74 protein-coding genes and 3 pseudogenes (1 of these 77 running past the window's edge) are annotated in these 115,343 nt (G+C 72.3%); 48 read left to right on the top strand and 29 right to left on the bottom strand.

The window, feature by feature from the left end; translation table 11 throughout:
- On the top strand, window positions 1–722 hold the 3' portion of the coding sequence (locus ACH4U7_RS41400; RefSeq protein ID WP_398532948.1) for a LacI family DNA-binding transcriptional regulator. 445 nt of this gene lie to the left of the window's left edge; 722 of the gene's 1,167 nt are visible here — the last part of the coding sequence; its start codon lies off the left edge, out of view; the stop codon is at window positions 720–722.
- On the opposite strand, the gene ACH4U7_RS41395 is transcribed toward ACH4U7_RS41400, so the two are convergent.
- Entirely contained in the window at window positions 673–1,608 is a 936-nt protein-coding gene (locus ACH4U7_RS41395) for a fumarylacetoacetate hydrolase family protein (protein ID WP_398532947.1), read from the bottom strand. The two genes, ACH4U7_RS41400 and ACH4U7_RS41395, sit on opposite strands and share 50 nt — an antisense overlap.
- A gap of 274 nt (window positions 1,609–1,882) precedes the next feature.
- Between ACH4U7_RS41395 and ACH4U7_RS41390 the strand changes: the two genes are divergently transcribed.
- From ACH4U7_RS41390 to ACH4U7_RS41380, 3 genes are all read left to right on the top strand, one after another.
- A complete protein-coding gene (locus tag ACH4U7_RS41390) occupies window positions 1,883–3,406 on the top strand; it encodes a glycosyl hydrolase family 28 protein (RefSeq protein WP_398532946.1) in 1,524 nt (507 codons plus the stop codon).
- Window positions 3,403–6,732, top strand: coding sequence for an alginate lyase family protein (locus ACH4U7_RS41385; protein WP_398532945.1), 3,330 nt, complete (start codon window positions 3,403–3,405; stop codon window positions 6,730–6,732). Before ACH4U7_RS41390 ends, ACH4U7_RS41385 begins: the two co-directional genes overlap by 4 nt.
- Before the next feature lie 97 nt (window positions 6,733–6,829).
- Window positions 6,830–7,258: a tautomerase family protein gene (locus ACH4U7_RS41380; protein WP_398532944.1), complete on the top strand. Its 429-nt coding sequence runs from the start codon at window positions 6,830–6,832 to the stop codon at window positions 7,256–7,258.
- A gap of 71 nt (window positions 7,259–7,329) precedes the next feature.
- Here ACH4U7_RS41380 and ACH4U7_RS41375 read toward each other — a convergent pair whose 3' ends face one another.
- Complete coding sequence (locus ACH4U7_RS41375) at window positions 7,330–7,893, bottom strand: CGNR zinc finger domain-containing protein (protein WP_385627304.1); 564 nt, start codon at window positions 7,891–7,893, stop codon at window positions 7,330–7,332.
- 74 nt (window positions 7,894–7,967) lie between these two features.
- On the opposite strand from ACH4U7_RS41375, the gene ACH4U7_RS41370 reads away from it, so the two are divergent.
- Window positions 7,968–8,141 (top strand): hypothetical protein, encoded by a 174-nt coding sequence (locus ACH4U7_RS41370; RefSeq protein WP_398532943.1) that lies wholly within the window; start codon window positions 7,968–7,970, stop codon window positions 8,139–8,141.
- Between the two features lie 31 nt (window positions 8,142–8,172).
- Here ACH4U7_RS41370 and ACH4U7_RS41365 read toward each other — a convergent pair whose 3' ends face one another.
- The gene (locus ACH4U7_RS41365; protein ID WP_385627299.1) at window positions 8,173–8,778 is read right to left on the bottom strand and encodes a GPP34 family phosphoprotein; all 606 of its coding nucleotides are present in this window, start codon (window positions 8,776–8,778) and stop codon (window positions 8,173–8,175) included.
- 342 nt (window positions 8,779–9,120) lie between these two features.
- On the opposite strand from ACH4U7_RS41365, the gene ACH4U7_RS41360 reads away from it, so the two are divergent.
- The 6 genes from ACH4U7_RS41360 to ACH4U7_RS41335 all read left to right on the top strand — a co-directional run bounded on the left by ACH4U7_RS41360 (window position 9,121) and on the right by ACH4U7_RS41335 (window position 22,272).
- Window positions 9,121–11,517, top strand: a complete 2,397-nt coding sequence (locus ACH4U7_RS41360; protein ID WP_398532942.1) for a glycoside hydrolase family 44 protein — start codon at window positions 9,121–9,123, stop codon at window positions 11,515–11,517.
- Between the two features lie 61 nt (window positions 11,518–11,578).
- Complete coding sequence (locus tag ACH4U7_RS41355) at window positions 11,579–14,071, top strand: PQQ-binding-like beta-propeller repeat protein (protein WP_398532941.1); 2,493 nt, start codon at window positions 11,579–11,581, stop codon at window positions 14,069–14,071.
- Window positions 14,072–14,205: 134 nt separating this feature from the next.
- Window positions 14,206–16,320: a PQQ-binding-like beta-propeller repeat protein gene (locus ACH4U7_RS41350; protein WP_398532940.1), complete on the top strand. Its 2,115-nt coding sequence runs from the start codon at window positions 14,206–14,208 to the stop codon at window positions 16,318–16,320.
- 5 nt (window positions 16,321–16,325) lie between these two features.
- A complete protein-coding gene (locus tag ACH4U7_RS41345) occupies window positions 16,326–18,533 on the top strand; it encodes a PQQ-binding-like beta-propeller repeat protein (RefSeq protein ID WP_398532939.1) in 2,208 nt (735 codons plus the stop codon).
- 75 nt (window positions 18,534–18,608) lie between these two features.
- Window positions 18,609–20,729, top strand: coding sequence for a serine/threonine-protein kinase (locus ACH4U7_RS41340; protein WP_398532938.1), 2,121 nt, complete (start codon window positions 18,609–18,611; stop codon window positions 20,727–20,729).
- Window positions 20,730–20,823: 94 nt separating this feature from the next.
- The gene (locus ACH4U7_RS41335; protein WP_398532937.1) at window positions 20,824–22,272 is read left to right on the top strand and encodes an alginate lyase family protein; all 1,449 of its coding nucleotides are present in this window, start codon (window positions 20,824–20,826) and stop codon (window positions 22,270–22,272) included.
- Between the two features lie 9 nt (window positions 22,273–22,281).
- Here ACH4U7_RS41335 and ACH4U7_RS41330 read toward each other — a convergent pair whose 3' ends face one another.
- Window positions 22,282–23,811, bottom strand: a complete 1,530-nt coding sequence (locus ACH4U7_RS41330; protein WP_398533040.1) for a glycoside hydrolase family 43 protein — start codon at window positions 23,809–23,811, stop codon at window positions 22,282–22,284.
- Window positions 23,812–23,997: 186 nt separating this feature from the next.
- On the opposite strand from ACH4U7_RS41330, the gene ACH4U7_RS41325 reads away from it, so the two are divergent.
- Genes ACH4U7_RS41325 through ACH4U7_RS41300 form a run of 6 tightly spaced genes read left to right on the top strand, consistent with a single transcriptional unit; the run spans window position 23,998 to window position 45,411 of the window.
- Window positions 23,998–25,761, top strand: a complete 1,764-nt coding sequence (locus ACH4U7_RS41325) for a fatty acyl-AMP ligase (RefSeq protein WP_398532936.1) — start codon at window positions 23,998–24,000, stop codon at window positions 25,759–25,761.
- A gap of 3 nt (window positions 25,762–25,764) precedes the next feature.
- The gene (locus tag ACH4U7_RS41320; protein ID WP_398532935.1) at window positions 25,765–39,822 is read left to right on the top strand and encodes an SDR family NAD(P)-dependent oxidoreductase; all 14,058 of its coding nucleotides are present in this window, start codon (window positions 25,765–25,767) and stop codon (window positions 39,820–39,822) included.
- 25 nt (window positions 39,823–39,847) lie between these two features.
- On the top strand, window positions 39,848–42,316 hold the full coding sequence (locus tag ACH4U7_RS41315; RefSeq protein ID WP_398532934.1) for a thioester reductase domain-containing protein: 2,469 nt from the start codon (window positions 39,848–39,850) through the stop codon (window positions 42,314–42,316).
- Window positions 42,313–43,482, top strand: coding sequence for an alpha/beta hydrolase (locus ACH4U7_RS41310; RefSeq protein WP_398532933.1), 1,170 nt, complete (start codon window positions 42,313–42,315; stop codon window positions 43,480–43,482). Before ACH4U7_RS41315 ends, ACH4U7_RS41310 begins: the two co-directional genes overlap by 4 nt.
- Before the next feature lie 54 nt (window positions 43,483–43,536).
- A complete protein-coding gene (locus ACH4U7_RS41305) occupies window positions 43,537–44,319 on the top strand; it encodes an alpha/beta fold hydrolase (RefSeq protein WP_398532932.1) in 783 nt (260 codons plus the stop codon).
- Window positions 44,320–44,367: 48 nt separating this feature from the next.
- Complete coding sequence (locus ACH4U7_RS41300) at window positions 44,368–45,411, top strand: hypothetical protein (RefSeq protein WP_398532931.1); 1,044 nt, start codon at window positions 44,368–44,370, stop codon at window positions 45,409–45,411.
- 57 nt (window positions 45,412–45,468) lie between these two features.
- On the opposite strand, the gene ACH4U7_RS41295 is transcribed toward ACH4U7_RS41300, so the two are convergent.
- From ACH4U7_RS41295 to ACH4U7_RS41280, 4 genes are all read right to left on the bottom strand, one after another.
- Window positions 45,469–45,891: a GH3 auxin-responsive promoter family protein gene (locus tag ACH4U7_RS41295; RefSeq protein ID WP_398532930.1), complete on the bottom strand. Its 423-nt coding sequence runs from the start codon at window positions 45,889–45,891 to the stop codon at window positions 45,469–45,471.
- Between the two features lie 62 nt (window positions 45,892–45,953).
- Window positions 45,954–46,655, bottom strand: a complete 702-nt coding sequence (locus ACH4U7_RS41290) for an SDR family oxidoreductase (protein ID WP_398532929.1) — start codon at window positions 46,653–46,655, stop codon at window positions 45,954–45,956.
- Window positions 46,656–46,812: 157 nt separating this feature from the next.
- Window positions 46,813–47,397, bottom strand: a complete 585-nt coding sequence (locus tag ACH4U7_RS41285) for a TetR/AcrR family transcriptional regulator (RefSeq protein ID WP_398532928.1) — start codon at window positions 47,395–47,397, stop codon at window positions 46,813–46,815.
- 45 nt (window positions 47,398–47,442) lie between these two features.
- Window positions 47,443–48,150, bottom strand: coding sequence for an SDR family NAD(P)-dependent oxidoreductase (locus ACH4U7_RS41280; RefSeq protein ID WP_398532927.1), 708 nt, complete (start codon window positions 48,148–48,150; stop codon window positions 47,443–47,445).
- A 103-nt stretch (window positions 48,151–48,253) separates the two neighbouring features.
- Between ACH4U7_RS41280 and ACH4U7_RS41275 the strand changes: the two genes are divergently transcribed.
- Window positions 48,254–49,093, top strand: a complete 840-nt coding sequence (locus ACH4U7_RS41275) for a helix-turn-helix transcriptional regulator (RefSeq protein ID WP_398532926.1) — start codon at window positions 48,254–48,256, stop codon at window positions 49,091–49,093.
- On the opposite strand, the pseudogene ACH4U7_RS41270 reads toward ACH4U7_RS41275, so the two are convergent.
- Window positions 49,083–50,933, bottom strand: a pseudogene (locus ACH4U7_RS41270) (glycoside hydrolase family 9 protein); the annotation flags it as partial. The gene ACH4U7_RS41275 and the pseudogene ACH4U7_RS41270 sit on opposite strands and share 11 nt — an antisense overlap.
- A 146-nt stretch (window positions 50,934–51,079) precedes the next feature.
- Here ACH4U7_RS41270 and ACH4U7_RS41265 point away from each other — a divergent pair.
- Window positions 51,080–53,305: a family 43 glycosylhydrolase gene (locus tag ACH4U7_RS41265; protein ID WP_398532925.1), complete on the top strand. Its 2,226-nt coding sequence runs from the start codon at window positions 51,080–51,082 to the stop codon at window positions 53,303–53,305.
- A gap of 65 nt (window positions 53,306–53,370) precedes the next feature.
- Here the strand turns inward: ACH4U7_RS41265 and ACH4U7_RS41260 are convergent, their stop codons facing one another.
- Window positions 53,371–54,489: an FAD-dependent oxidoreductase gene (locus ACH4U7_RS41260; protein WP_398532924.1), complete on the bottom strand. Its 1,119-nt coding sequence runs from the start codon at window positions 54,487–54,489 to the stop codon at window positions 53,371–53,373.
- A gap of 53 nt (window positions 54,490–54,542) precedes the next feature.
- Between ACH4U7_RS41260 and ACH4U7_RS41255 the strand changes: the two genes are divergently transcribed.
- Complete coding sequence (locus ACH4U7_RS41255; protein WP_398532923.1) at window positions 54,543–55,235, top strand: TetR/AcrR family transcriptional regulator; 693 nt, start codon at window positions 54,543–54,545, stop codon at window positions 55,233–55,235.
- An 817-nt stretch (window positions 55,236–56,052) separates the two neighbouring features.
- Here the strand turns inward: ACH4U7_RS41255 and ACH4U7_RS41250 are convergent.
- Window positions 56,053–56,613, bottom strand: coding sequence for a hypothetical protein (locus ACH4U7_RS41250; protein WP_398533046.1), 561 nt, complete (start codon window positions 56,611–56,613; stop codon window positions 56,053–56,055).
- 6 nt (window positions 56,614–56,619) lie between these two features.
- Between ACH4U7_RS41250 and ACH4U7_RS41245 the strand changes: the two genes are divergently transcribed.
- Complete coding sequence (locus ACH4U7_RS41245) at window positions 56,620–57,039, top strand: hypothetical protein (protein WP_398532922.1); 420 nt, start codon at window positions 56,620–56,622, stop codon at window positions 57,037–57,039.
- 43 nt (window positions 57,040–57,082) lie between these two features.
- Window positions 57,083–58,534: an argininosuccinate synthase gene (gene argG, locus ACH4U7_RS41240; RefSeq protein ID WP_398532921.1), complete on the top strand. Its 1,452-nt coding sequence runs from the start codon at window positions 57,083–57,085 to the stop codon at window positions 58,532–58,534.
- 86 nt (window positions 58,535–58,620) lie between these two features.
- Here the strand turns inward: argG and ACH4U7_RS41235 are convergent, their stop codons facing one another.
- Window positions 58,621–60,909: an ABC transporter permease gene (locus tag ACH4U7_RS41235; protein WP_398532920.1), complete on the bottom strand. Its 2,289-nt coding sequence runs from the start codon at window positions 60,907–60,909 to the stop codon at window positions 58,621–58,623.
- Window positions 60,906–61,613 (bottom strand): ABC transporter ATP-binding protein, encoded by a 708-nt coding sequence (locus ACH4U7_RS41230; RefSeq protein ID WP_398532919.1) that lies wholly within the window; start codon window positions 61,611–61,613, stop codon window positions 60,906–60,908. The genes ACH4U7_RS41235 and ACH4U7_RS41230 overlap by 4 nt, the downstream gene beginning before the upstream one ends.
- Before the next feature lie 137 nt (window positions 61,614–61,750).
- Between ACH4U7_RS41230 and ACH4U7_RS41225 the strand changes: the two genes are divergently transcribed.
- Both ACH4U7_RS41225 and ACH4U7_RS41220 read left to right on the top strand, forming a co-directional pair.
- Complete coding sequence (locus ACH4U7_RS41225) at window positions 61,751–62,611, top strand: sensor histidine kinase (RefSeq protein ID WP_398532918.1); 861 nt, start codon at window positions 61,751–61,753, stop codon at window positions 62,609–62,611.
- Window positions 62,608–63,315, top strand: coding sequence for a response regulator (locus ACH4U7_RS41220; RefSeq protein WP_398532917.1), 708 nt, complete (start codon window positions 62,608–62,610; stop codon window positions 63,313–63,315). Before ACH4U7_RS41225 ends, ACH4U7_RS41220 begins: the two co-directional genes overlap by 4 nt.
- Window positions 63,316–63,371: 56 nt before the next feature.
- Here the strand turns inward: ACH4U7_RS41220 and ACH4U7_RS41215 are convergent, their stop codons facing one another.
- On the bottom strand, window positions 63,372–64,811 hold the full coding sequence (locus tag ACH4U7_RS41215) for a tol-pal system YbgF family protein (RefSeq protein WP_398532916.1): 1,440 nt from the start codon (window positions 64,809–64,811) through the stop codon (window positions 63,372–63,374).
- A 195-nt stretch (window positions 64,812–65,006) separates the two neighbouring features.
- On the opposite strand from ACH4U7_RS41215, the gene ACH4U7_RS41210 reads away from it, so the two are divergent.
- The 3 genes from ACH4U7_RS41210 to ACH4U7_RS41200 all read left to right on the top strand — a co-directional run bounded on the left by ACH4U7_RS41210 (window position 65,007) and on the right by ACH4U7_RS41200 (window position 71,038).
- On the top strand, window positions 65,007–67,871 hold the full coding sequence (locus ACH4U7_RS41210) for an AfsR/SARP family transcriptional regulator (RefSeq protein WP_398532915.1): 2,865 nt from the start codon (window positions 65,007–65,009) through the stop codon (window positions 67,869–67,871).
- Between the two features lie 84 nt (window positions 67,872–67,955).
- Window positions 67,956–69,890 (top strand): AfsR/SARP family transcriptional regulator, encoded by a 1,935-nt coding sequence (locus ACH4U7_RS41205; RefSeq protein WP_398532914.1) that lies wholly within the window; start codon window positions 67,956–67,958, stop codon window positions 69,888–69,890.
- 176 nt (window positions 69,891–70,066) lie between these two features.
- Complete coding sequence (locus tag ACH4U7_RS41200) at window positions 70,067–71,038, top strand: helix-turn-helix domain-containing protein (RefSeq protein WP_398532913.1); 972 nt, start codon at window positions 70,067–70,069, stop codon at window positions 71,036–71,038.
- 142 nt (window positions 71,039–71,180) lie between these two features.
- Here ACH4U7_RS41200 and ACH4U7_RS41195 read toward each other — a convergent pair whose 3' ends face one another.
- The 4 genes from ACH4U7_RS41195 to ACH4U7_RS41180 all read right to left on the bottom strand — a co-directional run bounded on the left by ACH4U7_RS41195 (window position 71,181) and on the right by ACH4U7_RS41180 (window position 75,105).
- On the bottom strand, window positions 71,181–71,918 hold the full coding sequence (locus ACH4U7_RS41195; RefSeq protein ID WP_398532912.1) for a YoaK family protein: 738 nt from the start codon (window positions 71,916–71,918) through the stop codon (window positions 71,181–71,183).
- Window positions 71,899–72,435, bottom strand: coding sequence for a DoxX family protein (locus ACH4U7_RS41190; protein ID WP_398532911.1), 537 nt, complete (start codon window positions 72,433–72,435; stop codon window positions 71,899–71,901). Before ACH4U7_RS41190 ends, ACH4U7_RS41195 begins: the two co-directional genes overlap by 20 nt.
- Window positions 72,436–72,496: 61 nt before the next feature.
- Entirely contained in the window at window positions 72,497–73,159 is a 663-nt protein-coding gene (locus tag ACH4U7_RS41185) for a hydrolase (protein ID WP_385622979.1), read from the bottom strand.
- A gap of 65 nt (window positions 73,160–73,224) precedes the next feature.
- Window positions 73,225–75,105 carry an amidohydrolase gene (locus tag ACH4U7_RS41180; protein ID WP_398532910.1) on the bottom strand — a complete coding sequence of 627 codons (1,881 nt, stop codon included), beginning with the start codon at window positions 75,103–75,105 and terminating at the stop codon, window positions 73,225–73,227.
- Between the two features lie 276 nt (window positions 75,106–75,381).
- Between ACH4U7_RS41180 and ACH4U7_RS41175 the strand changes: the two genes are divergently transcribed.
- On the top strand, window positions 75,382–76,353 hold the full coding sequence (locus ACH4U7_RS41175) for an alpha/beta hydrolase (protein WP_398532909.1): 972 nt from the start codon (window positions 75,382–75,384) through the stop codon (window positions 76,351–76,353).
- A 14-nt stretch (window positions 76,354–76,367) separates the two neighbouring features.
- Complete coding sequence (locus tag ACH4U7_RS41170; RefSeq protein WP_398532908.1) at window positions 76,368–77,090, top strand: alpha/beta fold hydrolase; 723 nt, start codon at window positions 76,368–76,370, stop codon at window positions 77,088–77,090.
- A gap of 69 nt (window positions 77,091–77,159) precedes the next feature.
- Here ACH4U7_RS41170 and ACH4U7_RS41165 read toward each other — a convergent pair whose 3' ends face one another.
- Window positions 77,160–78,254, bottom strand: a complete 1,095-nt coding sequence (locus ACH4U7_RS41165) for a low temperature requirement protein A (protein WP_398532907.1) — start codon at window positions 78,252–78,254, stop codon at window positions 77,160–77,162.
- 351 nt (window positions 78,255–78,605) lie between these two features.
- On the opposite strand from ACH4U7_RS41165, the gene ACH4U7_RS41160 reads away from it, so the two are divergent.
- Complete coding sequence (locus ACH4U7_RS41160; RefSeq protein WP_398532906.1) at window positions 78,606–79,868, top strand: MFS transporter; 1,263 nt, start codon at window positions 78,606–78,608, stop codon at window positions 79,866–79,868.
- 58 nt (window positions 79,869–79,926) lie between these two features.
- On the opposite strand, the gene ACH4U7_RS41155 is transcribed toward ACH4U7_RS41160, so the two are convergent.
- Window positions 79,927–80,799, bottom strand: a complete 873-nt coding sequence (locus ACH4U7_RS41155; protein ID WP_398532905.1) for a LysR family transcriptional regulator — start codon at window positions 80,797–80,799, stop codon at window positions 79,927–79,929.
- A 206-nt stretch (window positions 80,800–81,005) separates the two neighbouring features.
- Here ACH4U7_RS41155 and ACH4U7_RS41150 point away from each other — a divergent pair, with 206 nt between their 5' ends.
- A complete protein-coding gene (locus tag ACH4U7_RS41150) occupies window positions 81,006–81,344 on the top strand; it encodes a GNAT family N-acetyltransferase (RefSeq protein ID WP_398532904.1) in 339 nt (112 codons plus the stop codon).
- Here the strand turns inward: ACH4U7_RS41150 and ACH4U7_RS41145 are convergent.
- From ACH4U7_RS41145 to ACH4U7_RS41135, 3 genes are all read right to left on the bottom strand, one after another.
- Window positions 81,301–84,438, bottom strand: coding sequence for a type 2 lanthipeptide synthetase LanM family protein (locus ACH4U7_RS41145; protein ID WP_398532903.1), 3,138 nt, complete (start codon window positions 84,436–84,438; stop codon window positions 81,301–81,303). The two genes, ACH4U7_RS41150 and ACH4U7_RS41145, sit on opposite strands and share 44 nt — an antisense overlap.
- A gap of 456 nt (window positions 84,439–84,894) precedes the next feature.
- Window positions 84,895–85,065, bottom strand: a complete 171-nt coding sequence (locus ACH4U7_RS41140) for a mersacidin/lichenicidin family type 2 lantibiotic (protein ID WP_398532902.1) — start codon at window positions 85,063–85,065, stop codon at window positions 84,895–84,897.
- Window positions 85,066–85,159: 94 nt separating this feature from the next.
- Window positions 85,160–87,052 (bottom strand): BTAD domain-containing putative transcriptional regulator, encoded by a 1,893-nt coding sequence (locus ACH4U7_RS41135; protein WP_398532901.1) that lies wholly within the window; start codon window positions 87,050–87,052, stop codon window positions 85,160–85,162.
- 234 nt (window positions 87,053–87,286) lie between these two features.
- Between ACH4U7_RS41135 and ACH4U7_RS41130 the strand changes: the two genes are divergently transcribed.
- Window positions 87,287–88,054 carry a VC0807 family protein gene (locus ACH4U7_RS41130; protein ID WP_398532900.1) on the top strand — a complete coding sequence of 256 codons (768 nt, stop codon included), beginning with the start codon at window positions 87,287–87,289 and terminating at the stop codon, window positions 88,052–88,054.
- Window positions 88,055–88,132: 78 nt separating this feature from the next.
- On the opposite strand, the gene ACH4U7_RS41125 is transcribed toward ACH4U7_RS41130, so the two are convergent.
- Window positions 88,133–89,299, bottom strand: coding sequence for a hypothetical protein (locus ACH4U7_RS41125; protein WP_398532899.1), 1,167 nt, complete (start codon window positions 89,297–89,299; stop codon window positions 88,133–88,135).
- 487 nt (window positions 89,300–89,786) lie between these two features.
- Between ACH4U7_RS41125 and ACH4U7_RS41120 the strand changes: the two genes are divergently transcribed.
- The 5 genes from ACH4U7_RS41120 (at window position 89,787) to ACH4U7_RS41100 (ending at window position 96,439) form a co-directional block, all read left to right on the top strand.
- Window positions 89,787–90,641, top strand: a complete 855-nt coding sequence (locus tag ACH4U7_RS41120) for an ABC transporter permease (protein WP_398532898.1) — start codon at window positions 89,787–89,789, stop codon at window positions 90,639–90,641.
- A complete protein-coding gene (locus ACH4U7_RS41115; protein ID WP_398532897.1) occupies window positions 90,638–91,525 on the top strand; it encodes a carbohydrate ABC transporter permease in 888 nt (295 codons plus the stop codon). The genes ACH4U7_RS41120 and ACH4U7_RS41115 overlap by 4 nt, the downstream gene beginning before the upstream one ends.
- 126 nt (window positions 91,526–91,651) lie before the next feature.
- The gene (locus ACH4U7_RS41110; protein WP_398532896.1) at window positions 91,652–93,301 is read left to right on the top strand and encodes a sugar ABC transporter substrate-binding protein; all 1,650 of its coding nucleotides are present in this window, start codon (window positions 91,652–91,654) and stop codon (window positions 93,299–93,301) included.
- A gap of 50 nt (window positions 93,302–93,351) precedes the next feature.
- On the top strand, window positions 93,352–94,425 hold the full coding sequence (locus ACH4U7_RS41105) for a LacI family DNA-binding transcriptional regulator (RefSeq protein ID WP_398532895.1): 1,074 nt from the start codon (window positions 93,352–93,354) through the stop codon (window positions 94,423–94,425).
- Between the two features lie 22 nt (window positions 94,426–94,447).
- Window positions 94,448–96,439: a DUF2264 domain-containing protein gene (locus ACH4U7_RS41100; protein WP_398532894.1), complete on the top strand. Its 1,992-nt coding sequence runs from the start codon at window positions 94,448–94,450 to the stop codon at window positions 96,437–96,439.
- Here ACH4U7_RS41100 and ACH4U7_RS41095 read toward each other — a convergent pair.
- Entirely contained in the window at window positions 96,436–98,088 is a 1,653-nt protein-coding gene (locus ACH4U7_RS41095) for a cellulase family glycosylhydrolase (protein ID WP_398532893.1), read from the bottom strand. The genes ACH4U7_RS41100 and ACH4U7_RS41095 overlap by 4 nt on opposite strands.
- 323 nt (window positions 98,089–98,411) lie before the next feature.
- Between ACH4U7_RS41095 and ACH4U7_RS41090 the strand changes: the two genes are divergently transcribed.
- A complete protein-coding gene (locus ACH4U7_RS41090) occupies window positions 98,412–99,005 on the top strand; it encodes a hypothetical protein (protein WP_398532892.1) in 594 nt (197 codons plus the stop codon).
- A 186-nt stretch (window positions 99,006–99,191) separates the two neighbouring features.
- Window positions 99,192–101,627, top strand: a complete 2,436-nt coding sequence (locus ACH4U7_RS41085) for a GTPase-associated protein 1-related protein (RefSeq protein ID WP_398532891.1) — start codon at window positions 99,192–99,194, stop codon at window positions 101,625–101,627.
- A gap of 144 nt (window positions 101,628–101,771) precedes the next feature.
- Here the strand turns inward: ACH4U7_RS41085 and ACH4U7_RS41080 are convergent, their stop codons facing one another.
- A complete protein-coding gene (locus ACH4U7_RS41080) occupies window positions 101,772–102,179 on the bottom strand; it encodes a hypothetical protein (RefSeq protein WP_398532890.1) in 408 nt (135 codons plus the stop codon).
- Between the two features lie 208 nt (window positions 102,180–102,387).
- Between ACH4U7_RS41080 and ACH4U7_RS41075 the strand changes: the two genes are divergently transcribed.
- The 3 genes from ACH4U7_RS41075 to ACH4U7_RS41065 all read left to right on the top strand — a co-directional run bounded on the left by ACH4U7_RS41075 (window position 102,388) and on the right by ACH4U7_RS41065 (window position 105,984).
- Window positions 102,388–102,954: a TolB family protein gene (locus tag ACH4U7_RS41075; protein ID WP_398532889.1), complete on the top strand. Its 567-nt coding sequence runs from the start codon at window positions 102,388–102,390 to the stop codon at window positions 102,952–102,954.
- A 126-nt stretch (window positions 102,955–103,080) separates the two neighbouring features.
- Entirely contained in the window at window positions 103,081–104,928 is a 1,848-nt protein-coding gene (locus tag ACH4U7_RS41070; RefSeq protein ID WP_398532888.1) for an amidohydrolase family protein, read from the top strand.
- Between the two features lie 189 nt (window positions 104,929–105,117).
- Window positions 105,118–105,984, top strand: coding sequence for an alpha/beta fold hydrolase (locus ACH4U7_RS41065; protein WP_398532887.1), 867 nt, complete (start codon window positions 105,118–105,120; stop codon window positions 105,982–105,984).
- 20 nt (window positions 105,985–106,004) lie between these two features.
- Here ACH4U7_RS41065 and ACH4U7_RS41060 read toward each other — a convergent pair whose 3' ends face one another.
- Both ACH4U7_RS41060 and ACH4U7_RS41055 read right to left on the bottom strand, forming a co-directional pair.
- Window positions 106,005–106,250 (bottom strand): tautomerase family protein, encoded by a 246-nt coding sequence (locus ACH4U7_RS41060; RefSeq protein WP_398532886.1) that lies wholly within the window; start codon window positions 106,248–106,250, stop codon window positions 106,005–106,007.
- A gap of 83 nt (window positions 106,251–106,333) precedes the next feature.
- Entirely contained in the window at window positions 106,334–107,083 is a 750-nt protein-coding gene (locus ACH4U7_RS41055) for an SDR family oxidoreductase (protein ID WP_398532885.1), read from the bottom strand.
- A gap of 223 nt (window positions 107,084–107,306) precedes the next feature.
- Here ACH4U7_RS41055 and ACH4U7_RS41050 point away from each other — a divergent pair, with 223 nt between their 5' ends.
- Window positions 107,307–108,188 carry a helix-turn-helix transcriptional regulator gene (locus ACH4U7_RS41050; RefSeq protein WP_398532884.1) on the top strand — a complete coding sequence of 294 codons (882 nt, stop codon included), beginning with the start codon at window positions 107,307–107,309 and terminating at the stop codon, window positions 108,186–108,188.
- A 79-nt stretch (window positions 108,189–108,267) separates the two neighbouring features.
- Window positions 108,268–110,709: a glycosyl hydrolase family 95 catalytic domain-containing protein gene (locus ACH4U7_RS41045; RefSeq protein ID WP_398532883.1), complete on the top strand. Its 2,442-nt coding sequence runs from the start codon at window positions 108,268–108,270 to the stop codon at window positions 110,707–110,709.
- Between the two features lie 18 nt (window positions 110,710–110,727).
- Here ACH4U7_RS41045 and ACH4U7_RS41040 read toward each other — a convergent pair whose 3' ends face one another.
- Window positions 110,728–111,579: an AraC family transcriptional regulator gene (locus ACH4U7_RS41040; RefSeq protein WP_398532882.1), complete on the bottom strand. Its 852-nt coding sequence runs from the start codon at window positions 111,577–111,579 to the stop codon at window positions 110,728–110,730.
- Between the two features lie 74 nt (window positions 111,580–111,653).
- Here ACH4U7_RS41040 and ACH4U7_RS41035 point away from each other — a divergent pair, with 74 nt between their 5' ends.
- From ACH4U7_RS41035 to ACH4U7_RS41020, 4 genes and pseudogenes are all read left to right on the top strand, one after another.
- Window positions 111,654–112,589: a DMT family transporter gene (locus ACH4U7_RS41035; protein ID WP_398532881.1), complete on the top strand. Its 936-nt coding sequence runs from the start codon at window positions 111,654–111,656 to the stop codon at window positions 112,587–112,589.
- A pseudogene (locus ACH4U7_RS41030) lies at window positions 112,588–113,100 on the top strand (TerD family protein); the annotation flags it as partial. The gene ACH4U7_RS41035 and the pseudogene ACH4U7_RS41030, both read left to right, overlap by 2 nt.
- A gap of 308 nt (window positions 113,101–113,408) precedes the next feature.
- Window positions 113,409–115,058, top strand: a complete 1,650-nt coding sequence (locus ACH4U7_RS41025; protein ID WP_398532880.1) for a glycoside hydrolase 43 family protein — start codon at window positions 113,409–113,411, stop codon at window positions 115,056–115,058.
- Between the two features lie 15 nt (window positions 115,059–115,073).
- Window positions 115,074–115,343 (top strand): annotated as a pseudogene (locus tag ACH4U7_RS41020) (hypothetical protein); the annotation flags it as partial.

Raw genomic sequence — 115,343 nt, 5'->3', positions numbered from 1 at the left:
TCGTCTCCGTGGCCCGTCGGCTGCGCGGGCCCGTCCCGGGTGTGGAGGTCGTACGGACCGCCGACGACGAAGGCGCCCGCCAGGCCGTGGACCACCTGGTGGCCCTCGGCCACCGCGACATCGCCCACATCGACGGCGGCAGGGCACCGGGCGCCGCCGACCGGCGCCGCGGCTACCGCACCGCCATGAACCGCCACGGCCTCGCCGACCGCGCCCGCATCCTGCCCGGCGGCCTGACCGAGGAGGAGGGCGCCACCGCAGCCCGCGCCCTCCTGGCCGCCGACCCCCGGCCCACAGCCGTCCTGGCCTTCAACGACCGCTGCGCCACCGGCGTCCTCGACATCCTCCTCCGCGCCCGGGTGTCCGTCCCCGACGAGCTCTCCGTCATCGGCTTCGACGACAGCCACCTGGCCCGCCTGGCCCATATCAACCTCACCACCGTCGGCCAGGACATCCCCCGCCTGGCCGAACTCGCCGTCGGCCGGGCCATCGCACGGCTGGAGGGGGCGGACACACCCGGCGGGGAGCCGTCCACCGCCGAGCCGTCCGCCGCCGAGACCTCCGGCGGGGACACATCCGGTACGGACGCACCCGGTGAGGAAGCCGTCGTCGCCCCCCACCTCGTCGTCCGGGGAACCACGGCCGCCCCCGTCCGCCTCAGCCCCGGCGGGATCACCCCGGGAAGCGGCTCCGGTGCGCGCGGCGCGTCAGCGGATGGCTGATCGCCTCCACCAGCCAGTCCAGGTCGGCCTGGCGGGCCCGTACCGGGTTGCGCAGCGTGCCGACCCCGTCGATGGCTATCTCCACCACGTCCCCGGCGCTCAGTGTGAAGTCGAGCGCGGGCACGATGCCCGTACCCGTGGACAGCACCGCGCCGTCGGGGAAGGGCTGGGAGCGCCACAGGTGGTCCACCAGACCCCTCGGGGTGCGGTGGAACGCGGCGGTGGAGGTCGTCCCCCGGTACGCCGCCTCGCCGTCGCGCCACACCACCAGGCCGATGTCCAGCGCGTCGGGTGCCTCGATCTCCCAGGCGGGCACGATGCCCGAGGACACCGCGGCGCTTCCGGCGTAGATCTTCGCTTGGGGGAGGTAGAGCGGATTCTCGCCCTCGATGGAGCGTGAACTGACGTCGTCGGAGACCAGACAGCCGACGGTCTCGCCGTGCCGGTTGAGGACCAGCGCCAGTTCGGGCTCGGGGACGTTCAGCTCGGAGTCGTCCCGTACGGCGATCGGCTCGCCGTCGGTCACCACCCGCCAGGGCTGCGACTTGAAGAACAGCTCCGGGCGCTCGGCGTCGTAGATCCGCTCGTAGACGGACTGCTCGGTGCTCTCCTCGACCCTGGCCTCGCGCGAGCGCTCGTACGTCACCCCCGCGGCCCACAGCTCCATCAGCCCGTCCAGCGGCGGCAGCAGCAGAACGTCCCGCTCATCGGCGGCGGCCGGGCCGGAGGCGGTGTCCTCGACCAGGGTCCGGAGCTCCGCAGCGGACAGCCGCAGCAGCTCGGCGACCAGCGGCGCTCCGGGGAAGGTCCGGATCGCGCCGGTGTCGTCGGCGACTCCGGTCCGTACGGTCTCGGTGTCGTCGGCGAAGCGCACGATGCGCGTCATAGGTCGTCCTCTCCGTTCCTGACGGGTGATCCGCGGGTGATCGCGGGTGATCCGCGGGTGATCCGCCCTGCCCCGCCGGGGGCTGTCGCATCGTTGCCCGGCAGACGTGCTCTCAAACACCCACACAACCGGTTGCGGGCCGCTTGGCACAGTTTTTTCGAAAGTCTGCCGTGACTCTTGACGTCGTTTCGCGACAGGAAGAAGCTCTGGCCACTTGATCTCAGCAACCGGTTGCTATGAGTTTTCACGCTTCGCAAGGAGTCAGGAGTCAGGCATGAACACACCCCTGTCCCGCCGTACCGCCCTCCAGGCGGCGGGCGCCACGGCGCTCGCCGCCGGCCTCACCGGCACCGCGGCGGCCGGGTCCGCCCGGGCGCAGCAGGCGGGCGACCCCGCGCCCACGCTGGTCACCTACGACATACCGAACGGAGCCCCGGTCAAGACGGACAGCTTCGCCGTCAAGGTCCGCAACCCCGGCGGCGCCTGGCAGAGACTCGGGACCTATCTGGCCACCCTGAACCTGGTCAACACCACCACCGGCTCCGGCCAGCAGCAGAAGTCGTCCCTCGCGTACTTCGACTTCTCGGGCGAAGTCGAGGTCGAGGTGACCTACATCAAGGGAGGCGTGACCACGGTGCGCGTCCGCCCCGACTCGTACGGCATCAAGCCCGACCTCCTCGGCGACACGCTGCGGTTCACCCTCGACCAGCCGCGCAATGTCGTCGTCCAGGTCAACGACGACATCTTCGACTGCCTCCATCTGTTCGCCCGCCCCCTGGAGAAGCACCAGCCCGCCGAGGACGACCCCGACGTCATCTACTTCGGCCCCGGTGTGCACACCACCCCCGACGGCACCGTGACCGTGCCCTCGGGCAAGACCGTGTATCTGCACGGCGGCGCGGTGCTCAAGTCACGGGTGGTGTTCAAGGACGTCCGGGACGCCCGGCTGATCGGTCGCGGAGTGATCCACGCGGCGGCCGGCGGGGGCGCCACCGTCGAGGGCTCCTCGGACATCTCCATCGGCGAGGTCACCATGCTCAACCCGAACGGCTACGCGGTCACCATCGGCGAGTCGAAGGACGTCACGATCCGCGGCATGGGCTCCTTCTCCTCCAAGGGCTGGGGCGACGGCATCGACATCTTCTCCAGCTCCCATGTCACCATCGACGGCGTCTTCATGCGCAACGCCGACGACTGCGTGGCGATCTACACCCACCGCTGGGACTACTACGGCGACACCCGCCACATCACCGTCAAGAACTCCACCCTGTGGGCCGATGTCGCCCACCCCATCAACGTGGGCACCCACGGCAACACCGACAGCCCCGAGGTCCTGGAGAACCTCACCTTCAAGAACCTCGACATCTGCGACCACCGCGAACCCCAGATGGGCTACCAGGGCTGTATCGCGCTCAACCCCGGGGACAGCAACCTCATCAGAAACGTGCGGGTGGACGGTGTCCGGGTCGAGGACTTCCGGGAGGGCCAGCTGATCCATATGCGGGTGATGTACAACACGAAGTACAACACCTCGGTCGGGCGTGGCATCGAGGACGTCTACATCAAGGACCTCAGCTACACCGGCACCCGCACCAACACCTGTCTGCTGCTCGGTTACGACGCCGAACACGCCATCAGGAACGTCACCTTCGAGAACCTGGTGGTGGCCGGCAAAGTCATCGCCGACTCGATGAAGAAGCCCGGCTGGTATCTGGCCACGGACTACATCCCGATGCACACCAACGAGCATGTGACCAATCTGAAGTTCATCACCACCGCCGAGGCCGCCGCGTCATGACGAACCCCACACCCAGCCGCCGGGGTTTCCTCGGCGGCACCGCCGCGCTGCTGCTCGCCTCGGGCGCGAGCGGCCTGCTCGCGCCCGGCTCGGCCCGGGCCCAGGAGAACACCGCGCCGCGGACCTTCGCCCATCCCGGGCTGCTGCACAGCGCCGCCGACCTCGCCCGGATGAAGGCCGCGGTGGCCGCCAAGGAATCGCCGATCTACGACGGGTATCTGGCGCTCGCCGCACACGCCCGCTCCTCGGCTTCGTACACCGCGCAGAACACCGGCCAGATCACCTCCTGGGGCCGTGGCCCCTCGAACTTCATGAACCAGGCCGTGGCCGACTCGGCCGCCGCCTATCAGAACGCCCTCATGTGGTGTGTGACCGGCGAACGCGCCCACGCCGACAAGGCCCGCGACATTCTCAACGCCTGGTCGGCCTCGCTCACCGCCGTCACCGGAGCCGACGGCCCGCTCGGCGCCGGGCTCCAGGCGTTCAAGTTCCTCAACGCGGCCGAGCTGCTGCGCCATGGCGACTACGACGGCTGGGCGCCGGCCGACATCGCCCGCTGCGAGGAGTCCTTCCTGCGGGTCTGGTATCCGGCCGTGTCGGGCTACATGCTCTACGCCAACGGCAACTGGGACCTCACGGCCCTCCAGACCATCCTGGCCATCGGCGTCTTCTGCGAGGAGCGCACCCTCTTCGAGGACGCCCTGCGCTTCGCCGCGGCCGGCGCGGGCAACGGCAGTGTCCGCCACCGCATCGTCACCGACGCGGGCCAGGGCCAGGAGAGCGGGCGCGACCAGGGCCATGAACAGCTCGCGGTCGGCCTGCTCGGCGACGCCGCCCAGGTCGCCTGGAACCAGGGCGTCGATCTGTGGGGCTACGACGACCACCGCATCCTCGCGAACGTCGAGTACGCCGCCCGCTACAACCTCGGCGACGACGTCCCCTTCACCCCCGACCTCGACCGGACGGGCAAGTACATCAAGACGACCGTGTCGGAGAAAGTACGCGGCGCCCTGCCCCCGATCTACGAGATGGCGTACGCGCACTACGCCGGTGTGCGCGGCCTCGACGCCCCGAACACCAAGCGGGTCGTCTTCCGGGGCGCGGGCGGTGCGCGCGTGGTGGAGGGCAGTAACGACGACCTGCCGAGCTGGGGCACGCTCACCTACGCCGGGGCGCAAGGCTCGCCCGCCGCGCCCACGGCCCCCGCCGGGACCACCGCCACCGGCGACGACCACGCGATCACCGTGTCCTGGCTGCCGTCCGCGTGGGCGACCGGGTACACGGTGCGGCGGGCCACCCGTCCCACGGGTCCGTACGAGCGGATCGCGTCCGGTGTGGCCACCCCGGCGTATGTGGACCGGGATGTGCGCGCGGGCCGGACGTACTACTACACGGTCAGCGCCGACAACGCACGTGGCAGCAGCGGCGATTCGGGCTGGGCCGCGGCGACCGCCGGGCTCCCCCGCCCCTGGGCGACCCGGGACGTGGGGGACGCGACGCTCCCCGGCTCGGCCACCTTCGACGGCGAGCGCTTCGTCCTGGAGGCGAGCGGCACCGCGGAGGCCCACCGCCTCGTACACCTCCCGCTGACCGGCGACGGCACCGTCACCGCGCGCGTCGTATGGCCGCTCAGCTCGCAGTACTCGAAGATCGGGGTCACCCTCCGCGGTTCCCTCGACGCGGCCGCCCCGCACGCCTCGATGCTGATCCAGGGGCTGCCGCTGCACACCTGGAGCGGGGTGTGGACGGTGCGCCCCGCGGCCGGGGCCGCCACCTCGGCGACCGGGAGCACCCCCGTGCCACCGTCCCAGCAGCGGGCGATCACCACCGGCGCCGCCTTCCCGATCTCCGATCTCGGCACCCTGCCGGAGTCGGCGACGCCCCTGGAGGCCCCGTATGTCGAGGGCGCGGGCGACGGCTACCGGCTGCGGGCGCCGTACTGGGTGCGGGTGCGGCGGAAGGGCGGGCGCTGCACCGGAGCCATCTCCCCGGACGGCGTCCGGTGGACCGAAGTCGGCTCCAGTGAGGTCGAGTTGGGGCGGACGGTGTACGCGGGGCTGGTCCTCACCTCCTGTCTGGGCGTGGCCGAGTCCTACGCCGAGACCGGCACCGGGGCCTTCGACAACGTCAGCGTCGCCTCCGCCACCGGCCCGGTCTGGTCCATGCCGCGCCCCGCGCGCACCGCCACCGACCTGCGGGCGACCACCGGCGCCGACGCCGCCGAGCTGGCCTGGACCGACCCGGACCTCTCCGCCCGGTACACGGTGCTGCGGGCCGCTCGCGCCGACGGCCCGTACGAGACCGTCGCCACCGGCATCGGCCCGGTCGGCTTCGGCACCCGCATCCGGTACGCCGACGCCACCGGCTCGCCCGGTACGGCGTACCACTACGCCGTCGCGAAGACCAACAGCGCCGGCCACGGCCCGCGCTCGGCCCCCGCCGAGGCCCGGATGCCCACCCCCGCCACGCCACAACTCACCTCCGCCGCCGCCGCGTTCGCGAACCGAAGTGTCCCCTTCCGCCATCTGCTCCGGGCCTCGCACGAGCCCGTTCGGTTCCTCGCCGACGGTCTGCCCAAGGGGCTGAGCGTCGACCGGCGCACCGGCCTCATCTCCGGAACACCCACCGAAACAGGCGAGTTCCGCGTCACCACCACCGTGGGCAACGCGGCCGGGACCGCGACGGGCACGCTCACGCTCGCGGTGGGCACGCCTCCGCCCGAGCCCTGGTCGTACGGCGACCTCGGCGACACGGTCCTCGACGACCGCGCGTTCGGGACGTTCGGCGCGGTGGCGATCCGTACGCCCGGGAGCACCGCGTACGACGACGGGGCCTTCGTCGTACGCGGCGCCGGGGTCGACCTCAACGTCAACGGCCAGGGAATGACCGGGCAGTTCGTGCGGCGGCCCGTCACCGGCGACTGCGAGATCACCGCCCGGCTCGTCTCCCGCGCGGGCTCCGCCACCTCGGACCGGGTGGGGCTGCTCATGGCCAAGTCCCTGTCGCCGTTCGACCAGGCGGCCGGGGCGATCGTCACGGGCGGGGGCACCGCACAGCTGATGCTGCGCACCACCGTGGCCGGTGCCTCCGCCTTCACTGGTACGAGCAGTGTCCGGCTCCCCTGTCTGCTGCGGCTGAGGCGCACCGGGACGGCCTTCGCCGCGGCCGTCTCGGGCGATGACGGTGTCACCTGGACCTCACTCGCCGAGGGAGCGATTCCCGCCTTCGGCGACGCGCCCTACTACGTGGGACTCGTGGTCTGCTCCCGCGATCCCCTGGCCCACAGCACCACCCGGTTCGAGCAGGTGAGCATCGCCCGAGGTTGACTGTACCTACTAGTATGTACGAGCGTGGTCGACGACAGCCGACCCCCAAGCGACAAGCCCTGAGAGCACTGAGAGCCCTGAGAGGAGAACCACCGACATGCCTTTCGTCCGCATCGACGCACTGGGGGCCGACCGTGACCGGCTCGACGCGCTCGGCCGCGCCGTACACGACGCCATGGTGGAGACCATCGGCTTCCCGCCCGACGACCGGTTCCAGGTCCTGACCGGCCACGACGGCGTCGGCAGCACCCTGCGCTACGACAACTACCTCGGCATACGGCGCGACGACGGCATCGTGTACATCGCGATCACGATGCGCTCCGGGCGGACACCCACCCGGAAACGGGCGCTGTACCGGCGGATCGCCGAGCTCGCCCACGCATACGCGGGGACCGAGCCGCGGAACGTGTTCATCGTGCTGACCGAGAACGAGTCGATCGACTGGTCCTTCGGCCACGGGGTGGCGCAGTACGCCCCCGATGCGACCGCCTCCGACGCGGCCGACCCGGGCGCGGAGGCGAGCTGATACCGCGCTCACTCGGCCGGCGCCATCCACGTGACACGTGACACGTGACAGATGGCGCCGGCCGTGTGGCGTCAGCCGGCCTCGGCCACCCGCACCTGCTTCTTGCGGGCGCGGTAGGCCGCCGCCTTGACCTTGTTCCCGCAGGACTCCATGCCGCACCACTGGCGTCGCATACCGCGCGACCGGTCGATGTAGACGCGGGTGCATTCGGGGTTGCCGCACTCCTTGAGCAGCGGCACATCCGGCCCGCCGAGAAGCTCGACGGCGTGCCGCGCCACGGTGGCCAGCGCCTCCTCCGGCGTCGCCTCGGTCCACCGGCCCGACGCGGTGAGCTGGGGCGTGGCGGGAGGCTTGCGGGCCATCCCGTTCACCAGGGCCAGCGCCTCACTGTCGTACGCGTCCCCGGCGACGCGGGCTTTGATCAGCCCGTAGACGGCCTCCCGTACGGCGATCGCCTGCTCGACATCGGCCTCCTGACTGGCGGAGACCGCGTCGACGATTCCCGACTCCAGATACCAGGCGTCCAGCCGGTCCGGCGACACGAACATCTCGAACCGCACCGAACGGCGGGCGCGGAGCGTCGCGGCGAGGTCGAGAGCGGGGTTGCCGCAGAGAAATACGTGATCCAGATTCACGTCACCATCTTGACGGGTGACGACAAATTCTGCAAGGCTGGTCACCCACCAGAGCGGTGACGGAAGGCGACGACATGGCACAGCCCGAGATACGCGATAACGCCGAGGCCGCACGACGTGCTCGATTCGGCACCCTGCCCCAGCGCATCCGCCTGGAGGACACCGTCGAGGAACAGCCCGCCATCGCGCCGGACCCGGCGAAGGACACCTACAACGCCGACGAATGGCTCACCCGCAACTGTCTGTGAGCGGTCCCGCACCGCCCCGCGAGTCGCCTCGCTAGTCGCCTCGCCAGATGTTGTCGAAGGCCGCTTCCTCGATGGCCCGCCGCTGCCGTACGGCCTCCAGCTCCATGACCGCGTCGTTCACCGCGGCGAGCACCGTCACCACCGCCTCGTCCGCCACGGCCGGGGAGTCCTCGGGCGGCTCGCCGCGGATCCCGACGGCCGCCGCGAGGGCGGCGAGGACGGGCTCGTCCGATGTCCAGCGGTCCGCCGCCTCGTGGTGTGCGGGCGAGTCGGCCAGTACGGGCCGGCTGGTCCGGAAGGGTGTCCAGCGGTGGCGGCGCCGGGTGATCTCCCCCTCCTGCTCCAGCTCGGCCGCGTAGGCCGCGGACAGACCGCGGCCTCTGCGCCACAGCCAGTCGCCGACCGCCTCGTACGGCGCCTGCCGATCCAGCGACGACGCGGCCTCGTCCAACAGCCGATCGGCGATCGCCGGCTGCGGGCCCGGCACGATGACATCGCCGTCCAGGCTGAGCGCATGGGCGCCGATGAGGTCGATCATCTCGGCCCCCGCGAGCGCGAGCGACAGGTCTCCGCGCTCCACTGGACGGTCGGGCACCGTGTCCATGGCGACGATCAGCAGGTCCCGCGGTGTGGTCATAAGTGGCTCCACGTCAGAGGCATCGATGGCGATACGTCGCTGAGCGGCCGGGCCGGGACGGTTCCGGCGGAGGAGTTCAAGGAGTTTCCCCTACGTGGCCGACTGTAGCGCGCCCCGGTCAGGGGTGCTCTGCCGCTCATGCCCCTTGACAGCGCCCCGGGCCTCACTGACCATGTGAAGGCTCTTGGGAGCGCTCCCATTCGCTCTCGCGCACCATTCCCCCCGTTGTCAGGCCGTACGGCACTGCCCCCTCGGTGCCATGGCCCGTGCGCCCGTGTCCCGCCGTGCGGGGCGAGCGTGGCTGAGCCGTGTCGCATGGCCGCATGGAAGGAGACCATGCGCATGACTCGAAGAGCCGCGCTGGTGGCCGCGGCGCTGCTGGTGGCCGGTGCCGGTCTGGCCGATCCAGTCCAGGCCAGCGACTTATCCGACAAAGGCACTCGGCCCTCCGCCGCCGCGGACGGCCCCGCCCTCAGGGTCGACGCCACCACCGGGCGCCACGCCATCGACCCGCATGTCTACGGGATCAACTTCGCCGAGGAGGCACTGGCCAAGGAGCTGCGGCTGCCGGTGCGGCGCTGGGGCGGAAACGCCACCACCCGCTACAACTACAAGCTCGACGCCTACAACGCGGGCTCCGACTGGTACTTCGAGAACCTCTACTACGAGAACGGCACCGCCCAGCTGCCGGACGGCTCGGAAGCCGACAAGTTCGTCGACCAGAACCGCCGCACCGGCACCGACACCATACTGACCGTGCCGATGGTCGGCTCGACGACGGCGGCGCGCAACGCGGCCTGCGGCTTCAGCATCGCCAAGTACGGGCCCCAGAAGGGCAGCGACGCCCAGTGGCGCCCGGACTGCGGCAACGGCGTGAAGAGCGACGACACCAACGTCACCGGCAACGACCCCGCCGACACCAGCGTCGCCGCCGGCCCGGAGTTCACCAAGGGCTGGGTGGAGTACCTGAACCGCGCCTACGGGTCCGCGGACGCCGGCGGGGTGCGCTTCTACAACCTCGACAACGAGCCCGACCTGTGGTTCACCACCCACCGGGATGTCCACCCGGCCGGGGCGGGCTATGACGAGATGCGCGACAGCACCTACGCCACCGCCGCCGCGATCAAGGAAGCCGACCCCGGCGCGCAGACCCTCGGCCCGGTCGGCTGGGGCCTGAACTCCCTCATCTACTCCGGCCTCGACCAGAAGACCTGCAACGAAAAGGGCGGCGACTGCTGGTCCAATCCCCCGGACCGGGCGGCCCACGGCGGGCAGCAGTTCGCCCCCTGGTACCTCCAGCAGATGAAGGCGTACGAGCAGAGCCACGGCCGCCGCATCCTGGACTACTTCGACAACCACATCTATCCGCAGCAGTCCGGGGTGTCCAGCGGCAATGACGACCCCGCCACCCAGGAGCTGCGGCTGCGTTCCACGCGGCAGCTGTGGGACCCCACGTATGTGGACGAGAGCTGGATCAACCAGCCCGTCCAGTACATCCCGCGGATGCGCTCCCTGGTCGACGAGAACTACCCGGGCACCAAGCTCGCCATCACCGAGTACAACTGGGGCGCGCTCGACCACATCGACGGCGCCCTCGCGCAGGCCGATGTGCTCGGCATCTTCGGCCGGGAAGACCTTGACCTGGCCACCTTGTGGTCACCGCCCAAGTCCACCGACCCCGGCGCCTACGCCTTCCGCATGTTCCGCAACTACGACGGCAACGGCGGCGCGTTCGGCGACACCGCGGTCCAGGCGGCCAGCGCCGACCAGGAGAAGCTCTCGGTCTACGCGGCCGAGCGCGACAGCGACCACGCGCTGACCGTGATGGTCGTCAACAAGACCACCGGCGATCTGACCGCCCCGGTGTCCGTGACCGGACGCACCGGGCTCGCCGGCTCGGCGCAGGTCTACCGCTACGGCCAGGACGACGTCACCTCGATCAAGCACCTGGCCGATCAGCCGCTGACCAACGGCGGGTTCACCACCACCTTCCCCGCGTACTCCATCACCGAGTACGTCCTGCCCGCCGGCTCGTCCGAGGCGAAGCCGCCCACCGCCCCCGGTACCCCGACCGCCACCGCGGTCGGTCCGGACCGGGCCACCTTGTCCTGGGCCGCGTCCACCGCCGGTTCGTCCCCGGTGGCGAGCTATCAGGTGTACTCCGGCGACCCCGCGGGCAGCGCCCCGGTGGCCACGGTCGACGCCCCCGCCACCAGCGCCACCGTCACCGGCCTCTCACCGTCCACCGCCTACACCTTCCGCGTCGTGGCCAAGGACACCGCGGGCCGCAGCTCGCCACCCTCGGCCACGGTGCGGCTGACCACCGCCGCGGCCCCGGCCGCCACCTGCACGGTCGACTACCGGGTGAGCAACGACTGGGGCTCCGGCTTCACCGCCACCGTCACCCTCACCAACAAGGGCCCCGCCCTCAACGGCTGGCAGCTGGGCTTCTCCCTCACCGGCGGCCAGAAGGTCACCCAGGGGTGGAACGGCACGTGGAGCCAGAGCGGCACCCAGGTCACCGTCAAGGACGCCGGCTGGAACGCCGCGCTGGCCACCGGCGCCTCCACCACCATCGGCTTCAACGGCACCTACACCGGCACCAACCTCGCGCCGGGCGACTACACGCTGAACGGTAAGTCCTGCACCGCCCCCGGCACCGCGGCCGCCACGCATATCGCGCCCCTGGCCGGCCACGACCCCGGCACCCACGCCGTACGCGGACACGCCATGCGGTGATCCGTGTTGTGTGCGAAGCAGATAGCCTCCTGATGCTTCGTACGCCACACACGGGAGTGGGATGGAACCCCTGCGCTACGACGACCCGCGCCATGTGGGCCCGTATGTGCTCATCGGCCGTCTGGAGGCGGCCCTGGACGACGTCCCCGCGGTCGAGCGCAGATACCTCGCCCGGCCCGTGGGCGGGGACCGTACGGTCGAAGTCACCACGCCCCTGGGGCAGTTCGACGACGACACGGCGTACGGGGCCCGCTTCCGGGCCGAGGCCGAGCAGGCGTGCCGGCTGGCCGGTCGCGTCGGATGGCCGGCGCCCGCCACCGAGGTGTCCGCCGAGCGGGAGCGGCCCGTCTGGCGCGCCCGTCCGTACCGGCCCGGACTGCCGCTGCCCGAAGCGCTGGTGGCATACGGGGGGCCGCTTCCGGAGCGGACCGTGCGCGCGTTGGGCGCGGCCGTCGCGGAGGCCCTGGCGCAGCTGCACACGGCGGGCCTCGCACACGCGGGGCTGACGCCGTGGGCGGTGCTGGTCGGCGACCGGCCGCGGATCACGGGGTTCGGCGCGGTCCGCGCTGTGGCGCCGGACGGTCAGGACCGCTCCGGGCTGCCGGGGTTGGTGGCCGAGTGCACGGCACCGGAGCAGCTGACCGGTGGCCGCCCGCGTCCGCCGGGAGACGTGTACGCGCTGGGGGCGGTCCTCTCGTACGCGGCGACCGGGCGGCTGGCCGCCCCGCCCGGTGCACTGCCGGAGCCGCTGCGCGAGGCCATCACGGCCTGCCTGGCCCCGGACCCGGCGGCCCGGCCGAGCGCGGCCGCGCTCTTGGCGCAGCTGATACGGGGTGCCACGAGCGATGTGCACGCCCCCGCGGGCGAGTTGGCGACGCTGCCGGGCGGCGGGCCGACGGCCACCGTCCTGGACGGCGGCGCGGGCGGGGCCGCGAGCCTGCTGGGGCCGGGCTGGCTGCCGGGGCGGGTGATCGCGGCGATGGCCGGGCAGGCGGCACGGGTGCTGGCCACGGAGGCGGAGGGCACAGAGGGCACAGAGGGCGCGATCGCCACCGGGCCGAGCGCCGGACCCGCCCGGCCCGCGGCCACCGACCCCCCGGCCGCGCAGTCCGCCTCAGCCGCGCCGACCCCGGTCGCACAGGCCGCCCCATCGGCGCAGCCCGCCCCTGCCGCGCAGCCCGCGGCGGCCGGCCCGCCGGAGCCCGCCGCACCGCCCGGGCCACCGCCCGGGCCGCTGCACACCGTCGACACCGCGCCCGAACCCGCCGGCACCGCGCCCCCGGCCACCGGCATCGGCCGTCGCCCGTCCCGGCGGACGCTGCTCACGGGCGCCACGGCCGGGCTGGCGGGCGCGGCGCTCGGCTTCGGGGCCGTCACCGCCATGGGCCTCGGGGACGACAAACAGCCGGCGCGGCGTCCCCGGGCGATCCGCGGAGTCCCGCCGGTCCCGCTGTGGGAGTACCGCGTGAACGACGCGTCGTTTGCCGGCCCCGTCGTCTGGCGCGACGAGATCGTGGTGCTGGCCGTCGGCGCCCAGGTCTTCGGCCTGTCCCTGCGCACCGGCAAGCGGCTGTGGACCGCGGACAGCGTGGCGGCGGGCCCCGCCGTCGATGTCGGCAACGGACTGATCATGATTCCCGGCGTAGGTCCGTCCAGCTTCCTGTCCGCGCGGAGCGGGAAGATGCGCTGGCGGGAGGCGAAGTACGACGACGAGAGCAGGGGCGGCGAGCTGAAGCAGGTGCTCGACGTCCGCGCCGGTGTCGTCTGGTTCACCGTCGTCAGCCGGGGCGAGGACCTGGTGCGGAAGACCACATCCGTCGTCGCGTACGACGTCGGCGCCCGGCGGGAGCGGTGGCGCAGCCCGCTCCCCGAGCGCTTCACCGCCACCCCGGTGGACCCCGGCAAGCGACGGCTGGTGAGCCCGCTGCCGCTGGGGGACGCCTCGGTGATACCCGAGGCCATCGGCGAGGGGCAGGGCAGGAAGCGGACGGACGCCAAGCGCTTTGTCGCCCTCGGCCGTCGCGACGGCCGCCGGCTGTGGGCGAGGACATACGACGGCGTCACGCTCGACACCGACGTGACCCCCCTCGCGCCGGGCAGCGGGCTCGTCACCGACGGCCAGGGCACCTTGCGGGCCCTCGGCCTCCCCGACGGCACAAGGAAATGGACCGCGCGACTCCGGTCGGACGCCGCGTTCGGCAACCCTGCCGTCCGCGGTGGCAGGGTCTACGTGGCGGACGGCAAGTCCGCCGTCACCGCGGTGGACGCGAGGACGGGCGAGGTGGTGTGGCACAGCGACCCCGAGCTCCTGACGGTCGAACTGCTGGCGGACATCCAGACCTTGGTGACGCCGTCCGGCAAGACGGTGCTGGCGGTCAACTCGACCGAGACCGTGGCCTTCCGGGCCGCGGACGGCGCGATCCTGTGGCGGTTCTCGGACGTCAGCGGCGCATCCGGCGGACTCGGCTCGGGCCCGGGGAAGCTGCTCGCCTTCGGCGGCGGGGTCGCGATCGTACTCAGCCACAAGTCCGTGTACGCGCTGCCGGTTGAGTGACCCGGCCGATGAATCCAGCACCAGGACCGTCGCAGAGACCGTCCGGCAGCACGGCCCGCGGCGTCGCGTGCCCTGCTGCCGGACGGTCTAAGCTCCCCATGGCAGGGAGATCCGCGGGCGACCGAGGGGGATGGATGGAGCCGCGCCAACGCGTCGGCCCGTATCGTGTCATCGCCGGTTCACACTGGGACGCGGACCACACGCGGTACTGCCTGGCGGTGGGTCTCACGGCCCCCTCCCACGCGGTCGTTCTGGCGGTGCCACCCGCCGCTCTCGCGCAGGACACGGCGTTCCGCGTCCGGTTCCGTTCGGAGGCCGCGAACTCGCGGCGGCTGACCGGCCCCGCCGTACCGCCCGTGGTGGATGTCGCCCCCGACGGGCCCGGACTCCCCTGGGTCGCCACCGGCTACGTTCCGGCCGTGCCGCTGCCACAGGCGCTCGCCGCCGCCGGGGGCCGGCTGCCGGAGCCGACCGTGCGGGCGCTCGGCGCGGCGCTCGCCCGGGCGTTGGCGAGCGCGCACGCCAACGGGTTGGTGCACGCCGGGATTTCCCCGGCCACCGTCCTGCTCGCGGCCGACGGACCCCGGCTGCTCGGCTACGGCGCCGCGCGGGCGGCGACATCCGACCGGCGGCCGACGGGGCGGGCAGCGGTGTCCGTGCCGCCGGAGCAGCGGACGGGCGGGTGGCCACAGCCGCCGGGGGACGTCTTCGCGCTGGGCACCGTCCTCGCGTACGCGGCCACCGGCCATCCGCAGCCGGCGCCGGAGGCGCTGGAGGCGCTTCCCGGGTCGCTGCGCCACGCCATCACCGCCGCGTACGCGCCTGACCCCGGGCGGCGGCCCCGGGCGGACGAGCTGGCCGCGGAGCTGGCCCCGCCGCCGGCGCCCGGCTGGCTGCCGTCGTCCGTCACCGCGGCGATCGACCGGCAAGAAGCCGCGGTCCGGGCCGCGGAGGCCGAAGCGGAGGCGGAGGCCGCCGCGGCCGAGCCGCACACCGCCACACCCGGGCCCGCCGCGCCCGACCCGGCCGCCCCTGCCACCGGTCGCCGTACGCTCCTGATGGGTGCCTCGGCGGCCGTCGCCGGGCTGGTCCTGGGGGGCGTCGCCGCCTTCGCCGCCTCCGATGACGAGGACCGGGCGCGGCCGAGGCCCCGCCGTACCCGCTTTCCGGGCGTCGCGCCGAAGCCGCTGTGGCGCGCCGAACTCCCGGCCCGGGTCGGCGATCGTGCCAAGGGGAGTCCGCCGCTCATCTGGCGGGACCAAGTCGTTGTCCACTCCGCCGGCCGCGGCGTGGTGGGCATCGATCTGCGCACCGGCGAAAGGCTCTGGACCCTGGAGGACCACCCGGTGCGTGGGGACATGTACGACCTCGGCGGCGGGCTGGTCCTGATCCCCGGCGACACGTTCAAGGCCGTCTCCGCGCGCACCGGCGCGGTGGAGTGGTCGGCCGCCGACTACGCCCCGGGCCGTGCGTACGCCTTCGAGGCACCGCTCGCGCTGTCCGGCGACACGTTCTGGTTCACCGCCTCCCGAACCGGCCGGGCCGCACAGGACAGTCGGTCTGCACAGGACTGGGGTCGGGTCGTCGCGTACGACACCAAGGCGCGCGAACAGCGCTGGGCCCTCCCCACCGGGACGCCGGGCAGGGGAAAGGCGCTGCTCCAGCGGGAGTTCCTGCTGCTGTCGGACGCCGACGGCGGCTACAGCGCCGTCGACCGGCGCCGCGGCCGGAAGCTGTGGACCCAGAAGTACCGTGGCGTGCCCGACGGCAAGGAGCCGCCCGTCTACACCGGCACCCCCGAGGACCTGCTGGTGGTCACCCTCGCCGGAGACCTGCGCGCGTTCCGGATGCGCGACGGCGAGCAGGCCTGGACGTTCGGCACGAAGACCGGCCTGTTCGGCCGCGCGCTGCGCCATGGCGCCCACCTGTACGTGACCGACTCGTTCGCCCGCACCTATGCCCTGGACGCGGCCGACGGCGGCCTGAAGTGGAAGCGGGACAACGGCGTTTCCGTCAAGGCCAGCCTGCCGTACCCCGTCACCTCGATCAGTGGCTCCGGCCGCACCGTGCTCGCCTCCACCGTGAGCTCCGTCGACGCCTACGCCGCGGACGACGGCACGCTGCTGTGGCGCTTCACCGCGGTGGGCGCGGGCGAGGAGAAGGGGTTCACCGGGACTGTCGTCGGCTGCGGCGCGGGCGTGGCCCTGGTGCGGAACGAACGTGTCCTGTACGCGCTTCCAGTGGACTGATGACCATGGCCTCTCCCCTCACCCACGACGATCCGCGGGCCCTGGGCCCGTACCGGCTCATCGCCCGGCTCGGCGCCGGCGGCATGGGCGTGGTCTACCTGGGCCGCTCGTCCGGCGGCCGCACGGTCGCGCTCAAGACCATGCACGCCAGGACGGCGGCGGACACCGAGTTCCGCGCCCGCTTCCGGCTGGAGACGGACGCGGCCCGCGTCATCGGCGGGGAGTACGGGGCCGCGGTCGTCGACGCCGACCCGCTGGCCGACACCCCCTGGCTGGCGACCGAGTATGTGCTGGGCCCGCCGCTGGACGAGGCGGTCGCGCTGTGCGGCCCGCTGCCGGAGCGGTGCGTACGGCCGCTGGGCGCCGCGCTGTGCGAGGCGCTGGGCCGGTTGCACGCCTCGGACGTCGTCCACCGCGATCTGAAGCCCTCCAACATCCTGCTCACCGCCTTCGGCCCGAAGGTCATCGACTTCGGCATCGCGCGCGCCATCGGAGACGACCGGCTGACCCGTACCGGCCGGGCCGCGGGCACCCCGGCCTTCATGTCGCCCGAGCAGGCCACCGGCGGGGAACACACACCGGCCGGTGATGTGTTCGCGCTGGCGGGGGTGCTGGTCTTCGCGGCGACCGGCGCCGGGCCGTTCGGCAGCGGGCAGCCGGCCGATCTGCTCTACCGGGTGCGGTACGGGGAGCCGGAGCTGGCCGCGGTCCCGGACGGGCTGCGGCCGGTGCTGCGGCGCTGCCTCGCCAAGGATCCGGCGCGGCGCCCGGGCACGGACGAGCTGCGCGACCGACTGCACGACGGCGAGGGGCAGTTCGCCGATCATCTGCCGGAGGTCCTGCTCGCGGACATCGCCCGGCGCTGCGTCCAGGCGTACGAGATCGCCCCGCAGCGCCTGTCCGCGCCCGCCGAACCCTCCGAGCCCGCCCCGACGTCCGACGCCCGGCCCCGGCGCCCGTCACGGCGGACGGCGCTGGCCCTGGCCGGCGGGGGCGCGCTGGCGCTCGCGGGCGCGGGCTACGCCGCCTGGTCGTGGCGGTCGGGTGGCGGTTCGGGGCCCGGTCCTGACACCGGGCCGAGCCCCACCGCGCGCGCCGCCAACGTGCCACCGGACGCGGCGTGGCGGCGGGAGACACCTGAGATCAGCCTCCGCGAAGCCCCGCAGATCGTGGGCTCCGCGGTGGTCCTGCTCACGGACGACGGCACGCTGGCTCTGGACGCGAGGCGCGGCACCCGGCTGTGGACCTCCGACACCATGGACGCCGGCTACGCCATGACCACGGACGGGAAAAGGCTCTTCACCCTCCAGGACTGGGACTACGGTGGTGGGCTCACCGTGACCCGTGTCGATCCGAAGACCGGCAATCCCGACGCCGCCGTGTTGCGCGCCACGCGATGGGATCCGTTCAGCACCACCCTGCTGACCGCCACCTCCGACGCGCTCTACGCCATCTCCCGCGACGAGAAGGCCGACCACCTGGACAAGGGCTGGTATCTCCTCGCCTTCGACCTCGGCTCGGGCGCGGAGCGGTGGCGGCAGCCGTTCGCCCGGTCGATGCCGAGCGACAGCGACACGGCGGTCGTCGCGTCGGTCTCCGGCCGCCATCTGCTGCTGGCCGGCGACGGGCTCGCACTGGAAGTCCGGGACACCCGGACAGGCGCCCGGCTGTGGCGGAGGAGGGTCCCCACCCGCATGGAGTTTCCGGAGTCGCTGCAGCGGACCGCCCGGGGGCAGCTCGCGCTCTCCGCCACCCATGTGTACATCGGAGCCGACGAGATCTTCGCGCTGCGGCTGAGCGACGGGAAGATCTCCTGGCGCTTCGGCAAGGGACGTGAGGTGGGCGACGACTTCGAGGAGAGGGAGCGTCGCTACGGACCGCCCACGGTCCGCGGCGGCGTGGTGTACGCGGCGGAGGGCGACCGCGGATTCGTCGCCCTGGACGGTGAAACGGGCAAGCTGCGCTGGGCGGAGAGACCGACGGGGCTGGCCGCCGACTTCCACAGCGCCCCGCTCGTCGGTGACAGGTACGTCTACGGAACGGTCGACAGCCGCCGCTGGATATCCGCCGTGGACCTCACCCGGCACACCTCCGCCTGGACCTTCAACGCCCCCGAGGACGGCGGGATCGGACGCGCGGCCGTGGCGCACCGTCAGGCGCGGCGCGCCATCGTGGCCACCGGCAACGTCGTCGCCGCCATCCCCCTCGAATAGCCCGAGAACAACCCCGACAGACCCCGGTCAGCCCGGCCGAGTCCGGTCAGCCCGAAGAGCCCTTCCAGGAGACACATGAAGCCCCTCGGCCCCGGCGATCCGCTCCGCCTCGGCCCCTACCGTCTGCTCGGCGTGCTCGGCGCGGGCGGCATGGGCCAGGTCTATCTGGGGCGGGACCGCACCGGGCGCACCGCCGCGGTGAAGGTGCTGCTGCCCGAGTTCGTCCACCGGCAGGAGATGGCCCGGCGCTTCGTCCGCGAGGCGCAGGCGGCCCAGGCGGTGCGCGGCAAGGGGGTCGCCCGGGTGCTGACGGCTCAGGACGGCCACAGCACCGACGCCTCCTCGGGGGGCCGTTCGTGGATCGCCACGGAGTTCCTGGCCGGGCCGGCGCTGGAGGGCGCCGTGGCACGGTACGGGCCGCTCGGCGACGCCGATGTGCGGGCGCTGGGGGCGGCTGTCGCCCGTACCCTCGTGGACATCCACGCGGCCGGCCTGGTGCACCGGGACATCAAGCCGTCCAACATCGTGCTGACCTCGGCCGGGCCCCGCGTCATCGACTTCGGCATCGCCCGGCCCGAACACGGTCTCACCCTCACCGCCACCGGCCAGGCCCCGGTGACCCCCGGCTACGGCGCCCCCGAGCAGGTGCTGGGGCAGCGGGTCGGGCCGCCCGGGGACGTGTTCTCCCTCGGCTGTGTGCTGGCGTACGCGGCGACCGGGCGGCGGGCCTACGACGGCGTGCATGTGGCGGCCGTGCAGTACGAAGTGGTGCACGGCGAACCCCGGCTGGACGGCGTCCACCCCGCACTGCGGGCCATGATCGCCCCCTGCTTCGCCAAGGACCCGGCGCACCGGCCCCTCCCGGAACAGCTCGCCCGGGCCCTCGCGCCGCCGCGCAGGGCCGTGCCCGCGTGGCGCACGGGGCCGCTCGCCGACGACATCGCCGTGCGCGAGACCGAGGCGGAGCGGCTGGCGGCCTTCCCCACCGACGACACCGTCGCGCCACGGCCCGGCCGTCGCCGCGCCCTTTCCCTGCTGGCGGTCGGCGCCACCGCCGCGGTGGCGGCGCTGGGTGCGGGGGCGTGGTGGCTGCTGGACGACGACGGCGGCGGACAGGCCGAGGACTGGGCCGCCGAACCGCTGCCCGACCCCGGGTCCGGTTACCGGACACCGCCGCGGCCGCTGTGGGGACCGGTGTCCGGGGCGGCCGCCACGGACTCGCCCGCGCCGCTGCCCGTGCGCGATGTGGTCGTCGTCGGCGCCGTGGGCGGCGGGCTGCGGGCGTACGGGGTCACCGACGGGCGGCGGCGGTGGGGGGTCCCCGGCGCGACGGCCGCCGCGCGCTATCTCGCCCCGAGCCACGACCTCCTCCTCGCCGCCGACACGCGCGGCACGCTGCTCGCGCTGGACCCCGCGGAGGACGGGAAGCGGCGGTGGTCGGCCGCCGCCGATGTGGCGATGCTGCTCGCGGCCGACGAGGAGGCGGTCTATGTCGTCACCCGCCAGGGCCGCTTGCGGGCGGTGGAACTGGCGTCCCGCAGGCCGCGGTGGACGGTGCCGGCGCCCGTGCGTACCTCCCTCAAGGCCCCGGCGCTGGCGGCGGTGGGCGGTCGGCGGCTGGTGGTCTGCGGCTCGGACGGCACCGTGGCGGCGCTCGACACCCGTACCGGGCAGGCCGCGTGGCCCGCGCGCAAGGGCCAGAGCGCCAAGGCCCTCGCTCCCGCCGTCGCCGGGGACACCGTCTACCTCGGCGGTCGCTCGCTGACCGCCCTGGCGCTGTCCGACGGCGCGGTGAAGTGGTCCCATCGCTCCGATACGCCCGGCGACCAGAGCGACGGCCAGGGCGACGGCCAGGGCTCGGGCGGCTGGACCGCGCCCGCCGTGTCAGGCGATGCGCTGTACGCGGCCGACGGATCGGAGCTGCGGCAGCTCCGTCTCGCCGACGGCGACCAGTCCTGGACGTATCCGCTGCCGTACGAGGCGCCGCCCTCGGATCCGCCCGTCGTCGAGGGGCACGGCGTGTGGATCGCCCTGGACCGGTCCGGTGGCGCGGGGGTCGCGACGGTACGGGCCAGGGACGGCGTCGGCGTGTGGCAGCACAGCGCGGGCCAGGCCGGCACGTTGACGGCGGCGGGCGCGGGCAACCGTGTGTTTCTGCTGCGCGGCGGTGCCCTGACGGCGATGCCCGTGTTCTGACCCGGCGGATTTCCTCGGCTCACCGATTTTCTGTTATCGCCCGCGCCGCGCCGCGTCTCCTGTGCGTACGGATCCGAACCCGAGGAGCACAGCAGTGGCAGCAGACATCAGCCGCAGGAACATCTTGAAGATCGCCGGGGCCGCGGCGGGTGCCGGAGGCATCGGTACGATCGTCGGCGCGGCGGGCCCGGCCTCGGCGGCCGGGACCTTCGCGCACCCGGGGATGCTGCACACCCGGGCGGACCTCGACCGGATGGCCGCCAAGGTGAAGGCGGGAGCCGCCCCCTACCAGGCGGGCTTCGCCCGGCTGACCGCCAACCCCCATGCGGGGGCGGGCTGGAAGGCCAATCCGCAGCCGACCGTCTACCGGGGTTCGGGCTCGCCGGAGAACTACCGCACCCTCTACAACGACATCCACGCCGCCTATCAGAACGCCCTGCGCTGGCACATCACCGGCGACACCGCGCACGCGGACACCGCCCGCGATGTCCTCAACGCCTGGTCGGCCAAGTTGACCAGGCTGGACGGCTCCGCCGACCGGTTTCTCGCGGCGGGCCTGTACGGCTACCAGTTCGCCAACGCCGCCGAGCTGATGCGCGGCTACGAGGGGTTCGAGCTGGCCCGCTGCCAGACGACGGTGCGCGAGGTGTTCTGCGCGCTCAGCGAGGACTTCCTCAGCCGCCACAACGGCGCGTACATCACCAACTACTGGGCCAACTGGGATCTGACGGCCATGGCCTGCGTGCTGGCCACCGGAATCCTCTGCGACGACCGCGCCACGGTGAACCGTGCGGTGAGCTACTTCAAGCACGGCGAGGGCATGGGCTCGGTCAAGAACGCCATCCCCGTCATACACTCCGACGGCCTCGCCGAATGGGTCGAGGCGGGCCGCGACCAGGGGCACGCCCTGCTCGGCGTCGGGCTGATGGGCACCGTCTGCGAGATGGCCTGGAACCAGGGCATCGACCTGTACGGATACGACGACAGCCGTTTCCTCAAGGGCGCCGAGTACGTCGCCAAGTGGAGCCTGGGCGGGGATGTCCCCTTCACCCCCTACAGCCGGCGGAAGGGCGCGCCCGGCGTCTGGTCGGGGACGGAGACCGTCACCAGGGCCGCGGACGCCGACCCGGCGATGGTCCGGCCCATCTGGGCCATGATCGCGAACCACTACACCAAGCGCCGGGGCCGGCCGGCGCCGTATATCACCCGGATCGCCGCCAAGGCCGCCCCGGAGGGCGGTGGCGGGGACTACAGCCCCAACAGCGGCGGCTACGACCAACTCGGCTTCGGCACCCTGTGCTTCACCCGGGACCGAACCCCGGCTCCAGCCCCTTCCTCTTCCTCGTCCCCTTCCGGCTCCGCCTCCGCCGCGTCGTCTTCCGCCGCGCCCTCCTCGGCCCGGCCGCAGGGCGGCCGAGGCGACCTGGCGGCCACCGGCTCGGGTGAACTGGTCGGGGTCGCCGCGGCCGGCGGGGTCGCCGCCCTCGCGGGCGGCCTGCTCCTGCTGCGCCGCCGCGGCCGGGCCCGTGGCGAGGCGTCGTAACAGACCTGGTCAGTCGGTGTCGGCGGCGGTCGACCGGTAGTCGAACCAGTCGAAGGCGGCGCTGCCTTCGGTGACGTACATGCCGATCACACGGCCGGTGAAACCGCCGCCGACCTCGGTGGACAGATAGCGGCCGTCCAGTTCGGCCAGACGCACGGGTTCGGGCCCCTCGACGGAGAAGGCGAGCGTGTCCGGTCCGCCGGCCCGGACGCCGAGCGGTTGGTCCGCCGCGCCTTCTGCGGAGGCGAGGGAAGGGGCCAACACGCCGGTGGTGCGTATGTCGATGGCCAGCGTGAGCGGGCCCGGCGGCACCGGGTGTTGCGCGACGCACTGGCGCAGCGGACCGATCCGGGCGATCACGCTCACCTCTCCCCCGCCGACCTCGAGGTCGTAGTGGTGCGCCTCGTCGAGGCGCACCGAGAGCCCGGCGCGGGCCGAGCCGGGGTCCAGGAGCGCCGTCACCCGGCAGTCCGGGTGCTGCTGCCGGCGCCCGATGAAGGTGTGGCCCGGACGGTCGAGGGTGGCGCCCGTGGCATGCAGCGTCAGCCACCCCGGCCGGTCGTCCAGCGACCAGGAGTCGACGGGACGGCTGCGCGGGGAAATCCAGCCGGGCGCGGGCGCCGAGCCGTCGAAGTCGTCCCGCGACGGCCCGGGTTCGAGCGGCCACCAGGCGGCCGGGGCCGGGTGCCGGTCCAGTACGGGGCCGACCTCGGGCCATCCGTCCTCCCACCGTACGGGCGTCAGAAACGTCTCCCGGCCCAGGACCTGGAACTGCGGGAAGAAGCCACGGGGGCGGGTGGCGAGCAGCAGCATCCACCAGGTGCCGTCGGGGGCGGACACCAGGTCGGCGTGGCCGGTGCTCTGGATCGGCAGGTCGGTGCTGCGGTGCGAGAGGATCGGGTTGGCCGGGGCGGCCTCGTACGGGCCGCGCGGTGAGCGGGCGCGGGCGATGGACACACAGTGCTCGCGCGCGGTGCCGCCCTCGGCGAGCATGAGGTACCACCAGTCGCCGACGCGATACAGATGCGGGGCCTCGGGATGCCGCAGCCCCGTCCCGGACCACACCGGCCAGGGGCCCTCCAGCACCGTACCCGCCACCGGGTCAATACGGGCCACCTGAACGCCGGAGACGGCACACCAGCACGAGCCGCTCCCGTCCCAGGCGAGATCGGGGTCGATGCCCGGCAGATCGAGCCAGACCGGATCCGACCAGGGCCCTTCGGGCCGCTCGCTGGTGACGATGAGGTGCCCTCGGCCGCTGACATTGGTGGTGATCATGTAGAACCGGCCGTCGTGGTGGCGGATGGTCGGCGCGTAGATCCCACCGGAGGCCGGCACCTCGTCCGGCAGGTCCAACTGCCCGGGACGGTCCAGGACGTTGCCGATCTGCCGCCAGTGCACCAGGTCCCGGCTGTGGAAGATGGGCACGCCCGGGAAGTACTCGAAGCTCGAACACACCAGGTAGTAGTCCTCGCCCACCCGGCACACGCTGGGGTCGGGGTGGAAGCCGCCGATCACGGGGTTGTCGTACATCCGCATACGAAGCAGTCCTTTCGGAAGGTCGAGAGCGGGCGGGCCGGGGCCCAGGGCGATGACGCCTCGTCCGCCCACGCCTGTCTACCCCTCGGAACACCACTCGGACCGGCCCCGACCTGCCCCGGACCCGCGTCCACTCCGTGGGACTGTCCCGTTTTGTCCGGGTCACCCGACCGTACTCTGATGCGCATGCCTGACTCGCTGGTCACCATGATGCTTACTCATGAGTCGCGCCAACCCGACCGAATCGCCTATCGCTATCTCGCCACAGGAGACTGCGACGGGGAGATTCAGGAATTGTCGTACGGGCGGCTGGGCCGGCGTTCCCGGGCCATCGGCGCCTGGCTTCAGGAGCGCGGCCTCGCCGGTTCCCGTGCGCTGCTGCTGTATCCGCCCGGCGCTGAATTCATCTGCGGCTATATGGGGTGTCTCTCGGCCGGGGTCATCGCGGTGCCGGGCGTCCCGGCACAGGGGCGCAGACAGAACCACCGGGCCCTGACCAGGATGAAGCGCCTGATCGCCGATGCGGACGTCAAGGTGATCCTGGGCGGTCGGCAGGTCGTCGAATCCCTGGGCGGCATGGCGGAGGACTTTCCCCAACTGGCCGACATCACCTGCGTCATCACGGAGGAAATACCCGACGAGGCGGAGAATTCCTGGCAGGAAACGGATATCAGGCCGGATTCCGTCGCGTTTCTCCAGTACACATCCGGCTCGACCTCGGCTCCGCGCGGCGTGGCGGTGACGCATGGCAATCTGATGGACAACCAGCGGGTCCTCACGGCGGGATTCGGGCACAGCCCCGACGCGATCGCGGAGTGCGGCGGGGAGCTCTTCGTCAGCTGGCTGCCGGTGTATCACGACATGGGACTCATCGCTCCCGTGCTCAACACCCTCCACCTGGGCGGGACCTCCACCCTCTTCTCCCCGCTGCATTTCCTCCAGCGGCCCGACCGCTGGTTGACCGCCATTTCGCGGTACCGCCCGCACACCAGCGGGGCGCCCAACTTCGCCTACGAGCTGTGTCTGCGCCATGCCACGCCCGAGCTCATGGACCGTCTCGACCTGGGGCCGTGGCGGGTGGCGTTCAACGGCGCCGAGCCGGTGCGGGCCGCCACGCTGCGGCGGTTCTGCGACACCTTCGCCGCCGCCGGCTTCCGTCGTGAGGCCTTCCTCCCGTGCTACGGGCTCGCGGAGGCGACGCTGATGGTGAGCGGCAGCTCGGTGGGCGCGCCGCCGACGCTGGTCAGCAGGTCCGATATCGGTTCGCTCGGTTCGCAACCCGGGACGGCGGACGCGGAACTGGTCGGCTGCGGCCGACCGGGCCCCGGTATGACGGTATTGATCGTCGACGCCGAACGCCTGGAGGAGTGCCCCGAAGGCGAGGTCGGCGAGATCTGGGTCGCCGGGGAGAGCGTCGCCCGCGGCTACTGGCGTAACACCCTCGCGACCCGTGAGGTGTTCCGGGCGTCGCTGAAGGACGGCAGGGGCGGTTTTCTGCGGACGGGAGACCTGGGATTCCTGCGGGACGGGGAGCTGTTCATCACCGGCCGGATCAAGGACCTGATGGTGATCGACGGGCGCAACCACTACCCCCAGGACCTGGAGCTGTCGGCCGAGATGTCCCACCCCGCGCTCCGGCCCGGCTGCACCGCCGCGTTCTCCGTCGAGGACGGGGGGCTGGGTGAGCAGCCGGTCGTCGTCGCGGAGGCGGCGCCGGAGGCCGCGCCGGAATTCGACAAGATCACCGCGCTGATCCGCAGCACGATCAGCGAGGCCCACGGCCTGTCGGTGCGGGACGTCGTCCTGGTCAGCCCCGGCACCATCCCCAAGACGTCCAGCGGCAAGATCCAGCGCCGCGCCTCCCGGACCGCGTATCTCGAGGGGACGCTGTCCGTCGTCGGCTCGTCGATCGGCTCAGTGGTCGGTTCCTCCAACGGCAGCGGCGGTTAGCCGATGTCCACGAGGAAGTTTCCCGAGGTCTCCGCCGAGGCCGTCCAGGCATGGCTGGTGCGGGCCGTCGCCGACCGTACCGGGTTCGATCCGCTGCGGGTCGAGGTCGAGCGGCCGATCGCCGAGTTCGGCCTGGGGTCGCACGATCTGGTGGCGCTGGCTGTGGGCCTGTCCGAGCGGATCGGCCGTCAGCTGGATCCGTCCCTCCTCTACGACCACCCCACCATCTCCTCGGTCGCCGCGGCACTGTCCGGCGCCGGACCCACCCGTACGCCCGCCACGGCCCCCGTATCCGTCGCTTCCCCCGTATCCGTCCCGTCCGGCGTGTCCCCCGTGGACGACATCGCGATCATCTCGATGGCCTGCCGCTTCCCCGGGGGCGCGGACGATCCGGAGGGGCTGTGGCGGCTCCTGGCCGCGGGTGAGGACGTCATCGGCGAGGTCCCCGCGGGCCGTTGGAACACCCAGGCGCTGTACGACCCGGACCCGGAGGCCACCGGCAAGGCGTACACCCTGCGCGGCGGGTTCCTCACCGACATCGACCGCTTCGACGCCTCGTTCTTCGGCATCGCGCCGCGCGAGGCGGCCGCGATGGACCCGCAGCAGAGGCTGCTGCTGCAGACCGGCTGGGAGGCGATCGAGCGGGCCGGGATGGTCCCCAGGGCGCTGAGCGGCAGCTCCACCGGCGTCTACCTGGGCCTGTACGACAGCGGTTATCTGGCCTCGGCCGGGCTTGGCCGGTTGGACGGGCACGTCGGCACGGGCGCGGCGGCGAGCGTCGCCTCCGGCCGGCTCGCCTACGCGCTGGACCTGCGGGGCCCGGCCGTGACGGTCGACACCGCCTGCTCCTCCTCGCTGGTCGCCCTGCACCTGGCCGCGCGGGCGCTGGCGGGCGGCGAATGCGACCTCGCCCTGGCCGGCGGCGTCACGCTGATGGTCACCCCGCGCGGCCACGTCGAGTTCAGCAGGCTCCGCGGGCTGTCGCCCACCGGGCGGTGCCGGCCGTTCTCGAACGACGCGGACGGCGTGGTGTGGGCCGAGGGCTGCGGCCTGGTGCTGCTCAAGCGGCTGGCCGACGCGCGGCGGGACGGCGACCGGGTCCTGGCGGTCGTCAAGGGCTCGGCGATCAACCAGGACGGCCGCAGCCAGGGGCTGAGCGCCCCCAGCGGCCCGGCGCAGGAGCGGGTCGTACGCGCCGCCCTGGACGCGGCGGGCCTGGAGCCGCACGACGTGGACCACGTGGAGGCGCACGGCACCGGCACCCGGCTCGGCGACCCCATCGAGGGCCGCGCGCTGGCCTCCGTCTTCGGCCCCGGCCGTCCGGCCGACCGGCCACTGGGCGTGGGGTCCGTGAAGTCGAACATCGGCCATCCGCAGGCCGCGGCGGGGATCGCCGGCGTCATCAAGATGGTGCTGGCCCTGCGGTATGAGCTGCTTCCGGCGTCGCTGTACGCCGGGCACCCGACCGAGCAGATCGACTGGGCGGGCGGCGGCCTGGAGGTGGCAGGACATGCGCGGGCGTGGCCGCGCGGCGAACGGGTGCGCCGAGCCGGGGTGAGCGCGTTCGGGATCAGCGGGACCAACGCGCATGTGGTGATCGAGGAGGCGCCCGAGGACCTGACGCCGTCCGCCGTGCCGTCTCAGCAGGACAACACTGGCGGTGAGCGGCCCGGGGCAACACTGTTCCCGCTGTCGGCCCGCGGCCTGCCCGCGCTGCGCGGACAGGCCGGCCGGCTCCTCGACGCCCTGACGGCGGCCGAACCGGGCCCGCCCCTGCCGGCCGTCGCCGCGACGCTGGCGCATCACCGTACGCACTTCGAGCGGCGCGCCGTCGTCGTGGCGCGCCACCGCGACGAGCTGCTGAGCGGGTTGCGCGGCCTGGCGTCGGGGCAGCCCGACGAGAACCTGGTCGTGGAGGCGCGGGAGACGCTTCCGCCGGGGAAATTGGCCTTTGTGTTCCCCGGCCAGGGCGCGCAGTGGGCCGGGATGGCCCGTGATCTGCTGGCCCGCTCCGCGCTGTTCGCGGACGAGCTCGACCGCTGTGACGCGGCCCTGCGCCCGTACACGGACTGGTCGGTCACGGCCGTTCTGCGCGGCGACGCGCAGGCGCCTCCGCTGGAGCGGGTCGATGTCGTCCAGCCGGTGCTGTTCGCCGTCATGGTGTCCCTGGCGGCGGTGTGGCGGGCCCGTGGGGTGCGGCCGGACGCCGTGGTGGGGCACAGCCAGGGCGAGGTCGCCGCGGCCTGTGTCGCCGGGGCCTTGAGTCTGCACGACGCGGCGGCCGTGGTGGCGCTGCGCAGCCGGGCGCTGACCGGTGCGGTGGGGACGGGCGCCATGGCCGTGGTGGCCCTGCCGTCCGAGGAAATCGAGGCCCGCCTTGCGGCGCTGGGCGGGAAGGTGTCCGTCGCGGCCGTCAACAGCGGCAGGTCGACAGTGGTGGCCGGGGAGGTGGCGCCGTTGGAGTCGCTGCTGGCCGACCTGGAGCGGGAGCAGGTGTTCACCCGGCGGCTGAGTGTCGACTACGCGTCGCACAGCGCGCAGGTCGAGCCGGTACGCGAGGCGATCCTGTCCGAACTCGACGGCATCGTCACGTACCCGGCGTCCGTGGCGTGGTATTCGACGGTGTTCGGCGGGCCGGTCGGCGAGGAGTTGGAGGCCGACTACTGGTACCGCAATCTGCGCGAGCCGGTCCGCTTCGCTGCCACCGTGGAGCGCATGGTGGCCGACGGTTACCGCTGTTTCGTCGAGCTCAGCCCGCATCCGTCGCTGCTCACCGCCCTGCGGACGGTCGCCGAGGACAGCGGAGGCGAACTGGTCGCCGTCGGTTCCCTGCGGCGCGACGAGGACGGGCCCACCTGTCTGGACCGGGCGGCGGCCGAACTGCACGTCCACGGGCGGGAGATCGACTGGTCGCGTCTGGTCGCCGATGGCGCGTGGGCCGAGTTGCCGACGTACGCATGGGATCCGCAGCGCTACTGGACCGAGCCCGACTCCTCGGCCGGCGCCTGGGGCCTGCTCCCCCGCGCCGGACATCCGCTGCTCGGGGTCCAGCTGCAGTCGCCGGACGCGACGCGCTGGACGTTCCGCGGCGAGTGGTCCCGCGCCACGGCGGAATGGCTGCCCGACCACATGGTGTTCGGGCAGGTCGTGGTCTCGGGGACCACCCTGGCGGAGCTGTGCCGGGCCGCGCTCGCCGTGGCCCGCCCCGACCGTCCGGCCGACGTGTCCGACCTGCTGCTGCTCGCGCCGCTGACGCTGCCCGCCTCCGGCACGGTGGAGGTGTCCGTCGAGGTCGTGGCCGCGGACCCGCGGGCCGTGCCGGAGGTGTTCGTGCACAGTCGGCCGCGCGGGCCGGAGTCCGGGGCCGAGGGGTGGACGCTGCACGCCACCGCGTCGGCCGGCGAGCCCGCCACGGGGGCCTTCGGCCCGCCTCCGGTGTGGCCGGAGGCGGCCGAGCCGTGCTGGGGCCCGGACACATACGCGCGTCTCGCCGAGGCGGGCCTCGGTTACGGACCGGCGTTCCAGGGCGTCCGGACGGCGGTGCGCACCGGCGACGGTGAGCTGCTGGCCCGGCTGTCGCTCCCGTCGCACGCCCGGGATGTGGCGGATCCGTATCCGGTCCATCCGGCCCTGCTGGACGCCGCGTTGCAGGTGGCCGCCGCGTTCGACGACTCCGGCCGGGTGCTGCTCCCGGTCGCCGTCGGCCGATGCGAACTGCCGCCGGGCGACGCGGCCGACCTCATCGCGTCGGTGCGGCGCACCGGCCGCACGGGGACGGATATCACGCTGGACGTGGCGCTGTGGGACCCGGATGGCCTTCCGGTGGGGCGTCTGGAGGGCGTACGGCTGCGCGGCGCCGACCCGGCGGTGTTGCGGGGCGCCGCCGAGAGCGCTCGGCATCTGTACGAGGTGGCATGGACGGCCGTGGCCACCGAGGCAGAGCCGGGCGTCGCGCCGTCGCCGGGCGATGGCTGGGTCCTGCTGGGCGGCGATCCTTCCGACGAGCAAGTGGCGGCGGCCCTGAGCAGTCTCGACCCGGCCGGGACCGGGCCGCGTACGGCCGGCACGGTGGACGCGTTGCCGGACGGCACCGACACGCTGATCAGGCTCTGGCCGACCGCCGGTCCGGATGCCGAACCGGCCGCCGTTGCGGAGGAGTTGACGCGCGCCGGACTTGCCGAGCTGCGGGCCCTCCTCGCTCTTCCACAGGACCGGGCGCCGTCACGGGTCGTCTGGGTGACCGGCGGCGCGGTGGCGGCCGACGGCGGCGACACGGTGCCGGGCCTGGCCCAGTCGGCCCTGTGGGGCCTGGCCCGCAGCGCGCGCACCGAACACCCGGAGCTCGGCCTGCGCCTGATCGACCTCGACGGCCCCGGCCCATGGCTCGCCCTGACCACCGCGGTAGCGGAGCCCGACGAGCCCGAACTCGCGGTCCGCCGGGGCAGGTTGCTCGCGCCACGCCTTGTACGCGCCCGCGCCGGGGACGCCACCCCTCTCGACGACCGGTCGGACCCGCAGACGGTGGTGCCCACCGACGGCACGGTGCTGATCACCGGTGGTCTGGGCGCGGTGGGTGGGCATATCGCGCGGTGGCTGGCCAAGAGTGGTGTTCCGCGGCTGGTGCTGACCTCCCGGCGGGGCCCCGACGACCCGCGCCGCGCCGAGGTCACCGCGGAGCTGTCCGCGCTCGGCGCCGAGGTCGACGTGGTGGCGTGCGATGTGGCGGACGGGGCGGCGCTCGCCAAGGTGCTCGACCGCATCGGCCGGGTAGGCGGTGGCCGTGAACTGCCGCTGCGCGGTGTTGTCCACTGCGCGGGGCTGCTGGCCGACGGGGTGCTCGCCGAGCAGACGCCCGAGCGGTTCGCGGAGGTGCTGCGCCCAAAAGTGGCGGGCGCGGTCAACCTCCACCGGCTCACCGCCGACACACAGCTCGACCTGTTCCTGCTGGTGTCCTCGGCCGCCGGGGTGGTGGGAACCGCCGGGCAGAGCAACTACGCGGCCGCCAACGTCCTTCTCGACCAACTGGCTCACCACAGAAGCGCGTCGGGGCTGCCGGGCCTGTCCGTATCCTTCGGGGCCTGGTCGGGGGCCGGGCTCGCCGTCGAACACGCGGATCTGGAGCGGATGGCCCGGGCCGGTTATCGCGCGCTGACCCCCGATCAGGCGTGTGAGCTGGTGGAGCTCTCGCTGTCGCGCCGCGCTCCGCATCTGGTCGCCTGGGCCCTGGACCGGTCGCGGCTGCGCGACACCTTCGCCCGCGACAGCGGCCCGGCGGCGCTGTGGCGCACGCTGCTGCCCGCGCCACAGGCCACCCGGGGTGGCGCCGCCCTGGCGGACCGGCTCGCCCGCCTCCCGGAGGCCGAGCGGGCCGAACGGGTGCGCTCCCTGATCCGTGGGGAGGCGGCCCGGGTCCTGGGGCTGCGTTCGCCGGACGCCATCCGCCCCGATCAGCCGCTGCGCGAGCTGGGCATGGACTCGCTCATGGCCGTCGAGCTGCGCAACCGGATCGGTGCCCGGCTCGACTCCCGGCCGGCGGCCACCGTGTTGTTCGACCATCCGACGACGGCCCGGCTCGCGGACCATCTGCTGAACACCGTGTTCGCGTCGGCCGACCGTACGGCGAAGCGGCCCGCGCCCGGCGCTCCGGCGACACGTGCCGGGTCCGACGAGCCGATCGCCGTGGTCTCCATGGCCTGCCGGCTGCCGGGTGGCGTCGCCGGCCCCGAGGCGCTGTGGGAGCTGCTGGCCGAGGGCCGCGACGCGGTCGGCCCGTTCCCGGCGGACCGTTGGGACGTCGCGTCGCTGTACGACCCCGACCCGGAGGCCCCGGGCAAGACGTACGCCCGGGAGGGCGGTTTCCTCCAGGACATCGACACCTTCGACGCGGGCTTCTTCGAGATCACCCCGCGCGAGGCCGCCGCGATGGACCCGCAGCAGCGGCTGCTGCTGGAGACGGCGTGGGAGGCGCTGGAGCGCGCCGGGATCGTACCGGCCGAGCTCGCGGGCAGCACCACCGGCGTGTACGTCGGCATGTTCGGCAGCGACTACCTGGCCGGGTCCCGGCTCGACCAGTTGGACGGCCATGTCGGCACCGGGACGGCGCTCAGCGTGGCCTCGGGCCGGCTCGCCTACGCCCTGGGGCTGCACGGCCCGGCCCTGACCGTGGACACCGCATGTTCCTCCTCGCTGGCCGCGGTGCATCTGGCCGCCCAAGCGCTGCGCTCCGGCGAATGCGATCTGGCGCTGACGGGCGGGGTGACGCTGATGGTCACCCCGCGGACGTTCGTGGAGTTCAGCCGGTTGCGGGGGCTGTCCCCGACCGGCCGGTGCCGGTCGTTCTCCGACGACGCCGACGGCGCGGTCTGGGCCGAGGGCGCGGGGATGGTGGTGCTCAAGCGGCTGGGCGACGCGCGGCGCGACGGCGACGAAGTGCTCGCCGTGCTGCGCGGCACCGCGGTCAATCAGGACGGCCGCAGTCAGGGCCTCTCCGCGCCCAACGGCCCGGCCCAGGAGCGGGTCGTACGCCGGGCCCTGGAGCTGTCCGGGCTCGCGCCCGCGGACATCGACTACGTGGAGGCGCACGGCACCGGCACCACACTGGGCGACCCGATCGAGGCGGGCGCCCTGTCGGAGGTGTTCGGCGCCTCCCGCCCGCAGGGCCGCCCCCTGTACGTGGGCTCTCTCAAGTCGAACCTCGGCCATCTGCAGGCGGCTTCGGGCATCGCCGGTCTGATCAAGGTGGTGCTCGCGCTGCGCCACCAGACGCTGCCGCGCACCCTGCACGCCACCCGGCCCACCCGCCACGTGGACTGGGACAGCAGCGGGCTGCGGCTGCTGCGCGAGCAGGTGGCCTGGCCGTCGGGCGCGCGGATGCGGCGCGCCGGGGTCAGCGCGTTCGGGATCAGCGGCACCAACGCCCATGTGGTCGTGGAGGAAGCGCCACACCAGGCACCGATCCCGCAGGTCTCCCCTCTGCCCCAAGGGGCCTCGGAGCGGCGGCTGTTCGTGGTGTCCGCGCGCAGCGACGCCGCCCTGCGCGGCCAGGCCGCCCGGCTCGCCGAACACCTGGCCGCGCTCCCGGCCGACGGCCTCGCGCCCGCGCTGCCGGACATCGCCCATACGCTGGCCCGCCACCGCAGCCACTTCGAGCGGCGCGCGGCGGTGCCGGCCGGTGACCGGGGCGAACTGCTGGCCGGTCTCGACGCGGTGGCGAGGGGGGACACGCAGGCAGACGTGTCGCTGTCGCCGTCGGGGGCCACGCCCGAGGGCAAGGTGGCGTTCGTCTTCCCCGGACACGGCGGACAGTGGCCGGGCATGGGCGTGGAGCTGATGGCCGGCTCGGCGGCGTACCGGGAAGAGCTGTCCCGCTGCGACGAGGCGATCGCCCGCCACACCGGCTGGTCGGTGCTCGCGGTGCTGCGCGGCGAGGAGGGCGCGCCCGGCCTGGAGGGGACGGACGTCCTCCAGCCGGTGTTGTTCGCGGTCAACGCCTCGCTGGCCGCCGCCTGGCGCTCCCTGGGGGTCTTCCCCGACGCGGTGGTCGGCCACAGCCTGGGCGAGATCGCCGCGGCGTACGGCGCGGGCGCCCTCACCCTGGACGACGCCGCGGCCTTGGTGGCCCGGCGGGCCCGCGCGATCGTGCCGCTGGCGGGTGCCGGCGGGCTGCTGTCCGTGGAGCGCTCGCGCGAAGAGGTCGAGCGGTTCCTCGCCCCGTACCCGGACCGGCTGTTCGTGGCGGCCGTCAACAGCGGCACGTCCACCGCCGTCTCCGGCGGCCTCGACGCGCTGGCCGAGCTGCGACGGCGGCTCGGCGAGGAAGGGGTGCCCGCGCGGCGGCTGCCTGTGGCGTTCGCCTCCCACAGCCCGCTGATGGCTCCGCTGCGCGGGGAACTGCTCGACGCCCTGGACGGTGTCCGGGGCACACGGGCGCGGACCCCGCTGTACTCGACGGTGCTGGCGGAACCCGTCGCCGGTGACCGCCTGGACGCCGACTACTGGTACGCGAATCTGCGGGAGCCGGTCCGGTTCGCCGACACGGTGCGGCGCATGCTGGACGACGGCTACCGCTACTTCGTCGAGCTGAGCCCGCATCCGTCGCTGGGCCCGGCGATCGAGTCCGTCGCCGCCGAGGCCGGGGTCGACGCGGTGAGCGTCGGCTCGCTGCGCCGCGACGACGGCGGCCGGGACGGGCTGCTGCGCCGGCTCGGGCAGTTGTACGGCGCGGGGCATACGCCCGACTGGTCGGTCCTCTTCCCGGCGGGCCGCCGCACCGACCTCCCCACGTACGCCTTCGCCCGGGAGCGCCACTGGCTGTCGGCCGCTCCCGCGCCGACCTCGGGACCGGGCACCTCGCCGCTGGTCGGCACGCACCTGGAGGCCAGCGACGAACCGGACCGGCACCTCTTCCAGACCGACATCGACCTGCGGGACGGCCGGTTCGGCTATCTGCCCGACCACCGGGTCGCCGGGGAGGTGTGGCTGCCCGCCGCGGCGTTCCTGGAGATGGCGCTCGCGGCGGCTTCGGCCCTCCAGGACGGCGGCGGACCGGTACGGCTGGCCGAGGTCGAGTTCGAGGCGCCGCTGCGGCTGGCGGCCGAGGCGCCCGTACGGCTGCAACTGGTCCTGCGGCCGGAGGAGGGCGGCGTGCGGAGCTTCACCATCGCCTCGACGGCCCTGAACGAGCGGCGGCCGACCTGGATACGGCACGTCCGCGGGCTCGTCGCATACGCCGACAACGAGCCCGGGGCCGAAACCGGCGCCGCTGGTGAACGGCTCGCCGCGCTGCGGGACAGGTGCGCCGAGGCAGTCGACATGGCCGGTGTCCACACCGGCCTCGCCGCCCTGGGCATCGACTACGGCTCGGCCTTCCGGCGCCTGACGGAGGGGCGGCGCTCGGACGTCGCGGCGCTCGGACGGCTGGCCGAACTGCCCGCCTCCGGGCATCTGCTGCACCCCGCGATCCTCGACGCGGCCTTCCAGACCGCCGCCCTCCCGGGCGACGCCCCCGCGGGCCGGGCGTTCGTACCCGCCGGGGTCGGACGGCTGCGGTTCACGGGGCTGCGTACCGCTCCGGCCTGGGCGACCTGCTCGCTGCGCGCGGTGGACACGGACGCCATGACCCTGGATCTGCGAATCTGGGACGAGCGGGAACAACTCGTCCTGGACATCGAGGGATTCCGGCTGGCCGCGCTGACCGGGCTGTCCCCGCTGGACGGCTCGCTCTTCGAGACGCGGTGGCTGCCCCGGCCCGCCGCGCGGGAGCTGCCCGCCCGGGGCAGCTGGCTGATCCTGTCCGACGAGTCGGGTGTGGGGGCCGCGCTCAGCGATCTGCTCGGCCCGGCGCCGCATGTGGTGGCCCGCAGGGGCGACACCTTCGCGGCCGAGGCGCCGGGGCGCTACCGGCTCGATCCGCTGAACCCGGAACACCTGGCGCGGCTGCTGGAGGAGGCGTTCCCCGAGGGCCCGCCCGAGCGGGTGGTCCAGCTGTCCGCCCTGGACGCCCCGGCGATCGACTCCGCGACCGACCCGGCCGAGGCGGCCAACCGGGTGGCCCGGCTGTGCTGTCTGACCACCCTGCACCTGGTACGGGCGCTCACCGAGCGGCCCCGCGGCCGGGCCCCGCGCCTGTTCCTCGTCGTACGGGGCGCCCAGGCCGCCGGGGACAGCGCGGAGGTGACACATCCGCAGCAGGCGCTCGGTTGGGGCTTCGGCCTCGGGGTGGCCCAGGAGTACCCCGAGCTGGCCACCACGCTGATCGACCTCCCGCCCGACGGCGGCCTCGACGCCCTGTGGACACAGCTGCGGCACGCCGACGACGAGCGCCTGGTCGCACTGCGCGCGACGGGCCGTCTGGTGCCACGCCTCGTACGCACCCGCCCGGACGACGCCGGGCGCGGCGACATCCGCCCCGACGGCACGTATCTGATCACCGGTGGCCTCGGCGGCCTCGGCCGGGTCGTCGCCGAGCGCCTGGTACGGCGCGGCGCGCGCCGGCTGGCGCTGCTGAGCCGGGGCGCGCCCACCCCGGAGGCGGCGCGCTGGCTCGAGGCGCTACGGGGGCGCGGCGTGACCGTATGCCACGTCCGGGCGGATGTCGCCGACCGGGAGGGCCTGGCCGCCGCGCTGGACGGGCTGCGGCGCGAACTCGGCCCGGTCATCGGCGTCGTCCACACCGCCGGTGTGCTTGACGACGCCACTCTGCCGAATCTGACGGACGAGCGGGTGGAGCGCGTCCTCGCCCCCAAGGTGCTGGGCACGGCCCTGCTCACGGAGCTGGTGCCGGAAGCGGAGCGCCTGGTGCTGTTCTCGTCGGCGGCGGGCCTGCTCGGCTCGGCCGGGCAGAGCGCGTACTGCGCGGCGAACGCCTTCCTGGACGCCTGGGCACACCATCTCGCCCGCGACAACCGGCCCGCGCTCAGCCTCGACTGGGGTGCCTGGACGGGCGTCGGGCTGGTATCCGAGTCCGACACCCGGGCCGCGTCGGTGAGCCGGTCGGGGCTGATCGGCTTCTCCCCGCAGGAAGGGGGCGAGCTGTTCGAGCGGCTGCTGCCCACGGCGCGCCGTCAGCTCGTGCCGCTCGCCCTGGACTGGGCGGCGCTCGCGCTCGACCCGGACACGGCACGGTCGCGGCCGTTGCTGTCCGACCTGGTCACCGCCCTGGAAGCCGCCCCGGCCGCCGCGCCGGGCGCGGACGGGCTGGTCGAGCGGGTGCTCACCGCCACGACGGCCCGGGAGCGGACCGACCGGCTGGAGTCCTATGTACGAGCCAGGGTCGGCGAAGTGGCCGGCCTCGGTGTCACGGACGCCGCCCCCACCACGGCCCTGAAGGAGCTGGGGCTCGACTCCTTGATGATCGTCAGGCTGCGCAACGCCTTCACCCGCGACCTCGGCGTCGAACTGCCCACCTCCGCGGTGTTCTCGGCAGCCGACATCCACGGCCTCGCGCGGGACCTGGGCGCGGCGCTGGCGGAGCGGGACACCACCCAGAACGCCAAAACCGCCACCACCGGGCCAGGTTCCGCTCTTCCGGCGGCCGGGGCAGAGGTGCCCGAGGCCGATGTGCGGCCCGCGACCCGTGACGTGGTGCGGCTGTTGCGCAGCGCCCGGCAGGACACCCCGAGCGCCGCACACGCCATCGGCCTCGCGGTCCGGCTCACCGCGCCCACCACCCGGCGGCGGCTGACGGACATCCTCAACCGGCTGGCCGGGCGGCACGCGGCGCTGCGTACGGCGATCCTCCCCGGCACCGGCACCGGGGAGGGCCCGCGGCTGCGGGTCGAACGAGCGCCTGCCGGCCCCCTGCTGCGCTGGTCGGAGCTCGGCGGCGGCGCGGACCAGGATGGTGGTGAGGATGGTGAGGTGGACGGGCGGCTGCGGGAGTTGCTGGAGCCGCCGTTCGACCTGGCGGCCGCGCCGCTGTGGCGGTTCGAACTGCTCGACCGCGGCGACCGGGGCCAGATCCTGGTGTTCGGTGCGCACCACGCGGTGAGCGATCTGCAGTCGCTGCTGCTCGTGGCGGCCGAGATCGACCGCGAACTGTCCGGCACCGCGCTGGGCGACACCCCACTGGACGACACCGTCTCCAACCGCGACATCGACCTGCTGCTGCATGCGCAGGACACACAGGACACGCAGCGGGCGCGGCCCGACGACCGGCCCGACGACGCGGTGACCGAGTGGCGTGAGGCGTTCACCGGCAGCGCCCGGCTCGATCTGACCCTCGCGCGGCCGCGACCGCCGGTGCGCTCCTTCCGGGCGGGCAGTGTGACCCTGGCGATCCCCGACCGGCTCATGGAGCGGGTGTCGTCCCGGGCGAGCCGGCTGGCGATCACACCGGCCGCCTTCTGCCTGGGCACGCTGACCGTGCTGCTGGCCCGCGAGCGGGAGCGCGACCGGTTCGTGCTCGCCGTGCCGGTGGACACCCGTATCCACGTCGACGCGTACGACGCGGTGGGCTTCTTCGGGGTGCCGGTGCCCATCCCGGCCCAGGCCGCCCCCGGCGAGGCGATCGAGGACGTACTGCGCCGCGCCGACGGCCGCCTGGACCGGGTGCTCACGAAGGGCGCCATGTTCTCCGACGCCCTGTCGGCGCTCGCCGCGCAGGGGCTCCACCGGGAGAACGCGCCGCTGGTCGAGGTGTACTTCAACTACGTACGGTCCTCGGCGGCGCGGCTGGACCACCTGGAGATCCTGCCGGCCGGGACCGGATACTCCGACCTCGACCTGATGGTCACCATGACGCCGGACTCCGGACGGCTGCGGCTGGACTACAACCTGGACATCATGGACGAGGCCGACTGCGCCGCGCTCGGCGAGGCGTTCCTGCGGCTGCTCGCCGTAGCGGCCGACGATCCGGCGACCCCGGCCCGTCCCCCGGCACCCATCCGTCCCTCGGTACCCACCCGCCCGGCGGCCACGGCCGGTCCCGCGGCCCCGGCCCCCGCCCGTCCCGCGACGCCGCGCCCCTCGCTCGCCCTCGCGGCCACCTTCGCCCTCGGCAACCTGCCGCTGCTGTGCGAAACGGCCCTGAACGACGCGAATGACACCGCGTCAAACGGCGGTGGCGGCCAGGTGACGGTCGCGGAGGCGCCCTACCACCATGTGCTGGCGAGCCTGCGGGATCCCTCCGGGGTCTTCGCCGACCCCTCCACGGCGCTCGGCGTGGTGCTGCTGAGGGCCACCGACCTGGAGCGGTTCGGGCCGGTCAGCGACGCGCTGCTCGCCGAGTTGCGCAGGGAGTACCCGGCCGCGCTGCGATCCGTGTCCGAACGGACCCGGACGCCGCTGGTCGTCGGGTTCCTGCCGTCCTCGTACGGCGACGACCGTCTGGAGCGGTGGGAGCGCGAGCTGGCCGCCGAGCTCGCGGAGCTGCCCGGCGTCGCGGTGCTGCGGCACGACGACTGGACCCGGCACCACGCGGTCGCGGACCGGTTCGACGACCACACCGAAAAACTGGCGCATCTGCCGTTCACCCCGCCGTTCCAGGCGGCCGTGGCGCTCACCCTGGCCGAGGTGGTCCGGGCCGTGCGCCGTACGCCGCCGAAGGTGATCGCGGTGGACGGCGACGAGACGCTGTGGAGCGGGGTGGCCGGGGAGATCGGCCCGGACCGTGTGGACCTCGGCGGCCCCCGCGCGCTGCTGGCCCGCCGACTGCTCCAGTGGCGCGCCGCCGGGGCCCTGCTGGTCCTGGTCAGCAACAACGACGAGGCCACGGTACGGACCGTGCTGGACCGCCCGGACAGCCTTCTGCGGGCGGAGCACTTCAGCATGGTCTCCGCCACGTGGGGCCGCAAGGCGGAGCGCCTGGAGGCCGCGGCGCGCGCCCTCAACCTGGGCCTCGACAGCTTCGTGTTCCTCGACGACAACCCGGTCGAGATCGCCGCCATGCGGTCCGCGCTGCCCGAGGTGCTGTCCGTGACCTGCCCGGCGGCCGGGGAGCTGGCGCCGTTCCTGGGCCGGCTGTGGCCGCTGGTCCCCGCTGCGGCCACGGCGGAGGACTCGCTGCGCGCGGAGTTCTACCGCCAGGAGCGGGCCCGTGACGCGGTGCGCGAGCGGGCCGGGTTCGCGGAATTCCTGGCCCAGCTGGACCTGGAGGTCGACATCCGGCCGCTGTCCGAACCCGATGTCCAGCGCGCCGAGCAACTCGTACGCCGCACCAATCAGTTCACCCTCCGCGCCCGGTCGGCCGACGGCGGCGATCTGGAGCGGTGGCGCCGGCAGGGCGAGGTGTGGACGGCCGCGGCCCGCGACCGGTTCGGGGACTACGGGCAGATCGGGCTGCTCGCGGTCCGCCAGGAGGGCGACCGGCTCGACGTCCTGGCCTGGATGCTCAGCTGCCGCTCACTCGGCCGCGGGGTGGAGGAGCGGCTGCTGGGGTGGCTGGCCGACCGCGCCGACGCCCTGGGGTGCGCGACGGTGCGCCTGACGGCGGAGCGGACACCGCGCAACGTACCGGCCCGGCGGCTGCTCGCCGCGCTGGGCGGCGGCGAGCCGGACGATACGCGGCTGACGGTCGTGACGACGCCGGAAGGCCTGCGGGCGTTCCGGTCCTGGGAGCAGTGAGTTGACGAAAGGACGGACGGACTACGTGAGCGACGCACGCGAGGCCGACCAGCCGCGCCATGCCATACAAGCCGCGGATTCGCCTCGCGGGCGGAGAAGCGAACGGAAGGACCCGGCGAGTGACGAGGCCATGCGAGTGGGCGCGGCGGACGAGGGGCAGCGGCTGACCGGCGAGTCGATCGAACGGGGCGGCGGCGGGCTCAGCGTGGCCGACCTGCTGGCCCGGGCCCTGCCCGGGGCCTCGGCCCCCTCACAGGCAACGGCTGGCGACGATCCCGGAGATGAGCCGACCACAGACCTCGGCACGGACATTGGCGCAAGGGTGGATGCCGATGTGGACCAGCTGGCGGAGGCCATCGCCGCCGCGGCGGCCCGCTATCTGCCCGATGGCCGGATGGGGCCCGACACCGACTTCTTCGACGCCGGGGGCACCTCCGTCGACGCGGTGGAGCTGGTCGCCGCGGTGGCCCGGGAATCGGGTGTGGAGCTCGCCCTGGACGATGTGTTCGCCGACGCCCGGCCTCGCCGGCTCGCCGAGCGCTGGCTCTCCGCCACCCGGATTCGGACCGTACACACCCCGCCGACCCCCGTCCCCACGACCCCCGTCCCCACGACCCCCGTCCCCACGACTCCCGTCCGCACGGCCCGCGCCCTGCCCGCGAACACCGCAGACGAGGACCTGGACCTGGTCCTGGCCGACCTCGCCCGCGCCGACGCCCTGCCGTGGACGGGCCCGCCGGAGCCTGCCCCGCCCCGTCGGATCCTGCTGACCGGGGCAACCGGCTTTCTCGGCGGCCATATGCTGCTCGATCTGCTGCGGTACAGCGACGCCCACGTCTACTGCCTGATCCGCGCGGCCGACGAGGAAGAGGCCACGTCGCGGCTCGGCACCGCGCTGGCCGGCTTCGCACTGCCGTGGTCCTCGGAAATCCGCAGGCGGGTCACGGTGCTGCCGGGCGACCTCCGCCGCCCCCGCCTCGGCCTGCCGGAGGAGCGCTGGGAGGCGCTGGCGGAGGAGCTGGACTCGGTCGTCAGCGTGGCGGCGGCGGTGGACTTTCTGCGCGGCTACGCGTCGCTGCGGCAGAGCAATGTGATCGGGCCGCTGACGCTGGCCGAACTGGCGGCGACCGGGCGGCCCAAGCCACTGCACCACATCTCGTCGATCGCGGTCTTCAACCAGGTCGGCATCGTCTCCATGGGCGAGGACGATCCGCTCGCCCGTATCGACCGCCTCGTCGCCGGCTACGACAGGTCCAAGTGGGCCGCCGAGACCGCGCTGCGACGCGCCCGTGACCACGGTCTGGTGGTCACCATGATGCGCCCGGGTGGCATCGGCGGACACACCAAGACGGGCGCGTACAACGCCCAGGACCTCAGCAGCGGGCTGATCTCGGCGTTCGGCCGGTTCCGTACCGTGCCCGCCTTCCGCTGTCTCAACGCCGCCCCGGTGGACTGGGTGAGCCGGGTGGCGGCGGCCGTGATCTGCGAACCCGACGCCTGGGGCTACAACTACAACCTGACCGGTGTCCCGAACACCCTGGACGACGTGGTGCGGGACATGGGGTTCGGCGGGATGAACGTGACGGTGCAGGACTGGGACGAGTGGCGGGCCGACGCCCTGGCCCGCCTGGAGGCCGAACCGGTCCCCAAGCTGGACTTCCTGACCAGGGTGTTGCGCAGCCCCGCGGCCCTCAAGCTGTGCGAGGCGACGCTGACGGGGCCGGCCGCCACCGACGAGCGGACCAGCGCGTTCGTCGCCGCGCACGACCTGCCGGCCGCGGCCCGGTACGACACGCAGGCGCAGCTGAAGACGTTCGAGCGGCTGGCGAAGGACGGCCTCGGCCGGCTGCCCGACCGCGAGGACCCGCCGTATCTGTGGTTCCCCGAGACGATCGAGGGGAGCCTGGGCTCGGTCGGCGGGCCCGCGCACAGCAGGTGCACGCTGTCGCTGACCCTGTCCATCGCCAGCATGTACCAGCTGGTGCGGGAGCGCCGGGTCGATGTCCGCGGAGAGCTCTTCTGCGCGCTGCTGCACCCCGATCCGGTCGTGGTGGAGCGGGGCGATCTGTGGGTCCGTCCGCAGGAGGGGATACCCCTGACGCACGGTCTGCGGCATCAACTGCTGCTCTACCGGCTGCGGTTGCGGGACGCCGACGGCGGGCGGTGGTGGCTGGAGGGCCGGAAGTTCGCCCGTGCGCGGCGCGATGTGTGGCGGCAGACTCGGGCGCTGACCGTCGAGATCGGCCGGGAGGGCGAGCCCGCGTGTCTGGCGGGCGAGGTCGTCGTGCCCGCCGACAGCTATGTGCGCGACCAGATCGACGGCATCCGGGTCGATCCGCGCCTCTCCGGCCAGGAGAAGCGGGTCGCCAAACTGACGTGGCTGGCCTGGTTCGGGCTGGAGATGGGCCGCGGCCTGCTCGGCCCGTTCGCCCGAGTGGGGGCGGACCTGCTCGACCTTCGCCGGAACCCGACGCTGACGGAGCGCACCCGATGACCCCGCTGACCCCGAGGATCCCGCGAACCCGTAGGACCGCGCAGACCCCGATGGCCCCGGTGAACCCGCGGACCCCGGTGACCCTCCGGCCGCTGTACGCCCGGCTCGACGGGGCGAGGGTCGAGGAGATCCCCTTCCGGACCAAGGATGGGACCCGGCTCGGCCTGAGCAGGGTCACCGCCGACTCTTCCGCCGGCCAGGGGCACCGCCCCGCGGTGCTGCTGCTGCACGGCCACACCGCGTCCTCCGACATGTTTCTGCTGCCCGAGACCCGCAACCTGGTCGAGGTCCTGCTGGGCGAGGGGTACGAACCGTGGCTGCTGGACTGGCGGGGCAGCTGCCGGCTCCCGTACAACGAGACCGGCCGCCGGTACACCTACGACGATGTCGCCGTGTACGACATCCCCGAGGCGGTGGCGCTGGTCCGGCAGCGGATCGGCGACCGTCCGCTGTTCGTCGTGGCCCACTGCATCGGCGCGCTCTCGCTGTCGATGAGCATGGCGGGCGGTCTGGTGCCCGGGCTCGCCGGGGTGGTGGCGCAGGGGGTGTTTCTGACGCCGAAGCTGGCGGGCCGTACGTCCCTGCGGATGACGCTGGCCGCCGAGCTGCTGAAGTCCCGTGTCGACCACATCCCCGTGGACTTCCGCACGGTGGGCTTCTGGTCGCGGTACACCCCGCTGTTCGCCCTGGCCTCCCGGAAGGCGAGCTGCCCGGATCCGACCTGCCAGATCCTGCACAACTCGGCCTGGGGCACGGGCGCCTCGCTGTTCGTACACGAGCATCTGTCGGCCACCACCCACAACCGGCTGGCGGAGCTGCTGGGCCCGGCGCCGCTGTGGATCCTGCCGCATCTGCGCCGGATCGAGCTGGCGCGCAGCGTGGTGCGCTGGCACCACGGGGACGACCGCTACCGGGCGCTGCCGGAGAACGCGCTGGACCAGGCCGGTCGTATCGACTGCCCGGTGCTGCTGCTCTCCGGCAGCGAGAACGGGCTGTGGCTGGACTCCCAGAAGCTCTGCCACGAGGTGCTGGCCGCACGTCAGCCGCGGCTGGATGTGGCGTACGCCGAGGTCCCCGGCTACGGTCACCTCGATACGTTCATCGGCCGGGGCGCCGCCCTCGATGTGTTCGGGCACATCCTCGACTTCCTGGGCAAGCACCGGTGACCCGTACCTCACATCCCCGCACCGTCACGCACCACAGCCCGGAGGTCATGACCCATGCCGCAGCTCGAAGTCGGTGGCGCCCGACTGACGTTCGACGACGAGGGTCGCCGCGACGGTGTGCCGCTGGTGTTCATCCACGGCTGGACGGCCAACCGGCACCGCTGGGACCACCAGATGGCGCATTTCGCCCCGGACCGGCGGGTGATCCGGCTCGATCTGCGCGGGCACGGCGAGAGCGACGGCATGCCGCGCACCATCGCGGAGCTGGCGGGCGATGTGTCCGCCCTGCTCGACCGGTTGGAGGTGGACCGCTTCGTCCCGGTCGGCCACTCGATGGGCGGCATGATCGCCCAGACGCTGGCGCTTGACCACCCGGAGCGGATCGAGCGCATGGTGCTGGTGAACTCGATCAGCCGGATGGTCTACAACCGCGGCCGCGGCCTGCTGATGGCGGCCTCGACACTGCTGCCGTTCCGCGTCTTCGTCACGGTCAACATCCAGCGGGCCTTCGGCCCCGGATACCCGCGCTCCGAGGTGCGCGAATACGCCCGCGCCTCCGCGACCACACCGCGCGAGGTGGTCATGACGTGCTACGACGCGATGCGGGCCTTCGATGTGCTGGACCGGGTCGGTGAGATCCGGACGCCCACGCTGCTGCTGCACGGCTACCACGACATCCAGCTGCCGGTGTCGCAGATGCTGCGGATGGCCAAGGACTGTCCGGACGCGGTGGTACGGATCGTCGACGCGGGCCACGAGCTGCCGGTGGAGAACCCCGCCGCGGTCAGCTCGGCGGTCGACTGGTTCCTCACGGCGGGAGGTTCGGGCACGGCGTAGCGGGGGCGCCGATCCGGTGGGGTGCGCCGGGTCCTTAGAGTCGTGTCCATGACGAGGACCACACCGCCGCGCCCGCTGGATGTCGAGGCGCTCTTCCCGGAACTGGCCGCGCACCGCGGTACGACGACCCGGCTGCATCCGCGGCCGGGCAGTCCGGAGGTGTCGGACAGTTCGGTGGGCGGTCCGCTGCTGTGGCCCGCGGACGAGCCGTGGCCGGTGTGCACCGAACCGCATCGGCGCGGGCGTGGCCGGCGGCCCGCGGACATCCACCGGGAGCGGCGGGTGCTCGCCACCGCATGGGCCCGCGACCCGGACCCGGGGCCCACGGAGGAGGAGCGGCGGCTCCTGACGGAGCTGGGCCGTGAGCACCGTGTCGCGGGGATCGCGGACACCGACCCGCTGCCGATGGTCGGGGTCGCCCAGCTGTACCGGCGGGACGTCCCCGACCTGCTCGCGGGGCCGGACGGCTGCGATCTTCTCCAGGTGTTCTGGTGCCCCTTCGACCGGCACGGCAGGACCGGCTACGGCATGTCGCTGCGGTTGCTGTGGCGCCGGTCGTGGGAGGTCGGTGAGGTGCTGGCCGCGCCGCCACTGCCGGAGGTCGTGGGCTACGAGGGGTACGTGGCGGAGCCCTGCGTACTGCACCCGGAACAGGTGGTCACCTATCCGTTCGCCGGGCTGCTCCCCGAGGAGCTGGAAGCCCGGATAGACGCCTGGGAGGAGGCTCGTGAGGAGGAAGCCCGTGAGGAGGAAGCCCGTGAGGAGGAGGCAGAGGCCGAGCCGCCCGCCTACCAGTACGACCTGTCCATTCCGCCCGGTTGGCGCGCCGGGGGTTTCGCGTCATGGCATCTGACCGACCCCTCCCCCATGAACTGCCTGGCCTGCGCGGCGCCGATGGAGCTGCTGCTGACGATCGACAGCTCCGAGTGGGACGGCGGCAGCCACAGCTGGATGCCGCAGGAGGACCGGGACCTTCCGGGCCGTCTGCGGTCCGCCACACCGACCAAGGTGACGGTGGGCCGCTGGGGTGAGTTGAACATCTTCGCCTGCCCGGCCGATCCCGGGCATCCGCACCGCTGGAGCATTCAATAAGCCCGCCGCGGCGCGCCCCGCTCGTCCAGCAGGAGAGCAGCCGGATGTTCGGCCAGATCAGGGCGGGGTCGGCCCCGCGGCCGCGGCTGCCGCCAGGCGCTCCGGATGGACGGCGCGGTCGGGGTCGGGGCTGTCGCCGGGGCGGCCGAGGAACGTTCCGTCGCCCGCAACCGGACGCCGAAGACGCTCAGATCGGCCTGGCCGGGCCCGAGGCTGGGGCGCCCCGAGCGGCTGGTGGCCGGTCGGGAGAGCCGGTCGTGGCGGAGGTTCCTCATGGGTGCGCAGCGGTACGGCGGCGCGGTAGTCGTCGATCGTGCGGATGTGGTGGAAGCCGTGTTCCTTGCCGAAGGCCGTGTCCGCGTTGTCCCGCAGGATCTCGGTGAGCAGGCGCCGTTGCCATGCGGCGGCGTCGGGTAACGCGGCGGCCAGCCGGTGCTTGGCGGCCACCAGCTCCTGCTTGAACCGGGCGTCAATGTTCACCGGGCTCGGCCACTTCGGAGTGGTGTTCAACCGCGTACGCGCCGCGGTTGAACACCCGGGCGCTACTGCGCAAGCTGCGGGTACAGCACGGCCGGGTCCTCGGCCAGCCCCGCCTTGACGCGCCGGGTGAGGTCGTCGGCCAGCACCTCGTACGCCCCCGACTCGATGCCGTCGAGCGCGGCCGCGGCCACCTGGCCCGCGTCGGCCTTGGGCGCGTCGATGTTCGCCGTCATATCGGTGTCCACGTACCCCACGTGCAGTCCGGTGACCCCGATGCCGCGCGGGTGCAGCTCCAGGCGCAGGGAATTGGACTGGGACCACAGGGCGGCCTTGGAGGCGCTGTAGGAGCCGGCGTTGCCCAGCCAGGAGAGCACGGAGTGGACGTTGAGGAGGTGGCCACCGCCGTTGCGCTCGATGACGGGTACGAAGGCCCGGGCGACCAGCAGCGGCCCGTAGAAGTTGGTCTCGAACTCCCGGCGGACGTCAGCGACCGGGGAGCCGAGGAAGGAGGCGCCGACCGAGGCGCCGGCGTTGTTGATCAGGACGGTGACGTCCTGGGCCTGTTCGGCGGCGGCCGCCACGGAGGCGGGGTCGGTGACCTCGAGCGCCACCGGGACGGCATCGGGGTGTGTCACCGTGCGCGGATCGCGGGCCGTGGCGTAGACCTTGGCGGCGCCGCGCGCATAGGCCTCCTCAACGAGCGCCCGGCCGATGCCGCGGCTGCCGCCGGTGACCAGAACAACGGCGTCCTTGATCGCAGTCATGATGTCTCCCACTGTGGTAAACCGATCGGTTTCTCAGGCTGACATCGCCACCGTAAACCGATCGGTTTCCTGATGCAAGGTGGGTTTGAAAACACAACTGAGCAGAAGGCGCACCGGTCGGCGGACAGACCCCTGAGTGCGGCCGCGCCCTGGCAGATCAGCGCATACCGGCGGCGTCGAGCAGGGTGACCACGGTCGGCAGGAGCAGCCCGGCCAGGGAGTCGGCCTGGATACCGGCGCGGGCGCTCGCCCCGTCGAAGACCAGGCTCAGCTGCCGGGCGAGCAGATCGGGATCGCTCGCCCCGCCCCGTTCGGCCTCGTCCCGGAAGAACGCCGTCAGGCCCTCCTTGATCCGGTGCGCGACCCTGCTCGCGGGGTGGTTCACATCCTTCAGCTCGATCTGCACGGCCAGAAAGGGGCACCCCCGATAGGCCGACTCGGCCGCCTGCTCCTCCGCCTGCTCCTCCGCCTGCTCGAAGATGCCCAGAATCCGCTCACGCGGCGTACGGGCGTCGTCCGCCCCGGGCAGGAACCGCGCGGCGAAGCCGGCGGCACGCCGCTCCAGGCTCGCCGCCAGCAGTTCGTCCTTGCTCTCGAAAAGCTGGTACATCGAGCGCTTGGACACCCCCGCCGCCTTGCACAGCGCCTCCACGCCGACACCGACGCCGTCCAGATAGGCAAGGGTGGCCGCGGCATCCAGCAGCCGGTCGCGGGAGCTCGTCTTCGTCGCGTCTGTGGTCATGTGCGACAGGCTAGACCGGTTTCCGCCACACAGAAACCGATCGGTTTACCAGGGCAGGGTGCCTTCGGCGTCGAAGAAGCCCCCGGTCGGGCCGTCGGGGCCCACCTGCGCCATACGGACGATGATCTCGGCGCCCTCCTCGACGGTCTGGATGCCGGTGTGCCGGTTCAGATCCGTCGCGGTGTAGCCGGGCTCCACCGCGTTGATCCGCATCTGCGGGAACGCCTTCGCGTACTGCACGGTGACCATGTTGACCGCGGTCTTCGACGCCGGATAGGCGACGCCCGGGTAGGCGTACGTCGGGGTGTCCGGGGCGGTGACCCTGGTCAGCGAGGCAAGGCCGCTGCTGACGTTGACCACGACCGGGGCGGCGGACCGCGACAGCAGCGGCAGGAACGCATGGGTCACGCGCACCACGCCGAAGACGTTCGTCTCGAAGACCGACCGCATCGCGTCGGCGGTCACCTCCGCGGCACCGGCCACCCCTCCGTCCGGCTCCCGCGCCTCGACGCCGGCGTTGTTGACCAGCACATCCAGTCCGCCATCGGCCTCGACGGCCTTCGCCGCGGCCGCGACGGACGCATCGTCGGTGACATCGATGAGGACCATCCGCGCGCCCAGCCGCTCGGCGGCCCGGCGCCCGCGCTCGGCGTCCCGGCTGCCGACGTAGACGGTGTGACCTGCTGCGATGAGCCGACGGGCGGTTTCGAAACCGAGCCCCTTGTTGGCTCCGGTGATGAGTGTTGTCGTCATGCCTCCAGGGTCCGGCGGGGCGGTGCGGTCAGCCAGGCGTCCCATGTTCCTGGGACTGCTGGTACCAGGCAGGGGCGGGGCCCGGCAGTGCACACTGGTGTGCATGGCGACGGCGGAATTCGGGCAGGCACTGCACCGCCTTCGCGACCGGGTGCCGCCCGAGGCGGCCGGACTGCCCACCGGCGGACACCGGCGGGCGCCCGGACTGCGCCGCGAGGAGTTGGCGTTGCTGGCCGGGATCTCCGTCGACTACGTCACCCGCCTCGAACAGGGCCGCGCCTCCAATCCGTCGATCCAGGTCGTCGAGGCCCTGGCCAGGGCCCTGCGGCTGTCGGACACCGAGCGCGCACACCTGTTCCGGCTGGCCGGGCTGGCGCCGCCGGGCCCGGACACGGTCCCCGCGCATATCACCCCGAGCATCCAGCGACTGCTGGACAGGCTGACCGGAACCCCCGTCGTGGTCCTCGACGCGACCGGGACCATGCTGCTGGCCAATCCGCCGTACGCGGCGCTGATGGGCGAGCCATCAGGATGGCGCGGCCACCAGCGCAACGCCGTCTGGCGCCACTTCCTCGGCCCGGGCAGCCGGGTACGGCACAGCCCCGAGTCCCTGCGCGAGTTCGAGGCCGCGCTGGTCGCCGATCTGCGCGCCGCCGCCGAACGCTACCCGGCCGACCAGCGGCTCGGTCGGCTGGTCACGGAACTGCGCGCGCACAGCGACCGGTTCGCCGCGCTGTGGGACTCCGGCGCCGCCGGCCGCCACGAGTCGGCGCGCAAGACCATCGACCATCCGCGGGTAGGGCCCCTGACGCTGGACTGCGATGTGCTGACCGTGGCGGGCAGCGAACTGCGCATCATGGTCTACACGGCCGAACCCGGCACCGAGGACGCCGAACGCCTCGCGCTGCTCACCGTCCTCGGCACCCAGGAACTCATCGGATAGCCCCGCGTCCGTGTTCTGCCGCCACCGGCTGGTCGGCCGCGAACGAAACGACCCAGGACAGTGCCGCGTTCCAGTTGACGGCGACCTCGTTGGTCGACCACGACTGGATGTCGTCGAGGTAGCAGAGCTGCGGCGCGGGCCGCCGGGGCGGATCGACGGTGCGGTCGATCAGCAGCCTGTTGGCCTTCGGATCCTCCAGGCCGGCGCTCGGGCCGCCCGCCATCGACCCGGCCGGTGGCCGCGGCAGCGCGGGGTCGATCTGATGGCCGTAGAGGCGGCTGTGCTGGTTGTGGGAGTGGCGTTCGCCGTATCCCGTCACATAGGACTGGTTGAGGGCGTTGCGGCCGAAGATGTAGTCAAGACCTTCCAGCACCCCGTCGCGATACCGCCGGTCACCGGTCAGATCGAAGGCGGTCGCGATGACGACGAGCTTGTTGAGCAGCACGCTGTTGGAGCCCTGGACATACTCGCCTTCGCCGAGCGGCATCCCGTACGCCTGGCCGTGCGCCGTATCGAGATACCGGTCCGCGGCGGCCACCACCGAGGCGCGGGCGGCCGTCCGGTCGGCGTCCGGCAGCGGTCTTGGCACGGTCGCCAGGTCGAGCCGGCCGAGCGCGGCGACCTGCTGCCAGCCGAACCCGGACGGCGGAAACGCCTCGCCGGTGGCATACGGCGAGGCCCGAAAGGCATCGAGAAACGCCTGCTCGCCGGTGGTGAGGAACAGTTCGGCCGCCGCCCAGTAGAACTCGTCGGTGACGTCCGTGTCGTCGTACGGGCCACCGCCGATCGCGTCGTCGCTGTCGGCGAACACCTCCCGGTGGGTCTGGGCCGCCGACCAGGCGGTACGGGCGGCGGTCAGGCAGCGCTGGGCGAAGCGCTGGTCGTAGGGCGCGTACAGCCGGGCGCCCTGCGCGGCGACCGCGGCCAGGTTGAGTGTCGCGGCCGTGGACGGCGGGTGCAGATGGCGCGGTTGCGGGTCCTGGTCCGGGGACAGTGGCAGCCCGGTCCAGTTGTCGTCGTGCACCTTGTGGTGCGCCATGCCCGCGCGGGGCCGCCCGGCGGGCACCTGCATGCGCAGCAGGAACTCCAGCTCCCAGCGCGCCTCGTCGAGGATGTCCGGTACGCCGTCCCCGGCCTCGGGGATACGCAGATCGCCGTCGCCGGGCGGACCCAGACGCCCTGGGGGTGCGGTGAGTGTCCGCTCGTACTGGCTGAGGAGTTGGTAGGTGGCGATCCCGCCGCCCACCACGTACTTGCCCGCGTCGCCGGCGTCGTACCAACCGCCGCGCACATCCAGCGCATAGTCACCGACACCCGGCAGGCAGGGCACGCTGGTGTCGCCCTGGTTGGGGGCGACACCGAGGTGTCCGGCCGACCGCCCGTACCCGGGTGCCAGCGCCTCGGTGATGGGGATGCCGCTGCGCTGGACGTAGAAGAAGTGCAGGGCGTCGGAGCGCAGTTGGTCATAGAGGGTGGCGGAGATGTCGAACGGGTAGCTGGTCTGTCCGTCGGCGCTCAGCGTGTATCCGGTGCCGGTCTCGGCCACCGCGCCGAAGTCCAGTGTGTGCACCCGCTGTCCGGAGGACGGGTCCACCCCGGCCGGTGTCGAGGTGCCGGATGCCACGGTGGCGCCGACGCTGTTGTTCATCTGCCAGGGGATCGGCCCGGGGGCGTCGGTCACGACGGTCGCGTGTTTCGGTCCGCACGGCAGATAGCCGACCTGGTTGACCCGCACCCGCGGGCCGGTGTCCGGTACGTGCGGTCGTGGACCCTGTGCCATATCGCCAGCGTGCGCGGCGTCCGCCGGGCACGCCACCCGGGCGGGCCGCGGCCCTGACCCGCCCACACTGAGACGAAACCGCACAGCGCGGCCGAAAACTTTCGCACCCTTGAGCGGCCGCCCCACCCATTGACGTGCAGGGTTCAACTGACCACACTTCGGGCCAGCAGTCCAACAGAATCCATCAGACTCCCACAGGATGTTTCATGGCGTCCCGCGCAGCCCGAACCTTCCTCCTGCCGCTGCTCGTCCTGTTCACGATGGTGGTGAGCCTCCTGGCCGCATCGCCCAGTCCCGCACAGAACCGCGAAGCACCATCGGAGGCGCAGCCAAGACCCAAGTACGCCGGCTATCTCTTCACCTACTTCACCGGCGAGGGCACCGCCGACGGCGAACAGATACGGATGGCCCTCAGCCGCGGCAACGACCCGCTGCACTGGCGCGAACTGAACGCCGGCAAGCCCGTCCTCACCTCCAGCCTCGGCGAGAAGGGGCTGCGCGACCCGTTCGTCATCCGCTCCCCCAAGGGTGACAAGTTCTATCTGATCGCCACCGATCTGCGGATGTATCAGAACTCCAGCGGCACCTGGGACCAGGTGCAGCGCACCGGCAGTAAATCGATCATGGTGTGGGAGTCGACCGACCTGGTCCACTGGACCGACCAGCGCCTCGTCAAGGTCTCGCCCGACACCGCGGGCAACACCTGGGCACCCGAGGCGTACTACGACGAGGATCTCGGCGAGTACGTGGTCTTCTGGGCCTCGAAGCTCTACGCCGACGACGACCCGAACCACACCGGCAACACGTACAACAAGATGCTGTACGCGACGACCAAGGACTTCCGCAGCTTCAGCGCGCCCAAGGTGTGGAACGACCCCGGCTACTCGGTCATCGACTCCACCGTCATCAAGGACAAGGGCACGTACTACCGGTTCACCAAGGACGAGCGCGACCCGTCCTCCGGCACGCCCTGTTCGAAGTTCATCACGGCCGAGAAGTCCACCTCGCTGACGGACACCTCGTACGACTTCGTCGCCGACTGCATCGGCAAGGGCGCGATCGACCGCGGCGAGGGGCCGACGATCTTCAAGTCGAACACCGAGGACAAGTGGTATCTGTTCATCGACGAGTTCGGCGGCCGCGGCTACATCCCGTTCGAGACCACCGACCTCGGCTCGGGCAAGTGGACGCCGTCCGAGAACTACCAACTGCCCGCCAGCCCCCGGCACGGCACCGTACTCCCGGTGACGCAGGAGGAGTACGACCGGCTGCTGGGCGCCTACCCGGCGTCCGCCGACTCGCTCGCCGACGTCACGGCCAAGGGCCAGAAGGGGTACGCGATCGTCACCGAGGCGAGCAACAAAGTCGTGCTGCCGATGGACCCGAAAGCCGATCTCAGCCGTCTCGCGCCCCGCTTCGCGCTCCCGGCCGGCGCCACCCTCAGCCCGGCCTCCGGCACCCGGCGCGACTTCCGCAAGGCCCGGACGTACACGCTGAAGACCGCCGACGGGACGACCCGCACCTGGACCGTCGAGGCCGTGCCGATGCGCAGCCCGGTGCTGCCCGGGCTCAACGCCGACCCGGACATCCAGTACTTCGACGGCCGCTACTGGATCTACCCGACGACCGACGGCTTCCGTAGCTGGAGCGGGACCAAGTTCACGGCGTACTCGTCGAAGGACCTGGTCCACTGGGAGAACCACGGGGTGATCCTGGCTCTCGGCCCCGATGTGAGCTGGGCGGACAACAACGCGTGGGCGCCCGCGGTGGCCGAGCGGGACGGCAAGTACTACTTCTACTTCTGCGCCGAACAGCAGATCGGCGTCGCGGTGGCCGACTCCCCCGGCGGCCCCTTCAAGGACGCGCTGGGCAAACCGCTGGTGGCCAAGGGCCAGTTCGCGGGCCAGATGATCGACCCCGCGGTGTTCACGGACGATGACGGCCAGGCGTATCTGTACTGGGGCAACGGCCAGGCGTACGGGGTGCCGCTGAACGCCGATATGACGTCCTTCGACGCGTCGAAGGTGCGGAAGTTCACCCCGGACAACTTCCGGGAGGGCTCCTTCGTCGTCAAGCGCAAGGGCACGTACTACCTCATGTGGTCCGAGGACGACACCCGCAGCGAGGACTACCACGTCGCCTACGCCACCGGTACGACACCGCTCGGCCCGTGGACCAAGCGGGGCACGGTCCTCTCCAAGCGCGCCGAGTACGGGATCAAGGGCACGGGCCACCACTCGGTGGTGAACGTCCCCGGTACGGACGACTGGTACATCGCCTACCACCGGTTCGCCGTGAACGGCCCCGGGAAGGCGGGCGGCGACGGCACACACCGCGAGACCACCATCGACCGCATGGAGTTCGCGGCCGACGGAACGATCAAGCCGGTGGTGCCGACCCTGGAGTCCATCGCCCCGGTCCACCGGCGCTGACCGGGGTTGCGGACACACGGACGGATCTGACGGGCTGCCAGTGCGGGTGTTCTCGCGCTTGGCAGTCAGGATGGCTGGACTTCGTCGAAGAGGGCGAGGGCTTCGGCGGGGTCCGGGCTCACAAGGCGCTCCAGACCGGCCGTCGTCATCTTCGCCCACCTGCCGGCCCGCGCCCACATCCGTTCCTCGAAAGCGCGGACGGCCTCGTCCAGATCTCGAGAGCCGGTGGCGATGGACTCGGCGAGTTCGGCGCCTTCCAGCATCGCGAGGTTCGCGCCCGCCCCCAATGGGGGCATCAGATGGGCGGCGTCGCCCAGTAGCGTCACCCCGGAGACATGGGCCCAGGTGTGGGACACCGGCAGGACGTAGAGGGGGCGGTGGGCGAAAGCGGTGCCGTGGCGGAGGAGGTCGAGGACGGGAGCGGCCCAGCCGTCGAACAGAGCCAGCAGGCTCGATCGCACGGCCTCGACGTCGTCCAGGTCCAGGTCCGTGTGCCAGTCCAGCGGCGCGCGGAACTGGGCATACACCTTGACGTGGCCGCCGCTGTTGCGCTGGGCGACGAGCGCTCGGTTCACGCCGTACACAGCCACGGAACCGTCGCCGATCAACCGGGCGAGGTCGGGGTGGCGGGTGTCGACGTCGTCCAGGGAGGTCTCGACCAAGGTGATGCCGGTGTAGTGCGGCGTCACCGACGAGACTGCCGGGCGGACCCGGGACCAGGCGCCGTCCGCGCCGACTACGAGGTCGAACGTCTCCTGTCGCCCGTCCGCGAAATGGACCAGTACGCCATCCCGGGTCCCCGGCACCACCTGCGTCACGGCCCGCCCCCACCGGACGTCGAGAGGGCCGAGCAGCAGGTCACGGAGTTGCCCGCGGTCGATCTCGGGATTGGCCCGCTCATCTGGACGGGGTCGCCAGTCGCGCAGGACGGTCCCGTCCGGGTCCAGGATGCGCATGGCCTGCCCCTCGGGACGAGACAGCGCTTGGAACTCCGCCAGCAGCCCCGCCTTGTCCAGCGCGAGCTGGCCCAGCCCTTCGCGCAGGTCCAGCGTGCCGCCCGGGGGGCGGGCGTCGGGGGCGGGATCGCGTTCGAGGACGGTGACGGGGTAATCATGGCGGCGCAGGACGCGGGCGAAGGTAAGGCCGGCAGGGCCGCTCCCGACCACGGCGATTCGGTGTCTCATGTCGATACACTGTATTGCTACGCGACGATGCATCGCAACAGTACGATGTGGCCATGACTGTGTGGGACCGGCCGGAGCCGCCGACTCGCCCCGTGCCGCTCGACCGGCAGCGGATCGTCGCCGCCGCCATCGCGCTGGCCGACGAGGGCGGGCTGGAGGCGGCGTCGTTGCGCAAGGTCGCCGCCCGGCTGAACGCCGGCCCGATGCGGCTGTACGGATACATCTCCACCAAGGAGGAGCTGTTCGACCTCATGGTGGACGAGGTCTACGCCGAGATCCTCCCCGAGGAGCAGCCCGAGGACTGGCGGGAGGCGCTGCGCATCCTCGCCCACCGCACCAGGCAGGCCGCTCTCCGCCACGAATGGCTGGCCGACCTGCTCGGCGGCCGCCCGACCCTGGGCCCGAACGGCCTCGCCGTGACCGAGGCCACGCTGGCCGCCCTCGACGGCCTCGCCGACATCGACACCGTCATGCGCGCCGTGGGGACTGTCAGCGCCTACTTCACCGGCGCGATCAGGCGCGAGATCGCGGACCTGCGGGCCGAGCGCGCCACGGGCCTGTCCAAGCGCGACTGGCAGCGCGCCTCCGGCCCGCATGTGACGAGAATGCTGGCCACGGGCCGCTTCCCGGCGCTGGCCAAGGCCGTGTACGACGGCACGGACGTGGACGCCGAGACATCCTTCGCGACCGGCCTGGACTGGGTCCTCGACGCCGTGGCCGCCAAACTCACCCGGCCGCCGGCGTGACGCTCAGCTCTTGCCGGACGACGTCGGCCGCGGGGCCGGGCACTACGCGGCCGAACTCCTGGCGGTGATGCCGAGGTAGTCGGAATCGACGGTAGCGTGACTCTTGCATCCGGGCGGGTGGCTGCTGGTGTCGACGACCCACCCGACGGCTGACTGGCGGAAATTCGGCGGTTCGTACTACGCCGACGACTGGGTTGACCCCCCGGCGAACGTGCGCAGGCAGCTGCGCCCGCCGGCCAGGCAGGGCGCGCTGGTCCGCAACGGCGAGGTGGGGGTTCCGTTCCGGCTCGACCCCAGCCTTGATGGGGCCGGGCAAGTGCTGGGACCCTGCTCCCGTGTGGCTGCGACACCTCCGTCCAAGGTCCCGGCCGGTGCCGGTGGTTCTCACCGTGACGCTCTGTCTGTCCGTGATCGTCGCCGTGGGGGTGGTCTTCGCCGCCGGCCGTGCGGCTCCGAACCGTACGGGGCCGTCGGCCGACCGCTATGTCGAGATCACCGCCGTTTCTCCGGCCGTCGTCCCGGCAGCCGGGCCGGACGCCTCGACGGGATCCTTCACGGAGGACTGCGGGCGCAACGAGCCAACGAGAGCCTGGCCCGGGCCGGAACCACCTGCGCGGGCGGCGACCGCTCGACGTACTACTGGCCGGTGATCCGGCGGCTGTCAGCACGATCCTCGGCCGGCAACCGACGAGCGTGGAGGGCTTTGTGAAGAGCCATCCCGAATTCTTCGGGGGGTGAGCACATGGGCCCCGTGGAAGTAGCTGAGGTCGGCGACGGCCCATAGCCTCGCGCGCTCATTCCGGCTTCAGCGGTCCGCTCAGGAACCGCCCGGTGTGCGAGCGCGGGTGGGCCGCGAGCTGTTCCGGGGTGCCCTCGGCGATGACCTCGCCACCCCGGCGTCCGCCGTCTCCCGCAGGGCGTGCGTCACGCGCGTATCGAGCGCGAGTGGCCTGCCGGTCAGGGCGACGAGCTCGTCGTACGCCGCGTCCGGGTGCGGCGCGGCGGCCGGACCGCAGACGCCGACCGGCCCCAGCGCCGCGAGCAGCCGGCGCACCGTGCCGACGTCGAGCCGTACAGGGCCCGGGCCCGGCGGTATCAGCCACGGTTCGATGAACAGCGCGGCGTACGCGGAGGTGGCCGCGCAGGTGTGGACGAGCCGAGGGGGCACGAGCAGCCCAGGCGCCGCGACGGTGCGGCCTCCCTCGGGCCGGATCAAGGCGTGACCGCCGATCGGCAGCACCACCTTCCAGACCGGGGGGCCATGGCGGGTCACCTGGAACGCGGCCGACTCGGTGAACAGCGTCGCGCGATCGCCGACGGCGAACACGACGCGGCGATCGTTTTGTTCAGGACTCCAGGTGCGGGGTGGTCGGATCATCGCGCCATGGACCCTACCGTCAGCTCTTTCTCCGGCACCTCTTTCTCCGGCACCGCCTCCGCCGTCGTTCTGTCGGTGTTCCTCATGGCGGTCGGCGTCGCGCACTTCGCGGCCCCCGGCTGCTTCCGATCCCTGGTGCCGTCCTGGCTGGGCCGCGCCGGACCGCTCGTGGCGGCCTCCGGGGTGGCCGAGATCGTCATCGGCCTGCTGGTGCTGGCGCCGGGCAGCCGTGCGGCCGGGGCGTGGGCCGCCGCCGGTCTGATCACCGGCTATCCGGTCTGCCATCTCGACGCCCTGCGGCAGACGCGCCGTGGACACCCCCAGCTGCTGCTGAGGCCGCTCGGGGTGGCGGCGCGGCTGGTGGTCAACCTGGGGTACATCGGCTGGGCTGTCGCGATCGCGGTGGCGGCCCGGGGCGGGTCGTAAATCGGCGCTTGCATGATCATGCGGGGTCATGCATACTTCTGCCGTGTCCAAAGTTCTCACCTCCCTGCCTGTCGGCGAGCGCGTCGGGATCGCCTTCTCCGGTGGCCTCGACACCTCGGTAGCCGTCGCGTGGATGCGCGACAAGGGTGCGGTGCCCTGCACCTACACCGCTGACATCGGCCAGTACGACGAGCCCGACATCGCCTCGGTGCCCGGCCGCGCCACGGCCTACGGCGCGGAGGTCGCCCGGCTGGTCGACTGCCGGGCGGCCCTCGTGGAGGAGGGTCTCGCGGCCCTGGCCTGCGGGGCGTTCCACATCCGGTCCGGTGGCCGCAGCTACTTCAACACCACCCCGCTCGGGCGGGCCGTCACCGGCACCCTGCTGGTGCGCGCGATGCTCGAGGACGATGTCCAGATCTGGGGCGACGGCTCCACCTTCAAGGGCAACGACATCGAGCGGTTCTACCGCTACGGTCTGCTGGCCAACCCCTCCCTGCGGATCTACAAGCCGTGGCTGGACGCCGACTTCGTCAGCGAGCTCGGCGGCCGCAAGGAGATGTCGGAGTGGCTGGTCGCCCACGGCCTGCCCTACCGGGACAGCACGGAGAAGGCCTACTCCACCGACGCGAACATCTGGGGCGCGACGCACGAGGCCAAGGCTCTCGAGCACCTTGACGCCGGCATCGAGCTCGTCGAGCCGATCATGGGCGTGCGGTTCTGGGACCCGACCATCGACATAGCGGCCGAGGACGTCACGATCGGCTTCGAGCAGGGCCGGCCGGTGACGATCAACGGCAAGGAGTTCGCCTCCGCCGTCGATCTGGTGCTGGAGGCCAACGCCATCGGCGGCCGGCACGGCCTGGGCATGTCCGACCAGATCGAGAACCGTGTCATCGAGGCCAAGAGCCGCGGCATCTACGAGGCGCCGGGCATGGCGCTGCTGCACACGGCGTACGAGCGGCTGGTCAACGCGATCCACAACGAGGACACCGTCGCCACCTACCACACCGAGGGCCGACGGCTCGGCAGGCTGATGTACGAGGGCCGCTGGCTGGACCCGCAGGCGCTGATGGTGCGCGAGTCGCTGCAGCGCTGGGTCGGCGCGGCGATCACCGGCGAGGTGACCCTGCGGCTGCGGCGCGGTGAGGACTACTCCATCCTGGACACCTCCGGGCCGGCGTTCAGCTACCACCCGGACAAGCTCTCCATGGAGCGGACCGAGGACTCCGCCTTCGGTCCTGTGGACCGGATCGGCCAGCTGACCATGCGCAACCTCGACATCGCGGACTCCCGCGCCAAGCTCGAGCAGTACGCGGGGCTCGGGATGGTCGGCAACTCCCACCCGGCGCTGATCGGCGCCGCGCAGGCGGCCTCGACCGGGCTGATCGGCGCGATGCCGAAGGGCGCGTCCGAGGCGATCGCCTCCTCCGACGGCCAGGTCTCCAGCGACGACCAGCTGCTCGACCGCGCGGCGATGGAGTTCGGCGCCGACTGACGGCCCCTGGTCACCTACGCATCACGCGGCGGCCCTCGCCCGGTTCCGATCCGGACGAGGGCCGCCGCGTTCCGTATGGCGAGGCGCTACTCGTTGTGCAGCACCTCCGCGATCGTCAGCCGAGCCGCGCGCCGCGCCGGGATCAGGGCGCCCAGGACCCCGATCACCAGGCCCGCCAGGGCCAGGCCGGCCAGGGCCGGGGGGTGCCAGACGTCGGTCATGTACGAGGGCAGGGCGATGTCCACCGCGTCCGCCATCCGCGGCACCACCAGGTCGTAGCCCGCGATCCCCAGCGGGATGCCGAGCAAGGAGCCGAGCGCGCCGAGCAACGCCATCGACGTCACCATCATCACCGTCACCTGGCGTGGCGTCATGCCGATGGACTTGAGCATGCCCAGGTCGCGGCGGCGGTCGTGGGTGTTGAGGACGACCGTGTTGAAAACACCGAGCGAGGCGACGACGGCCAGCAACAGGGTGAGGGCCGCCGCGGAGCCGTTGATGGCCTGGGCGGCGGGGTCCGGGCTGTTCAGTTCCAGGTCGGTTCCGGAGTCGGCGGCCTCGACCGCCCGCGCGTAGGCGTCCGCGTCCGCGCCGTCCTGGAGCTTGATGTGGTACTCGAACGGCACCTCCCGGGGGAACAGGGCCATCATCGTCGACCAGTCGCCGATGACCAGCTGGTTGTTCTGCTCCATGACCTCACCGACGACGACCTCCACCTCCCGGCGATCGCCCTTCTCCAGGGTGAGGTGATCGCCGATCCGCAGGCCGTGCCGGCGCAGGAAGGCCGAACTCGCCGCGACCTCGCCCGTTCCACGTGGCCACCGGCCCTTGGTGAGCACGCTGTCCAGCTGGGGACGGTCGCCCCGGCGCGCCCCGAACATGACGTTGCGCGCCGAACCGGCCATGCGCACATCGGTCAGCGAGGCGGCGGTGACCTCGCGCGCGCCCGGCAGCGAGCGCAGCAGGGACTCGAGTTCCCTGTCGCTGTGCCTGACATTGCTCGCGTACACCGAGACCTGGTAGGCGTCCTGTCCCGCGGTCGCGAACCGGGTCATCGTGGTGGCCAGACCGGTCGCGAACGTCACCGTGGTCACCCCGAGGAGCACGGCGGCGAGCGTCAGGCCGCTGCGGCCCGGCCGGGCGAAGGGCAGGCCCACCCCCAGGCTCACCGACCGGGGCAGCCTGCTGCCCGCCAGCCGGCGCTGGACGCCGAGCGCCCGTCCCGCGCGCGGGGCGCTGCCCGCGCTGATCGCCCGCGCGGCTGAGAGCCGGTGTGCGCGCACCGCGGGAAGCAGCGCGGCGAGGGCGCAGACGACGGGCATGCCGAGCAGGGCGAGCGCGTTCACCCAGGGCGGGACGCCGACGTCGTCTCGGAACACCCCGGAGTCGGGGCCGGTGAACACGAACCGGAAGAACGGACGCGATACCACGTTGCCGACAGCGGTGCCGAGCGCACAGCCGACGACGGCGGGCAGGGAGACCATGGTCAGGTAGACGGCGACCACCTGACCCGGTGTGAACCCGAGGGACTTGAGGACCCCGATGTGCCGGAAGCCCGAAATAACGGCGCCGCTGACCACGTTGGCCACGATGAGCACCGCCACCGCGATGCCGAGGACACCGAAGGCCAGCAGATAGGTGGCATAGAGCCGGGCTGGGCCGGCCGTCTGGTGCTTGAGGGTGAGATACGACTCCGAAGCGGTCAGGGCGTGTTTCGGCAGCCCTTGGGTCACCGTGGCCAGTTGCGCGCGCAGCCGGGCGTCCGACGACGCGTCGGTGAAGCGGAAGAGCATCTGGGCGGCGGTCGGGTGCAGGGCCGTGATCTGGTCGGGCGCGACCCAGGCGTCCGCCGCACCGCTGAGTTCGAAGGCGAACCCGACGATGGTGAGCGTCGGCCCCGACGGCAGCCGGATCCGCTTGCCCAGGTCGCGTGCGGTCCAGTCCGACTGCCGGTTCAGGACGATCTCGCCCGGCCGGGTGGCCCAACGGCCCGCCCAGAGATCCACCCGGTCCACCGGGCCCCCGGGTCCGGAGCGGCCCACGACCGTGACCCGGCCGCCGAGACCGTACTGCCCCGCTCCCCTCGGTACATCGACCGTCGCCTGGGCGAACGGCCCGGCGGCTGCCTCGACTCCGGGCCGCCGGGCTGCCCGCGCCAACTGTCTGTCGGACACCTTGGCGGAATCGAAGGCGGCGATCACATGCGGGCCGCGCTGCTTGCCGAAGGTCCGCTCGAAGGGAGACGAGGCCGAGTCGACCAGGCCGAGCGCGATCACCATCGCCCCGGTGGAGACCAGGGTGACCAGCAGGATGACGATCGTCTGGAGCCTGCGCCGCCGTACGGCCGCGCACGCCGCCCGCCACACGGCCCTCATGCGGAGGCCTCCAGGGTGTGTTCGCCGGTCACCCGGCCGTCGGCGAGGAGGACCAGCCGGCTGGCGCAGCGCCGCGCCAGGTGCTCGTCGTGCGTCACCATGATCAGCGTCTGGCCGATCTGGTTGAGGTCCAGCAGCAGATCCATCACCTGCTCGCCGGCCCGGCTGTCCAGGGCACCGGTCGGCTCGTCGGCCAGCAGCAGGGCGGGGCGGTTCATCAGCGCCCGGGCCACCGCGACCCGCTGCCGCTCGCCGCCGCTGAGCACCGCCGGATAGGCCCGGGCGCGGTCCTCGATGCCCAGTTCCTCGAAGAGTTCCAGCGCGCGGCGGCGGGCCTGCCGGGCGGGGGTGCCGGTCAGCTGCGCGGCCAGGGCGACGTTGTCGAGCGCCGACAGGTCGTCGACAAGGTTGAAGAACTGGAAGACCATGCCGATGCGGCGCCGCCGGTACAGGGCGAGACCCTTCTCGCTCAGCTCCCCCACGCTCTCGCCGTGCACGGTGACCGTGCCGTCCGTCGGACGGTCCAAACCGGCGATCATGTTGAGCAGGGTGGACTTACCGCACCCCGAGGGCCCCATCACCGCGACCGCCTCCCCGGCCCGGATCTCCAGGGACACGCCGTCCAGCGCCGTCGTCTCCCCGTATTCCTTGCGTACGCCATCGAGCCGTACGACGACCTCTGCGCTGCTGTGCTCAGTGAACATGCACAGGACGCTAAACGGGGAGCCCGGCCCGAACATCCCTCCCCGGATGGCACCTTCCCGCCCGCCTCATCCCCGGGATGCAGGGCCTGCATCCACAGGCTGATGCGGATCCCGGGGCGGTCTGCCACAGTGGCCCCGTGTGGGAGTGGGAGACAAAGGCGCTGGTGGCGGCGGTAGGGGTGGTGTCGGTCGCCGCCCTGTGGCTGGCGGTGGCGCTGGTGCGTACGCGGCGCCGGTGGCAGACGGCCGTGGGAGAGCGCGGATGGCTGCTGGAGCGGGAGCGGGAGAGCGCCGCGCGCGCCGCGATCGAGGCCGAGCGGGACCGTATCGCCCGGGAGTTGCACGACATCGTCAGCCATAACGTCAGCCTCATGGTGGTCCAGGCCGGGGCCGCCCGCGAGGTGCTGGGCACCATGCCGGACGAGGCCACGGCGGCCCTGCGGGCCGTCGAGGACGCGGGGCGTGGCGCGATGACCGATCTGCGGCATCTGCTGGGGCTGTTGGCGCCGTCGCCCAGCGGCGAGGACACCGACCAGGGGCCGGGCACGGCCGGCGGCGGCGCGGCGGAGCTGGCACCGCAGCCGGGCCTTGACCGGCTGGGCCCGCTCGTCGACCGGATCTCCTTCGCCGGGCTGCCCGTCGAGGTGCGCGTCTCCGGCGAGCCGCGCCCGCTGCCCCAGGGGGTCGATGTGACCGCCTACCGCATCATCCAGGAGGCCCTGACCAACGCGCTCAGACACGGCGACGGCGCCGGCAAGGCCGAGGTGACCGTGCGCTACGCCGATCACGCGCTGCGCGTGGAGGTGCTCAACACCGGCCCCAGCGTGCTGACCGGCGGTGCGCCGGCACAGCCGACACCGCGGCAGCGGGAGGGCACCGGCCGCGGACTGCTGGGCCTGCGGGAACGGGTCGCGGTGTACGGCGGAGACCTGGACGCCCGGCGCCGCCTCGGCGGCGGCTACCGGGTCCGGGCGCGAATCCCCCTGGACCGGCCATGACGGCGGCGCCCGCGGACGAGCGGGCTCCGCGCGTGCTCATCGCCGACGACCAGACACTGATCAGGACCGGCTTCCGGCTGATCCTCACCGCCCGCGGCATCGAGGTGGTGGGCGAGGCGGCCGACGGCGCGGAAGCGGTGGCGGCGGCGCGCGAACTGCGGCCGGACGTGGTGCTGATGGACATCCGTATGCCGACCATGGACGGCCTTGAGGCCACTCGCCGCATCCTGCGCCAGACCCCGGACTGCCGGGTGCTGATGCTGACCACTTTCGACCTGGACCACTATGTGTATACGGCGCTGTCCGTCGGGGCCAGCGGCTTTCTGCTGAAGGACGTCACCCCGGAACACCTGGCGGCGGCCGTACGGCTGGTGGACACGGGCGATGCCCTGCTGGCCCCGTCCATCACCCGGCGGCTGGTGGAGCGCTTCGCCTCACCGTCCGCCCCCGCCCCTGCCCAACACGCCGACCTCGCGGCCCTCACACCCCGTGAGCTGGAGGTCCTTGGCTTGCTTGGGCGTGGCCTGTCCAACGCGGAGCTGGCCGCCGAGCTGACCCTGAGCGAGGCCACGGTGAAGTCCCATGTGGCCCGGATCTTCGCCAAGCTGGCCCTCCGCGACCGCGCCCAGGCCGTCGTGCTCGCGTACGAGACGGGGCTGGTCAGAGCGGGTGACCCGGGTGCGGGCGGCTCCCCGACCCGGTGAAGGCCCGGTGAACGGGGCGGTGAAGGGGTCGGTGAAGGGGTCGGTGAAGGGCCCGGTCACCGGTGGATCAGCGACCGGAAGCCGGCGCGCACATCGGCCTTGGACGCCTTGACGTACACCTTCGACGGCGGGCCGAGGTCGGTGGGCCTGTAGGTGGTGTACGTCAGCTTCCTGGGGCAGCTCGTTCCGCTGATCTCCACCGAGCGGTCGGCCACGAGCTTTCCGGTCCGCAGCTCGTAGACCTTCACCGGAATCGCGATCTTGTGGAATGTCACATCCGTGGGGAAGTTGGGGAAGGACTTGTTCTCGTACGGACACGTCCGGACGGACGTCCCGTAGTCCTCCTCGTCCGCGCAGACCACCAGCACCGCGTGGGCGGCGTCGGTGGTCCGCCACGCGCCCGGGAGCTTGTTCGTGTACGCGTCGTTCCCGTAGAACAGCGCGCGGTTGGTTCCCTTGCCGTAGGGGGCGGCGCCGCTGTACTTGGCCGGTCGGGAACAGTAGTCGGGTTGTGTGTCCGTCGACCCGTCGAGCAGGTCGCGGACGTGTCCCAGCTCGATGGTCAGCGTGGCCCGCCTGACCCCGCCGCGGGCCTTGGCCGCGAGTCCGTCGCCCGGGTACTGGTCGAGGAGTTGCCGATAGCGGTCGCGCGCCTTCTTCCAGTCCTTGCCAGCCATGAGGTCGTCGCCGCATCCGACCAGCGCCGCGGGTGCGGCCCGCTTCGCGGTGTCGGCGGACCGGTCCAGCGCGTTGTGGGTGGGCCGGCGGTGGCGGAGCCAGTCGGTGACCGTGACGGTGCGGCAGGGGTTCTTGGTGGGCAGACCGCCGAGGAATCCGTCCAGCACCGCGTCGACCGTCTTCCCGTTGCCGGGCTGTGCGAGGACCGAGGAGAGCGTGTCGAAGCCCGCCTTCAGGGCGCCGGTGTCCCCGGTCAGCCCGGTGGTCAGATCCGCCTTGGCGGCCCGTAGCCGGTGGCACGCCTTGACGGTCTTGTCGCCGCGGGCGGCCAGCGGGGCGCCGGCTATGCGGTGGCCGGTCCACACCTCGCCCTGCGCGGCCAACACCCGTGCGCAGTCGCCGCTTTCCCGGGCCTCGGTCACGCTCCGCTCGATCCTGGAGGTGTCGAACCGCAGGAACCCGGCGGCCAGCAGCACCGGAGCCGTAACGCCGAGCGCCACCAGACGCCGCGTACGTACGGCCCGGCCGCCCTGCACACCAGGCCCGCCGCGGCCCCGCGCCAGGAGCCACCCGTGCGCGATGCCGGCCACCCACCATACGACCACCACGATCTCGCACCACGGCCGGGCGACCGAGACCAGGACGGAGACGAGGACGACGGTCACCACCGCGGCGGCGACGGCGAGCCTGCGCCGCCCCAGCAGCAGGTAGCCGACGCCGAGCAGGGACGCGTTGCCGAGGGCGCCGGTCAGCGGGTCGGGTGCCCGGCCCCCGGGTGGCGCGGGCTCCGGCACGGCGGCGTACGTCGGGTCAGCCATCTCCTGGTCTCTTCCTCTCACGAAACGTGCGAGCCCCACATGGCGGGCCATCGCATCGTGCGCCCCCGCTCCCGGGACCGGTCCCGGCGGACGCGGCTCCCGGCCCGTACACCGTGGGGCCGTGGATTCGGCCGCGGTCGACTCACCACTTAGAGTGATCGTGAAGGGGGCGGCGATCAGATCTCGGAGGGTGAGTTGTCACAGGGTCCCGTGCGGTTCGCGCTCCTGGGCCCGGTCAGGGCCTGGCGTGGGGAGAGCGAACTCGACCTGGGGCGCCCTCAGCGCAGGGCGATGCTGGCACTGCTGCTGGCAGGGGCCGGGCGGACGGTCTCGATGGGCGACCTGATCGACGCCCTGTGGAGCGAGGACCCGCCGGACAGCGCCGCCAATGTGATCCACCGGCATGTGGGCGCGGTGCGCCGGCTGCTGGAGCCGGAGCTGCCCACGCGGGCGGCGGGCCGTTGGCTGCTGCGCGGTGCCGGTGGCTACCGTCTGGAGGTCGACAACGACTCCCTGGACCTGCTGCGCTTCCGGACCCTGCGGGAGACGGCCCGGCGGGCCGCGGCGGAGGGGGCGGCCGGGCGGGCCGTGGCGCTGAGCGTCGAGGCGCTGGCGCTGTGGCAAGGGCCCGCCGCCTCGGGGATCGCCGCCGAGGTGCGCGGCCACCCGCTGCTCGCGGCGCTGGACCGGGAACACCTGGCGGCGGTCAAGGAGTCGGCCGATCTGGCCCTGAGCGCCGACGCGGCCGACCTGGTGCTGCCGGCGCTGCGGGCGGCCGCCGCCGCGAGCCCGCTGGACGAGCCGCTGCTGTCCCGGCTGGTGCTCGCCCTGACGGCGGCCGGACACCGGTCCGAGGCGCTTGAGGTGTACGAGGGGGCCCGCATACGCCTCACCGACGAACTGGGCATATCGCCCGGCGCGGAGCTGCTGGCTGCTCAGGCGGTGGCGGCCGGGCGTAAGCCCCGGGAGGCGGCGCCTCCGGCAGGCGGGCCCGCCCCTGACGGGCCGTCCGGGCGCACCGGCTACACCGCCCCCAGTCCCGCCCAGCTCCCGCCCGACCTGCCGGTGTTCACCGGCCGCAGAACGGAAATGGCGGAGGTGCTGGCCCGGTTGCCGGGGGCGGGGCAGGACACCTCCACGGTGCTGATCAGCGCCATCGGCGGCATGGCCGGAATCGGCAAGACCACCCTGGCCGTGCACTGGGCCCATCAGGTCGCCGACCGTTTCCCCGACGGGCAGCTCTACGTCAACCTGCGCGGATTCGACCCGACGGGGCCCGCCATGACCCCCGGGGAGGCCGTACGCGGCTTTCTCGACGCCCTGGGTGTGCCGCCGCAGCACATCCCGAACGGCATGGACGCCCAGGCCGCGCTCTACCGCAGCCTGCTGGCCGGGCGCCGGGTCCTGGTGCTGCTGGACAACGCCGCAGGCACGGACCAGGTACGGCCACTGCTGCCCGGCTCGCCCGGCTGTCTCACGATCGTCACCAGCCGCAACCAGATGCAGGGGCTGCTGGCAGCGTACGGCGCCCATGCGCTGAGCCTGCGGCCGCTCGATGTGGACGAGGCCCGTGAGTTCCTGGCCCGTCGGCTCGGGGACGACCGGGTGTCGGATGCCCCGGGAGCCATCGCGGAGATCGCAGAACGGTGCGCCGGGCTGCCGCTGGCCCTGGCCTGCGTCGCCGCCCGCGTGGCGCTGAGTCCCGACGTTCCGCTGTCGGTCGTGGCCGACGAGCTGCGGGAGACCCGGGAAAGCCTCGAGGGGTTCGCGGGCGGTGAGGTGTCCACCGATGTCGGCGCCGTGTTCTCCTGGTCCTGCCGCGCCATCTCCCCCGCCGCCGCCCGGCTGTTCCGGGTGCTCGGCCTGCAGGCCGGCCCTGACATCTCCGCCGCGGCGGCGGCCAGTCTGGTCGGCCTTCCGCTGCGCGAGACATGGCCGTTGCTGACCGAGCTCAGCCAGGTGCAGCTGATCAGCGAACACGCTCCGGGCCGGTACGTCCTGCACGACCTGCTGCGCGCCTACTCCCGGGAGCTGGCGCGGGCCCAGGATTCGCAGGACGAGCGCCGGGCGGCCCTCCACCGGCTGCTCGACCACTATGCACACGCCGCCCACGCCGCGGATCTGCTGCTCGCCCCGCACCTGGACCCGATCCCTCCCGCGCCGCCGCGGCCCGGGGTGACTCTCGAGACCTTCTCCTCCGCCGAGCGGGCACTCGACTGGCTCACCGCCGAGTACCCGGCGCTGCTGCTGGCGGTGGACGTCGCGGTGCGCAACGGATTCGACACCCACGCCTGCCAGTTGGCCTGGGCCCTGGAGGCATTCTTCGACCGCCGGGGCCACTGGCACGACTGGGCCACGGTCCAGCGCGCCGCCCTGGGAGCCGCCCTGCGGACGGGCCTGCCCGCCATGGAGGCCCGCGCCCTGCGGGCCCTCGCCCGCGTCGAGGGCCGCCTCGGCCGGCATGACGAGACCCGTACACATCTCGAACGCGCCCTGCGCCTCTTCACGGAGCTCGGCGACGACATCGGGCGGGGCAACACCCACCGCAGTCTCGGCTGGACCGCCGAGCAACTGGGCGATCTCCGCGGTGCCCTGCGCCACAACCAGCAGGCGCTGGAGCTGTTGCGGTCGACGAAGGACCGGCCCGCGTGGGCGAGCGTGCTGGCCTCGGTGGCCTGGTACCACGCCCTGCTCGGCGAGTACGACCTCGCGTTCAGCCACTGCCGCACGGCGCTGCCGGTGCTGCGGGAGTACGGAGACCGCTACGGCGAGGCCGCGGCCTGGCACAGCATCGGCTACATCCATCAGCAGGTCGGCCGCCATACGCGCGCCCTCGGCGGGTACGGCAACGCCCTCGAGCTGTACCAGGAGCTGGGCGTGCCCTATATGGAGGCCCAGACGCTGACCGACCTCGGGGACGTGCACAGCGCGCTGGGCGACTCCGAAGCCGCCCGGGCCGCCTGGCGGGAGGCATTGTCGCTGCTCAACGGGCTGGAACACCCCGACGCCGGGAAGGTGAGCGCGCGCCTGGCCCCGGGCGGCGAGGCGCACCGGGGGTGACCGGACGCATCACCGGCTGAGGCGCTGTCGCCCCTGTACCATTTGCCGCCGTATCCACCCACTGAGGGCATGTGAGGAGCGAGGGTGTCGCGGGAATCTGTACGGTTCGCGGTGCTGGGGCCCGTACGGGCCTGGCGGGCCGGGGCAGAGCTGGACCTGGGACGCCCCCAACAGCGCGTACTGCTGGGCCTGTTGCTCGCGCGGGCGGGGCGGCCCGTCGGGCTGAGCGAGATCGTGGACGCTCTGTGGGGCGAGGACCCGCCCGGCAGCGCCGTCAACGTCGTCCGCCGGCACATCGGAATCCTGCGCCGCACCCTGGAGCCCGGGCTGCCCCTGAGGGCGCCCGGTCACTGGCTGCTGCGCGAGGCGGCCGGCTACCGGATCGCCGTCGACGCGGACTCGCTGGACCTCCTCGGCTTCCGCCGGCTGCGCGAGCAGGCCGACGAGGCCGCCGACCGGTCCCCCGGGCGGGCCGTGACGCTGCTCACCGAGGCGCTGGCGCTCTGGAAGGGACCGGCCGGCGCCGATGTGTCCGTCGAGATACGGGCGCGCGCCCTTCTCGACGTACTCGACCGGGAACGCCTCGCGGCCGTGAAGGAGCTGGCGGACGCGGCGCTGCGCGCCGGGATGACGGCCCCGGTCCTGGACGAGCTCCGGAAGGCGGCCCTGGCCAACCCGCTGGACGAGCCCCTGCTGGCCAGACTGGTGCGCGCCCTGGCGGCCACCGGCCAGCGGGCCGAGGCGCTGGAGACGCAGCGCGCCGCCGTCGCCCGGCTCGCGGACGAACTGGGCCTGGCCCCGGGGCGGGAGCTGTCCGACGCCCATGCGGCGGTGCTGCGCGAGTCCCGTCCGGCGACGCGCCCCGCCGCGGGCCCTGCCGCGGGCTCCGGGGTCGCGCTCGGCGGGGAGTCGGCGGACGGCGGGATGGTGTCGGCGAGCCCGCTGTCAGCCATCCCCCTGCCGGGGGTCGGGTACTCCGAACCGCGGCCCGCCCAACTGCCCCAGGACCTGCCGGCCTTCTCCGGCCGGCGCGCCCAGTTGGCGAAGCTGTCCGCCCTGCTGCCGGAGGCGGGCCGACCGCTCGACACGGCGGTGATCAGTGTGATCGGGGGGATGGCCGGGGTCGGCAAGACCACGCTGGCCGTGCACTGGGCCCACCAGGTGGCCGACCGCTTCCCGGACGGCCAGTTCTATGTCGACCTGCGCGGATTCGACCCCACCGGCACGGCCCTCGACCCCGGGGAGGCCGTACGCGACTTTCTGTGCGCGCTCGGGGTGCCGCGGCACCGCGTGCCGCACGGCCTGGACGCCCAAACCGCGCTGTACCGGAGCCTGCTGGCCGGGCGGCGCTTTCTCGTTCTGCTGGACAACGCCCTGGACACCGAGCAGGTGCGGCCGCTGCTGCCCGGGGCGCCCGGCTGTCTGGTGATCGTCACCAGCCGGGACACGCTGACCGGGCTGGTCGCCGACCACGGCGCTCATCCGCTGAGCCTGTGCTGGCTGGACGCCGAGGAAGGGCGCGAGTTGCTGGCCGCCCGGCTCGGAGCCGTCCGGGTCGCGGCCGAGCCCCAGGCCGCGGCCGAGATCGTCGAGCTGTGCGCCGGGCTGCCGCTGGCCCTGTCCTGCGTCGCCGCCCGGCTGGCCGCACACCCCGGCTTCCGGCTGTCCGCCCTGGCCGCCGAGCTGCGCGATGCCCACGACCGGCTGGACGCCATCGCCCGAGGGTCCGCCGAGGTCAGCACGGTCTTCTCCTGGTCGTATCGCGCGCTGTCGGCGGGCGCCGCCCGGCTCTTCCGGCTGCTCGCCGGGCACCCCGGCCCCGACCTCTCGGCGTCCGCGGTGGCCGAACTCGCCGCACTCGACGGGCTCGCCGGGCTCGCCGGGCTCGACGCTCAGGAAAGCGCTCGGCTGCTCGCCGAGCTCACCCGGGCCCACCTGGTCGCCGAGCTGAGCCCCGGCCGGTACTCCGTCCACGACCTGCTGCGCTCCTATGCCGCGGGACTCGGCGAGGAGTCGTAGCAGCGGACGTCACCTGGCGTTCACCTTCCGGATGGGGACGCCAACGGTGGTCACTGAAGTGACACTTTTTTGTACTTCCTGCGCTTGTACGGTCACTCACGAAGAGGACAAGGCCCTCATCCCGGCGATAAAAGCCGGGGTCGAGGGCCATTCGTCGGGTGCCGGTGGAGGCGCAAGTGAGAATCGGCCGCACCGCGGAACCGCAGGAGGAGACCCTCGGAACCGTCGCCGAGTACGAGGGCGCGCGGTACTGGAGGTCCGTCGGTCTGGACATCGCCGTCGTGGACGCCGCACCGCGGATGTCCCTCGGCGACGGCCGGTCGGATCCGGCGACGGCCGTATCGGTCCTGTCCGACCAGTCGCCGGGCCGCGGCCCCCGTCTGGGCGCATACGACCCGGGTGACTATCACTTCGTCGGACTGCGGGGCGCGGGCGGTGGCTCCCCCCGGCGCGGTGGGTCCGGCGGGCCTGCCGGGCCCGCCGCGCCGAAGACGCTGCTGCGCCCCGGGGACATCCTCTTCTACGACGCCGAACTCCCCCACCTCCTGGAGATGCCCGCCGGTGCCCGGCTGAAGATCTTCCTGCTGCCACGGCAGCTGCTCGGCGTCGGCAAACACGATCTGCACCGGGTCACAGCGTCCCCCGTCCGCAGTGCGTCGCTGCTCGGCTCCCTGGTGTCGCCGTTCCTGTCCGAGCTGGCCGAGATGGTGACCTCCGCCTCCCCCTCGGTCGGCGAGACCGTCGCCCGCAACGCGCTGGATCTCCTGGCCACCCTGGTCATGGAGCAACACGCCCCGCCGCCCGCCGATATGGCGGACGCGCGCCGGGCGATGCTGCTGAAGATCCAGCGCTTCATCACCCACCACCTCTCCGACCCCGACCTCTCGCCGGAGGCCATCGCCCGCGCCCACCACATCTCGGTGCGCTATCTGCACAAGCTCTTCCGGGACGAGGGCACCACGGTCGGGCGCTGGATACGGGGCCGCCGGCTGGAGGAGTGCCAGCGCGAACTGGTCCTGGCCCGGGGGCGCCAGACCATCGCGGGGGTGGCCCGCCGCTGGGGGTTCATCAGCCCGACCCACTTCAGCCGGGTGTTCCGGGCCACGTACGGGATGTCCCCCAGCGAATGGCAGGGCGCCGCGAGCTGACCGGCGGCGCTCAGCGACCCCGGGGGAAGCAGCGGCACGCCCCCCACGCCGCCGCAGTGACATCAGCCTCCCCCAGCTACCGCTGGGAGGTGCCCCCCGCACCAGACGACGCGGGAACCCACCCCTACTTCCCCGGGGCCGCTCAGCTCGTCGGCGGAGCCCAGTGCGCGTCGGCGGTCGAGACGCGGTGGGTGATCAGCGCGGTGACCAGGAGCAGCAGCAGGGCCAGTCCGAGGGCTGCCTCGAGATGGGTGTGCAGCACCAGCAGGGCGCCGATCAGGGCCCCGAGGAACATCGCCAGTACGGACAGGATCCGCCGGCCCGGCCGGGGTGCCGTGCCGCCCGCCGGGGTGGAGTCGGCGGCGAGCCCGGTCAGGGTGAGGGTGAGAACGGTGGTGGTCATATCGGGGACGCCGAGCCGCCGGGCCACGGCGTTCTGCAGACCCATGGCCAGGCCGAGCAGCACGATCAGGGCGTACTCGACCCCGGTGGTGACCCGGCCGTCGGCCGCGGCCGCGGTGGCCGCCGCCGCGCCGAACAGGACCGTCTGAACACCCGTGGCGACGGCCAGCAGCCGTCCGCGATGTGCCACCAGCCGAGTCGCGAGCCGGCCTCCCGCCAGGGCGCCGGTCAGGAACACGGCCAACGAGACGAGGGACGCCGAGGCCGAGAGCCCCTGGGCGCCGGTCAGGGCGAAGCCGAGGAAGACCACATTGCCCGTCATGTTGGCGACGAAGACATGCCCGAGTCCCAGGTAGCTCACCGCGTCGACGATGCCGGTGACCAGCGTCAGGGTCAGCATCAGCGGTGGCAGCGGGCCGTGCCGGTCCGCGCGGGGCGGTACCAGGGTGCGGGCCGCGTCAGTCAGCAGTGCGCGCATCGGCGGTCATCCTCTCCTCGGCGGTCGGATCCTCGGTGGTCGAGCGGTGCAGGACCAGGCGGGTGAGCAGGCCGCTGGCCAGGCCGAGCGCGATCGTCGCCGACGACAGCCACACCGGCCAGTCCAGACCCATCGCATGGTCGGCGGACCATCGGCCGGAGCCCGTGAAGGACAGCGCCGCGCAGACGACGACCAGCACCAGGGGGTACTCGTAGCCGTCGTTCTGCACCCACAGTCCGTGCTGCCACTTGACGGTGATCGCGACGGTCATCACGCCGATGGCGACCATGGCCGCCATCGGCGTGAGCGCCCCGAGGGCCAGGAACAGGCCCGAACCGATCTGGCCGGCGCCCGCGGCGAGCGCGGTGAGGGAGCCACCGCGAAAGCCGTCGTGCCGGAACTCCTCGATTCCCCCTGCCAGACCGTGGCCGCCGAGGCGGAAGCTCACCTTCTGCACTCCGTGGCCGGCGATGAGCAGGCCCACCACCACCCGGAGGATCAGCAGTCCGGTGTCCATCGTGTTTGGTTCCCGTTCCTGTTCCTGGTCCTGGTCTTATGACCGGTGTCGGGGGTCGGGGTCAGCCGGCCGCGTGGGGGTCGATCATGGACTGTGCGTAGAAGACACCGAGGCCGTAGGCGCCGGCGTGCTCCTTCACGACCTCAGTGACGGGGCCGTACGTCTCCGTTCTCGCCCAGTCGCGCTGCAGCTCCAGCAGCACCTGCACCCAGGTCACCGGCACCGCGCCGGCCTGGATCATCCGCTGGAGCGCGTGTTCGTGGGCCTGGGGGGTGACACCGCCCGAGGCGTCGGAGACGACATAGACCTCATAGCCCTGGGCGATCATGGACAGCACGGGCAGCACCAGGCAGACCTCGGTCCACAGCCCGGCGATGACCACCTTGGTGCGGCCGGTGGCCTTCACCGCCTCGACGAGCGCCGGGTCCTCCCAGGCGTTCATCGAGGTACGGTCGATGATCTCGGCGTCCGGGAAGACCTCCGCCAGCTGCGGCAGGATCGGGCCGGAGAAGGACTCGGCGGCCACGGTGGTCAGGACCGTCGGCACATCGAAGACCTTGGCGGCCTTGGCCAGGCCGACGGTGGCATTGATGATCGCGGTGCGGTCGCCGCTGCCGGTGCCGAAGAACATCTGCGGCTGGTGGTCCACGAACAGCACCACGGCGTTGTCCGGGGTGAGCAGGTCGGGGCTCGGTACGGCGCTGACCTCGTTGATGTCGACCATCGTGGTTTCCCTTCTCGATTCTGGGCAGTTCCGGGCAGTTGTGCGTTGAACGGGGTGAGACACCGTCAGAGGACGAAGCAGGGGTCGTACGGCTCGGGGCGGCCCCCGTCGGCAAGCCCCCGCTGGACGCGCCACTGCCAGTGGAGTTCCGACTCCGCGGCGGCCTCCCCCAGCAGCTCCGCCTGACGGGCACCGGAGCCACCGGCTCCTCCGGTGGCCCAGTGGCCGCCGAAGTGCGCCACCGGGCTCCACTCGGGGCTGACGGCCGGGATCTCCTCCGCCATCCCCTCGTACTCCGCCACGGCGTGGACGACCCGGCCGCCGACGACGGTCAGCAGCGACTCGATATGCGGGATGTCTCCCTCCCGCACGGTGAAGTAGTCGTCGGACAGGATCGCGAGGTCGCCGAAGAAGCCCTCCCGCAGGATGCCCTTGACGTGCTCCTCGCCGGTCAGCGCGGCACCGGCCCGGGTGTACATGGTCAGAGCGGTCTCCCGGTCGACCCGGTTCTGCGGCGGCCGCAGGGCCATTCCGCCCAGCGTCCGGCCGGAGATCAGCCAGTGCAGCGCGACCCAGGGGTTGTAGGAGGACACCCGGGTGGCGTCGGTGCCGGCGCCGACGGTCAGCCCGCGCGCCAGCATGGCCCGCACCGGCGGGGCCTCGGCGGCGGCGCCGAGGCCGTACCGGCGCGCGAACACCTCGCCCTGGAACGACATCCGGTTCTGTACGGACATCGCCCCGCCGAGGGCCGCGACGCGGTCGAGGCTGTCCGGGGACACGGTCTCCGCATGGTCGAACAGCCATCTGTTCCCGGCCGGGAACAGCCCCTCGGCGGCAAGCTTCTCGAACACCGCCAGGTCGCGCCTGATGGTCTCGTCATAGGTGGCGTGCAGCCGGAAACCCCAGCCGTGCCCCATGAGGAGCCGTACCGCCTTCTCGAACCCGGTCTCGTAGTCGCCGCTCAGTTCCGGGCGGGGCTCGGCGAAGTTCTCGAAGTCGGCGGCGGCCCAGGTCAGGTTCTCGCCCGCGCCGTTCAGCCGCAGCCACTCGTCCCCGTCCTCGGGGCGGACCATCTCGATCCAGCGGGCGAGGTCGTCGAGCTCCTGGCCGGCGGTCTGCGGAAACAGGTGGTAGGCGATACGCAGCGTCAGCTGCCCGTCCCTGGCCAGTTCGGTGACCGTGCCGTAGTTGTCGGGGAAGTTCTGGAAACCTCCGGCGGCGTCGATCGCGGAGGTCAGCCCGAAGCGGTTCAGCTCGCGCAGAAAGTGCTGGGTGGAGGTCTTCTTGTCCTCCCCCTCCAGTGTGGGGGCCTTGGCGAGCGTGGAGTAGAGGATCAGGGCGCTGGGGGCGGCCACCAGCATCCCGTTGGGCTCGCCGTTTCTGCCCCGTACGATCTGGCCGCCGCGGGGGTCGGGGGTGTCCTTGGTGTAGCCGACGGCGCGCAGCGCCGCCCGGTTCAGGATCGCCGACTGGTACAGATGCAGGACGAAGACCGGGGTGTCCGGTGCGGCGGCGTTGAGCTCGGCGGGGGTGGGCAGCCGCCGTTCGGCGAACTGCTCGGCCGACCACCCTCCCACCACCCGCACCCACTGCCCCTTGGGGGTGCGGGCCGCCTGCTCCCGCAGCATCGCCAGGGCCTGACGCAGCGTGGGCACACCGTCCCAGCGCAGTTCGAGGACATAGTTGAGGCCTCCCCGGATCACATGCAGATGGGCGTCGTTGAGCCCAGGGATCACGCGTCGGCCGAACGCGTCGACCACGGTGGTGGCCGGGCCGACGAAGGGCGCGACCTCCGCGTCGTCCCCGACGGCCGTGACGAGGCCGTCGCGGATGGCCAGGGCGCCGGCGTGCGGGCGCCCGCTGTCCCCGGTGTAGATCTTGGCATTGCGGACGATCAGGTCCGCGGCATCGTCGGCGGCGTGCGGAACCAGGCCGCCGACCGGCATCGTAGGCACCTCGGCAGACTCCAAATAACGACATCGGGAATACCCAGGACATTAGGGTTCGTCGACGCCCCCGTATTGCCCGGCAGCGCACTGTTTCCGGCCCGACAGCGCACGGCGCGGCGCCGCGTCCCACGAATGGCGCTGCGGGGAAAGACCCGGTGCGCTGACGGGCAAGAGTCTTCCGCCGGCCGACCTAAGGTGGCCACAGCAACCGGGAGATTTACCCCTTCTTCCCGGCATTCCCATTCGTATCCCCGCACCACTCGGGAGCCCCACATGTCCGACGCCATCGTGCCGGTCCAGCCCGTCCTGGAGCCGGCCGCGGCCGCCTTCGCCGAAGCCACCGCCAAGCCGCCGTTCCTCTTCGATCTGCCCCCGGCGGAGGGCCGGGCGGCGGTCGACGAGGTGCAGTCCGGCGAGATCGACAAGCCGGAGGTGGACGAGGAGTGGATCACCGTGGCCGGTGGTCCGACGGGCAGTGTCCGGGCCCGGATCGTCAAGCCGGCGGGGGCCACCGGGGAACTGCCGGTGATCCTGTACATCCACGGTGCCGGTTGGGTGTTCGGCAATGCCCACACCCATGACCGCCTGGTGCGTGAACTCGCCGTCGGCGCGGGCGCGGCCGTGGTCTTCCCCGAGTACGACCTGTCGCCGGAGGCCCGGTACCCGGTGGCCATCGAGCAGAACTACGCGGTCGCCCAGTGGGTGGTCCGGGAGGGCGCGTCCAAGGGGCTTGACGGCACCCGTCTGGCCGTCGCCGGGGACTCGGTCGGCGGCAACATGACCGCGGCGCTGACCTTGATGGCCAAGGAGCGCGGCGATGTGCCGCTGGTCCAGCAGGTGCTGTTCTACCCGGTCACCGACGCGAACTTCGACACCGGTTCGTACCACCAGTTCGCCACCGGATACTTCCTGCGCCGGGACGGCATGCAGTGGTTCTGGGACCAGTACACCACCGACGAGGCGCAGCGGGCCGAGATCACCGCCTCCCCGCTCCGCGCCACCACGGAGCAGCTCACCGGTCTGCCTCCGGCCCTGGTCATCACCGGCGAGGCGGATGTCCTCCGGGACGAGGGCGAGGCGTACGCCAACAAGCTCCGCGAGGCCGGTGTCGCGGTCACCTCCGTGCGTTTCCAGGGCATCATCCACGACTTCGTCATGCTCAACGCCCTGCGTGAGACGCATGCGGCGGAAGCCGCCATCAAGCTGGCCGCGGACACGCTGGGCGCCGCGCTCAACGAGCGCTGAGAAGGAGTTCTGATATGACCTCGCCTACCACCCCGACCGTTCTCCTGGTCCACGGCGCATTCGCCGACGCGGGCAGCTGGTCCGGCGTCATCCGCGAGCTGCAGAGCCACGGCGTGTCCGTGGTGGCGCCGCCCAACCCGCTGCGGGGACTCGCCTCCGACGCCGCGTACGTCGCCTCCGTCGCCGCCCAGATCGACGGCCCCGTCATCCTGGTCGGCCACTCCTACGGCGGTGCGATCATCACCGTCGCCGGGGCCACCGAGAACGTCGTCGGGCTGGTGTTCGTCGCCGCGTACGTCCTGGAGGAGGGCGAGAGCCTCGGCGAGCTGCAGGGGCGCTTCCCGGCACCGCCGCTGGCGGACAACCTGCGCCCCGCGACCTTCCCGGTCGAGGGCGCCGAGCCCGCGGTGGAGCTCACCATCGTGCCCGAGTCCTTCCCGTCGGTGTTCGCCGCCGACGTGCCCGAGGAGGTCACCAAGGTCCTGGCGGTCGCGCAGCGCCCGCTCGCCGCGGCGGCGTTCGACGAGCCGGCCCAGGCCACCGCCTGGCGGACCAAGCCCTCCTGGGCGCTGGTGGCCGACGCGGACCAGGCCATCAACCCCGAGGTGCAGCGCTTCGCGGCGAAGCGGGCGGGGGCGACCATCGTCGAGGTCGAAGGGGCCTCGCACGCCGTCGCGGTGTCCCAGCCGAAGGCCGTCGCGGACCTCATCCTCGACGCCGTCCGCGCGACGGGCTGACGCCTCTGGCCCAGGCCTCGATACGCACGCAAGCCCGGCCGGGGCACTCCCCGGCCGGGCTTGCGGCCGTTATGAGGTCCGGGTCACCGTGACGACCGCGGCCAGCAGCGCCAGCACGATCCCCGTGGCCAGGGCCGGCACCGGGGAGAACACGGTCAGCAGGACGAGGGCGGCGGCGACGAGGAAGGGCACCGACTCGCCGGCGCACTGCTGGTGGGGCCGCAGATGCAACGCCCATACGATGAGCAGGAAGACGGCCGCCGGAACGGCCACCATGGCACCGGCGACCTGCGAGGGCACGTCCGTGCGGTGGGTGACCTGGTCGGCGCTCACCCCCAGCCCCGCCCCGATGGCGGCCGCCGAACCGAAGATCAGGTAGTGGCCGTACGCCCACCGGAATCGTCTGCCGGGGGCCTGGTGCGTGGTGGCGAGCAGGGTGTGCGCGGGGCGGGCGAAGTACAGCCACCACATGGCGAAGACCATGAGCAGCCCGCCCGCCGCCACCGCGTACAGCGCCCCGGTGGGGTGTTCGTCGAAGGCGGTGCGGACCGCGGCCGTGGCGGAGGCGACGGATTCGCCGAGCACGATCAGCGTGAACAGCTCGTAGCGCTCGGCGATGTGGTGCGGATGCCAGGGGGTCATCCCGGCCGACTGCGCCCACACCGGTACGGCCACCTCCGCCACCACCAGCACCGCGATGCCCGGCGCATGCACCGCGTCCGGCAGGAACAGCAGCGCGACCCAGCCGATCTGACAGGCCACCACTCCGCAGGCGAAGCGCAGGGTGGTCCGCCGCCTTTCGGGGTCGGCCCGCGAGGCGCGCAGCCACAGCGCGGCCAGCGCGGTGCGCATCACGACGTACCCCAGGACGATGACGCTGAGGTCGTCCCCCTCGAACGCCCGCCGCACACCGGCCGCGAGGATCAGCGATCCGGTGATCTGGACGAACACCGTCAGCCGGTACGGGGTGTCCTGCGGGTCGTAGGCGGAGGCGAACCACGTGAAGTTCATCCACGCCCACCACACGCTGAAGAAGACGATCAGGTAGTGCAGGACACCCGACGCATAGTGGCCGCTGGTGACCGCGTGGTGGAGGCTGAAGGATGCCTGGCTCACGGCGACCACGAAGCACAGGTCGAAGAGCAGTTCCAGTGATGTCGCCACGCGGTGCTTCTCGCGCGGGTCACGAGCCCGCATGGACGGCCCGGTGGACGGTGGGATTCGCATAGATCATGTTCCTGAGTCGCTCGACGGGCACCTCCGCGATGACGGCGACCCAGGTCGTACAGTACTTCGCCGCCCGCGCACCCCGCCAAGGCGGCCCGGGCCAGGACACGGCCAGGACACGGCCAGGACACGGCCACGGTTATTCATCTCTGCCACAGATAACAGTCGTCCCCGATCATCGCCGTGACAGGGGAAGCATCCGACGCCTGCCGAGCGCTTGCACCCATGCGAGCGCCGAAGCAGTCGCTCCACCACCGCTAAGCCCCGTCCGAGAAGGTGTCCGAGCCCATGACCACCACCAGGCTCCTTTCCTCCCACCCGACCGCTCCCCCCGTACACCGCGCCGCGCCCGCGCGGGCCGGCTCCGGTGTTCCGGGGTGGCTGGTGGCGCTGCTGGCCGTCGGCACCGGCCTGACGGCCGCCAACCTCTACTACGCCCAGCCCCTGCTGGCCTCGCTGAGCAAGGTCTTCCACATCGACACCGCCACCGCGGGCGGGCTGATCACGCTCACCCAGATCGGCTATGTGGTGGGCATGCTCTTCCTGGTCCCGCTCGGCGACCGGTTCGAGAAGCGCCGGCTCGTCACCGTCCTGCTGGCGGTCACCACGGTCGCCCTGCTCGTCGCCGGTACGGCGGCCAGCTTCCCGGTACTCCTGCTCGCATCCCTGGTCAGCGGGGCCACCTCGGTCGTGGCCCAGATCCTGGTCCCGTTCGCCGCGAGCCTGGCCCCCGACCACGCCCGGGGCCGGATCGTGGGCCGGGTGATGAGCGGACTGCTCACCGGCATCCTGCTCTCCCGCACGCTCAGCAGCCTGGTCTCCGATGTGGCCGGGTGGCGGGTGGTCTACCTGGGCTCGGCGGTCCTGATGGCGCTGCTGGCCGTGGCCCTGTACCGGGCCCTGCCCGAGCACGCCCCGACCACCGGCGCCCCGTACCACCATGTGCTCCGCTCCACCGTCCGGCTGGTGCGCACCCACCCGGCGCTGCTGCGCCGAGGGCTGTACCAGGCCGCGATGTTCGGTGCGTTCAGCGCCTTCTGGACCACCGTCTCGTATCAGCTCACCGGCCCGGAGTTCCACTACTCCGCGATCGGTGTGGGGATCTTCGCCCTGGTCGGCGCCGCGGGTGCGGCCGTGGCACCGCTGGCCGGACACTGGGCCGACCGCGGGCTGGCGCGGCCGATGTCCGGTGCCGCCTTCGCCGTCGCGGCGCTCGCCTCCGCGCTCGCCGGCTTCGGCCAGCACAGCGTCGTCCTGATCGCGCTGGCCGCGATCCTGCTCGACATGGCGGTGCAGACCACCCTCATCCTCGGCCAGCACACCGTCTACCGGCTGGACCCGGCCGCCCGCGCCCGCCTCAACAGCGCCTTCATCGCCATCTTCTTCGCCGGGGGCGCCCTCGGATCGCAGCTCGGTTCCCTCGTCCACCGCGCGGGCGGCTGGACCGCGGTCGCCGCGCTCGGGGCCGTCCTGCCCGTCCTGGCGCTGCTCTACTGGACCACGGAGCACTGGACCGCGGAGCACCGGAGGGCCCGGCGCGCCGCCCACTGATGGCACACACCGGCCCGTACGCGAGCGCCGACACCCGGGGACGGGGTCGGCGCTCGGGTCATACGGCCGCGGGCGTGATGTGGCGCAGCAGCGCGGCGGTCGCCGGTGGAGATTCCCCCCGGGGCCGCACCACCATGACGTGCCAGCGCGGCGGGTTCCGGACGAATCGGCGCAGCGCCAGGTCGGGGAAGCGAGCGGCGATCGACTCCGGTATGACGCACACCCCGAGGTCGTGCCGGACCAGTTCGGACGCGGCGACGATGTCGTTGACCTCGAAGGCCGGGACGCGCTCGACCAGGGCGGCCCGGAAGGCCCGGTCCACCGCGGAGCGGATCGCCCAGCCGGGCGTGAAGTCGATGAACGGCATCCGGGCGACCTCGGCGAAGGTGACCTGGTCGTCCTGGGCGAAGCCACGTACCGGCGAGGCCGCGAGCACCATCTCCTCGCGCACCAGCGGCCGGACCAGCAACCCCCGCTGCTGCTGACGGTCGAGGGCCACCACGGCCAGGTCCACCGAGCCGTCGCGCAGCGCCTCCCGGATATCGGCCACCGGCCCCTGCCGGAGCCGGACCACCACCCGTGGGTGTTCCGCCCGAAGCCGGGCCAGCGCACGGTGCAGCCCGACCCAGACGCCCTGCATCGTGCCGACCGTGACCTGCCCCCGCAGCTCGCCCCGCGCCACGTCGACCGCCGCCCGTGCCTGCTCCGCCGCCCGCAGCGCCGCGCGGGCGGCGGGCACGAACGCCTCACCGGCCGGGGTGAGGGCGACCCGGTGCGTGGTGCGGTCGAAGAGCCGGGTCCCCATCTCCTTCTCCAGCGCGCGGACCGTACCGGACACCGCCGACTGCACCACATGCAGCCGCCGCGCCGCCGCGGTGAACCCGCCTTCCTCGGCGACCGCGACGACGACCTCCATCTGCCGCAGATCCATCTCCACTCCCCGACGGACGACCCGTTGCGGCCATCTCCTGACGAGATCAGCGCACTCACCGATCATCGCATGCCAGGATCAGCCGCGCCCGTCGTCAGTGCGCTGTGGGGCAAGGTCCCGTGCACCCGTCGGCATACCGCCACCGCCTGGCGGGTTAGGTTGACCTGGGGCATGAGCCCCGTACCGCCTTCGCCGAACGGAACACGATGACAGAGCCTGCCGCCGCGCCCGTGGTCAGCCGAGAGGACCACAAGCACCGCTACGAGATCCTGGTCGACGGGCAGCTCGCCGGCTTCACGGAGTACCGCGACCGCGGCGAGCAGCGCGTCTTCTTCCACACCGAGATCGACGATGCCTTCGCCGGGCAGGGCCTCGCCTCGTTCCTCGTCCAGCACGCGCTGACCGATGTGCGCGACAGTGGGCTGCGCGCCGTGCCCATCTGCCCCTACGTGGCGAAGTTCCTGAAGAAGCACACCGAGTTCGACGACATCGCCGACCCCGTCACCCAGGACGACCTGCGGTGGCTCCGTACGGCGCTGCGCTGACCGGCGGGTGCAGTAGCAGGACGGAGGGCACCTGGTCGGGGCAGGCGAAGCGCAGCAGTTGGTGTCCCACCCCCGAGAGGCCCGTCAGCAGGCCCGGTGTCTCGCTGCGGGTCGGCGAACCGCACACCCAGCCGCGCTCCGCGGCGGCGTCGAGCTTCTGCCCCAGCAGCCGCATCAGCCCACCGGGCTCCGATCTGCCGCTCCGCTCGGCCAGCAGGACGAGTTCGAGGTTGCCGAGGTCGCCGTGGCACATGCTGTCGCTGCCCCGGCCCATGAGCCGGTGAGGGCTGGTGTCGCTGATGTCGCCGAGCCGCAGGGCCGCCATCGCCTGGGCGGCCAGCTCCTCCTCCCGGCCGGCGGTCCCGGGCCTGCCGATCAGGTCGAGCCGGGACATGGCGATGCCGGCGGCACCGTGACACCACAGCGACCGGAAGGGTGACACGGCCTCGGCGCGGAAGTCGGGCCAGTTCCCCGCCTCGGCGTCGTACACCTCCGTCTCGTACGCCAGCCCGCCGGCCACCGCCTCGGCGCAGCCCTCGTCGGGCGCGAGGGGGTGCAGCCTGGCCAGGGCGGTCACGATGCCCGCCGTTCCATGGGCGAGGCCGGTGAGCGGCCGGGTGCTGTCGATCTGGTGGTGTTCCCAGGTCAGAGCGGTCCCGGTGGCACCGGGGACGGCGCCGGTGACCAGGTGGCGGGCGGTGGCGCGGGCGAGGGCAGCCGCTCGGCCGTCGGGGTCGTGTCCGGCGTCGATCAGGGTGAGCAGGGCCAGGGCGCAGCCCGCCGAACCGGCCACGACGTCGAACGCCTTGGTGCTGCCCAGGGCCCGTTCCACGGCGGACAGCACGGGCTCGCGCACCGCGGCCAGATGCGGTGTGCCGCCCAGCAGCCGGTCGAGGTGCGCCAGGAAGTACAGCGGCCCCATCCAGCCACCGAACGCGCCGATGTCCGTGTCCTCGCCACTCCTCCAGCCGCCGGGGGTGTTTGTCGCGGCGTGTGCGTGAACCCGGCGGACCACCTCGTCGGCGACGTCCGACGCCAGCTGCGTGAAACGCCGATGGCCGCTGATCCGGCCCAGCCGGGCGAGGAAGAGGCCGATGCCGGACAGTCCCGAGTAGAGGTCCTGGCCGAGCGGGGCGAGGTCCCAGACCCCGGGCGCCACCGGCTGCGGTGCGACCCAGCCGATCCGCCCGTCCCGGGCGATGGCGAGGTGTCGTACCCGGTCGCCGATCGCGGTGGCGGCGGCGACGAGTTCTTCGGTGTCGGCGCTGCGGGTCCGCGGCCCGGCCGGGCCGGGGACCGTGGCGGGCCGCTCCTCCAGCAGGCTCATATCGACGCTGCCGACGAACGACCCGGCGATGATCCGCTCCTGGAACTCCCGGTCCTCGGGACCCATGGCCTCGATACGGCGGCGCACCGCGCCGAGCGCCGGTTCGGCGAAGAACCCGGGCACCGCCCGCCCGTCGTCGAGCAGCAGCTTCCGCGCCCCGGGCAACGCCTCGAACAGCGGGATGTCCCCGCGCAGCACCGCGTCCATCTCGGCGCGTACGGCCGCCTCGCCCGCGGCCCCCGCGTACCGTCCCGCGCACAGCCGTGCCGTGCTGCGCTCCCGTTCCAGCGCGTCCCGCAGAAAGTCCGGGTGGGTGCTCTCGGCGAGCACCTTGGCGTAGACGTAGCTCGCCCGGGGCAAGAAGCGCACCGGTGTACCGGCGAAGCCGGCCACCAGGCCGCCGGGGGCCAGGAGTTCCGCGCGCCGGGCGCTGATCCAGTCGTAGCCGAAGCGGAAACCCGCCAGCACGTCGGGGGTGTGGTCCGCGGGGTCGGCGGGGGTGCCGTCGGGCAGCCGCGGCCGGTTCTCCCCGCCGGCGGTGGTCACGTGTTCCCACACGATGTGCACCTCGTCGGTGCCCGGGTTCTTCTCGACGGGCACCGGCACGACGGACGGCTGGTCCCGGGCCCCGTTCAGCCCGCTGTAGTCCGCGGCGGGCGCGCCCGCCGCGGCCCGGTCCAGCACCACCTTGGTGGGCAGCAGCGCGGTGGCCCGCACCGACTCGCGCAGCGCGACGAGGGCCGGCTCCTCCGGCTGCTCCTTCCCGCCGCTGTCTCCCCCGCCGCCGTCTCCCGCGCGCTCGGGGGCGCGGGGGTGCAGCAGTGCTTCGAGGTCGACCAGGACCGGGTGTTCGCCGGCGGCGATGATGTTCTCGTGGTGGAAGTCGGTGCCGCCCAGCGCGTGCACCAGGGCCAGCAGCGCGCCGGTGCGCCAGTAGAAGCCGGCCACGTCCCGTGTCGTCGCGCAGGGCCGGGCCGTCACGCACTCCGCCCAGCCGTGGTCCGCGCGGGTCAGGGTGCGCGGGGTGCGCAGGGCGTACGGGCTGTCCTCGTTGAAGCGGTGCAGAACGCGGGCGAACTGCTCGTCCACGGCGAGCGACCGCGGTTTGTAGAACACCGATGGCGCGCCGTGGAAGTCGACCCGGCACACCGAGCTGCCCCGGCGGTGGACGTCGCCGTGGCCGAAGCGCACCGCCGCCACGCCGCCAGGACGGGCGCCGGACAGCAGGGCGTCGCGCAACTCGCCGAGGTCGTCGCGCAGATGCCGGGCGAAGCGCGTACGGCTCGCCACCCAGCTGTCCAGCAGTTCGGCCACGCACCGGGCCAGCACCGGGTACTCGGCCCACAGGCGGTGCTGGACCCGGGGGCTGGTGAGCGAGTCGACGAAGAGGCGGTAGCGCTCCTCGCCGGTCCTTCCGGACGCGAGTCGGCCCTCGACACGCGCCACGTTGATCTCCAGGATCATGGTGGGCTTGAGCACCATGGCCAGCCGGTCGACCGGCACGCTCGCTGACAGGACCTCGCACAGCCCGTCCAACTCCCCGGGAAACGGGCCGAGGCGGCGCAGGGCCGTACGCAGCCGGTCCTGCGCCTGCCGGACCAGGGGTTCGGCGACACGCAGCAGCCCCGGCAGCGGTTCCGTGCCGGGCGGGGCGGGGGTCGGGCGGGCGGAGCGCACCCGCCGCGCCCACGCCGGGCGGCGGGGCAGCCGGGCGGCGAGCGCCGTGGGCTCCTCGCCGAGCAGCCGGTGCAGCACCGGCGCCGTCACCCCGACCGGGCGGAGTCCGTCGATGAAGCGCTCGTCGGGGCCGCGAAAGGGCGCGAGCGCCCGCCAGCCGGCAAGCCGGGCCGCGGCTGTGGCCGTGGCTGTGGCTGTGGCTGTGGCTGTGGCTGTGGCTGTGGGGGCGGGTGGCGCGGAGGACGGGGTGACGCGTTCCCGTAGATAGCATCCCGCGGCCCAGAAGTCGGGTGCCAGGTCCGAGGCCATGTCCGGAGCCGGGTCCGGGGCCGGAGCGGCGGTGTGGCCGCCGGGCGGACGGCTGAGCGGCATCGGGATGTCCTTTCGGTGGCGGGACGCGCCGACTGGATACGCGTACGCCCCCTCGTACGCGTCCGCGAGGCGGACCGGCGCCGGCCCGTGCGGGACGGGCCGGCGCCGGCCTCGGTGCGTGCGGTGACCGCCGCTACGGGCGGTCACCGCGGGTTGGTGCGGATGCTGCCTCGATCAGCCGCAGCACTGGAAGAACGGCTGCGTGGAGAGCGTCACGGCGGCCACGGAGGTGCCCTCGTCGGCGAGGTCGGCGGTCAGGTCCACCACGCCCGCCGGGTGGCCCGGGTCCACCGCGAGGCCCTCGCGGTACGTGGTGTCCTTCCAGGCGGTCACGGTGCTGTTCATAAGAGTCTCCCCTTTATGAAATCGGTGTACAGGGCGTGCGGTACCCGGCCCACAGCCGCGTTCCGCGGAAACACCGGGACGTTAACGCGCACCGCTACGGAATCCCTACCTCCGCGCTATTTCGGTATCGCAAGTGGAACTGACCGCAATTGCCGCGATACGCGGAGTTGGGAAGCGTGGTGGGAAGCGCGTCGGGAAGCGTGGCGCGAAGATGCGCGCGCAGTAACGCGTGCATGGCGTAAGCCCACTCCTGCGGCCGCGCGGCCGGTACGGGGCGCAGCAGATTGCGGTCCGTCAACTCGTCGAGGAGCGCGGCAGCGGCCGTCCCGGAACAGCCGAGGAGCAGACCGGCCGTACCGGGCGTCAGCCGCTCCACCTCCAGTGCGGCCAGGGCCGACAGCGCGCGCCTGCTGCCCTCGGTGAGCCGGCCGCACGCCTCGTCGAACGCGTCGGCCAGGCTGCGTCCAGGCAGGCTCAGCCGACTCGCCGGATTCCGGGCGCCGGTGAGGGCGGCGGCGACCTGCTCCAGGGACCAGTGGGGACGGGCCGCGAGCACATTGCCGACCGCGCGCAGGGCGGCCGGCAGCCCGCCGCACACCGCAAGCACCTCGTCGAGCCGCCGGCCCTGCCCCTCGAAGCGACCGGGGCACAGCCCGGAGGACAGCAGCGCACGGGACTCGTCGGCACCCAGCACATCGAGCGGCACCCGCACGGCGCCGTCGACGGCGAGATGGGACACCTGCGTCGTGACGCACACCGCGGAGCCGCCCCCGGTGGGGATGATCGCCCGCAGGTCGTCCGCCTCCGTGACGTTGTCGATGAGCACCAGGACACGGCGGGTGGCGACGAGGCTCCGGTACACGTCCTGCCGCAGGGCCCAGGAGCCGGGCTGCTCCTCCTCCGGTACGCCCAGGCCGTGCAGCAGCCGTCCCAGGACGCCCCGCAGGCCCTCCTCGGTGCGCGGAAAGGCTGACCCGTCGATGTACAGCAGACCGTCCGGGAAGCTGTCGCGCACCAGATGCGCGGCGTGGACGGCCAGCGCGCTCTTGCCCACCCCGGTCATGCCGCTGACGATGACGGCGCGCGCCGCGGTGCCTTGCGGCGCGGCGGAGCCGGCCGTGAGCGCGTCGACGACGATCCGCCGCTCAGAGCCGCGCCCGATGACGTCGGGGATGTCCGGGGGAAGTTGATTCGCGAAAGGGCCCGCGGGGCCGCCGCGGTCCGGCCGGGCCCGCCCCTGCCGCCGGTCGGGCGCGCCGCGGTCCATGGAGAGCAGCTGGTGATAGAGGCGCTGGAGGTCTTCGGCGGGATCGGTGCCCAGCTCGGCGGCGAGCCGCCGCTGGAGGCCGAGGTAGGCGTTCAGCGCGTCGCTGCGCCGCCCGCTGCGGTCGAGGGCGAGCATCAGGTGATGGTGGAAGCGCTCGTGGGTGGGGTGGGCCGCGACGAGATCGACCAGTTCGGGTACCAACTCGGCGGCGTCCCGTGTCTCCAGGTCGGCCCCGATCCGGTGTTCCAGGGCGAAGAGGCGCAGCTCCTCCAGTCGGCCGGCCTCGCGGTCGAACGGCTCGCCATCCAGGTGCTGGAACGCCGACGGGCCGCGCCATCTGCCCAGACAGGTCCGCAGTACGGCGGTGGCCTCGCCGTGCCGCCCGGCCGCCCGCAGCGCGATGGCCCGGCTGACCTCCGCCTCGAAGACCTGGGCGTCGATCGCCCCCGGGGACGGCGTCAGGGAATAGCCGGACGGGACCGTTTTGATGGTCTCCGCGCCGAGGATGTGTCTGAGTGAGGAGATACGGCTGTGGATTTGCGCCAACGCGGTCCGCGGTGGCCTGCGCGGCCAGAGCGTGTCCACGATCTGCGGCACGGGAACAGTGCTGCCGGAACGAGCGAGCAGTAACGCGAGCAGTATGTGCTGCTTCGGGCCGCCAATGGCGACGGGCCGGTCGAGTGACAGCACCTGAAGCGGACCCAATACGCTGAAACGCAAACCAGTGCTCCTTACAGGATGAGCCCAATGACCGCTATTTTGCTGGGGTTTCCCGAAGAAGCAAAGCCATTACGTTGGCGTATTAGCCGGATGCGCTGTGCGGGGAATTCCAACAAAAGCCGGCCGAAGTGCCGTAGGACCGGACCGCGCAGACCAGTACTGGCGCCTGCCGCGCTCCTGCCCCCTGTACTAGTCTTCTTCCCGCACCATCGAGCACGTCTTACGGGGGGAACCGTGGCCGGCCAGGACACCACCGCACAGGGCGCACCCAACTCGCCGCCGGCGCGGCCCGACACACCGCCGGCGCGGCCGGACGAACGCCCGGCGCCGCCCGCCCGGTCCAGGGGCGCCGCCGTCCTCGGCTGGGTTGTCACCATCGCCCTCAACGTCGTGGCTCCGATCATCACGTACAACGCGCTCCACGATCACGGCTGGAGCGAATTCGCCGCGCTTTTGGCCAGCGGCGCCTGGCCGGTGCTCGACAGCGCCGTCCACCTCGCATGGCGCCGCCATCTGGACGAATTCGCCATTGTCACCCTGGTGTTCCTTGTGATCACGGCCGTGGTGTCGCTGGTCGGCGCCCACTCGACCCGCGCGCTGCTGGTCAAGGACTCGGGTGTGACGGGTCTGTTCGGACTGCTGTGCCTGGTGACGCTGCTGGCGCCGCGCCCGCTGATGTTCTACTTCGGGCGCAAGTTCGCCACCGACGGCACCGAGGCGAGCACCGAGTGGTGGAACGGTCTGTGGCAGTTCGACGGGTTCCGCAGGACCATGATGACGATGACGGCGGTGTGGGGCGTGGCCTACCTGCTGGAGGCCGGGGTCCGGGTCGCGCTGGCCTACACGCTGTCCACCGACACCATGGTGGTCGTCAGCCCGGTCCTGATCTACAGCGTGCTCGGCGCCCTCGCCCTGTGGACGGGCTGGTACGCCAAGCGGTCGCAGCGCAAGGGCGAGGAGCGCGCCGCGGCGGCCGAGGCGGCGGCCGCGGCTCACGCCTGACCGGCCCCGAGGGGTTACGTACGCGGCCAGCTTCAGCGTACGCAACCGGGTTCAGCGGATGTCCGGACGCCGCCGGGTTCAGCAGATGCTCTGGGTGCTGTTCACCAGCCGGTTGTTGCGGAACTCGGTGTTCTCACCGCAGGGATTCTCCCGGATCGTCGAGTTGGTCACGGTGAGGTTCTGGACGGTGATGTCCCGGTTGTTGGCGAACTCCGTGCGCGCGGCGAGCCGGATCTCGCCGCCGCCCGTGACGGTGCCGCTCTGTGCGGCGAGGTTCACGTTGTAGCAGTTCTCGATGAGGACCGCGTTGTTGCCGGTGTCGGAGATGGTCACCCTGTCGATGACCGCGCCTCCGCTCTCGGAGACACAGAACACTCCGCGCCCACCGCCGCGCGCGATGACCTCGCCCACCCGGATGTTGGTGGGGTAGCTGCTGCCGATCCGGCCATTGCGGTTGGCCATGCGGAACGCCGCATAGCCGGTGCCGGCGCCCGCGTTGTCCGCGTCGACCTTGGTGACGGTGGCATTGATGGTCTGGTTGAGCAGCAGGCCCGACTCGCCCACGTTGCGCGCGGTCACCGTGCCGATGGTGATGCCGTCCACACCGTAGGTCTCCACCGCGTGGCTGGAGGCTCCGGAGACATAGACGTTGTCGATCCTGACGTTCTTCGTCCACTGGCTGGTGTCGCCGCGGTTGTCGATCCTGACGCCGAGCCCCGCCGACAGGCGCATATCGATCTGGCCGAGCACCACGTTCTGGACGTTGCGCATAAAGATCCCGTACAGCGGGCTGCCGGTGACCTTGAGGTTCTGGATCTCGATGTCCCGCGCGCCACGGGCGTAGACCGGCGCCTGGTCCCCGGAGCCGCTGCCGGTGACATTGATCGTGCCGCAGACGTCCAGGGTTGTGTAACTGGGCAGCGACACACGGGAGTTGGCGCTGACGGAGCCGGAGCCGCGGACGACGACGCGCTCCTTTGACGTACGCCCGGCCGTCAGGCTGTTGATCGCCGCCTGCATCGCGGAGCGCATATCGGTGCCGGTGTACACGACGCTGCCTCCGTGCCGCGCGGTCCAGGTGCTGCCGCTCAGCACGGCCTCCGCCTGGTACGAGCCGTCGCCGCAGGCCGCGATCCGCGGCGTGGCCCGGTCGGTGGCCGGCTCCGCGGGGCCCGGGATCGCCGCGGCGACAGCCGACGGTCTCAGCCCTACGGCTAATGCGAGGAGGGCCACGGCGCCGGTCATGGCTGTCCGTATACGGCGGACCACATGAGCGTGTGGGAAGGAGGGCGATACCGGTCTACGGCTGTGTCCCATCTCGTCATCTCCTGTGTGGGGGTCGGCTTTCCGCCCTGAGCCCGCGCATCGCTGGAGTGACGCCTTCTCACACACCGTTCGGCGACAGGGCGGAGCAAGCGCTTTCTGGAGTGTGGCCGCGAGTCTGGCAGCGCCCGGTCCAAGCGTCAAGGTGCGGCGCACCGGTGAACCGCGGACGGGCACACGGACGGCACCACAGGCGGGCGTCGAAGATGCGTCAGAAGTGTTGACCCCGGCCTGAAAACGTTTTAACTTCCCCTCACTCCATACCCACAGCCGAGGAGGCTCCGTGGCAGCGCTGCTACGCGAGCGCCCTGGGAAATCGACGGTGGGCCGCCCCTCCCGTCACCCGTCAGGCGCTTCAATCAAGCGAAAAGGTTTTCAAAGACGCCGCAGTCGGACGCTGTTCCTGCTGATGGTGCCCGGGCTCGCGTACTTTCTGGTGTTCCACTACGGCGCGCTGGTCGGCAACGTCATCGCCTTCAAGGAGTACGTGCCCTTCGACGGCATCTGGGGCAGCCCCTGGACCGGCCTCGGCAACTTCCAGCGGATGCTGGAAGACGGCGCTTTCTGGGATGCGGTGTTCAACACTCTCTGGATCGCGGTCCTCCAGCTGGTCTTCTACTTCCCCGTCCCGCTCGCCCTCGCGCTGCTGCTGCACAGCCTGACCTGGTCCACCGTGCGCCGCTTTGTGCAATCGGTGGTGTACCTGCCGCACTTCATCTCATGGGTGATCGTCGTGGCCCTGTTCCAGCAGCTCCTGGGGGACACGGGCATGCTGAACGGCTATCTCGGCGACGCCGGTCTGCACACCGTGGACGTCATCGGCAACCCCGACGCCTTCAAGCCGCTGGTGGTGGCGCAGGTGATCTGGAAGGACGCCGGCTGGGGCACCATCATCTTCCTGGCCGCCCTGTCCCAGGTCGACGAGCAGCAGTACGAGGCAGCCGCGATCGACGGCGCGGGGCCCTGGCGGCGCTTCTGGCATGTCACGCTGCCCGCGATCCGGCCGGTGATCGTGCTGCTGCTGATCATGCGGCTGGGCGACATCCTCTCCGTCGGCTTCGAGCAGATGCTGCTGCAGCGCGACGCGGTCGGCCCGCAGGCCGCCGAGATCATCGACACCTTCGTCTACTACCAGGGCATCGTCGGCGGCGACTACGGGTTCGCGGCGGCCGCGGGCCTGTTCAAGGGCCTGGTCGGCGCCCTGCTCGTCTACGCGGCCAACAAGGTCGCCCACCGGCTCGGGGAACAGGGGGTCTACAAGTGAGCGCCCATGTGCGGCCCGGCTGGATGGAGAAGCCCAAGCCCGTCACGCAGGCCGCCAAAGCCGTGGCCCTCATCGCGGTCGTGCTGCTGGTCTGTGTGCCGTTCCTCGTGATCGTGTCGACCTCGCTTGCCTCCCAGCGCGAGGTGGTGGCCAACGGCGGCTGGGTGCTGTGGCCCGAGAACCCGACCCTCAAGGCCTACCGGGACATCCTCGACGGCGGCATCGTCACCCACGCACTCGGCGTCAGCGCGGGCGTCACCCTCGTCGGCACCCTGCTCAGCCTCGTCTGCACGGTGACCCTCGCCTACGCCCTGTCCCGCCCCGGCGTGTTCGGCGGCAGGCCCGTACTCCTGCTCGTCCTGTTCACCTTCCTCTTCCCGCCCGGCATGATCCCGAACTTCCTGCTCGTCAAGGAGCTCGGACTGCTCGACTCCTACGCCTCGCTGATCCTCCCGGTGCTGATCAGCGTGTTCAACCTCGTCGTCCTGCGCGGCTTCTTCCAGGCAATCCCCGAGGAGCTGTACGACGCGGCCCGCCTGGACGGCGCCGGAGACCTGCGTGTCCTGTGGTCGGTCGTGCTGCCCCTGTCGAAGGCCGCGCTGGCCGTCGTCGGGCTGTTCTACGCCGTTGCCTACTGGAACTCCTGGTTCTACGCCTCGCTCTACCTCGAGAGCGACCACTGGCCGCTCCAACAGGTGCTGCGCACCTATGTCGTGACCGGGTCGGGGCTCACGGACACCACCACCGGCGAGGCCACGGTGAACGCGCCGCAGACGATCCAGATGGCAATCCTGGTCATCGCCACCGTGCCGATCCTGCTCGTCTACCCCTTCCTCCAGAAGTACTTCACCAAGGGCGTACTCACCGGCGCCATCAAGAGCTGAGAACCAGCGAGAGCTGAGAACCAGCGAGAGCTGAGAACCAGCGAGAGCTGAGAACCAGCGAGAGCTGAGATCCAGCCAGAGCCGAGAACCACCAGCAAGAGCCGCACCCAGAAAGGTCATTCGCCCATGCCCAGCATGTCCCGACGCACTCTGCTGCGTTCCATGGCCACCGGTGGCGCCGCGGTCTGCGTCCCCGGTCTGCTGACCGCCTGCTCCACCGGTTCGGACGACGGCGACGTCAGCAACGCGGGCAAGAAGCTCGCCGCGTGGCCCGCCTACCAGCCGGCCCCGGGGGCCAAGCCGGACCTGGCCGCCACCGAGGCGGGGGTCCAGGCCGGCTACACCGCCTACCCCTCCGATCTGGCCACCTCGGTCGCGCGCACCCCGGGCGACGGCTCCACGGTCAAGGTCATGTCCATCACCTTCGGCACACCGCCCAAGGGGCGCGGGCAGAACCAGTACTGGCGGGCCGTCGAGAAGGCCCTCGGCGTCAAGATCGAGTACACCATCATCTCGCAGGCCGACTACCAGAAGAAGATGGCCACGGTGATGGCCGGCGACCCCGATTCGCTGCCGGACATCATCAATGTCTTCTCCGGGTTCGTCCTGCCCCGCGAGGCGCAGTTCGTGCAGCGCAGGGCCGAGGACCTGACGCCCTTCCTGTCGGGCGAGGCCATCAGGAAATACCCCAACCTGGCGGGTATCCCCACCCACGCCTGGCGCGACATGGGCCGCATCGGGGGCCGCCTCTACGGCATCCCCCTCGAACGCCCGCTGCCCGGCTCCACGCTGTGGCTCAACCAGGGCATGTTCACCGACGCCGGTATGAAACAGGGCTGGACTTCCCAGGACTTCGCCGCCGTCGCCAAGAAGGCCACCCACGGCAAGACGTACGCGCTGGGCGCCGCCACCGGCTCGCTGTTCGGCAACGGGGTGCACTCCGCCGCCCACAACGCCCCGCAGGGCTGGGCCGTGGACAAGAAGGGCACCTTCCACCCGAACTACACCGACGAGCGCTACAAGGCGGCGATCGCCTTCCAGGCGCAGCTGCGCAAGAACGGCTCCTACCACCCCGACGCCACCTCGCTGTCACAGGTGGACCTGTCCACGCTGTTCCTCAACGGCACGGTCGGCTCCCAGCAGAACGGCTTCGGTGCCTACCAGACCCTCTACCCCGACTCCAAGGGCCTGCTCACCCCCGCCCCCGCCACCCCCTACAGCGTGGACGGCACCCCCGGCGGGATCGTCGCCGCCCGCCGCTCCTTCGGCTACACCATCGTGAAGAAGGCCAAGAAGGAACGCGTCGAACTGCTGCTGCGCCTTCTCGACTATCTGGCCGCCCCCTTCGGCACCAAGGAGTGGGAACTGATCCACTACGGCGTGGAGGGTGTGCACTTCACCCGCGACAAGGACGGCGCGCCCAAGACCACCAAGCTCGGTCAGGTGGAGAACGTCAGCAACCTCCCCTTCAGGTATCTGGCCGAGGGACCGCAGGTGCTCTTCGTGCCGGGCAGGCCGGAGGCCGTGCGCGCCCTGCACGCCTGGCAGCAGAAGGTGGTCCCGGTCGCCATCCGCAACGCGTCGTACGGGCTCCAGTCCCGCACCGAAACCGCCCAGGGCGCCACGCTCAGGGCGCTGATGGACGACACCATCACGGGGGTCATCGCCGGCCGGGTCCCGATGTCCGAATACGACGACGCCGTCAAGCGGTGGCGCTCCCGCGGTGGCGACAGGCTGGCCGAGGAGTACGCCAAGGAACACGCCGCCAACAGCTGAGCGGGCACCGACGACCAGGTGGCCACGAGAGGCACAAGGAGCACGAGGAGATGGGAGACGGCATGGCGGCGACGGGGCGGGGGCGGATCACGATCCGCGATGTGGCGGGGCGGGCGGGCGTGTCCGCGGCCACCGTCTCCCGTGTGCTCAGCGGAAAGTACCCGGTGCCGCCGGCCACCCGTACCCGAGTGCTCCGTGCCGCGCGCGCCCTGGACTACGTCGCCAACCCCCATGCCCGCGCCCTGGTCGGCGGCGGCCGCAAGATGGTCGCCGTCGTCGTGCGCCAGGTCACCAACCCGTTCTACGCCCAGGTCGCCGAGGGCGTCGAGGCGGAGGCGACGGCCCACGGCCTGCTGTGCCTGGTCGGCAGCACCGGCGGCGATCCGCAGCGGGAGATGGAGTTCGTACAGCTGATGCGGGAGGAGGGCGCCAGTGTGGTCATCCTGGCGGGCGGTGTCGTCGAGGACGACGCCTACCGGGAACGGGTGGCCCACTACGCCCACGCCCTGGACGCCGCCGGCTCCCGGCTGGTGCTGTGCGGCCGCCCCTCGCCCGACCCCGGCCTGCCGGCGCTGGTCGTCGTCTTCGACAACGAGGCCGGCGCCAAGGCCATCACCAGCCATCTGATCTCGACGGGACACCGGCGGATCGTGTTCCTGGGCGGACTGCCCGGCAACACGGCCCTGGACGCCCGCGTCCTGGGCTACCGGGCCGCGCTCGCCGCACACGGCCTGCCGGCCGAGTCCGCGCATATCGTCGACTGCGGCCTGGGCCGCGCCGCCGGACACCGCGCCATGACCGAACTCCTCGAAACCACCCGGGAGTTCACCGCGGTCTTCGCCGGGGACGACATGGTCGCCGCGGGCGCCCTGCGCGCCATCTCCGACGCGGGCCTGCGCGTCCCCGGCGACATCTCCCTCGTCGGCTACAACGACATCCCCCTCGCCCAGGACTTCAACCCCCCGCTCACCACCGTCCACACCCCCGCCGAGGAACTGGGGCGGGCCGCCGTACGCCTGGCCCTGCGCGATCCCGAGGAGACCGCGGAGACCCGGCATGTGCTCGGCACCCACATCGTCGTACGCGACAGCGTGAGCCCGCCCCCGTCCGCACGCGCACAGTGACATACGGAGGACCCGACCCGGCATGACCGCGCCGCATCGTATCGTCGACACCGACCACCTGCCGCCCCCCGACCCCCGACGGTCGCCGTATACGGGCTATACCCGGGCCCACTGGGAGGCCACCGCCGACCACCTGCTGACCGCGCTCGTCCCGTACGCCTCACCCGGCCTCGCCCAGTACCGGCTCCCAGGCCCCGCCAGCTACGCCGGCGCCTGGTCGGACGGGCTCGAGGGCTACGCCCGCTCCTTCCTGCTCGCCGCCTTCCGTATCGCCGGGGCCGGTGGAGCCGACACTCCCGGGAGCACCGTGGTCCAGGCGCTCATCGAGCGCTACGCCACCGGCCTCGCCACCGGCACCGACCCCCGCCACCCCGAGCGGTGGCCGCCCATCACCGACCGCGGCCAGCCCATGGTGGAGGCCGCGTCCATCGCGATCGCCCTGCACGAGACGCGCCCGTGGCTGTGGGACCGACTGCCCGACCCCGTACGCCGGCGGACCGCCGCATGGCTCGGCGGATTCGTGGGGGCCACCGCCAACGACTCCAACTGGCGTCTCTTCCAGGTCATCACCGAAGAATTCCTCGCCTCCATCGACGCGCCCCACAGCCGCGCCGAGATCGACGCGGGCCTGGCGCGCCTGGACGACTGGTACCGGGGCGGTGGCTGGTACACGGACGGCGACGGACGGAAATTCGACTACTACAACGCCTGGGCGCTGCATCTGTACCCCGTTCTGTGGGCGCGCATCGCCGGGCCCCGCGCCGACGCCGCCCTGGTCGCCGAACACCGAGCCCGACTGCACACCTTCCTGGACACCCACCAGTACTTCTTCGGCTCCGACGGCGCACCCGTCCACCAGGGCCGCTCCCTCACCTACCGCTATGCCACCACCGCGCCCCTGTGGGCGGGCGCCCTCACCGACGCCACCCCGCTGCCGCCCGGCCGCACCCGCCGACTGGCCTCCGGCGCCCTGAAACACTTCGCCGGCCACGGCGCACCCGATGCCAACGGCCTGCTGAGCCTGGGCTGGTACCGCCCCTTCCGCCCGGTCACCCAGCCCTACTCCGGCCCCGCCTCCCCCTACTGGGCGAGCAAGGCATTCCTCGGTCTGCTGCTCCCCGCCGACCACCCGGTGTGGACGGCGACCGAGGAACCCGGCCCCGTGGAGACCGCCGACAACTGCCTGGCCCTGCCCGCCCCGGGCTGGCTGCTGCACTCCACCGCGGCCGACGGGATCGTACGCCTGGTCAACCACGGCAGCGACCGGCTGCCACCCCCGCCCGCCGCCCCGCAGGACAGCCCGCACTACACACGGTTCGCCTACTCCACCGCCACCGCGCCGGAGACCCCGCCCGGCGACGAACCGCCCGGCCCGGACAACCACATCGCGTTGCTGACCCCCTCGGGCCCGTCACGCCGGGGCCGTATCCACCCGCTGTACGCCGAAGGCCACCGCGCCGCCTCATGGCACACCCCGCTCGTCCCGGAGGGCGAGGAACACGCGGACTGCGCCTCGCGCATCGCCACGGCCGGCCTCGTGCACGGCCCCTGGGAGGTGCGGGTGCACCATGTCCAGGCCCCGCGCGGCACCTCCGTACGCGAAGGCGGCTGGGCCGTGGCCGGCGACACCGCCCCGCCCACCGTGGACACCGGCCCCGGCTGGGCACTGGCCCGCCGCCACGACGGCCTGACCACCGCGCTCGTGGGCCTGCTCGGCTGGGACAGCGAGGACGGGCCGCCGCGCGGAACGGTGGCGCAGGCGCGGGACCACAACGCCTACGGCCGCCACTCGGCGACCCCCCTGCTCACCCTGGACCGGCACCCCGGCGGCACCCGGTTGCTGGTGACGCTGGTCCTGCTCACGGCCGACCCCGACGTGTGCCGCGATATCGATGCCGTGCGTTCGGGCGCCCGCGCCGGTGTGACACCGGACGGCTCCGTGGAGATCCGCTTCCCGGACGGGGTGGTCGAACACGTACGAGCGGACGCCCTCGCGACATCCGAGGGTCGTTAGCCGGTGGCGCAGGAGCTGCCGCTGAGTGTGAAGGCGGTCGGCGCGGAGTTGGTGCTGCCCCTGTTGGCGGTGAAGCCGACGGTGACCGAGCCGCCGACGGGGATGGTGGAGGTGTAGGCGGCGGGCGTGACGGTCACCGCGGCACCGGACTGCTGCGGCGTGCCGCCCCACATGTTGGTGATGGTCTGGCCGTTGGCGAACGAGAACCCAAGAGTCCAGCCGCTGATGGCGGCGGAGCCGGTGTTACGGATGGAGATCTCGCCCTGGAAGCCGCTGTCCCAGTCGCCCACGACACGGTAGCCGACCGAGCAGCCCGCCCCGGAGCCGCCGCCCGCCTCGGTGGTGACGCCGACCGTGGCCGAGCGGGCCGAGCGGTTGCCGGCCGCGTCCCGGGCGTAGACGGCGAAGGTGTACGAGGTGGCGGCGGTCAGGCCGGTGATGCTCGCGCTGGTGCCGGTCGAGGTGGCGACCCTCGTCTCGGTGCCGCCGCTGACGCGGACGATGTCATAGGCGGCGACGCCGACGTTGTCGGTGGCGGCGGACCAGGAGAGCGTGGCGGAGGTGGCCGTCACGGCCGAGGCGATCGGGGTGCCGGGGGCGGTCGGGGCCTGGGTGTCGCCGCCGGAGCCACCGCCGTAGACGGTGGCCTCGCGGGAGGTCTCGGCGATGCCGTTGGGACCGTTGAAGACGCGCTTGCCCCAGTCGGTGAGCTTGTTGGGGTCGAAGTCGGTGGTCATGTCCAGGATCGGATCGGTGTTTCCGCTCCAGGACCAGGCCAGATAACCGAGCTTCAGCTGCTGGGCGGCGGCCATCATGGTGTTTTCGTCAGGGTCGCCGTATTGGTCGGGGGGTCCGCCGAACTCGCCGATGAGGATGGGCAGACGGGCGCTGACGAAGGCGTTGAGATAGTCGGTGATCTCCTGCGCCGTGTCGTAGACGCTGTACATGTGGATCGAGAAGATCAGGTTGCCGGTGGTGTCGGCCTGGTAGACGCTCTGCGCGTTGTCGCGCATGACGTTCTGCCAGTCCTGGCCCCAGTTGGGGGCGTCGACCATGATCGTGTGCTGGAATCCGGCGCTGCGCAGCTTCTGGATGGCGGCGGTGGTGGGTGCGGTCCAGCCGGCGGGGTTGGTGTTGCCCCAGGGCTCATTGCCGATGTTGATGACGATGTAGTTCTCTTCGCCGGTGAGCACGCTCTTGAGGCCGATCCAGTAGTCGGCCGCCTGGTCGAGCGAGGCGGCCGCGGACTCCTCGCCGTAGCCGGTGGTGTCATGCACCTCCAGTACGCAGATCAGCCGGTTGGCCTTGCACTGGGCGACGATGGCGGCCACGTCCTCGGGGCTGTTCTTGGTCCAGCGGTGGCCGTTGGAGAGCACGACGCGGACGGTGTTGGCGCCGAGCGCCTTGATGTCGGCCAGCGACTGGGTCTCGCCCGGGTACCAGGTGTGGGCGTGGTTGACACCGCGCATGATGAAATCGTTGCCGTTGCCCTCCAACAGGCGCCCGTCGCTGATGTGGAGGCCGGTGGCCAGTGCGGCGCGCGACTCGGCTGCCTGGGGAGCGGCTTGGGCGGTCGGGCCGAGGCCCACGATCCCGAGGAGGCAGGCCAGTAGGGCCAGCAGAATGGCCGGCGGTCTCGTTCGTCTCATCGCGACTCCAAGGAGTGGGTACCTGACGGCTGACGCGGGCGAGGAACTGGGAGCGCTCCCATCAATGCATCGCGCCCGGGACACGTCAAGGTCTCCGACGGGAGCCGGGCCGCGGGCAGGGGCCATCCGCCGTACCAGATCAGGACATTGGGCCCTGCTGAGGACGCGAGGGACTGTTCACTTTTAATCACCACATACGGCACCGCTTTGGTGTTCACTTGGCGAGAAGGACTGGTTCTACGCCGCCTTGACCAGCGCGCGGATGACCAGTCACAGGCGTGCCCGCTACGGGCACAGGCCGTATCGCGGATGCGCGGGCCCTGATGACGAGGGCACAGACCCTGTGGAACCTCCCCGGCCCGCTGCGCGACGAGGCCATCGCCCGGGCGGCCGACGGACTCGCCATCGCCCGTGAGGTCGTGGCGCAGGACCCCGGCTACCGCGCGACGCTCGCGTCATGGCTGGTGTTCCCCGTGGGCAACTATCTGCTGGCCGCCGGTCACTATGACGAGGCCGTCGCCCGTATGCAGGAGGCGCTGGGCCTGTACGACGCATTGCTCCAGGAGCAGCCCGACTCCGACGACCTCGCGTACAAGAAATCCTGGACGCTGATCAATCTGGCGCAGGCCCTGTGGGGCAAGCCGGACCATGTGCAGGGCGCCCAGCGCGCCGTCCAGGCGACCGATCTGCTCCGCAAGCTCGCCGCCGAGGACCCCAAGTACCGTTCCGGTCTTGGCGACTGGCTGATGTGGCCGACGATTCCGTATCTGCGCCAGTCCGGCCAGCGGGACCAGGCTCTCGCTCGGGCGCAGGAGGCCGTGGACATCTTCACCGCGCTCAATGCCACCGATCCCGCGGCCTATGGGCCGAAGCTGGCGGAAGCGAAGAAACTTCTCGCCGATATCCAGGCCGGCTAGCGGACCCGCTGGCCAGAAGGCCCGCTGGGACCGGCCCCGCGCCGGTCCCAGCGGTACGCCGCCACCACCTTGAGCGAACCTGGGGACTCCGCCACCGCAGAGGTGGATCTGCTGTGATAATCCTTCTCACAGTCAACGGTGAGCAGGGGAGCGGGCGGTGGTGCTGGAGCCGTGGAGGCCCGGAAGATGAACCTGGCGCAGCTGCATTACACCTCGGCACCGCTGGGGCCCGATGGATCCGGACTACGGTTCACCGCGGTCAGCGCCGCGGTGCCGGCATCGCTGCTCGGGGAGGTCGAGCAGCTGATCGGATACGAGCCGCCAGCTGACGCGCCCCCGCGTCCCTCCGGTTCCGAACGTGCCTCGTCTCCGGAGACGTTCAGCTACAGCAGGCTCTCCGACGGCAGCGGGCTTCTGGCCCGTACGGTCCATACGGGGGCCGACCACAGCGGGCGCCGGGGCACCTTCCATGGCCATGCCGTGTATCTGCCCACGGGTGCGTCGCTGCCGGGCGGCGCGCTGCCCATCACCGCCTGGGGCTCCCCGCAGTGGGCGGCTCGCACGCCGGAGGGCGGGGTCCCGGAGCCGCTGGAGGCGCTGACCGCCTCGGGGCGCCTGAACCGGGACGGCCTGGTCGCCTTCGCGGGCTCCCGGGCGCCGTGGCTCGCGCGCTTCTTCGCGGATCTGCGCAGGCTGAGCGAGGACGAATCCGCGCCACGGATCATCCTGGTGGAGCGGGACAGCGCCGATGTGGCCCGGTGGATCGCCGTGGCCTGCGCCGCATTGCCGCGCGACTTCGGCCACCGGCTGACGTTCACCACCTATGCGCCGCGGCCGGAGCTCTCCCGGCAGCAGATCATCGGCGTACGGCCGGAAGACGGCCGGGAGCCGGCCGGCCACGGCCACCGCTACCGCGTATACGACGTGGCCGGCCGGAGGACCGGGGAGCCGGTGTCCGACGCCTGGGCGGAGGTGGCCGCGGGCATCTGGCTGGGCGGCGCCCCCGAGTTGTTCAAGGAGGCCGACGCGCTCCCGGGTGGCCCCTTCGCCCCCGGTGCGCTCGCCGTCGCCGCGCTGTGCGCGGGGCTCGACCTCGGCACCACCGGCCGCACCGAGGCGGCGGACTGGGCGCGCCACCACCCGGAGGCTTTGGGCGATGAGCGGCTGCACCGGCTGCTGGCGGCGCTGTGCGTGCCGGACGGGGGCCGGTCGGATGCCGAAAAGGCGGCCCTGACAGGGCTGTTCACCTGTCTGGACGGCAGGGTGCCGACCGCCGTCAGCACGCCGCTCGCCGCGCTGGTGCTGGCCGAGGCCGTCCGTGCGCCCGTGGCCGGCCCGGGCCTCGAAGCCCTGCGGCCCGACGCGCTCACGGAAGAGGTCCGGCTGCGCCTCGCGGGTGAGCTCGCGGCCGATCTGCGCGTCGGCGTATCCGACGTATCCGACACCGAACTGGGCATCGCACGGCCCTTGGAGCTGCTGCGTATCGCCGATCTGCTGGGCGTGGACTGCGCGGATCTGCTGCCCAAGGTGGCACACGGGCTCGCCCATGCGCTGCTGGCCGATCCGGAGGCGACACACACCCCCGCGGTGCGGCTGGCGTTGGACGAGCACTTCGCGTTGCGCACCGCGCTGCTCGGCGAGCTCGACACCCTGGCCGCGGGCGATCCGCTCGCCGCGGCCCGGCTGCTGGCCCTGGTGCCGCTGCGGTTCGCGGAGAGCAAGGCCCTCCCCCATCTGCGGATGTGCGCCGAGGCGCCGCGGCTGACGGCGGGCGGAGGCGACCGCGCCACGGTGCTGAACGCCGTGCTGCGCTCCGGCGGAGTCTCGGTGTTCGCCGATCCGCTCGTTCTGCGCACCGCGGTCGGGCTGGTGTGGGAGGGCGGCACACCGACCGCCCACGAGGCCCGGCTGATGCTCGGCGAGATCGGATCCGACGCCCACCGCGCGGCCGGCACCTCGGCCACGCTGCTCAAGGCCGCGCTCGAAGGGCCCGCGGACGATGCCGACGTACCCGATCTCGCCCATGACCTGCTGCGCTGTTTCGCCGAGGTGCTGACGCCGCGCGACCGCGCGTCGCTGCTGCTCCTGGAGTTCGCCCGCGATCTGCGGAGCCGTCACGCCGAGCCCGGCTGGGCGGAGCGGGCGCTGTCGCTTCGGGCCACGGCGGAACCGGTGGAGCCGACGGTTCTGGAGCATGCCTTCGGGGCGCTCGCGGACCGTGTGCTGTCCGAGGACGCCCCGGACGGAGAGCTGTACGCGCTGATCCACAGCGAGGACCCGGGCCTCGTCGCCGCCTACGGCCGGGCCGCGCGGTCCGAGCGGGTGCAGGACCGGCTCCGCGCCGAGCCCTCGTATGTGGCCGAGTGCTTCACCGCGTGGAGCTCGCATCCCCAGGCGGGTGGCGCCTGGCAGGAGACGCGGACGGCGCTGCTGGACTCGGTGCTCCGTCCGGTGGTGCGGGAGCTGCCCGCCGCGGATATCGCCTCCGTCGAGCGCTGTCTGGAGCGTACGAGCGTCCGCTGGGCCGATGAGTTCCGGGCGTGGAGCCGTCCCGGCGCGTTCGGCCGGCTCGGTCGGCGCCTGGCCGGCCGGCGGCGCAAGGGGACGTCGGAAGGGCAGTGACCTGGAAGGGCAGTGACGTCAGACCGGTTTTAGGCTTCCGTGTCACCCTGCTGCCGCAGGTCCCTTTCGCGCGCTACGCCGCGCTTTGGGCCTGCCGAGCCGAAATTCGAGCAAGGGGACAGGGCGTTGGAATTATCACGCAGATCACTCATCCAGCAGAGCGGCAAGGTGGCGGTCGGGGCCGGTGCCCTGTGGCTGGGCGGACCCTTGGCCGGCCTCGCCACCGAGACGGCCGCGGCCCAGGGCAAGGCGGCTGAGGGCGACACCCGGCAGATCACCGTCGGCCAGGCCACCAACGCGTCCGCCGCCCTCTCCCCCGATGGCCGCACCATCGTCATGGACCTGTTCAACCTGCTGTGGACCCTCCCGGCGCAGGGCGGCGAGGCCACCCGGCTGACCGATATCGACCAGGAGGCGAGCGAACCCGACTTCTCGCCCGACGGCCGCCACCTGGTCTACCAGTCGTACGCCGACGGCAACTTCCACCTCTGGCTCGCCCGGGCGGACGGCTCCGAGGCCCGGCGGCTCACCGAGGGCGACATCGACCACCACGAGCCCCGCTTCTCGCCTGACGGCAAGCGGATCGCGTACGCGCGAGACGGACGGGCACTACGCGATCCACGTCCTCGACCTCGACACCGGCGAGAGCAAGCGCTGGACCTCCGGTACGGACGCCACCGTCCAGGAGGCGCAGCCCTTCTGGCGCCCCGACGGCAAGGCCATCGTCTTCACCAGCGGCAAGGTCGACGCCCCGCAGTCCGTGGTCCAGGTCGACGCCGACGGCAAGCGCAACACGCTCGTCACCGTCACCGAGGGGCGGGTGGCGGGGCCGTCCCTGTCCCCCGACGGTACAAAGCTGGCGTATGTCCACCTCACCTCCTCGTCCGCCGGCCTCGTCGTCGACGGGAAGGTCGTCTCCGGCGACGGTGAGGAGGTCTTCCCGTTCGCCGCGCGCTGGCCCTCCGACGGCGAGGTGTTCTACACGGCCGACGGAAAGATCCGCCGGCGGCCGGTCACCGGTGGCTCGGTCAAGGACATCCCCTTCACCGTCCATCTCACCGTGCCGCGCGTCTCCGAGCGGCCCGCCGCCCGGGACTTCGACTCCACCGCGCCGCGCGAGGTCAGGGGCATCGTCGGGCCGAGTCTGTCGCCCGACGGCGAACAGGTCGCCTTCGCCGCGCTCGGCGACATCTGGGTCGGCCGCATCGGTTCCACGCCCAAGGCCGTGGTGTCCGACGGAAACATCAACAGCGACCCCGCCTGGCACCCCGACGGATCCACCCTGGTGTATGTCAGCGACCGGGGCGGCCATGCGGCCGATCTGTAGCTCCACGACCTCGACAGCGGCCAGAACCGGAGGCTGACGAGCCTTCAGGGTCAGCTCTCCGGGCCCGTTTTCGCCCCCGACGGCAAGACCGTCGCGTTCTCCTTCTGGGCCAGCATCGTGCAGACCGTGGACGTCGCCTCCGGCACCGTACGCACGGTCACGCCCGTCGGGGCCAACAGAGCCACCTTCTCCGCCGACGGCACCAAGCTGTCGTGCGCCGCGCTGGTGCCCGCCACGCCCCGCTACCGCGAGGGCTCCAACCGCATTCTGACCATCGACCTCACCAGCGGCGAGACCCACTACGACGAGCCGGTGCCGGGAAAGTCCCTCGCGAACCGCATCGACGCCGGGCCCGTCCACTCGCCCGACGGTACGTACACCGCCTATGTGCTCGGCGGCACGGTGCACCTCAGCACCCTCGACTCCGCCGGACGGCCGACCGGCACCGCCCGCGAGCTGAACGGCGAGACCGCCGACTGCCCCAGTTGGAGCGCCGACGGGCAATCGCTGCTCTATCTCTCCAACGGCCGGCTGCGCCTCGCCGATGTGCGCACGGGCCGCGCCACCACCGTCCCCACCGGGCTGACCTGGCGCCAGGCCAAACAGTCCGGCCGCACGGTGGTGCAGGTGGGGGCGCTCTGGGACGGCACGGCCGAGACCCTGCGGCGCGACGTGGACATCGTCATCAAGGACAACCGCATCGAGCGGGTCGTGGCGCGCGGGGCCGTGACCGGGGACCGCACCGTCGACGCCCGCGAGCTGACCGCGATGCCCGGCCTGATCGCCCTCCACGAGCACGCGCCCTGGCCACTGGCCGCCACCCTGAAGCTGTGGCTGTCCTTCGGCGTCACCACGCTGCGCTCACCCGGCGGCGCGCACTACACATCGGTCGAGACCAAGGAGGCCATCGACTCCGGGCGCCGCATCGGGCCACGCCTCTTCGCGGCCGGTGACGCGCTCGAAGGCACCCGCACCTACTACGGCGTCGGCCGCCCCACCACGAGCCAGGAGGAGGTGGCGCGGGAGGTGGCCAAGGCCGAGGCGCTGGGCCACGACCTGCTCAAGACGTATGTGCGGTGGCCGTACGCGCTCCAGCGCGCCACCGTACAGGGGAGCCACCGCCTCGGTCTGCCCCTCACCTCCCACTACCTGTTCGGCCCGCTCTGCTTCGGCGCCGACGGCGTCGAACACATCGGCGGCACCAGCCGCTACGGCCGCCGGCAGAAGGAGACCCACCTCGGCCACACCTACCAGGACGTGACCGAGCCGCTGATCGCCTCCGGCATGGTGTTCACTCCGACGCTGGGACTGTCCGGCGCGGGTCTGTCCGCCACCCGTGCCGCGCTGTACCGGTACGCCCAGTGGGCGGTCGGCGACCGGCGGCTGACGTCGCTGATGTTGGAGTACGAGGACTTCCGTAAGGGCGTGGCCGACGCGCAGCAGAACGAGCCGACCGACGAGCTGGCCTTCACCGCCCGGCACGGGGCGACACTGCGCGGGCTGCTGGAGCGGGGGGCACATGTGGGCGTCGGCACCGACAGCCCGCTGGTGCCCCCGGCCATCTATTACCACCTGAATGTGCAGACCATGGTGCGCTACGGCGCCAGCCCGTACCAGGCGCTGCGCTCCGCCACCGTGACGGGCGCGCGGGTGCTGGGCATGAGCGCCCACCTGGGCACGGTCGAGCCGGGGAAGCTGGCCGACCTGGCACTGGTGGAGGGCAACCCGCTGAACGACATCACGGCGGCCGCGGCGGTGCGGCAGGTGGTGGTCGGCGGCGTGGTGCACACGGTGGACGAGCTGGTGGCCGAGGGGCCGGGGGCGGCTCGTAACGCCGCCGCCAAGGGGAACGCCTCCGACAAGGGGAAGGCCGCCGCCAAGGCCACACCGAGGGCCGAGGACGTGCCCCAGGGCCCGGCCCGGGAGCGGTATTGGTGGCACCGCGAGGAGCACGCACCCGGCCCCTGCTGCTGAGCCGCCTCCCCGTCCCGGCCCCCGCGTGTGCGGCGTGCGCGATCGACACCTGGTGTCCGCGCACGCCGCACACCCGCTCTCCGGCCCGCCAGGCCACCCCGGCTGAAATGGCCGTCGGTGAGAGATTCGCTCAGCCTGCCAAGTGGATGGGCACTGCTCCGGGATCCCCTGGGCAGGAGGTCGGATCGGATGGCCGTTCACCATCGCTACGCCACCGTACGGGGGCAGCGGCTGTTCTACCGGGAGGCCGGACCGGCCGACGCCCCGACCCTTGTGCTTCTGCACGGCTACCCGACCAGCTCGTTCATGTTCCGCCATCTCATCCCGGCCCTCGCCGATCGCTACCACCTCATCGCCCCCGACCACCTCGGATTCGGCCTGTCCGACGCTCCTGAAGTCGACGCCTTCGACTACACCTTCGACGCGCTGACGGAGTTGACCGCCGGTCTGCTCGCCCAACTCGGCGTCGACCGGTACGCGCTCTACGTCCAGGACTACGGCGCGCCCATCGGCTGGCGACTCGCGCTCGACAATCCGGACGCCGTCACCGCGATCGTCAGCCAGAACGGCAACGGCTACGAGGCCGGCTTCGTCGAGGAATTCTGGACCCCTGTCTGGGCTTACGCCAAGGATCCGAATCCGCAGACCGAGGCCGCGCTCCGGCCCGCGCTCGGCCTTGAGGCCATCAAGTGGCAGTATCTGCACGGCGTCCCGGACCCCAGCCTGGTCAGCCCCGACGCCTGGCACCACGATGCCGCGCTCGTCCAGCGCCCGGGAAACGACCTGGTCCAGCTCAAGCTGTTCCGCGACTACATCACCAACCTCGAGGTCTACCCGCGGTTGCACGCCTATCTCAGGGCCGGCCGGGTCCCGCTGCTCGCCGTCTGGGGCCGCAATGACGAGATCTTCGGGCCGGCCGGAGCGACGGCCTTCAGAGACGATGTGCCCGACGCCGAGGTCCACCTCGTGGACGGCGGCCACTTCCTGCTCGAAAGCCATCTCGAGGAGGTCGCCGACCACGTCCGGGCCTTTCTCGGCAAAGCACCCGGACGGTGAGGCCGGGTCGGCAGGGCTCTCTAGTGTTGCGGGTCCTGCTGCTCGGGGTCCTGCTGCTCGGGGTCCTGCTGGAGCATGGCGAGGGTCAGGACGTTGCCGCCGATGCCCCAGCCGCCGTCGGTGACCTCCTCGACCAGGACCAGGGTGGTGGCGCGGGCACGTTCCCCGTAGATCTCGACGTACAGCTCGGTGGCGCGGGTGACGATCGTCGCCTTCTGCTTCTCGTCGAGGGATCCGGCGGGGACCTTGAAGTTCGCGAACGGCACGGTGGCTCTCTTTCGGGTTGTTCGGGTGGTGATGACGTAGATGGCGTACGGGGGTGAAACGTTCGTACGGGGCGGCGTGGCCGTCAGATGATGCCGCCGTTGGCGCGGACGACCTGGCCGTTGACCCAGTGGCCGGCCGGTGAGGCGAGGAAGGCGACGACTTCGGCGATGTCGGTGGCGGTGCCGAGGCGTTCCAGCGGGGGCTGGGCGGCCAGCCGGGCAACGGTCTCCTCGTCCTTGCCGTCGAAGAACATCTCCGTGGCGGTGGGTCCGGGGGCGACGGTGTTGACCGTGATGTCCCGGCCGCGCAGCTCGCGCGCCAGGACCATGGTCAGTGCCTCGACCGCGCCCTTGCTGGCGCTGTAGGCGCCGTAGCGGGGGAAGGCCAGGCCCACCACGGAGGTGGAGAAGGTGATGAGCGCACCGCCGCCGCGGATCCTCCGGGCGGACTGCTGGGCGACGACGAAGGTGCCGCGGATGTTGGTGCGGTGCAGCGCGTCCAGCTCCGCCAGGTCCAGCTCGGCGATCGGGGCCAGATACGTGCGGCCTGCCGCGTGGACGACGACGTCTACGCCGCCGTACTCGGCCTCCGCGGTGTCGAAGAGCTCGGCCACCTGCCGCTCGTCGGCGACGTCGGCCCGGACGGCGACCGCCCTGCCTCCGGCGGCGATGACCTCCTTGACGGCGGCCTCGGCCTGATCGCGGTTGCCCGCGTAGCCGACCACGACGGCGTATCCGTCGGCGGCCAGCCGGGTCACCGCCCCGCGGCCGATGCCACGGGAACCGCCCGTGACGATGGCGACGCGGTTCGTCGGGGTTTCTTGGGTGGACATGCAGACTCCTGCAAGGTGATGACGGGGATGGAACGTCGGATGGTTCATGGCGCAAGGCGTAGGGGTGTCGGTGCCGGTGTCCCGTGTCAGCGGGCCGACGAGCCGACGGCGCCCTGCCGGTGTGCTCCAGCGTGGCCCGGCGTTCCTGGGTCAGCCAGGGCTGTCTCCACCCTGGGGTTCTCAACCCCTGGCTCAGCCCGCCGGTACGCGCGACGATGGGGGCGTGAAGCATGCCGAACTCGCCGCGTTCCTCAAATCCAGGCGCGACCGGATCCGCCCGTCCGACGTCGGTCTGCCCGGCGGACCCCGGCGCCGGGTGCCGGGCCTGCGGCGCGAGGAGGTCGCCCAGCTGGCCGGGCTGTCCGCGGACTACTACACCGAGCTGGAGCGCGGGCGCGGCGCGCAGCCCTCGGCGCAGGTGCTGGCCGCGCTCGCCCGGGCGCTACGGCTGGACGGCGACGAGCGCGACCATCTGTTCCACCTCGCCGACCGGCCGGTCCCGCCCGCGACACACGGCCCGAACGCGCATGTCCAGCCCGGCCTGCTCGGTCTGCTGGACCGGCTCGCCACCACCCCCGCCCAGGTGATCACCGATCTGCACCAGACCCTCGTGCAGAACCCCCTGGCCGCCGCGCTCATCGGCCGGCCCCCGGCGGTACGCGGCCCCGCGACAAGCCTCGTCTACCGCTGGTTCACCGACCCCGAGGCCCGTACGATCTACCCGCCCGAGGACCACCCCCACCACTCCCGGGTCTTCGTCGCCGACCTCCAGGCGGTCGCCGCCCGGCGCGGCAGCGACACCGAGGTGGCCCGGCTGGTGGCCGCGCTGCGCCGGCGCAGCGCGGAGTTCGCCGCCCTCTGGGACACTCATGACGTCGCCCTGCGGCGGGCCGACCACAAGCGCATCATCCACCCGGCGCTGGGCCTGATCGAGCTGGACTGTCACAGCCTGTTCAGCGAGGACGGCCGCCAGCGCCTGCTGTGGTTCAGCGCCCAGCCCGGCACCGAGGGCGCGGCCCAGCTGGAACTGCTCTCCGTCATCGGCACGCAGGAGATGACGACCACGACGGCCGGCGCGGACGGACTCGAGCGGCTGAAGCCCTGACCCAGCCGCTCATCGTCGGAACGTACCGCCGCTCCGGGTGTGTTGACAGCAGACATCCGATGAATTGAGTCTTGTGTCCATGGACCGCAGACATTTCTTCGCCCTGTCCACAGCGACCGCGGCCGGTGCGGCCGGCCTCCCGTCCGGCGTTGCCCACGCCGCCGAGCAGACCGGCGCCACATCGGACACCTCGACCGACGCCACGCCGGACGACACGGCCGAGGGTACGACGCTCCCCGGTGAGCTCACCCTCTGGTATCCGCGGCCCGCTTCCGAGTGGCTGGAGGCGCTGCCCATCGGCAACGGACGGCTCGGCGCCATGGTGTTCGGCGGCACCGAAACCGAGAGGCTCCAGCTCAACGAGGACACGGTGTGGGCCGGTGGCCCGTACGACCCGGCCAATCCTCAGGGGCTGAGCAACCTTCCCGAGATCCGCAGAAGGGTCTTCGCCGGTGAATGGGCCGACGCCCAGGCCCTGATCGACAGCACTTTCATGGGCAACCCCCTCTCCGAGCTGCCCTATCAGACGGTCGGCGATCTCCGGCTGACCTTCTCTGCCCAGGGCGAGGTCAGCGGCTACCGCCGTGAGCTCGACATCGACTCCGCCATCACCTCGGTCCGCTACACGCAGGGCGGCGTCACCTACCGTCGCGAGGTCATCGCCAGCCATCCCGACCAGGTCATCGCCTTACGGCTGACCGCGGACACTCCCGGCTCCATCTCCTTCACCGCCGCCTTCGACAGCCCTCAGAGCGTGACCGGCTCCTCGCCGGACCGGATCACGGTCGCGATCGACGGCACGGGGCAGACCCGGAGCGGTATCACCGGTCAGGTACGGTTCCGGGCGCTGGCCCGCGCCTGTGCGGAGGGGGGCACGGTCGGCAGTGAGGGCGGAAAGCTCACGGTGGCCGGCGCCGACTCCATCACCCTGCTGGTGTCCATCGGAACCAGCTATACGGACTTCGGCAACCCGACCGGCGACCACACCGCCCGCGCCGCCGCCCCGCTCAACGCCGCCTCCGACGTCCCGTTCACGACGCTGCGCAAGCGCCACATCGACGACTACCGGCGGCTGTTCCGCCGGGTGACGCTCGATCTGGGGTCGACCGATGCGGCGAAGCTGCCCACCGATGAGCGGGTGAAGAACTTCTCCTCCGCCTTCGATCCACAACTGGTCTCCCTGCACTACCAGTTCGGGCGGTATCTGCTGATCTCCTGCTCGCGGCCGGGCGCCCAGCCGGCCACCCTTCAGGGCATCTGGAACGATCTGCTCAGCCCGCCCTGGTCGTGCCGGTACACCATCAACATCAACACCGAGATGAACTACTGGCCGGCCCCCGTCACCAACCTTCTGGAGTGCTGGGAGCCGGTTTTCGACATGCTCGCCGACCTGTCGGTGTCGGGCGCGAGGACCGCCCGGACGCAGTACGGGGCACGCGGCTGGGTCGCCCACCACAACGTCGACGGCTGGCGTGGCACCGCCCCCTGCGACCAGGCCTTCTACGGCACCTGGCCCACCGGAGGGGCCTGGCTGGCCACCGGTATCTGGGACCACTATCTGTTCACGGGCGACAAGGAGGCGCTGCGCGAGCGCTATCCGGTGCTCAGGGGTGCGGTGTTGTTCTTCCTGGACACCCTGGTCACCGATCCGTCCAGCGGCCACCTCGTCACCTGCCCGTCGATGTCCCCCGAACACGCCCACCACCCGGATGTGTCGCTCTGCGCGGGGCCGACGATGGACAACCAGATTCTGCGCGATCTGTTCGACGGTTTCGTCAACGCCTCCGAACTGCTCGGCGAGGACACGGACATGCGGGCCGAGGCGAAGACCGTGCGCGGGAAGTTGCCACCCATGAAGATCGGCGCCCAGGGCCAGCTGCAGGAGTGGCAGGAGGACTGGGACGCCATCGCCCCGGAGCAGAACCACCGCCACATCTCGCATCTGTACGGTCTGCATCCCAGCAACCAGATCACCAAGCGCGGGACGCCCGAACTGTTCGCGGCGGCCCGTAGGACCATGGAGCAGCGCGGCGACGCGGGAACCGGCTGGTCACTGGCCTGGAAAATCAATTTCTGGGCGCGTCTCCTCGAAGGCGACCGCTCCTTCAAACTGCTGGGCGACCTGCTCACGCCCGAGCGCACCGCACCCAACCTCTTCGATCTGCACCCCCCGTTCCAGATCGACGGCAACTTCGGCGCCACGTCGGGGATCACGGAGTGGCTGCTGCAGTCCCACGCCGGTGAACTCCACCTCCTGCCCGCCCTGCCTCCCTCGCTCCCCAACGGGCGAATTCACGGGCTTATGGCCCGCGGTGGCTTCGAGGTGGATCTCACCTGGAGCAACGCCACCCCGGCCGACTGCCGGCTGCACTCCCGTATCGGCACCCGCGCCGTGGTCCGGGCGACGACCCGCCTGAAGGTCACCGCGCAGGGGCAGCCCGTACAGACGGACCACCCCGAGCCGGACCTCACCTCGTTCGACACCGAGCCCGGCGTGACGTACCGCCTCACCCCCGCCTGACGGCCCGGCCGGCCCGGGCTAGCCGACCCCCAGCGCACGGTGGAAGGTGCCCGGGGTCAGGCCGTAGGCGCGGTGGAACCAGCGGGTGAAGTGGGCCTGGTCGGCGAAGCCGGTGGCGGCTGCCGCGGCGGCGGGGCTGATCCCCGTGGCCATCAGGTCGCGGGCGCGGCGCAGACGGAGCTGGCGCTGGTAGGCGCTGGGGGCCAGGCCGTATTCGGTGCGGAAGGAGCGGTAGAGGGTGTAGCGGCTGCAGCCGATCGCCTCGGCCAGAGCGGCGGCGGGCAGTGGCGTGAGGGATGGTTCGAGGCAGGACTCGCGGAGGAGGGCGACGGCCCGGCGGGCGATCTGACGCTGGGCGCTCGCCGACTCCGCGCGGAGGCGGGGGGCGCGGGTGGCGCCGCGGCGGGCCGCCGCGAGCACGGCCGCGGTCAGGCATTCGTCCCGTACGCCGGGGTCCGCGGGTCCGCTGAGCACGGCGTGGAGGCGGGCCAGCGCGCCGGTGAGCGTGGTGTCGTGAAGGACGGGCTGCCCGAACAAGGGCATGGCCGCGGCGCCTTTGCCGGTCGCGTCGGTGAGCACGTCGCGCACCAGCTCGGGGCCGATGTGCACGATGCGGTACTGGTAGCCCAGTTCCGCGGCGGCCCGGCCGTCGTGCACATCGTCCGGGTTGAAGGCCATCACCATCCCGGCGCCGCTGGTGTGAGCCGCACCGCGGCAGTGGAATCGCTGGGCGCCGACGTCAGTGATGCCGAAGGAGTACGTGTCGTGGCTGTGCGGCGCGTACACATGGTCGAAGAAGTGGGCCTGCATCGCCTCCAACGGAGACGAGCCGTCCCGCCAGTAGCGCACCCAGCTCTGTTCCGTTCCCATGGCCTCATTGTGCTGCACATGGTGGGCGCACAAGCGTTCAAGACAGGCGCGGGGCGGGTGGCCAGGGTGGGGGCATGGCATCGAAACAGGGCCTGAGCGGTCCTTATGCGCTCCTCGGCGTCACCATGGTGTTGTGGGGCAGCGCCTTCTCCAGCTCCAAGTCGGTGGTGGACCATATGCCGCACACCGTTGCCGCGCTGATGCGTTTCGGCGGTGGGGCCCTCGCGCTGCTGCTGGCCCTACAGGTGTCCGGGGGCCGACGGGTGTCCGGGGGCCGACGGCGGACGGAGGTGGCGGCGCGCCACGGGTGGCGCGCGGCGCTGGCGGGGGTGCTGGGCGTATTCGCGTACAACGCGTTCTTCTTCTGGGGGCTGTCGCTGGCGCCCTCCTTGGACGCCGGCATTCTCATCCCGGTCATGAGCCCGGTGCTCACCAGCGCCTTTCTGCTGGCGGTACGGCGTGAGCGGGCCTCGGCGGCGCGTATCGCCGGGCTCGGGACGGGGCTGGCCGGGGCCGTGGTCTTCTTTCTGGGGGCGGGCGGCACCTCGTCCGGGGGCGGTGACTCGACACGGCTCGCGGGGGACGCGCTGTTCCTCCTCAGTGCGGTGTGCTGGGCCGCGTACACCCTGGCCGGGCCGCGGGTGCTGGCCGGTATCGAGCCGCTGCGGGCCACGACCTACGCCACATGTGCGGGCGCCGTCCTCCTGGGGGTGATCGCCGTGCCCGATCTGCCGGACGTGCGCTGGGGCGACTTGCCGACCGGGGTGTGGCTGAACGCCGCGTATCTCGCCGTGTGCGCCGCCGCCGTCGCCAACCTGCTGTATTACCGGGGCATCGCGGCCGTGGGGCCCGCATCGGCTTCTCTCATGATGTTCCTGGTCCCGGTCGTCAACACCGTGTGCGCCACGCTCTTCATGGGCGAGTCGTTCGACGGAGTGCAGGGCACGGGGGCGCTGCTGCTGATGGCGGGTGCCGTGCTGAGCCTGCACACCCGCAGGTCGACCACGTGAGCACGCGCCGGGGCGCCCCGCATGGCCGAGAACGACCCCTCGACACTCCATCAACGACCTGGACGCGAGCGCGCTGGCCCTGGGCGGCGATGGCCGGGTTCTGTCGGATCAGCACTTCGTCTTCTTCAACGACCGGGCCACACCGGAGGGTTCGGTCCGCCACACCGGCGACAACAAGACCGGTGAGGGCGAGGGTGACGACGAGCAGATCGCCGTGGACTTCAACCTGCTTCCGGCGCATGCCGAGTCCGTGGTGTTCATGGTGTCGGTCCACAACCAGGGCGGGGCGGCCATCACCTTCGGCCGGATCCGTGACGCGTACATTCGCGTGGTCCACCAGGCGACGGGCGTGGAGATGTGCCGCTACGAGCTGACCGAGGACGCATACGACCAAACCGCGATGGTGTTCGGCCAGCTCTACCGGCGCGGCGGCGAGTGGAAGTTCCGCGCCATCGGCCAGGGCTACGCGACGGGACTCGCCGGGATCGCCAAGGACTACGGCGTCAACGTCTGGCCACGCCCGCACAGTCGGCTTCTGCCCAGCGGTGTTCCCTCGGAACATCGCTGGTTTCGTCGGCGCGGCATGGTGCCGCAGTGCCAGATGGTGCGAGAGGTATTGACGCCTCCGGCAAGTCACCTATCATCCTCAACGTCCGGATAACCGGCCGCCATTCGACATGCCGAACGACGTGCCGCCAGACCGGGGCGTACAGCGCGAACCGAGTAAGGCAGCACCAACACCCCCCATACCGGCAAAGCCTTCCCGCCGCCCCGCACCCTTCCGTGGGAGCGGTCCCACAGCGCAAGGGAGTGCGTCATATGTCATGGACCCATCACCCTCACAGTCGTCGGAGAGCGCTGACGACGGCCACCGGCCTGATCGCCGCGACCGCAGTCCCCATGACCACCGCCCCGCGCGCCACGGCGTCGGCCCGCGCGGCCGAGACGCAGGGCCCGTCCGCCGCTGCCGCGTCGTACACCAACCCGGTGATCTGGCAGGACTTCGCCGATATCGACATCATCCGCGTCGGGGACACCTACTACTACTCGGCCTCCACGATGCACTATTCGCCGGGGGCGCCCATCCTGCGCTCGTACGACCTGGTCAACTGGGAGTTCGCCGGACACTCGGTGCCGGTCCTGGACTTCGGCGCCAAGTACGACCTCAACGGGGCGCGCGGCTATGTCCGGGGCATCTGGGCCTCGTCGCTGGCCTACCGCCCGAGCAACAGGACATTTTACTGGCTCGGCCAGATCGACTTCGCCAAGACGTACATCTACACCGCCACCGCCGTCGAAGGGCCCTGGTCCAGGCTCACCACGATCGACAACGCGTACTACGACGCGGGTCTGCTCGTCGACAGCGACGACACCCTGTACGTGGCATACGGGAACACCACCATCAGCGTGGCCCAGCTCTCCGCCGACGGACGCACCCAGGTGCGCACACAGCAGGTGTTCTCCACGCCCTCCAGCATCGGCACCCTGGAGGGCTCCCGCTTCTACAAGATCAACGGGAACTACTACATCTTCCTCACCCGCCCCGCCAACGGCCAGTACATCCTGAAGTCGACCAGCGGCCCCTTCGGGCCCTATACGCTGCGGCAGGTCCTCCTCGACCTGCGCGGCCCGGTCTCCGGCGGCGGGGTGCCTCACCAGGGCGGACTGGTGCAGACGCAGAACGGCGCCTGGCACTACATGGCCTTCGTCGACGCCTACCCCGGCGGCCGGATCCCCGTCCTGGCCCCGATCACCTGGACCTCGGACGGCTGGCCCACCATCCAGCTCGTGGGCGGCGCCTGGGGCGCCTCGTACCCCAGCCCTGCCGTCCCGGCCCCGCCCCGCCAGGTCACCCCGCTCATCGGCGTCGACACCTTCGACGGCACCACCCTCAAGCCCAAGTGGGAGTGGAACCACAACCCCGACAACAGCAAGTGGTCGGTCAACAACAGTCTGACGCTCCAGACCGCGACGGTCACGGGCGATCTGTACTGGGCGCGCAACACCCTCACCCACCGGATCCAGGGGCCCACCTCCACCGCCACCATCCAGCTCGACTACTCCGCGATGAGGGACGGAGACCGGGCGGGCCTCGCGCTCCTGCGCGACTCCTCCGCATGGATCGGCGTCAAACGTGACGGCGGCGCGACCAGGGTGGTGATGGTGAACGGCCTGACCATGGACACCAACTGGAACACCACCGGCACCGGCACCGAGGCCGCGAGCGCGGCCGTCTCCGGCGGCCGCATCTGGCTACGGGCCACCGCCGACATCCGCCCCGGCGCCGCCCGGCCCGGCACCTTCTCGTACAGCACGGACGGCACCACCTTCACCCGCCTTGGGCCCTCTTTCACGATGGGCAACGACTGGCGGTTCTTCATGGGATATCGCTACGCCCTCTTCAACTACGCCACCCAGGCGCTCGGCGGCTCGGTGCGAATCGCACGCTTCGAACTGAGCACGCCCTGACCCTCGAGGAGAGACATGACCCCTCTGATCAGATCCGGCCGACGCCGAGCCTCGGCGTTAGGGCTGCTGGCCGCCGGCGTGATGGCGGTGGCCGGGACCGCGACGGCCACACCCGCCACCGCGACGCCTGCCGGCTCCGCCACTGCCACTGCCGCTGGCTCCGCCGCTGCCGCTGACTCCGGCGCTGCCTCTGACTCCGTTCAGGCGTCCACCCTGGGCGCTCAGGCGGCCCAGTCCGGGCGGTACTTCGGGGCCGCCGTGGCCGCCGGAAAGCTCGGCGACGGT

Origin of the sequence: Streptomyces sp. NPDC020845 (assembly GCF_044334165.1) — a bacterium.
In the GTDB taxonomy this organism is placed as follows: domain Bacteria; phylum Actinomycetota; class Actinomycetes; order Streptomycetales; family Streptomycetaceae; genus Streptomyces.
Note: the sequence above shows the minus strand (reverse complement) of the source record. Positions and strands in the feature narration are given on the sequence as shown.

What these genes read in the sequence shown, in the direction of transcription:
- ACH4U7_RS41235 (WP_398532920.1), bottom strand. Translation starts at nt 60,909, where the DNA reads ATGAGGGCCGTGTGGCGGGCGGCGTGCGCGGCCGTACGGCGGCGCAGG.
- ACH4U7_RS41150 (WP_398532904.1), top strand. Translation starts at nt 81,006, where the DNA reads ATGACAGAGCCTGCCGCCGCGCCCGTGGTCAGCCGAGAGGACCACAAG.
- ACH4U7_RS41245 (WP_398532922.1), top strand. Translation starts at nt 56,620, where the DNA reads ATGGACCCTACCGTCAGCTCTTTCTCCGGCACCTCTTTCTCCGGCACC.
- ACH4U7_RS41310 (WP_398532933.1), top strand. Translation starts at nt 42,313, where the DNA reads ATGACCCCGCTGACCCCGAGGATCCCGCGAACCCGTAGGACCGCGCAG.
- ACH4U7_RS41025 (WP_398532880.1), top strand. Translation starts at nt 113,409, where the DNA reads ATGTCATGGACCCATCACCCTCACAGTCGTCGGAGAGCGCTGACGACG.
- ACH4U7_RS41385 (WP_398532945.1), top strand. Translation starts at nt 3,403, where the DNA reads ATGACGAACCCCACACCCAGCCGCCGGGGTTTCCTCGGCGGCACCGCC.
- ACH4U7_RS41090 (WP_398532892.1), top strand. Translation starts at nt 98,412, where the DNA reads ATGACGAGGGCACAGACCCTGTGGAACCTCCCCGGCCCGCTGCGCGAC.
- ACH4U7_RS41355 (WP_398532941.1), top strand. Translation starts at nt 11,579, where the DNA reads ATGGAACCCCTGCGCTACGACGACCCGCGCCATGTGGGCCCGTATGTG.
- ACH4U7_RS41125 (WP_398532899.1), bottom strand. Translation starts at nt 89,299, where the DNA reads ATGACCGGCGCCGTGGCCCTCCTCGCATTAGCCGTAGGGCTGAGACCG.
- ACH4U7_RS41250 (WP_398533046.1), bottom strand. Translation starts at nt 56,613, where the DNA reads ATGATCCGACCACCCCGCACCTGGAGTCCTGAACAAAACGATCGCCGC.
- ACH4U7_RS41095 (WP_398532893.1), bottom strand. Translation starts at nt 98,088, where the DNA reads ATGAGACGAACGAGACCGCCGGCCATTCTGCTGGCCCTACTGGCCTGC.
- ACH4U7_RS41180 (WP_398532910.1), bottom strand. Translation starts at nt 75,105, where the DNA reads ATGCCGGTCGGCGGCCTGGTTCCGCACGCCGCCGACGATGCCGCGGAC.
- ACH4U7_RS41065 (WP_398532887.1), top strand. Translation starts at nt 105,118, where the DNA reads ATGGCCGTTCACCATCGCTACGCCACCGTACGGGGGCAGCGGCTGTTC.
- ACH4U7_RS41085 (WP_398532891.1), top strand. Translation starts at nt 99,192, where the DNA reads ATGAACCTGGCGCAGCTGCATTACACCTCGGCACCGCTGGGGCCCGAT.
- ACH4U7_RS41320 (WP_398532935.1), top strand. Translation starts at nt 25,765, where the DNA reads ATGTCCACGAGGAAGTTTCCCGAGGTCTCCGCCGAGGCCGTCCAGGCA.
- ACH4U7_RS41380 (WP_398532944.1), top strand. Translation starts at nt 6,830, where the DNA reads ATGCCTTTCGTCCGCATCGACGCACTGGGGGCCGACCGTGACCGGCTC.
- ACH4U7_RS41185 (WP_385622979.1), bottom strand. Translation starts at nt 73,159, where the DNA reads ATGGTCGACATCAACGAGGTCAGCGCCGTACCGAGCCCCGACCTGCTC.
- ACH4U7_RS41195 (WP_398532912.1), bottom strand. Translation starts at nt 71,918, where the DNA reads ATGCGCGCACTGCTGACTGACGCGGCCCGCACCCTGGTACCGCCCCGC.
- ACH4U7_RS41340 (WP_398532938.1), top strand. Translation starts at nt 18,609, where the DNA reads ATGAAGCCCCTCGGCCCCGGCGATCCGCTCCGCCTCGGCCCCTACCGT.
- ACH4U7_RS41370 (WP_398532943.1), top strand. Translation starts at nt 7,968, where the DNA reads ATGGCACAGCCCGAGATACGCGATAACGCCGAGGCCGCACGACGTGCT.
- ACH4U7_RS41040 (WP_398532882.1), bottom strand. Translation starts at nt 111,579, where the DNA reads ATGGGAACGGAACAGAGCTGGGTGCGCTACTGGCGGGACGGCTCGTCT.
- ACH4U7_RS41395 (WP_398532947.1), bottom strand. Translation starts at nt 1,608, where the DNA reads ATGACGCGCATCGTGCGCTTCGCCGACGACACCGAGACCGTACGGACC.
- ACH4U7_RS41035 (WP_398532881.1), top strand. Translation starts at nt 111,654, where the DNA reads ATGGCATCGAAACAGGGCCTGAGCGGTCCTTATGCGCTCCTCGGCGTC.
- ACH4U7_RS41280 (WP_398532927.1), bottom strand. Translation starts at nt 48,150, where the DNA reads ATGACGACAACACTCATCACCGGAGCCAACAAGGGGCTCGGTTTCGAA.
- ACH4U7_RS41290 (WP_398532929.1), bottom strand. Translation starts at nt 46,655, where the DNA reads ATGACTGCGATCAAGGACGCCGTTGTTCTGGTCACCGGCGGCAGCCGC.
- ACH4U7_RS41255 (WP_398532923.1), top strand. Translation starts at nt 54,543, where the DNA reads ATGACTGTGTGGGACCGGCCGGAGCCGCCGACTCGCCCCGTGCCGCTC.
- ACH4U7_RS41350 (WP_398532940.1), top strand. Translation starts at nt 14,206, where the DNA reads ATGGAGCCGCGCCAACGCGTCGGCCCGTATCGTGTCATCGCCGGTTCA.
- ACH4U7_RS41325 (WP_398532936.1), top strand. Translation starts at nt 23,998, where the DNA reads ATGCCTGACTCGCTGGTCACCATGATGCTTACTCATGAGTCGCGCCAA.
- ACH4U7_RS41215 (WP_398532916.1), bottom strand. Translation starts at nt 64,811, where the DNA reads ATGGCTGACCCGACGTACGCCGCCGTGCCGGAGCCCGCGCCACCCGGG.
- ACH4U7_RS41120 (WP_398532898.1), top strand. Translation starts at nt 89,787, where the DNA reads ATGGTGCCCGGGCTCGCGTACTTTCTGGTGTTCCACTACGGCGCGCTG.
- ACH4U7_RS41365 (WP_385627299.1), bottom strand. Translation starts at nt 8,778, where the DNA reads ATGACCACACCGCGGGACCTGCTGATCGTCGCCATGGACACGGTGCCC.
- ACH4U7_RS41175 (WP_398532909.1), top strand. Translation starts at nt 75,382, where the DNA reads ATGTCCGACGCCATCGTGCCGGTCCAGCCCGTCCTGGAGCCGGCCGCG.
- ACH4U7_RS41300 (WP_398532931.1), top strand. Translation starts at nt 44,368, where the DNA reads ATGACGAGGACCACACCGCCGCGCCCGCTGGATGTCGAGGCGCTCTTC.
- ACH4U7_RS41330 (WP_398533040.1), bottom strand. Translation starts at nt 23,811, where the DNA reads ATGCGGATGTACGACAACCCCGTGATCGGCGGCTTCCACCCCGACCCC.
- ACH4U7_RS41105 (WP_398532895.1), top strand. Translation starts at nt 93,352, where the DNA reads ATGGGAGACGGCATGGCGGCGACGGGGCGGGGGCGGATCACGATCCGC.
- ACH4U7_RS41360 (WP_398532942.1), top strand. Translation starts at nt 9,121, where the DNA reads ATGACTCGAAGAGCCGCGCTGGTGGCCGCGGCGCTGCTGGTGGCCGGT.
- ACH4U7_RS41285 (WP_398532928.1), bottom strand. Translation starts at nt 47,397, where the DNA reads ATGACCACAGACGCGACGAAGACGAGCTCCCGCGACCGGCTGCTGGAT.
- ACH4U7_RS41140 (WP_398532902.1), bottom strand. Translation starts at nt 85,065, where the DNA reads ATGAACAGCACCGTGACCGCCTGGAAGGACACCACGTACCGCGAGGGC.
- ACH4U7_RS41305 (WP_398532932.1), top strand. Translation starts at nt 43,537, where the DNA reads ATGCCGCAGCTCGAAGTCGGTGGCGCCCGACTGACGTTCGACGACGAG.
- ACH4U7_RS41260 (WP_398532924.1), bottom strand. Translation starts at nt 54,489, where the DNA reads ATGAGACACCGAATCGCCGTGGTCGGGAGCGGCCCTGCCGGCCTTACC.
- ACH4U7_RS41055 (WP_398532885.1), bottom strand. Translation starts at nt 107,083, where the DNA reads ATGTCCACCCAAGAAACCCCGACGAACCGCGTCGCCATCGTCACGGGC.
- ACH4U7_RS41100 (WP_398532894.1), top strand. Translation starts at nt 94,448, where the DNA reads ATGACCGCGCCGCATCGTATCGTCGACACCGACCACCTGCCGCCCCCC.
- ACH4U7_RS41230 (WP_398532919.1), bottom strand. Translation starts at nt 61,613, where the DNA reads ATGTTCACTGAGCACAGCAGCGCAGAGGTCGTCGTACGGCTCGATGGC.
- ACH4U7_RS41345 (WP_398532939.1), top strand. Translation starts at nt 16,326, where the DNA reads ATGGCCTCTCCCCTCACCCACGACGATCCGCGGGCCCTGGGCCCGTAC.
- ACH4U7_RS41045 (WP_398532883.1), top strand. Translation starts at nt 108,268, where the DNA reads ATGGACCGCAGACATTTCTTCGCCCTGTCCACAGCGACCGCGGCCGGT.
- ACH4U7_RS41170 (WP_398532908.1), top strand. Translation starts at nt 76,368, where the DNA reads ATGACCTCGCCTACCACCCCGACCGTTCTCCTGGTCCACGGCGCATTC.
- ACH4U7_RS41275 (WP_398532926.1), top strand. Translation starts at nt 48,254, where the DNA reads ATGGCGACGGCGGAATTCGGGCAGGCACTGCACCGCCTTCGCGACCGG.
- ACH4U7_RS41220 (WP_398532917.1), top strand. Translation starts at nt 62,608, where the DNA reads ATGACGGCGGCGCCCGCGGACGAGCGGGCTCCGCGCGTGCTCATCGCC.
- ACH4U7_RS41110 (WP_398532896.1), top strand. Translation starts at nt 91,652, where the DNA reads ATGCCCAGCATGTCCCGACGCACTCTGCTGCGTTCCATGGCCACCGGT.
- ACH4U7_RS41160 (WP_398532906.1), top strand. Translation starts at nt 78,606, where the DNA reads ATGACCACCACCAGGCTCCTTTCCTCCCACCCGACCGCTCCCCCCGTA.
- ACH4U7_RS41155 (WP_398532905.1), bottom strand. Translation starts at nt 80,799, where the DNA reads ATGGATCTGCGGCAGATGGAGGTCGTCGTCGCGGTCGCCGAGGAAGGC.
- ACH4U7_RS41265 (WP_398532925.1), top strand. Translation starts at nt 51,080, where the DNA reads ATGGCGTCCCGCGCAGCCCGAACCTTCCTCCTGCCGCTGCTCGTCCTG.
- ACH4U7_RS41190 (WP_398532911.1), bottom strand. Translation starts at nt 72,435, where the DNA reads ATGGACACCGGACTGCTGATCCTCCGGGTGGTGGTGGGCCTGCTCATC.
- ACH4U7_RS41390 (WP_398532946.1), top strand. Translation starts at nt 1,883, where the DNA reads ATGAACACACCCCTGTCCCGCCGTACCGCCCTCCAGGCGGCGGGCGCC.